This window comes from Aeromonas simiae, from assembly GCF_014892695.1.
Taxonomy (GTDB): Bacteria; Pseudomonadota; Gammaproteobacteria; order Enterobacterales; family Aeromonadaceae; genus Aeromonas; species Aeromonas simiae.
The window spans coordinates 1,375,454-1,490,796 of the sequence record NZ_CP040449.1 but is presented as its reverse complement, the minus strand read 5'-3'; the positions used below and the strand labels follow the sequence as shown (position 1 = coordinate 1,490,796).

103 protein-coding genes, 1 other RNA gene and 1 pseudogene (2 of these 105 running past the window's edge) are annotated in these 115,343 nt (G+C 61.0%); 50 read left to right on the top strand and 55 right to left on the bottom strand.

Annotation, left to right across the window (positions count from 1 at the left end; genetic code table 11):
• The 8 genes from secD to hinT form a co-directional block, all read right to left on the bottom strand.
• Window positions 1-824, bottom strand: partial view of a protein translocase subunit SecD gene (gene secD / locus FE240_RS07015; RefSeq protein WP_226799048.1) — the 5' portion only. Its footprint begins 979 nt before the window's first position; the window shows 824 of its 1,803 coding nt (coding positions 1-824); its start codon is at window positions 822-824; the stop codon falls past the left edge of the window.
• Window positions 825-911: 87 nt separating this feature from the next.
• Window positions 912-1,334 carry a hypothetical protein gene (locus FE240_RS07010; protein ID WP_193003929.1) on the bottom strand — a complete coding sequence of 141 codons (423 nt, stop codon included), beginning with the start codon at window positions 1,332-1,334 and terminating at the stop codon, window positions 912-914.
• 91 nt (window positions 1,335-1,425) lie between these two features.
• The gene (locus FE240_RS07005; protein WP_193003928.1) at window positions 1,426-2,268 is read right to left on the bottom strand and encodes a DUF6279 family lipoprotein; all 843 of its coding nucleotides are present in this window, start codon (window positions 2,266-2,268) and stop codon (window positions 1,426-1,428) included.
• Window positions 2,269-2,272: 4 nt separating this feature from the next.
• Window positions 2,273-3,040, bottom strand: a complete 768-nt coding sequence (locus tag FE240_RS07000; RefSeq protein ID WP_193004484.1) for a choline/ethanolamine kinase family protein — start codon at window positions 3,038-3,040, stop codon at window positions 2,273-2,275.
• A gap of 31 nt (window positions 3,041-3,071) precedes the next feature.
• Window positions 3,072-3,668, bottom strand: coding sequence for a penicillin-binding protein activator LpoB (gene lpoB, locus FE240_RS06995; RefSeq protein WP_042048196.1), 597 nt, complete (start codon window positions 3,666-3,668; stop codon window positions 3,072-3,074).
• Window positions 3,668-4,081, bottom strand: coding sequence for a YcfL family protein (locus tag FE240_RS06990; protein ID WP_226799046.1), 414 nt, complete (start codon window positions 4,079-4,081; stop codon window positions 3,668-3,670). Before FE240_RS06990 ends, lpoB begins: the two co-directional genes overlap by 1 nt.
• On the bottom strand, window positions 4,078-5,472 hold the full coding sequence (locus FE240_RS06985; protein WP_193004482.1) for a COG3014 family protein: 1,395 nt from the start codon (window positions 5,470-5,472) through the stop codon (window positions 4,078-4,080). Before FE240_RS06985 ends, FE240_RS06990 begins: the two co-directional genes overlap by 4 nt.
• Window positions 5,466-5,816, bottom strand: a complete 351-nt coding sequence (gene hinT, locus FE240_RS06980) for a purine nucleoside phosphoramidase (RefSeq protein WP_193003927.1) — start codon at window positions 5,814-5,816, stop codon at window positions 5,466-5,468. The genes FE240_RS06985 and hinT overlap by 7 nt, the downstream gene beginning before the upstream one ends.
• A 198-nt stretch (window positions 5,817-6,014) precedes the next feature.
• On the opposite strand from hinT, the gene FE240_RS06975 reads away from it, so the two are divergent.
• Both FE240_RS06975 and FE240_RS19045 read left to right on the top strand, forming a co-directional pair.
• On the top strand, window positions 6,015-8,027 hold the full coding sequence (locus tag FE240_RS06975) for a methyl-accepting chemotaxis protein (protein WP_193003926.1): 2,013 nt from the start codon (window positions 6,015-6,017) through the stop codon (window positions 8,025-8,027).
• A 166-nt stretch (window positions 8,028-8,193) separates the two neighbouring features.
• On the top strand, window positions 8,194-9,492 hold the full coding sequence (locus tag FE240_RS19045) for a methyl-accepting chemotaxis protein (protein WP_319016752.1): 1,299 nt from the start codon (window positions 8,194-8,196) through the stop codon (window positions 9,490-9,492).
• 62 nt (window positions 9,493-9,554) lie between these two features.
• Here the strand turns inward: FE240_RS19045 and FE240_RS06965 are convergent, their stop codons facing one another.
• Window positions 9,555-10,988, bottom strand: coding sequence for a glycoside hydrolase family 1 protein (locus FE240_RS06965; protein ID WP_193003924.1), 1,434 nt, complete (start codon window positions 10,986-10,988; stop codon window positions 9,555-9,557).
• A gap of 126 nt (window positions 10,989-11,114) precedes the next feature.
• Between FE240_RS06965 and FE240_RS06960 the strand changes: the two genes are divergently transcribed.
• A complete protein-coding gene (locus FE240_RS06960) occupies window positions 11,115-11,981 on the top strand; it encodes a LysR family transcriptional regulator (protein ID WP_193004481.1) in 867 nt (288 codons plus the stop codon).
• A 165-nt stretch (window positions 11,982-12,146) separates the two neighbouring features.
• On the opposite strand, the gene FE240_RS06955 is transcribed toward FE240_RS06960, so the two are convergent.
• The 21 genes from FE240_RS06955 to FE240_RS06855 form a co-directional block, all read right to left on the bottom strand.
• A complete protein-coding gene (locus tag FE240_RS06955; protein ID WP_193003923.1) occupies window positions 12,147-12,440 on the bottom strand; it encodes a DUF134 domain-containing protein in 294 nt (97 codons plus the stop codon).
• A gap of 169 nt (window positions 12,441-12,609) precedes the next feature.
• Complete coding sequence (locus tag FE240_RS06950) at window positions 12,610-13,020, bottom strand: hypothetical protein (RefSeq protein WP_193003922.1); 411 nt, start codon at window positions 13,018-13,020, stop codon at window positions 12,610-12,612.
• Window positions 13,021-13,097: 77 nt separating this feature from the next.
• A complete protein-coding gene (locus FE240_RS06945) occupies window positions 13,098-13,919 on the bottom strand; it encodes an MrpH family fimbial adhesin (protein ID WP_193003921.1) in 822 nt (273 codons plus the stop codon).
• Between the two features lie 12 nt (window positions 13,920-13,931).
• Window positions 13,932-14,423, bottom strand: coding sequence for a fimbrial protein (locus FE240_RS06940; RefSeq protein ID WP_226799044.1), 492 nt, complete (start codon window positions 14,421-14,423; stop codon window positions 13,932-13,934).
• Window positions 14,424-14,461: 38 nt separating this feature from the next.
• Window positions 14,462-14,974, bottom strand: coding sequence for a fimbrial protein (locus FE240_RS06935; protein WP_193003920.1), 513 nt, complete (start codon window positions 14,972-14,974; stop codon window positions 14,462-14,464).
• Window positions 14,971-15,501 carry a fimbrial protein gene (locus tag FE240_RS06930; RefSeq protein WP_193003919.1) on the bottom strand — a complete coding sequence of 177 codons (531 nt, stop codon included), beginning with the start codon at window positions 15,499-15,501 and terminating at the stop codon, window positions 14,971-14,973. The genes FE240_RS06935 and FE240_RS06930 overlap by 4 nt, the downstream gene beginning before the upstream one ends.
• Window positions 15,494-16,246 carry a fimbria/pilus periplasmic chaperone gene (locus tag FE240_RS06925; RefSeq protein ID WP_193003918.1) on the bottom strand — a complete coding sequence of 251 codons (753 nt, stop codon included), beginning with the start codon at window positions 16,244-16,246 and terminating at the stop codon, window positions 15,494-15,496. Before FE240_RS06925 ends, FE240_RS06930 begins: the two co-directional genes overlap by 8 nt.
• 34 nt (window positions 16,247-16,280) lie before the next feature.
• Complete coding sequence (locus FE240_RS06920) at window positions 16,281-16,790, bottom strand: fimbrial protein (RefSeq protein WP_193003917.1); 510 nt, start codon at window positions 16,788-16,790, stop codon at window positions 16,281-16,283.
• 20 nt (window positions 16,791-16,810) lie between these two features.
• Complete coding sequence (locus tag FE240_RS06915; RefSeq protein WP_226799042.1) at window positions 16,811-17,551, bottom strand: fimbrial biogenesis chaperone; 741 nt, start codon at window positions 17,549-17,551, stop codon at window positions 16,811-16,813.
• 22 nt (window positions 17,552-17,573) lie between these two features.
• Complete coding sequence (locus FE240_RS06910; protein WP_226799040.1) at window positions 17,574-19,970, bottom strand: fimbria/pilus outer membrane usher protein; 2,397 nt, start codon at window positions 19,968-19,970, stop codon at window positions 17,574-17,576.
• A gap of 113 nt (window positions 19,971-20,083) precedes the next feature.
• Complete coding sequence (locus FE240_RS06905; RefSeq protein ID WP_193003915.1) at window positions 20,084-20,605, bottom strand: fimbrial protein; 522 nt, start codon at window positions 20,603-20,605, stop codon at window positions 20,084-20,086.
• Between the two features lie 63 nt (window positions 20,606-20,668).
• The gene (locus FE240_RS06900; RefSeq protein ID WP_193003914.1) at window positions 20,669-21,193 is read right to left on the bottom strand and encodes a fimbrial protein; all 525 of its coding nucleotides are present in this window, start codon (window positions 21,191-21,193) and stop codon (window positions 20,669-20,671) included.
• 1,096 nt (window positions 21,194-22,289) lie between these two features.
• An RNA gene (gene ffs / locus FE240_RS06895) (signal recognition particle sRNA small type) lies at window positions 22,290-22,386 on the bottom strand.
• A 99-nt stretch (window positions 22,387-22,485) separates the two neighbouring features.
• Window positions 22,486-23,274, bottom strand: coding sequence for a sulfite exporter TauE/SafE family protein (locus tag FE240_RS06890; RefSeq protein WP_193003913.1), 789 nt, complete (start codon window positions 23,272-23,274; stop codon window positions 22,486-22,488).
• Window positions 23,275-23,334: 60 nt separating this feature from the next.
• The gene (locus tag FE240_RS06885; protein ID WP_193003912.1) at window positions 23,335-24,771 is read right to left on the bottom strand and encodes a basic amino acid/polyamine antiporter; all 1,437 of its coding nucleotides are present in this window, start codon (window positions 24,769-24,771) and stop codon (window positions 23,335-23,337) included.
• 311 nt (window positions 24,772-25,082) lie between these two features.
• Window positions 25,083-25,841 carry an SDR family oxidoreductase gene (locus FE240_RS06880; protein ID WP_193003911.1) on the bottom strand — a complete coding sequence of 253 codons (759 nt, stop codon included), beginning with the start codon at window positions 25,839-25,841 and terminating at the stop codon, window positions 25,083-25,085.
• Window positions 25,838-26,737, bottom strand: coding sequence for a 3-hydroxyisobutyrate dehydrogenase (gene mmsB, locus FE240_RS06875; protein ID WP_193003910.1), 900 nt, complete (start codon window positions 26,735-26,737; stop codon window positions 25,838-25,840). The genes FE240_RS06880 and mmsB overlap by 4 nt, the downstream gene beginning before the upstream one ends.
• 47 nt (window positions 26,738-26,784) lie before the next feature.
• Window positions 26,785-27,900: an enoyl-CoA hydratase/isomerase family protein gene (locus tag FE240_RS06870; RefSeq protein WP_193003909.1), complete on the bottom strand. Its 1,116-nt coding sequence runs from the start codon at window positions 27,898-27,900 to the stop codon at window positions 26,785-26,787.
• Window positions 27,893-28,687, bottom strand: coding sequence for an enoyl-CoA hydratase (locus FE240_RS06865; RefSeq protein ID WP_193003908.1), 795 nt, complete (start codon window positions 28,685-28,687; stop codon window positions 27,893-27,895). Before FE240_RS06865 ends, FE240_RS06870 begins: the two co-directional genes overlap by 8 nt.
• Window positions 28,688-28,716: 29 nt before the next feature.
• Window positions 28,717-29,874 carry an acyl-CoA dehydrogenase family protein gene (locus tag FE240_RS06860; RefSeq protein WP_193003907.1) on the bottom strand — a complete coding sequence of 386 codons (1,158 nt, stop codon included), beginning with the start codon at window positions 29,872-29,874 and terminating at the stop codon, window positions 28,717-28,719.
• A gap of 18 nt (window positions 29,875-29,892) precedes the next feature.
• Entirely contained in the window at window positions 29,893-31,407 is a 1,515-nt protein-coding gene (locus FE240_RS06855; RefSeq protein WP_193003906.1) for a CoA-acylating methylmalonate-semialdehyde dehydrogenase, read from the bottom strand.
• 187 nt (window positions 31,408-31,594) lie between these two features.
• On the opposite strand from FE240_RS06855, the gene FE240_RS06850 reads away from it, so the two are divergent.
• The 9 genes from FE240_RS06850 (at window position 31,595) to FE240_RS06810 (ending at window position 42,887) form a co-directional block, all read left to right on the top strand.
• Window positions 31,595-32,731, top strand: a complete 1,137-nt coding sequence (locus tag FE240_RS06850; protein WP_193003905.1) for an isovaleryl-CoA dehydrogenase — start codon at window positions 31,595-31,597, stop codon at window positions 32,729-32,731.
• Complete coding sequence (locus FE240_RS06845) at window positions 32,731-34,335, top strand: carboxyl transferase domain-containing protein (RefSeq protein ID WP_193003904.1); 1,605 nt, start codon at window positions 32,731-32,733, stop codon at window positions 34,333-34,335. Before FE240_RS06850 ends, FE240_RS06845 begins: the two co-directional genes overlap by 1 nt.
• Window positions 34,336-34,344: 9 nt before the next feature.
• Window positions 34,345-35,178 (top strand): enoyl-CoA hydratase-related protein, encoded by an 834-nt coding sequence (locus FE240_RS06840; protein ID WP_193003903.1) that lies wholly within the window; start codon window positions 34,345-34,347, stop codon window positions 35,176-35,178.
• A complete protein-coding gene (locus FE240_RS06835) occupies window positions 35,175-37,100 on the top strand; it encodes an acetyl/propionyl/methylcrotonyl-CoA carboxylase subunit alpha (RefSeq protein ID WP_193003902.1) in 1,926 nt (641 codons plus the stop codon). Before FE240_RS06840 ends, FE240_RS06835 begins: the two co-directional genes overlap by 4 nt.
• Window positions 37,097-38,011 (top strand): hydroxymethylglutaryl-CoA lyase, encoded by a 915-nt coding sequence (locus FE240_RS06830; RefSeq protein WP_193003901.1) that lies wholly within the window; start codon window positions 37,097-37,099, stop codon window positions 38,009-38,011. Before FE240_RS06835 ends, FE240_RS06830 begins: the two co-directional genes overlap by 4 nt.
• Complete coding sequence (locus FE240_RS06825; RefSeq protein WP_193003900.1) at window positions 38,008-38,403, top strand: MerR family transcriptional regulator; 396 nt, start codon at window positions 38,008-38,010, stop codon at window positions 38,401-38,403. Before FE240_RS06830 ends, FE240_RS06825 begins: the two co-directional genes overlap by 4 nt.
• Window positions 38,404-38,443: 40 nt before the next feature.
• Window positions 38,444-39,205: a substrate-binding periplasmic protein gene (locus tag FE240_RS06820; RefSeq protein ID WP_193003899.1), complete on the top strand. Its 762-nt coding sequence runs from the start codon at window positions 38,444-38,446 to the stop codon at window positions 39,203-39,205.
• A 32-nt stretch (window positions 39,206-39,237) separates the two neighbouring features.
• Window positions 39,238-42,093, top strand: coding sequence for a DUF748 domain-containing protein (locus FE240_RS06815; protein WP_193003898.1), 2,856 nt, complete (start codon window positions 39,238-39,240; stop codon window positions 42,091-42,093).
• A 200-nt stretch (window positions 42,094-42,293) separates the two neighbouring features.
• Window positions 42,294-42,887 carry an acetate uptake transporter gene (locus FE240_RS06810; RefSeq protein ID WP_042046332.1) on the top strand — a complete coding sequence of 198 codons (594 nt, stop codon included), beginning with the start codon at window positions 42,294-42,296 and terminating at the stop codon, window positions 42,885-42,887.
• A 53-nt stretch (window positions 42,888-42,940) separates the two neighbouring features.
• Here FE240_RS06810 and FE240_RS06805 read toward each other — a convergent pair whose 3' ends face one another.
• Together FE240_RS06805 and FE240_RS06800 are read right to left on the bottom strand one after the other, a co-directional pair.
• A complete protein-coding gene (locus FE240_RS06805; RefSeq protein ID WP_193003897.1) occupies window positions 42,941-43,741 on the bottom strand; it encodes a M90 family metallopeptidase in 801 nt (266 codons plus the stop codon).
• The gene (locus FE240_RS06800) at window positions 43,735-44,007 is read right to left on the bottom strand and encodes a GNAT family N-acetyltransferase (protein WP_226799036.1); all 273 of its coding nucleotides are present in this window, start codon (window positions 44,005-44,007) and stop codon (window positions 43,735-43,737) included. Before FE240_RS06800 ends, FE240_RS06805 begins: the two co-directional genes overlap by 7 nt.
• 283 nt (window positions 44,008-44,290) lie before the next feature.
• On the opposite strand from FE240_RS06800, the gene FE240_RS06795 reads away from it, so the two are divergent.
• Window positions 44,291-45,784 carry an alanine/glycine:cation symporter family protein gene (locus FE240_RS06795; RefSeq protein ID WP_193003895.1) on the top strand — a complete coding sequence of 498 codons (1,494 nt, stop codon included), beginning with the start codon at window positions 44,291-44,293 and terminating at the stop codon, window positions 45,782-45,784.
• 56 nt (window positions 45,785-45,840) lie between these two features.
• Here FE240_RS06795 and FE240_RS06790 read toward each other — a convergent pair whose 3' ends face one another.
• Window positions 45,841-46,647, bottom strand: a complete 807-nt coding sequence (locus FE240_RS06790; protein WP_193004478.1) for a crotonase/enoyl-CoA hydratase family protein — start codon at window positions 46,645-46,647, stop codon at window positions 45,841-45,843.
• Between the two features lie 130 nt (window positions 46,648-46,777).
• On the opposite strand from FE240_RS06790, the gene FE240_RS06785 reads away from it, so the two are divergent.
• The 6 genes from FE240_RS06785 (at window position 46,778) to FE240_RS06760 (ending at window position 54,648) form a co-directional block, all read left to right on the top strand.
• Window positions 46,778-48,574, top strand: a complete 1,797-nt coding sequence (locus tag FE240_RS06785; RefSeq protein ID WP_193003894.1) for a putative nucleotidyltransferase substrate binding domain-containing protein — start codon at window positions 46,778-46,780, stop codon at window positions 48,572-48,574.
• Window positions 48,571-49,200: a 3'-5' exonuclease gene (locus FE240_RS06780; RefSeq protein WP_193003893.1), complete on the top strand. Its 630-nt coding sequence runs from the start codon at window positions 48,571-48,573 to the stop codon at window positions 49,198-49,200. Before FE240_RS06785 ends, FE240_RS06780 begins: the two co-directional genes overlap by 4 nt.
• 88 nt (window positions 49,201-49,288) lie before the next feature.
• The gene (locus tag FE240_RS06775; RefSeq protein WP_042046324.1) at window positions 49,289-49,600 is read left to right on the top strand and encodes a DUF485 domain-containing protein; all 312 of its coding nucleotides are present in this window, start codon (window positions 49,289-49,291) and stop codon (window positions 49,598-49,600) included.
• The gene (locus FE240_RS06770) at window positions 49,600-51,255 is read left to right on the top strand and encodes a cation acetate symporter (RefSeq protein ID WP_193004477.1); all 1,656 of its coding nucleotides are present in this window, start codon (window positions 49,600-49,602) and stop codon (window positions 51,253-51,255) included. The genes FE240_RS06775 and FE240_RS06770 overlap by 1 nt, the downstream gene beginning before the upstream one ends.
• Before the next feature lie 334 nt (window positions 51,256-51,589).
• A complete protein-coding gene (locus FE240_RS06765) occupies window positions 51,590-52,903 on the top strand; it encodes a sensor domain-containing diguanylate cyclase (RefSeq protein ID WP_193003892.1) in 1,314 nt (437 codons plus the stop codon).
• A 152-nt stretch (window positions 52,904-53,055) separates the two neighbouring features.
• Window positions 53,056-54,648: an ABC-F family ATPase gene (locus FE240_RS06760; protein ID WP_193003891.1), complete on the top strand. Its 1,593-nt coding sequence runs from the start codon at window positions 53,056-53,058 to the stop codon at window positions 54,646-54,648.
• A gap of 117 nt (window positions 54,649-54,765) precedes the next feature.
• Here the strand turns inward: FE240_RS06760 and rplT are convergent, their stop codons facing one another.
• The 5 genes from rplT to FE240_RS06735 form a co-directional block, all read right to left on the bottom strand.
• A complete protein-coding gene (gene rplT / locus FE240_RS06755) occupies window positions 54,766-55,122 on the bottom strand; it encodes a 50S ribosomal protein L20 (protein WP_042046320.1) in 357 nt (118 codons plus the stop codon).
• Window positions 55,123-55,138: 16 nt separating this feature from the next.
• Entirely contained in the window at window positions 55,139-55,336 is a 198-nt protein-coding gene (rpmI, locus tag FE240_RS06750; RefSeq protein WP_042046318.1) for a 50S ribosomal protein L35, read from the bottom strand.
• A gap of 92 nt (window positions 55,337-55,428) precedes the next feature.
• Window positions 55,429-55,890: a translation initiation factor IF-3 gene (infC, locus tag FE240_RS06745; protein WP_449696030.1), complete on the bottom strand. Its 462-nt coding sequence runs from the start codon at window positions 55,888-55,890 to the stop codon at window positions 55,429-55,431.
• An 87-nt stretch (window positions 55,891-55,977) separates the two neighbouring features.
• Window positions 55,978-57,906, bottom strand: coding sequence for a threonine--tRNA ligase (gene thrS / locus FE240_RS06740; protein WP_042046315.1), 1,929 nt, complete (start codon window positions 57,904-57,906; stop codon window positions 55,978-55,980).
• A gap of 237 nt (window positions 57,907-58,143) precedes the next feature.
• A complete protein-coding gene (locus FE240_RS06735) occupies window positions 58,144-58,731 on the bottom strand; it encodes a tetratricopeptide repeat protein (protein ID WP_226799117.1) in 588 nt (195 codons plus the stop codon).
• Window positions 58,732-59,307: 576 nt separating this feature from the next.
• Between FE240_RS06735 and FE240_RS06730 the strand changes: the two genes are divergently transcribed.
• Genes FE240_RS06730 through FE240_RS06720 form a run of 3 tightly spaced genes read left to right on the top strand, consistent with a single transcriptional unit; the run spans window position 59,308 to window position 64,059 of the window.
• The gene (locus FE240_RS06730; RefSeq protein WP_193003889.1) at window positions 59,308-61,230 is read left to right on the top strand and encodes a PrkA family serine protein kinase; all 1,923 of its coding nucleotides are present in this window, start codon (window positions 59,308-59,310) and stop codon (window positions 61,228-61,230) included.
• A 23-nt stretch (window positions 61,231-61,253) separates the two neighbouring features.
• The gene (locus FE240_RS06725) at window positions 61,254-62,525 is read left to right on the top strand and encodes a YeaH/YhbH family protein (protein ID WP_193003888.1); all 1,272 of its coding nucleotides are present in this window, start codon (window positions 61,254-61,256) and stop codon (window positions 62,523-62,525) included.
• Between the two features lie 10 nt (window positions 62,526-62,535).
• Window positions 62,536-64,059 (top strand): SpoVR family protein, encoded by a 1,524-nt coding sequence (locus FE240_RS06720; protein ID WP_193003887.1) that lies wholly within the window; start codon window positions 62,536-62,538, stop codon window positions 64,057-64,059.
• 56 nt (window positions 64,060-64,115) lie between these two features.
• Here FE240_RS06720 and fadR read toward each other — a convergent pair whose 3' ends face one another.
• On the bottom strand, window positions 64,116-64,829 hold the full coding sequence (fadR, locus tag FE240_RS06715; RefSeq protein WP_042046347.1) for a fatty acid metabolism transcriptional regulator FadR: 714 nt from the start codon (window positions 64,827-64,829) through the stop codon (window positions 64,116-64,118).
• A 265-nt stretch (window positions 64,830-65,094) separates the two neighbouring features.
• On the opposite strand from fadR, the gene nhaB reads away from it, so the two are divergent.
• Together nhaB and dsbB are read left to right on the top strand one after the other, a co-directional pair.
• Window positions 65,095-66,672 carry a sodium/proton antiporter NhaB gene (nhaB, locus tag FE240_RS06710; protein WP_193003886.1) on the top strand — a complete coding sequence of 526 codons (1,578 nt, stop codon included), beginning with the start codon at window positions 65,095-65,097 and terminating at the stop codon, window positions 66,670-66,672.
• Window positions 66,673-66,757: 85 nt separating this feature from the next.
• Complete coding sequence (gene dsbB / locus FE240_RS06705) at window positions 66,758-67,279, top strand: disulfide bond formation protein DsbB (RefSeq protein WP_193003885.1); 522 nt, start codon at window positions 66,758-66,760, stop codon at window positions 67,277-67,279.
• A gap of 54 nt (window positions 67,280-67,333) precedes the next feature.
• Here the strand turns inward: dsbB and FE240_RS06700 are convergent, their stop codons facing one another.
• Window positions 67,334-67,768 (bottom strand): YcgN family cysteine cluster protein, encoded by a 435-nt coding sequence (locus FE240_RS06700; RefSeq protein ID WP_193004476.1) that lies wholly within the window; start codon window positions 67,766-67,768, stop codon window positions 67,334-67,336.
• Window positions 67,769-67,851: 83 nt separating this feature from the next.
• Window positions 67,852-68,130: a YcgL domain-containing protein gene (locus FE240_RS06695; protein ID WP_193003884.1), complete on the bottom strand. Its 279-nt coding sequence runs from the start codon at window positions 68,128-68,130 to the stop codon at window positions 67,852-67,854.
• Window positions 68,131-68,236: 106 nt separating this feature from the next.
• Between FE240_RS06695 and minC the strand changes: the two genes are divergently transcribed.
• The 5 genes from minC to yfbR all read left to right on the top strand — a co-directional run bounded on the left by minC (window position 68,237) and on the right by yfbR (window position 71,313).
• A complete protein-coding gene (gene minC / locus FE240_RS06690; RefSeq protein WP_193003883.1) occupies window positions 68,237-68,947 on the top strand; it encodes a septum site-determining protein MinC in 711 nt (236 codons plus the stop codon).
• An 18-nt stretch (window positions 68,948-68,965) separates the two neighbouring features.
• Entirely contained in the window at window positions 68,966-69,778 is an 813-nt protein-coding gene (gene minD / locus FE240_RS06685) for a septum site-determining protein MinD (protein WP_042046302.1), read from the top strand.
• 2 nt (window positions 69,779-69,780) lie between these two features.
• Complete coding sequence (gene minE / locus FE240_RS06680; protein ID WP_042046301.1) at window positions 69,781-70,044, top strand: cell division topological specificity factor MinE; 264 nt, start codon at window positions 69,781-69,783, stop codon at window positions 70,042-70,044.
• A 146-nt stretch (window positions 70,045-70,190) separates the two neighbouring features.
• Window positions 70,191-70,625, top strand: a complete 435-nt coding sequence (locus FE240_RS06675) for a YccF domain-containing protein (protein ID WP_042046300.1) — start codon at window positions 70,191-70,193, stop codon at window positions 70,623-70,625.
• 97 nt (window positions 70,626-70,722) lie between these two features.
• A complete protein-coding gene (gene yfbR, locus FE240_RS06670; RefSeq protein WP_193003882.1) occupies window positions 70,723-71,313 on the top strand; it encodes a 5'-deoxynucleotidase in 591 nt (196 codons plus the stop codon).
• Window positions 71,314-71,378: 65 nt separating this feature from the next.
• Here the strand turns inward: yfbR and lolE are convergent, their stop codons facing one another.
• The 3 genes from lolE to FE240_RS06655 are packed head-to-tail and all read right to left on the bottom strand — an operon-like array spanning window position 71,379 to window position 74,552.
• Window positions 71,379-72,620: a lipoprotein-releasing ABC transporter permease subunit LolE gene (gene lolE, locus FE240_RS06665; protein WP_193003881.1), complete on the bottom strand. Its 1,242-nt coding sequence runs from the start codon at window positions 72,618-72,620 to the stop codon at window positions 71,379-71,381.
• Entirely contained in the window at window positions 72,620-73,324 is a 705-nt protein-coding gene (gene lolD / locus FE240_RS06660) for a lipoprotein-releasing ABC transporter ATP-binding protein LolD (protein WP_042046296.1), read from the bottom strand. Before lolD ends, lolE begins: the two co-directional genes overlap by 1 nt.
• Entirely contained in the window at window positions 73,317-74,552 is a 1,236-nt protein-coding gene (locus FE240_RS06655; RefSeq protein ID WP_193003880.1) for a lipoprotein-releasing ABC transporter permease subunit, read from the bottom strand. Before FE240_RS06655 ends, lolD begins: the two co-directional genes overlap by 8 nt.
• Before the next feature lie 75 nt (window positions 74,553-74,627).
• On the opposite strand from FE240_RS06655, the gene FE240_RS06650 reads away from it, so the two are divergent.
• Both FE240_RS06650 and mfd read left to right on the top strand, forming a co-directional pair.
• Entirely contained in the window at window positions 74,628-75,209 is a 582-nt protein-coding gene (locus tag FE240_RS06650; RefSeq protein ID WP_193003879.1) for a PilZ domain-containing protein, read from the top strand.
• Window positions 75,210-75,218: 9 nt separating this feature from the next.
• Entirely contained in the window at window positions 75,219-78,671 is a 3,453-nt protein-coding gene (gene mfd, locus FE240_RS06645; protein WP_193003878.1) for a transcription-repair coupling factor, read from the top strand.
• Window positions 78,672-78,736: 65 nt separating this feature from the next.
• Here the strand turns inward: mfd and nfo are convergent, their stop codons facing one another.
• Both nfo and FE240_RS06635 read right to left on the bottom strand, forming a co-directional pair.
• Entirely contained in the window at window positions 78,737-79,579 is an 843-nt protein-coding gene (gene nfo / locus FE240_RS06640; RefSeq protein ID WP_193003877.1) for a deoxyribonuclease IV, read from the bottom strand.
• A 157-nt stretch (window positions 79,580-79,736) separates the two neighbouring features.
• Window positions 79,737-80,816, bottom strand: coding sequence for a porin (locus FE240_RS06635; protein ID WP_193003876.1), 1,080 nt, complete (start codon window positions 80,814-80,816; stop codon window positions 79,737-79,739).
• A gap of 382 nt (window positions 80,817-81,198) precedes the next feature.
• Here FE240_RS06635 and dinG point away from each other — a divergent pair, with 382 nt between their 5' ends.
• From dinG to FE240_RS06620, 3 genes are all read left to right on the top strand, one after another.
• Window positions 81,199-83,274: an ATP-dependent DNA helicase DinG gene (dinG, locus tag FE240_RS06630; RefSeq protein ID WP_193004475.1), complete on the top strand. Its 2,076-nt coding sequence runs from the start codon at window positions 81,199-81,201 to the stop codon at window positions 83,272-83,274.
• A gap of 103 nt (window positions 83,275-83,377) precedes the next feature.
• Window positions 83,378-84,043, top strand: a complete 666-nt coding sequence (locus tag FE240_RS06625) for a YccT family protein (protein ID WP_193003875.1) — start codon at window positions 83,378-83,380, stop codon at window positions 84,041-84,043.
• A gap of 39 nt (window positions 84,044-84,082) precedes the next feature.
• Window positions 84,083-84,991 (top strand): histone deacetylase family protein, encoded by a 909-nt coding sequence (locus FE240_RS06620; RefSeq protein ID WP_193004474.1) that lies wholly within the window; start codon window positions 84,083-84,085, stop codon window positions 84,989-84,991.
• A 35-nt stretch (window positions 84,992-85,026) separates the two neighbouring features.
• Here FE240_RS06620 and ylqF read toward each other — a convergent pair whose 3' ends face one another.
• From ylqF to FE240_RS06600, 4 genes are all read right to left on the bottom strand, one after another.
• Window positions 85,027-85,965: a ribosome biogenesis GTPase YlqF gene (gene ylqF, locus FE240_RS06615; protein ID WP_193003874.1), complete on the bottom strand. Its 939-nt coding sequence runs from the start codon at window positions 85,963-85,965 to the stop codon at window positions 85,027-85,029.
• Between the two features lie 107 nt (window positions 85,966-86,072).
• The gene (locus tag FE240_RS06610) at window positions 86,073-86,606 is read right to left on the bottom strand and encodes a hypothetical protein (RefSeq protein WP_193003873.1); all 534 of its coding nucleotides are present in this window, start codon (window positions 86,604-86,606) and stop codon (window positions 86,073-86,075) included.
• Complete coding sequence (locus tag FE240_RS06605) at window positions 86,607-87,935, bottom strand: hemolysin family protein (protein WP_193003872.1); 1,329 nt, start codon at window positions 87,933-87,935, stop codon at window positions 86,607-86,609. It lies immediately after the preceding gene.
• Window positions 87,936-88,079: 144 nt separating this feature from the next.
• Entirely contained in the window at window positions 88,080-88,949 is an 870-nt protein-coding gene (locus tag FE240_RS06600; protein WP_193003871.1) for a flagellar protein MotY, read from the bottom strand.
• 141 nt (window positions 88,950-89,090) lie between these two features.
• Here FE240_RS06600 and rnt point away from each other — a divergent pair, with 141 nt between their 5' ends.
• Window positions 89,091-89,744, top strand: coding sequence for a ribonuclease T (rnt, locus tag FE240_RS06595; protein ID WP_193003870.1), 654 nt, complete (start codon window positions 89,091-89,093; stop codon window positions 89,742-89,744).
• Between the two features lie 97 nt (window positions 89,745-89,841).
• On the opposite strand, the gene FE240_RS06590 is transcribed toward rnt, so the two are convergent.
• On the bottom strand, window positions 89,842-91,185 hold the full coding sequence (locus tag FE240_RS06590; RefSeq protein WP_193003869.1) for a potassium channel family protein: 1,344 nt from the start codon (window positions 91,183-91,185) through the stop codon (window positions 89,842-89,844).
• 149 nt (window positions 91,186-91,334) lie between these two features.
• Between FE240_RS06590 and FE240_RS06585 the strand changes: the two are divergent.
• The 8 genes and pseudogenes from FE240_RS06585 (at window position 91,335) to FE240_RS06550 (ending at window position 100,541) form a co-directional block, all read left to right on the top strand.
• Window positions 91,335-91,701, top strand: a pseudogene (locus FE240_RS06585) (YqhA family protein).
• Between the two features lie 109 nt (window positions 91,702-91,810).
• Window positions 91,811-92,260: a hypothetical protein gene (locus FE240_RS06580; RefSeq protein WP_193003868.1), complete on the top strand. Its 450-nt coding sequence runs from the start codon at window positions 91,811-91,813 to the stop codon at window positions 92,258-92,260.
• 3 nt (window positions 92,261-92,263) lie between these two features.
• On the top strand, window positions 92,264-95,158 hold the full coding sequence (locus tag FE240_RS06575) for a hypothetical protein (protein ID WP_193003867.1): 2,895 nt from the start codon (window positions 92,264-92,266) through the stop codon (window positions 95,156-95,158).
• Window positions 95,158-95,991 (top strand): FTR1 family iron permease, encoded by an 834-nt coding sequence (locus FE240_RS06570; protein WP_193003866.1) that lies wholly within the window; start codon window positions 95,158-95,160, stop codon window positions 95,989-95,991. The genes FE240_RS06575 and FE240_RS06570 overlap by 1 nt, the downstream gene beginning before the upstream one ends.
• A 10-nt stretch (window positions 95,992-96,001) precedes the next feature.
• Window positions 96,002-97,426 (top strand): FAD-dependent oxidoreductase, encoded by a 1,425-nt coding sequence (locus FE240_RS06565; RefSeq protein ID WP_193003865.1) that lies wholly within the window; start codon window positions 96,002-96,004, stop codon window positions 97,424-97,426.
• A 22-nt stretch (window positions 97,427-97,448) separates the two neighbouring features.
• Window positions 97,449-98,003 carry a hypothetical protein gene (locus tag FE240_RS06560; RefSeq protein WP_193003864.1) on the top strand — a complete coding sequence of 185 codons (555 nt, stop codon included), beginning with the start codon at window positions 97,449-97,451 and terminating at the stop codon, window positions 98,001-98,003.
• Window positions 98,000-99,346 carry a hypothetical protein gene (locus FE240_RS06555; RefSeq protein WP_226799032.1) on the top strand — a complete coding sequence of 449 codons (1,347 nt, stop codon included), beginning with the start codon at window positions 98,000-98,002 and terminating at the stop codon, window positions 99,344-99,346. Before FE240_RS06560 ends, FE240_RS06555 begins: the two co-directional genes overlap by 4 nt.
• Window positions 99,347-99,365: 19 nt before the next feature.
• Window positions 99,366-100,541, top strand: coding sequence for a Bcr/CflA family multidrug efflux MFS transporter (locus FE240_RS06550; protein WP_193003863.1), 1,176 nt, complete (start codon window positions 99,366-99,368; stop codon window positions 100,539-100,541).
• Window positions 100,542-100,605: 64 nt separating this feature from the next.
• Here the strand turns inward: FE240_RS06550 and FE240_RS06545 are convergent, their stop codons facing one another.
• A complete protein-coding gene (locus FE240_RS06545; RefSeq protein ID WP_042046270.1) occupies window positions 100,606-101,073 on the bottom strand; it encodes a DUF4357 domain-containing protein in 468 nt (155 codons plus the stop codon).
• A 193-nt stretch (window positions 101,074-101,266) separates the two neighbouring features.
• On the opposite strand from FE240_RS06545, the gene FE240_RS06540 reads away from it, so the two are divergent.
• The 7 genes from FE240_RS06540 to FE240_RS06510 all read left to right on the top strand — a co-directional run bounded on the left by FE240_RS06540 (window position 101,267) and on the right by FE240_RS06510 (window position 110,775).
• Entirely contained in the window at window positions 101,267-101,947 is a 681-nt protein-coding gene (locus FE240_RS06540; protein WP_193003862.1) for an ABC transporter ATP-binding protein, read from the top strand.
• A 21-nt stretch (window positions 101,948-101,968) separates the two neighbouring features.
• Window positions 101,969-104,395, top strand: coding sequence for an FtsX-like permease family protein (locus tag FE240_RS06535; protein WP_193003861.1), 2,427 nt, complete (start codon window positions 101,969-101,971; stop codon window positions 104,393-104,395).
• The gene (locus tag FE240_RS06530; RefSeq protein ID WP_193003860.1) at window positions 104,392-105,456 is read left to right on the top strand and encodes a lipocalin-like domain-containing protein; all 1,065 of its coding nucleotides are present in this window, start codon (window positions 104,392-104,394) and stop codon (window positions 105,454-105,456) included. The genes FE240_RS06535 and FE240_RS06530 overlap by 4 nt, the downstream gene beginning before the upstream one ends.
• 467 nt (window positions 105,457-105,923) lie before the next feature.
• Window positions 105,924-107,669, top strand: a complete 1,746-nt coding sequence (locus tag FE240_RS06525) for a hypothetical protein (protein ID WP_193003859.1) — start codon at window positions 105,924-105,926, stop codon at window positions 107,667-107,669.
• A gap of 41 nt (window positions 107,670-107,710) precedes the next feature.
• Window positions 107,711-108,864 (top strand): IS3 family transposase gene (locus FE240_RS06520; RefSeq protein WP_193003858.1). Its coding sequence is split into 2 segments (ribosomal slippage): window positions 107,711-107,951 and window positions 107,951-108,864, totalling 1,155 coding nucleotides; the frame shifts between segments, so codons are not numbered across the junction.
• A gap of 63 nt (window positions 108,865-108,927) precedes the next feature.
• Window positions 108,928-109,626 (top strand): OmpA/MotB family protein, encoded by a 699-nt coding sequence (locus tag FE240_RS06515; protein WP_193003857.1) that lies wholly within the window; start codon window positions 108,928-108,930, stop codon window positions 109,624-109,626.
• On the top strand, window positions 109,627-110,775 hold the full coding sequence (locus FE240_RS06510; protein WP_193003856.1) for an HNH endonuclease: 1,149 nt from the start codon (window positions 109,627-109,629) through the stop codon (window positions 110,773-110,775). It begins immediately after the preceding gene.
• Window positions 110,776-110,909: 134 nt separating this feature from the next.
• Here the strand turns inward: FE240_RS06510 and FE240_RS06505 are convergent, their stop codons facing one another.
• The 3 genes in view from FE240_RS06505 to FE240_RS06495 are tightly spaced (at most 1 nt apart) and all read right to left on the bottom strand, a layout consistent with a single transcriptional unit that may run on beyond the window.
• Window positions 110,910-113,702 carry an FAD-binding and (Fe-S)-binding domain-containing protein gene (locus FE240_RS06505; protein WP_193003855.1) on the bottom strand — a complete coding sequence of 931 codons (2,793 nt, stop codon included), beginning with the start codon at window positions 113,700-113,702 and terminating at the stop codon, window positions 110,910-110,912.
• Window positions 113,702-114,346 carry a LutC/YkgG family protein gene (locus FE240_RS06500; protein WP_193003854.1) on the bottom strand — a complete coding sequence of 215 codons (645 nt, stop codon included), beginning with the start codon at window positions 114,344-114,346 and terminating at the stop codon, window positions 113,702-113,704. Before FE240_RS06500 ends, FE240_RS06505 begins: the two co-directional genes overlap by 1 nt.
• 1 nt (window position 114,347) lies before the next feature.
• On the bottom strand, window positions 114,348-115,343 hold the 3' portion of the coding sequence (locus FE240_RS06495) for a LutB/LldF family L-lactate oxidation iron-sulfur protein (protein ID WP_193003853.1). The gene runs 441 nt beyond the window's last position; only the last 996 of its 1,437 coding nucleotides appear in the window; the start codon falls outside the window, past its right edge; the stop codon is at window positions 114,348-114,350.

Below are 115,343 nucleotides of genomic sequence, written 5' to 3'. Positions count from 1 at the left end.
TCCTTGGCCTGCTTGGGGTTGTGCACCCCAGGCAGCTCGATGCGGATCGCACTGGGCCCTTGACGCTGCACCGCCGCCTCGACGATGCCGAGTTCGTTGATGCGCTTTTGCAGGATCTTCTGGTTCTGGATCACCGCATTGGTGACCAACTGCGCCCGCTCCTCCTGGCCCAGCGTCAGCAGCAAGGTGCCGTCACGGCGCTCCAACTGCCACTGCTGGTTGCCAAGCAAGGGGCGGATGGCGGCCGCATAGGCCCCCTCATCGACCCCCTCGGGCAGATTGACGCGCACCCTGTCGATGGCCACCTTCTGAACCGAGGCTCCACGCAGGCGCGCCTCGCGCAGCGTCTGGCGCACCATGTCGACGAGGTTGCTGCTCTGCCTGTCGAGCACAAAGTCGGTGTCGACTGCGATCAGCAGTTGGGAGCCGCCGCGCAGATCGAGCCCCAGCTTGATCGGGGCCGCCCCCATGGCCTTGATCCAGGCCGGCGCATTGGCGTGAAACTCCAAAGTGGTGGTGGCGCCGAGGGCATCGAGCGCCTGCTTGGCACTTTGTTGATCATCCTGACTGGCAAAGACCAGGGTCAGGCGATCCCCCACCTCCAGCGTCTGGCTGGGGGCAACCTGGCGCTCCTCGAGCGCTCGCCTCTGCTCGAGGCTGAGCACGTGCTGGCCATGCAGGCCAATGGCGGGCTGCTCACCGAAGAAGGTCGGCAGCGAATAAAAAGCAAACGTCACCAACATGAGCGCGAGCAGGGCATAGTTCCAGCGGCTCATGCGGTTGAGCGGCGCATGCTGGGCACGCGCGCGGGATAACATGGTCATGACAGACCCCATCAATGTGATTCAATGACTCCCCGCACTGCGGGATGAAGACAAGAAGGGTGAGGCCTGTGGGCGAAAGCGCCGGGATCAGGCCGTCACAAGGGGGGCGTGACGGCGTCGGTGACTGAAGCGGTAAAGCAGATGGGCGTAGGCGTGTTGCCGCCGGTCATAGCGGCTGAAGCGATCGCGAAAGCTGTGCCTGTGGTAGGCGACGCCGGCCGGGGCCAGCAGGCCACACAGCAGCAGCAGGATATCGCCGAGCGACCACTCGGTGAGCAAGCGGTAGCGGGCTCCCGGGGTCTCATCATCGGCGCGCAGCGCCTGCTCAAGGCGCAGTAGATGACTCTGGTGGGTAAACGCGGCTTCAAGGTGATCCTTGAGCGGCACGCTGCTTTGTAGCCCCCCCTGCTGGGCAGGCACAGCGCGCTCCCCCGGGCCGGTGGCCAGGGCGGTGCTGAGGACCATGGCCATCAGTAACATCAGCAGCAGGGAGCGCAAGCGAAGCAGCACGTTCATCACCATATAGAATAACGGGATGACCATAGCATGTTGATGGATATAAAAACAAGGCGACCCAGAGGCCGCCTTGGCAAGGTGTGACTTAACCCGCGCGGGCCATGGCCAGGAAGTCGTTGGCATAGCCCTTGAGCAGGCCATAGAGGTGGGCCCGCTGGGAGAGATCCAAGGTCTGGCTGAGATCCGAGAGCCACTGCACGGTGCGCTGGCGCGACTGGGCGGTGTAGCCGGTGTAGCGCCCCCCCATCAGACTGTCACCGCTGGTGAGCAGGGTGCCAAGGCGCGCCTCAAACTGCGGCGTTCCCTTGAGCTTGATCACCTGCTCCAGCTCATCCCACCAGTGCTGCTGGTAGTCAAGCCAGGGGCCGTACAGTTCGTACTGCCACTCGACCCAGCGCGCCACCAGCGGCGCCTGGGCCGGCTTGACCGAGCCAATCCAGAACGCCAGACGCTTGTTCATCTTCTCGGTGAAGTCTTTGAGCTCCTCGTCGCGGCTGCTGCGCTTGAAGCTGGCCTGCTTGTCGGCCAGCTTCTTACGCCGATCGCCGAGAAACTTGGCAAACTGCTGATCGGTCAGCAGCGTGGCCAGACGCACGGTGCGCGGAATGGCGTCGGCGATCACCCGATCCAGATCCCCCTCCAGCGCGCTCAGGTGCTTGTCGACCTGGGTCGGCGACATGGGGCTGGCCACATCGCGGCTGAGGGCGGTGAGCTGGGCGCCGTACGTCGGGATCTCCGCGCGGCGGTGCCACTGCATCAGGCCGCGCACCTCGCTATCGAGGGCACTCTTTTGCTCCCGGCTCAGGGAGAAGTAATCATCCAGTTGCCAGACGATGGCCCAGTCGAGCCAGTAATAGATGAGGCGGGTGGAGCACCCCACCAGCAGCAGGCAGAGCACCCCTACGCCCCAGGCTTTCATTCGTCTCATCGGCTCACTCCAGTCGTTGACGATAGCGTGCAATCCACGCCTCGATAGCGGGATCCTCCCCCTCCCCCCGACGCACCAGCGCCCAGAGCAGGGCGATGTAGTCGACCCAGGGCAGGAAGGGACGAAAATTCAGTTCAAAACATGATCCGCCCGCGGCCCGATAGCAAGCCTCCAGCGCATCGCCATCTTCCTCACTCCAACCGTGGGTGCGCAGGATAGAGGCCAGCTCGAAGCCGGGATGACCGGCCGCGCCATACTCCCAGTCCACTACCCAAGGGCGCGGGCCGAGCAGGTTAGCCGGGCTGAGATCGTGGTGACACGCAAGCCAGCACTCATCGGGCTCGCGGCTCGCGAGCAGGGGCCGCTCCAGCGCACTTAGCCAGGATGGCAAAACGGCCAACTGGCGCCGGTAGCGCGCCGCATGGGCGCGTACCGCCATCTGCACCGGGGGCACCGCAAAGCGGTGCAGCACCGCCAGCACCCTGGCCAGCGCAGGGATGGCCTGCGTCTGGGGCGGCGGCGCCTCGGCCCAGCTCGGCTCGGCGCACCAGTCGATGAGCAGCAGGCCGCGCGCTGGATCGGCGTAATGGCAGGGAGGCGAGAGGCCCGCCGCGGCCGCCTCCCGATAGAGCTGCCACTCCACCGCGCGATCGATACCCAGGCTAGCAGGCACCGGGTGACCCTGACGCAGGAACGCCTCACGGCCATCGGGCAGGCGCAGCCGAGTATTGCGGTTGGTCAGCCCCCCCGACAGCGGCAACTCGGTGGCCATATGCCAAGGGGGCGGCAGCGCCGGGCGCAACTTACCAGCCGAAGGTGGACTTGCGGGCCTGCTTGCGGATCTCCTTCTGATCGGCCCACACCAGCTCACCGCTTTGCAGATCCATCAGGTTCATGGTCATCTGGTAGAAGACATCCTTCACCTTGCCATTGTCTTTGACGATGCTCGAAAGGTTGCCGTACATCATGTAGCGAGCACCGGTCTGCTTGCCAAGGCGCACCATGGAGGCCGGATCGACCAAGCCGCTGCTCTGCTGGTACTCCAGTTGCTGCTTGACCGCCGCCACCTTGCTCATGTCGACAAAGCGGAACTGGCCGGAGGCGAGCAGCTTGGTGCGGATGGTGTCGGTGACCGCCTCGGTGTCGATGTGCTCCGAGGTCTTGTTGCGGATAGCGTCCATGAACATGACAGGGCGACCGGCCGCGGTGATGTCGCGGGTGGCCGGCGAGCTCAGCATGGAGTCGACCATCTTGGTGGCGATGCCTTGCAGATCGGTGGAGCCGTAATCGGCGGTGACGGTCTCGGTCGCGGTCGGATCGCCGTAAGAGACGGTGGTGCTCGAGCAACCGCCGAGCAGCAGGGCGCCCAGGGTCAGGGGCAGCAGAGAACGCATTTTCATCAGTAGGATTCCTTCAACACTTCACGAACGTAGAGGCGATAGCTGACCACCTCAGCCTGGGGAGCCGTGGCCGTCAGGGTGCGGGTCTGATGGCCGTGCAGCGCCAGCGGCTGCCAAGGACGGGCATCGACGGCCACCTCCTGCCCCTGACCATCGAACCAGGTGAATTGGTACTGCAAGGTGCGATCGCCACGCTGGAGATTGCCAATCTCGACGCTGGCCTTGAGCACCCCGTTTTCGCGGGTTCTGGTGCGCTCGGTGAGGCGCACGTCGAGCCCCTCCTGCACCTGGGCAGCCTGACCGCTGTAGCCGGTCATCCAGACACCGCTGGTATCGGTGCTGCACCCGGCCATCAGCAGGGCGGTGAGCAGCATTCCCGCCATGCAGGCGCCGCGGGTTACACGTTGTTTCATAGGGGAACACTCCTGATTTGCAGATGGGGGGAGACTCGGGTCACCCACACCAAGGTGGTGCGACCGGGTCGCACCTCGACCGACTCACCGCGCCCGTTGAGCAGCAGCTCAATCCGACCAGCCGGCACCTCCGCCGACCAAGCGGCGGCCCGTGCCGGCAAGGTGCTCCAGCTGCGGGTGTCAGCATGCTCGGAGAGGGTGTTAAACAGCCCCACCACCAGATTGCCAACGTCGTTGCCCTTGTCGGCCGCCACCCGGCGTAGCTGCTCCTTGGTCACCAGTCGCAGCAACTGGCGCGTGGCCATGCCGGGCAGCTTCTCTTGCAGATCGTAGGCGGCGAGCGCCTCCAGATTGGCCAGTGGCTCGGCGCGGCCTTGAGCCTTGCCCGCCGAGATGGCGAGCGGCACGCTCGGCTCGGCGCGGTTGTCGTAATAGGGCAGCGCCACGGTAAAGGTACGAAAATCGCCGGCCGAGGTCGACAGCGGGAGCGGCAGCCAAAGTTCGCGCCGCGCCGCGATGATCCCCTCCTCATAGAGCACCACCACGTTTCCAACCTTGGGAGCGATGGCCGGCGCTTTGCGCCCGAAGCGCCGCTCGAGGGCCGCGATCTCCTCCGGCGCACCGCGCCGCCGGGCCAGCCGCAGCAGGGCATCTTGCACCGCCCGATTGTCGGGGGCGAGCTCGATGGCCCGGTTGAGATCGACCCAGGCGTCGTTGAGCGAGCCGTCCGCTTCATAGAGCAGGGCTGAGAAGTAAAAGGTGTAGGGGTTGAGAAAACCGTGCTTGACCCCCCCTTGCAGGCGATCGAGGGCGGGAGCGCGCTGCGCCAACTGCTGGCCGACTTGCCGCTCGCGCTCATCGGCCACGGCGGCGCGCCGCCGGGCTAGCGCCGCCTCCTGGGCCTGGTTGGCCAAACGCAACTCGACCAGGGCCCCTTCACGCTCCCCGGCCAGCAGGTAGTCGATGGCCAGATAGTGGTGCAGCAGGGTGCGCTCAAAATCGGCGATGGCGTAAGTCATGGTCTGGTCGTTGGAGAGCAGGCTGCCGGCCTGCTCCAGCCCGTCACGCACCCGGATGCGAGCCCGCTCGTCATCGGCACGCACCGCCATGTCGGCCGCCTGTAGTGCCCGGCGGCTGCCAGCGACATCGCCGGCCAGCAGGGCGATGCGCCCCTCCTCCAGCCGGTCGAGCACATAACTGCCATCACCCGGTGTCGATTCACGTACCGCCTTGCGCGCCTCGGCCGCCTGACCGAGTCGCAGTTGGTTGCGAAGGCTCGCACTCTGATCCGAGTAGGTCACGAAATAGTCCTGCCAGCTGGCACAGCCGCCCAGCAGGAGCGTCAACAGAAGGGGGAGCAGGCCGGCAGGCCTGCGACGAACCGTTAGCAGCAAAGGAGCGGGCCGAGGGACTTACCGCCCACCAGGTGCATGTGGATGTGGTAGACCTCCTGCCCGCCGTGGCGATTGCAGTTCATGATGAGGCGATAACCGTCCTCGGCGATGCCGGCGTCAGCGGCCAGCTTGCGCGCCACGGTGAACAGACGGCCCAGGGCCAGCTCGTGCTCCGGCTCCACATCATTGACGGTCGGGATCAGGGTGTTAGGCACGATCAGGATATGGGTCGGCGCCTTGGGATTGATGTCACGAAAGGCGGTGACCAGCTCGTCCTGATAGAGGATCTGGGTAGGGATCTCTTTGCGGATGATCTTGCTGAAAATGGTTTCCTCAGCCATGCGTGAACTCCTTGCTAACAGTGGGTTGGCAGAGCTTGCAGGGTAAAGGAAAGTGCCTTGTGACGCCACCCCTGACCACAAGTGTGACGCGCTCCCGCTTTCTGCGACACGAATTGTCATCTTGGCTTCATTTATGGTTAAAACAGCCGATACCCCGGACGACCACCAGTCAGGGACTAGCGATACAGCGGGACAATAATGAAACAGACAATAGCCAACCTCTCTATACTGCAGCGGGTCTACCTTGGATTTGCCATCCTGGTACTCGTGATGCTCGCCTCCTCGGCGCTCACCTTCAGCAGTCAAAACCAGCTCAAGCAGGCGCTCACCCAGGTGACGGAGCAATCCATGCCTCTGGTATTGGCCAGCAGCCAGACGCAAGTCGCCCTGCTCTCGGCCAACAAGTGGCTGGCTGATGCCTTAACCGAGCAGGATGTCAAACAACTCGACGGCGAAATCACCCACCTGCGTCAAGGGCTGGACGCCGTCACGGCCGCCCTCAGCACGCTGGATCAAGCCGCCGCCGCCCACGCACAACTGGCCGCACCACTGACCCAGCTCAAAGAGCAGCTCACCGCCTACCAGGCCCTCACCGCCAGCCTGCCCGACGCTCACCGCAGTGTGCTCGAGCGGCTGGCTAAGGTGAACCGTGCCAAGGGACAGTTCCAGGTCACCCTCCCCCAGTTCAAGAAGAACCTGGCCGACATGATGCTGATGGTTGACGACAGCTTCATTAAGATGCTGGCCGAGAAGCTCACCACCCAGCTCGCCACCATCGAGCTCTCAACCATGGATGCCCTCAACCAGACCACCGCCGCCCCCATTGAGGCCGCCCTTCGACGCAATGCGATGCAGATCGACGGCTTCAACGGCACGGTCAAGGATCTTCAAGGGGAGCTGCCCAACTTCGACAACGACGTCGGCCACCATGTGCGTGCCTTCGTGCGTGACACCACCGGCACGAGTGGCGTGTTAATGCAATACCTGGCCTTGATGCGCGAGCAGTCGACGATGCAGCAAAAACGCCGCGAAGCCGGTGAGCTGGTGGGCAACATCCAGGCCACTTTGGCGCAGGTCAACGCCCAAAGCGAGCAGATCATGGCCGGCAGCATCGCCGCCGCCGATGGGGTGCTGGTACAAAGCCGACTGCTGCAAGGGCTGGCCATCGCCGTCGCCATCGCCCTCTCACTGCTGGTGGCATGGGGCCTTGGCAAGGCGATCCGCCGTCCGCTGCAAGAGCTGCTGCGCGTCCTCGGCGCCGTCACCCAGGGCGACATGACTGAGCGGGTAGCATTTCGCAGCCAGAACGAGTTTGGCCAACTGGCGCGCCAAGTGAACCTGCTGATCACCCAGATGGCCGAGGTGCTCGAGCAGCTCTCCCTTGCCTCAAACCAGTTGACCAAGGCGGCGCACGGCAACCGCTACACCGCCGAGAAGGTACGTGGCGAGCTGGAACTTCAGCGCGCCGAAACCGCCTCGGTGGCCGCCGCCATGACCGAGATGGAGGCTTCGGTGCGCGAGGTGGCCCAGGCCGCTCACCTGAGCCTGGAGCAGGTGCAAGAGGTCGAACAAGCCGCCCGGATCGGGCGCGAGGTGATGGCAGGCAACATCTCTACCACCCACCAACTGGCTGACAAGCTGCACCACACTGCTCAGGTGATCCAGGATGTCAGCGTCATGAGCAACAAGATTGGCAACATCCTCGAGGTCATCCGCGGCATCGCCGAGCAGACCAACCTGCTGGCCCTCAATGCCGCCATCGAGGCGGCGCGGGCCGGGGATCAGGGACGCGGTTTTGCGGTGGTGGCCGACGAGGTGCGCGGGCTGGCCTCACGCACCAGCGACTCCACCAGCGAGATCCACACCATGATCGCCGACCTGCAACAGGCGGTCTCCCGTGCGGTCAAGGTGATGGATGAGTGCTCGAGCGAGATGGAGGCGAGCGTACAGCAGAGCTCGGATGCCAATGGCGCCATGGAGGAGATCCAAGGCATCGTCACCCAGATCAACGACATGTCGAGCCAGATCGCCGCTGCCGCCGAGCAGCAGCAGGCCACCAGTGCCGACATTGCCACCAACTTGCATCGCATCTCCGATATCTCGGATCGCAACTATCAGGGCATCGAGCAGGTTGCCAACACCAGCCAGCAGCTCGACCACCTGGCCGAGCAGCAGCAGACGCTGGTGCAACGATTCCGCCTCACCGCCTGACCCCTTCGAGCCCCGCCCCTGCGGGGCTCTGTTTTCATGGCCTCGCCTTGACGGCGTTTTGCCACCATCTATAGTCTTGATTCTGTGCGTTTTATCAACACCAGCTCCGTCATGAAAGGATCTCGCACAGAGTGCCTGCCACGAACCTCTCACAGGGATGACCACTATGTTCGGAAAGAAGAAGCTGCTTGAAGAAAACGCCCACCTGCGCGCCGCCCTCCAACAACTCTCCAGTTTCCAATCCGCCATCGAGCACAAGGTGCCCTATATCCAGTTCACCCCGGAGGGGATCGTCACCTTCGCCAACGAGCTGTTTCTCAGCGTCACCGGCTACAGCCGTGACGAGGTACTGGGCCAGCACCACCGCATGCTCTGCTTCCCTCAAGATGTCCAACTGCCGGAGTACGAAGCCTTCTGGCGCGATCTGCGCGGCGGGCTGTTTCGCAGCGGGCGTTACATCCGCCGCAGTAAGCAGGGCCAGGCCATCTGGCTCGAGGCCACCTACTTCCCCATCATGCAGGAGGGGCAGGTAACGGCGATCGCCAAGATCGCCTCCGACGTCACCGCCGAGCAGACCAAAATAGATCGCACCCAGGCCCTGCTCGATGCGTTGGATCGCTCCCTGGCGGTGATCGATTTTCTGCCCGACGGTGAAATCACCCATGCCAACGATAACTTCCTGCACTGCTTTGGCTACTCCCTGGCCGAGATCCAGGGGCAGCACCACCGCCTCTTCTGCGAGCCCGCCTTCTACCAGCAAAACCCCACCTTCTGGCAGGATCTGGGCTCAGGCAAACTCAAGAGCGGCCTGTTCATGCGTATCGATAAGTTCGGCCGCAAGATCTGGCTGGAGGCCACCTACAACCCCATCTTCAACCACGAGGGCAAGGTGGTGAAGATCATCAAGTTGGCCAGCAACATCACGGAGCGGGTCGAAAAGAGCCTCACCATCCGCGAAGCGGCGCAGAAGGCGTGCCATATCGCCACCGAGACGGTCACCTCGGCCAACCGGGGCCGAAAGCTGATCGATGCCTTCTTGACCACCTCGGGGGAGATCAACGACTCGGTACAGAGCGTCTCTCATCAAATAGACCAGCTCAACGCCCAGTCGAGCAACATAGAGGCGATCATCTCCACCATCAGCAGCATCGCCGATCAGACCAACCTGTTGGCCCTCAACGCCGCCATTGAGGCGGCCCGCGCCGGCGAGCAGGGACGCGGCTTTGCCGTGGTGGCCGACGAGGTGCGCCAGCTAGCGGCCCGCACCTCCTCCTCCACCGAGGAGATCACCGGGGTCATCAAGAAAAACTCTGCCATCGCCAGCCAGATCACCCGCACCGTTGCCACCGTGTCGGATCACACCGAGTCCGGCAAGCAGCAGATCAACACCATCTCGGCGGTGATCGAGGAGATCATACAAGACGCAAGCGACGTCTCGGAAACGGTGCAGAGCCTCTCTTTGTGACCCGCAATAACAAGCAATAACAAAAGGGGGGCTTAAAGCCCCCCTCTTCATCTCCCGCTCTGTCAGTCCAGCAGATGCCCCGCCTTGATCACCTGCTGATACCAAAAGAAGCTCTCCTTGCGAATGCGGCGCAAAGAGCCCCCCTGCTCGTCCCTGTCCACATAGACAAAGCCGTAGCGCTTCTGGTAGCCGTTGAGCCAGCTCAGGATATCGGTAAACGACCAGGCGCAGTATCCGAGCAGCTCGACCCCGTCCTGCATCGCCTGCTGGCAGGCGTGCAGGTGACTCTTGAGATAGGCGATGCGGTAGTCATCGTGCACCTGATCGCCTTCCCCCAGTTGATCAAACTCCCCCAGGCCGTTTTCGGTGATCATCAGCGGCAGGGCGTAGCGCGAGGCGAGCCGACGCAGGGCGATGCGCATACCAGTCGAGTCGATGGCCCAGTCCCAGTTGCTGGTCTCCAGATGCGGGTTGGGAACGGTTTTATAAAGGCCAGGAATACCGCTCGAGGGGGTGGTGCCCTTCTTGCCGGTGGTGTTGATGCGCGCCAGACCCTGCCCACCCAGCGGGTTATCGGTGAAGGTCAGGGTGTAGTAGTAGTTAACGCCGATGTAATCGGGCTTGCCCTCGGCCAGCAGCGCCATATCGCCCGGCAGGATCTCCGGCGCCTCGCCCTGCTCGCGCAGCCAGTTAAGCGCCGCCAGCGGGTAGCGGCCGAGGCAGTAGGCATCGAGCCACCAGTAGTTGGTCAGCTCCTCGGCATTTTCAAAGGCGAGCATGTCGCTCGGCGCACTCGAGGCCGGATAGGCGGGTGAATAGGCAAAGCTCGGGCCAATCAGGCCATGTGGCACATGCTGGCGGAACGCCTTAATGGCCCGAGCGTTGGCCAAGAAGGCGATGTGGTTGGCGGCAAAGAAGCGCTTTCTGTCCTGCACGGCAGGGGGATGGGTGCCGAGCTGGTAGGCGTTGGTCAGGTTGTAGTTCTGCTCGTTGAGCGACACCCAGTATTTCACCTTGCCGGCAAAGCGCTGATAGAGCGTCACACAGTAGTGCTCAAAATCATCGATGATGCGCCGGCTTTCCCAGCCACCGTACTCATCTTGCAGCGCCTGGGGCATGTCCCAGTGATAGAGCGTCAGCACCGGCTCGATGCCGCGTGCCAGCAGGGCGTCGATGAGCCGCTCGTAGAAGGCAAGCCCCGCCTCGTTAGGTGTGCCGCGCCCGCTCGGGAAGATGCGCGGCCAGCTCACCGAGAAGCGGTAAGCCTTGAGCCCCATCTCGGCCATCAGGGCCACGTCCTCTTCCATGCGGTGGTAGTGATCCACCGCCACGTCGCCGTTGCTCCCCTCAAAGGTGGTGCCGGGGATCTTGGTGAAGGTGTCCCACACCGACGGCCCCTTGCCGTCGACGTTCCAGGCTCCCTCGACCTGATAAGCGGCAGAAGCGGCGCCCCACAGGAATGCCTGCGGGAAAGGCTTGAGTTGGGCATGGTGCATGGTCAGCTCCTCATGAAATGGCAACAGGGCGCCCGCTTGGGGCCACCGGACTTGGCCCTAGCATCGCCTGCGCTTACAATTCCGTCTAATGACAAATTTTGCATTTTAAAATTCCTAGGAGGAATGATGGAGCTGCGCGATCTCAACGCGTTCACCACCCTGGCCGAGGTGCTGCACTTTGGCCAAGCGGCGGCGCGCCAGCACGTCACCCAATCGGCCCTCAGCAAGCAGATAAGACGCCTTGAAGCGACGCTCGGCGGCCCCCTGTTTGAACGCAGTGCCAGCGCTACCCGCCTCACCGCCCTCGGCCACGCTCTGCTGGGCGAGGCGCAGGAGATAGTGCGCCGCTGCGAGCAGTTGCCACATACCGCCCAAGGCGTACTGGCCGGCGCCCAAGGCACACTACGAGTGGGGTTTGGCGTGGCGACCCGCATCCTGGTGCCCGCCGCCATCGCCCGCTTTCGCGCCGAGCGCCCGGCGGTGCAGGTGGAGCTCTGCGATCTCTCGACCCACCACCAGATCCTGGCCCTCGCCGAGGGGCGCCTCGATCTCGGTTTTTGCCGCCTGCCCGCCCCCAAAGGCTGGTATGCCCAGCCGGTACTGCGCGCCCACTTCGTGGCGGTGCTGCCGGCAGCCTACCCCGATCTGGCGGGCATCAAGTCATTGCTAGCCTACCCGCTCGCCATCCTGCGCCGCGACAAGGCCCCCTCGTTTCACGATCACCTGATGAACTACCTGGCCCAGAGCGGCCTGCGTCCAGGAACGCTGCAATACGTCGGTGACTTCGCTGCCGGCATCGCCAGCGCCGCGGCCGGCATCGCCTGGACCATCATCCCCTCCTCCACCACGGTCGATCACCCGGCGGTGAAGACGCAGCCCCTGCTCGATCCCGAGGCAAGCTGGCTCATTGGCCTGGTCTGCCCCAACCCACCGGCCACCCCGCAGGTGCAGGCCTTTTGTGAGATCATCGCCGAGTTGAGTGAGCCGGCGTGAGCGCCTGCCACAGCCGGGCCCATCATGGTGACAGCACCAACCTGTCTTTGCTCGCGAGCCCGGCGATCGCCTCTTTTCACGTTCAACCCGACACCATGAGCAAGCCACAGACGACAAGGGCAGCCTCTGGCTGCCCTTGTCGTCTAAATGTCCACCCACCTGGGGCTAATCCATCGCTTCGAGTGACTGAGGCATCCGCAAAGCCCGACCATGCATCAGGCACCCCACCACCTTGGCACGCGCCCCTTTAAGCACATTAGCCAGCGTTTGACGGGAGACCCCCATCTGGCGCGCCGCCTCCTGCTGTTGCAACCCCTCCAGATCGACCAGCCGCAGCGCCTCAAACTCGTCGGCAGCCAGTACCACGGACTCGCACTCAACCAGTGGCTTACCATTGGGTTTAAAACAAGAGACCGCCGGGTGGCCGCAAATATGGCGCGGGATCTTGGGTCTTGGCATACATACCTCACAGCAGAATCAAAACCGGGCCAGCCTAACAGGCCCGCTTGAGGGTGTCACGACCACCCGATTGTGGTGGCCGGCGCTTCTCGCTTCAGTAGGAAGCGGTATCAATAAAAAGAGGCGCCTCAATCATGGAGCGCCTCTTTTATCCACCAACACCAACGGCTTATTGCTTGACGCAGAGCACCATAGGTAACACTTTGGAGCCAAACATCAGGTACTCCTCTTTTTCATCGATCTGGATAGGGATATCGCGATAGAGTCCAAGTACCTTATACATCTTCGCAACCTGCTCATTGGACGCCGTATCACGCATCATTTTATTGGTCTCTGTCATATCAAAATAATATTGGTTTGAACGCTGGTGCTTGTAGTTGAAATAGACATGACGATAGACATCACTGGTGTCTGCCCCATCCTTTAGAGAGCCAGACAAATAAGCCATAGCCCGGCCGTCACGTTTCAGAAAAAAGATCACCTGCGTCGTGAATGAAAATCCATTTTCCCCAAATTCATCTTGATAACTGAGCTTGGCTTCACACTGTGCTAACCTGAATGAGAGAAAGATCCAGAGCACAATTCCAGAAAAAATTCCAGAGAAAAATGGGTAATCATTATCCCATCAGGGAAAATGAAAATTCCCCCTCATCAATATCAAAAATAAGCGATCACCAACGTGCCGCTACCGGAGAAAGCGCCTGTCGTGGTAGGAGTGCCGGCCAGCGTCACTCCGACAGAGACCTGGTTGCCCCCCTTAACACCATTAATCACCGGTTTGTTCGTAATGGATTCACCATTGAGTGTGACATTCGCATTGATGCCCGAATCGGTATGAATGACGGATCCGCCAGTGACCATTCGCATCGTAAAATTGAGCTCACTGGTGCAATATATATTCACATTTTTTGTCATGGACTTTCCATTTACATGGTGAGAGACGAGATAACCGAAGTTAAAGTCCAAGTCAGTATTTTCCATTGAGCAATACTGCCCCGCAGGAGGGGGGCTAATACAATCCCCATACATGATATATGGATCACCTCCCCAGGCACTCCCCCACCCTTCATAATGCGAGCCACCGACAAAAAAACACTGATATGAGGGCATCCATGCAGAGTAACTTCCGCCAATCAACTGCGTCAGTTGCTGAGAGACTGTTGTTAATTTTCTTGATGTATCAATAACTATATTTTTAATCAGGTTAGTTGTACCCACTTTAAGATTTCCTATTATTCCCCCATACGCGGAACTAGAAATCTGATTAGGGCGATAACCCACTTGGGTAAGGGCCTCTTTATAGGTGATATCGTCAGGCCAACTAGGGGCATTGAAGGTGTGCGACTTGAAATAGATGGTGGTTTCCCCCCACATAGCGGGATCGACCTCAATGTGCGAGATCACTGGCCACTGGTAAACCAGCGCCTTGGCCACAGGGGTGATAGCCAGCAACATGGCTAGCAATAACGTCTTTCTCATGTTCGTTATCTCTTATTGATATTCGGCCCTGAGGGTGGCCCTGGCGCTGAACTCCCCTGTCTCTAGCGCACTCTCTACGCTCTGGATGTCATGCACCAAGACGGCCTCCAACTTAGGCGGGGTGTCGCGCGCTATCTCAACCTTCTGCTCCAGCGGGAAGGGCTGGCCATTGAGCTCAAGACGCACCCCAAGTGCACTCTGCTCGGTTGCCACCGTCGCCTTGAGCGGATCAAACCCCGCCGGCGTGCCACGCCACGAGAGCAGCAGCTGCCATGGCTGGGTGTTCTCGTCACACTCTAGGTGGATGTCGACGCTCTGCCGGTAGAGGCCACTGGCGACCTTCTTGATCCCGACCCGCGGACCGAAATCGACCTTGATCACCCCTTCACTGCCGAGGGTACAGGGGGGCGGCTCCACCAGGGTGCCCTTGAACTCGAGATTGGATGGCTCGTCCGCCGCCACCGTACCGGCCACCAGCAAGATGGCGAGGATTGCAAGTCGCATGGCGACCTCCTTTGACATTACGCGAAACGAGCCGGCGGCTAGTGATAGTCGACAACCAGAGAGGCCAGCGCCCGAAAGGTGCCGCCTGACAAGGTACTGCCCTCTCTTTTGATAGGCACGGCCGCTATCTCTGGCGCCTTGGGGTAAGTAAAGGGCACCGACTGCCCCAACTGATAGCGGGCCCCATCGACATAGAGGGCGATGCCGAGATCCGTCACTCCGCTGTTGAGCGCATTGGCATCAAAGGCCGCGCCGCTGCCTGAGATGCTCAGCTCCTGATTCACGGTGAGCGCCGCAGAACAATCCAGCGAGATGGGCACGACCATCTTGTAATGTTCGCCATCGACCCGGGTGGTCAACACTTCATCACCAAAGTCCACCACTATGGTCTCGTTGTTGTTGATGACACACAGTGGGGCCTCAATCAGGGAGCCATGAAAGTTGATGTCGTTGGGGGCTGCCTGTAGCGGCGCTATCGCACCCAACAGCGCCCCGATGAGTAGCCAATCGCTTATCCGCACTGCAACCTCGCCGCCGTTTTTCTCGTTCATTGATATCCAAACACCATGGTACCGCTGCCCTTGAAGCTCCCTTCCGAGAGCTGCTCCGGCTTGCCCGCAATCGGCACGGCATATAAGCGTGGGCTATCCCCATAGGTAAAATTGAGCGTTTCACCGACCCGCAGTGGTGCGTCATCATGAAACAGCTGGATCCCCAGCTCTTGCATATCGGTTTTTAATATTCCTGAACCAAACGCTGCCGTTTCACCACGAATGCTGAGCGACAGATAGGGCTGGGCTAACCCGTTACAACGCAGGTCATAGACGATCTCGCGCCTCTGGTAGGCCACCCCATCAAGCTTGCGGATCATGATCCGATCGCCGAAGTCGACATCCACCTCTTCCCCACTATTGACGGTGCAATCCGGGGTATCGACGATGACGCCCGATACGTTCAGATTGAGGTTGCCCCCAGCCGCAGGCACGGCCAGCGCCACCATGGGCCACAGTAAGACCCCAGCGGCAGCGAGGGTGATGAGGCCCTGGGGTAACCTCCGAGTCAAACGGCCATTATTCATCCAGCATGACCACCTTAACCTTGCCCAGCTCCTCGCTCACCCGGCACGTTTTCCCGTCACATGAGAAGAGCAAGGCGCGCTGACTGCCGAAATCGTTGAGATAGACCAGCGTGGGGGAGCCCCCCATCTCAGAGGCCAGCACCGACAGGTTATCCGTGCTCTTTGGCGGCACCATGACCGGAGTGAAGCGCTTGATAGCCCGGTTACCGGCGTCTCTCGCTTCGACAAACGAGAAGTGATAAGGCGTCGGATTGTGGATCGCATAGCCATCCCCCTGCCGGGTGAGCGTGATCTCCCGCGCACCGGGTAACAGGACAGTGTTGCTCTCCACCGCAATCCCCTTGGGCCGGTAGAAGACCTTGATACGGCTTTGCAACGCCAGGCTAAAGACGTTGGGTTGGTCACTCTTGGGCGGGATCTCCCGCAGGTTGAAAAAGAGCACGCTCTCCCGATCCTGCGGCAAGGCGGTGATGTTCGGCAGTGGCTGTAGCCTGACCTTGGTCTTGGCCCCCGCCTCCACACGCTGCAACGGCGGTAATACCGCGATGTAGTGGTTGGATTTTGCCTCATTGATATCTTCCATCCATGCCTGGGCCAGGTAGGGGGCATGTTGGTTGCGGTTCTCGACATTGACGCTGATTGAGCGCTCACCCTCATTGAGGATCAGCCGCGAGCGATCGATAGTCAGTGCGGCGTTGGTCGAAGCGGCAAAGACCAGCAGCATACTCACCATACATTTATTCATATCCCCCCCATTCGCACGATGTGATAACACCCACTTACTCATATTCCAGCTCGAAGATAAGGGTGGAGATGAACTCCCCCTCCTTGACCTTCGAGAAATCCTGCGCCTGCAAATAAGCCTGATAACGCAGCAAGGTATCGCCCTCATTCAGACTCAGCGGTAAGGAGGCGCCCCCCGGCACTACAGGCTGGGCCTCGCTGTCTTCCAGGGCGATGGCCACGCCGGCCACCTCGCCGCCAATGGCAAAGGTGCCGGGCTGATCGCTGTCCTCTTCGCCACGAAAGGTCAGTTGCACGCTGTTGCCCAAGGTGAGGTCACACTCCGAGAGGTGGATTGAGAAGGGCTGTCCGACCGAGTGTGAATGATTGATAAAGGTTTTAGAGGCGATCGCCCCAAAATCCACGGTCTGATCTTCCGTATCCACGGTCAGCACACAGGGATCGGCCACCAAGGTGCCACCTATCTCCAGCTCGGCCTCTGCCGACATGACCTCTTGACAGAGCAACCCCAGCACCATCGCCACCTTGATGTACCGCCGCCTCATGATCGTGTCTCTCGCTTCACTTATTGCTCATCATGGAGCGCCGCGCGGCACACCCCGTTACGACACGGGAAACCCAATACCGGTTTACCCCCGAAGTCATCGATGGTGGTCAGGTAGGGCTCGGGATAGACCTCGCTCTGGATGAACTTGCTGCTCTTGGGCTCAATCATCACGGCCTTAAACCCCTTGGGAATGCTACTTTTTGGCGAACCGGTGATCCCCAAGATCGTCATGTAATAGGGGCTTGGGTTTTCCACCTTGTAACCGTTGGCGGCCGGATGCAGCACCAGCAGGTTATCCAACCGAGAGTATTTCTCAGGGATGATGCCGGCCGGACGATAAAAGAGTTTTATCTTGCTCTGCAGCGCCAACTGCATCACGTTGGGCTGTTCACTGCGCGGCGGGATCTCGCGCAGGCTGAAGTAGAACAGGCTCTCTCGGTCGGTCGGCAACCCGCTGATAGCATCGGTCACCGAGACCCGCACCACGCTCTTCTTTAGCGGCTCCAAGCGCTGCAAAGGAGGGGTCACCACCAGAGGAGAGTTGACCTTGTTGCCCTTGGCATCCTCCAACCAGGCCTGAGCCAGATAGGGTTTCTGAGAGCTGACATTAGCAATACTGAGGCTCACGCTCTTCTCGTTGCCAGGAAACACCACCCGGGTGCGATCGAGCGAGATCGCCGCCATCGCACTTTCGCCACACAGCAACGTGGCCGGTAACAGCATCCCCAGGATGCCCTTCTGTAATACGCTCATTTTCATCGTTATCACCATCACAACAGATCTACTGTACTGCTCGGCACGTCAGCGCCACCTCAAGCTGCTCACTGCTATCGGGCACCTCGGTAAGGCACCGACCGCTGCTGCCCCAGACGAGTGTCAGCGTCTCACCCGGATTGATGCCGGAGAGCCACGCCACCCCCGCATCCCCCACCATGCCCACCTCACGCTGGCGTTCGTTGCGCACACTCGCCCCAAAAGGCGGAGGAGTCCCATCTTCACGGCTGAGGGTCGCCAGCATCTTCTGTCCCTTTAGGATCTCGAAATGGCGATAACCGATGGCCCCTTCCGTCAAGATCACTTCGGAAACCGGCGACCCCTCCACCTCGATATTGTCCGGCAGCCGATTGATGTCGATGCTCGTCGAACTGAGGGAATAGCTCGCATAACCTGGCTCGACCGCTACCCCCTGCTCATTGGTGACCTGGTTATGCCCGACCGGCACATCGGGCACCCCTTCCGTGGTGATCATCATGCGGGTGCCCCCATTGCTGCCGGACGGGTGCAGGGCGGCCCCCTCGGCCGTCATCGTCATGCCGCCGTTCAAAGAGAGGCCGGCCGACGTATACTGCTCCTGGCTCCAGCTCAGGCTGGCGGTCACGTCGGCCATGCTGCCATTGCGGGTGTAGTAGCCGCTGAACTGGCTGGATACCCTACCGCCATCCGAACTCTCGCCTGCGGTCAGGCGATAGGTATCCCCTTCATCCAACCGTTCATACCAACTGACGCTGTGGCTATTGCTGCCGCCGTTGAAGTTGCCGTTGTAGCTGAGCGTTCCCTGCCCCAGCGGCATGCTGGCCGTCAGATAGAAGGTGTTTTCCTTGCGGCCGTTGTACTCGCTCTGGGCCGCACTCAGGGTCGCCGAGATGCTGTGATAGCTGCCGATATCTAGGTATTTGCTCGCCGAGAGGCTGTACTGGTTGCTCGCGCTGGTGTCCCAATAGGTCTGGTGTGTCCAGTTGATGTAGGCCGAGATCCGCTGCTCGGGAAAGCTCTTGCTGGCCGTGACCGTGTAGAGCTCCTTGCTGTTTTTAAACACCCCCTCGTTTTCCCGGGCCGAGAGGAAATCCGACATGGAGAGGTAGTCCCGCTCCGAGAAACGGTAGCCGGCGAAGGTCACCTCACTGTCCATCTCATCGAAGCGCTTCGAATAGCTGAGACGATAAGAGCGCCCCCTCTTTTTCTCCTGCTCTGTCAGGTTGGCCTGCGCCTGGGTGACGTCGACTGAGAGGGTGCCCAGCGCGTTCAAGTCGCGACCGACCCCCAGGGCCAGACTGTGATAATCCTCCGACAGGATCCCCCCGCCGTAGAGAGACCAGGCATTGCTGATCCCCCATGACATCTCCCCCGTCGCAAACAGGGGGCCATTCAGATGGTGCTGATAGTCACTCGGCTTGCCGGCCGCCAGTTTGTAGCGGATCTGACCTGGGCGAGTCAGGTAAGGCACGGTCGCCGTATTGATCTGGAACTCTTGCAGCGAACCATCTTCCTCCTCCACCCTCACATCCAACTGACCGTTAACGGCGCTATTGAGCTCTTGAATACGAAACGGCCCGGCGGCCACCATGGTCTGATAAATCACCCGCCCCTGTTGGCTGATGATCACCTTGGCATTGGTCTTGGCTATCCCGCTCACTTCGGGGGCGTAGCCACGCAGACTCGGGGGGAGCTGCTGCTCGTCACTGGCCAGCACAGCGCCGGTGTAGCGCCATGCATCGAAGATATTGGAGGAGTAGTAATCCTCCCCCATCGTCAGCTTGGCCATCAGTTCGGGTAACGCCCGATAGGCATAAATCCGCGTCCAGTCGAAGGCATCCTGGCGGCCGGCCTCACCCGAGGAGTGAGCGTAGTTCCCCTGGTAATCGGCCCGCAGCCGCCACGGGCCAACGTTCGCCCCGGCGACACCGCTCACCGTGGCATTTTGGTTGGTGTTACCGCGGTACTGGTCGGTCATGCTCAGGTTCAGGTTATAGTCGAGCAAGAGACCAGACACCCCCTCTTCCCAGTGGGAGGGGGGCAGCCAGGAGGGATCGCGGTATTCAAGCCACGCTTGGGGTATTGATACCTTGAGCTCGGATTCGGAGAGATCGCCACGTAAGGTCACCCCATCGAGCGATGAGAAATCGCCGCAAGAGGCATCCTCATCAAACGTCACTAACGCCAGCGCCTCTGGTCGCAGTCCCAGCAACTCAACCTGATCCTTGCTCAGACAGACCACCACCTCAGGCTCACCTTGCTGTTCACGTTCGCGAAAAATCACCTCCTGCTCGGAGAGATAACGATCATTGAGCTTCAGCGTCAGGGAGTAATGACCCGGCATGATGTAGCCAGCTTGAGAAAACTGAGACAGATCGATATTTTCCCGATCCTCAGAATCCAGAATATCAGTATTAAACTCCACCGCTTTTGCTATGCCTGAGCCGGCAAGCACGAGTGCAGCAATCAATTGCCAATAACGCATAGCTAAAAACCTGCCAAACCCAAGCCGACCTCTCCACACGAACCGCAATGACCTTATTGGTATGTCATCGTCAGGCGAATAGCGCCCTGCCAATCAGCGCGCTGTGATCTCTCTTCTTTCTGGATGAGCCGCATTCGGTAATGCAGCTCCATCAACGCTTCGTCAAACGTATTGGCAAAGAGCACCATGCCGGGGGTCACTTCATCCCCGGCGGCATCTTGGATCTGCATCGCCAACCCGCTCTCTCCCCCCGCTATCGCAAAGAGATGAATGTTGTTCTCAACACGTTCACCATCCAGTTGCATATGGATGGATCGCCACTGACGGTCATCGTGTAATCGGCAATTGATCAGCCGGATCCTCAGCGGATAAAATTCATCCGTTTTCAGGCTGCCTGTATGAGTTGCCTCTGGCTCGGAAAAGGTCTGCCATACATCCTCATCATGAATTGCGCAGGCGGACTCCTGAATTTGACTGCCAACCCCCTCTTTCCAGCGATCCATCGCCGAAGCGCTCTCCGGCAAGCTGGAATAACAGCCGATAATGGCCAACAGCAAAAAACGGAAATAGATCATCTTGAGCTCGAAAAAATGAACCCAGACAGTGCTGGGTCCATTCTTATTCATACAAAGGGAGACTTATTCGTATGCCAGAGTGAAATCGGTCACAGCGTAAAAATCACCGCTTTTCAGCTTGTCGTTGTCACCCAGCCCTTCCAGATAGGCGGAGAAATTCAGGGTGTTGTTACCGTCGATCAGCTCACGACCTGCGGAGGCTTGACCCAGGGTCAGGCGCTGACCAGAGCCGTCGGTGATGGCCACACCGGCGCCTGCGGCAGTACCGGTAATACCCAGCAGCTTGTTATCGCTACCTACGGCAGCAGCACCGCCGAAGGTCACGCTCACTTCGCTACCGCGATCGATAGAGCAGTTTTCCAGGGCGATTTCGAAGTTGCGCGGGGTGGAGGTACCGGCATCTTCCAGCTCGTGCATTGCGATTTGGCCCAGGTTAACTTCCTGATCAGACGATTCCGGGCTGATGGAGCAAGCCGCATTGATGATGGAGCCGGTGAAGGTGACGCGACCGCTACCCTGATCAGCCGCAGCGTGAACACCGGTAGTAACGCTCATCACCAGGAGAGCCACAGATGCAATTTTTTTCATGGGTAATCCTATTTCAATTCAGTTAAACGTTATTTGATTGATGATTCCCTTCACTCACCACTACGACAATGATGAATAACGCCTCTGCATATCCGCGATGATCTATAAACATCAAAAAATGAGCGTAAAAACTCATCCGGGAATAAAACATTTACTCCCAGAGAGAGATGGACGGCGCGTTATTTAATGTTTATAAGAAACAATCATCTATATACAACACTAAAGATGGAGGCCAAAACTACAACAACCACTAACATGCAGGCAAAAAGCATCATCCGTTGATGTGGGCTAGTATAAAGATGCGTGAGAGCGAGAAAACCCTCAAATGACAAAACAGAGCCATCTTTATAGAGTTTAAGTCATTTTAGGAATGAACCACCAAAAATTTAATGAAAATTAAATTAAAATTCTTTAATTTTAAACATTTAAAGCAAAAATAGCCTTACCGTTATCGAGCGCCCTGCTTTTCACTACCACATAAAAGACCAAAAGGACGATCAATACCCAGGAATCATCAGGTCACATCCACTGTGATTCATAGCAAAAAGCCGCATTATGAACACACCATTTCCCGTATATTGAAATATCCTCAAGGGAATTACGCTCTGAAAAGCTGCGTCGACAATGAACAAAAAACCATAAATCCTATTCACGACCAATTTCACAACCTGCTGGTTACCTATGATGATAGGACGTCAATAATAGGCTGGCAGCCCTTTCCTTTACCAATAGGCCGCAGAGCAGTACCCACGTCATAGGCAGATGGCAATAAGCCGTATCAACATGAATGACTATATGACCAGCCCTCGCCCATATGACCAAGAAAATATGACTCCTCTTTTCCCCGCAGCCTCCACGCGCATATTTTACGCCGAGTACACTGGCATGCTGCCGCGCAACGACGGCTCTCGCGAGTCTAAAGGGATTTTCTAAACGCGGTATGGCAACCACAAGGGCGTGTGGTGACGTTCCGGCAATACCAGATGCCGTGGGGAGTGAGCCAAAGGTTTATCAGGAGCGCCTGCTCGTCCACAGGAAGTGGATGACCAGAGAGCATAGGGGAGTTAAGAGATTGATATTCCAGAAATGGAGGCGGCCCCACCAGCCACATCCCGGCACTCGAGTCCCCCGCCTTGGCTGCTTCCTTCCGGACCTGACCAGGTAGACGAGTTATCGATGCGAGAGGACCAATGGGGCCACCATCGAACGCTGTGCAGTCTAACAGAGCAGGCTTCCAATGCAACGGCTTTCTGCCCTAACACGGCGTGTTTGCCTGCTTTTTCAACACGTTGTCAGCTAAAGAGCATGAACTTGGTACCCACAGCCAAGAGTAAACAAGCAAACGCCTGCTTGAGCCGCTTAGGGGACAGGTGGTGCGCCAGCCGGGCGCCGTAACGGGCGAACTGGGTACTGGTGAGCACGATCCCCAGCAGCGCCGGCAGATAGACATACCCCAGCGACCACTCGGGCAGGCCCGCCTCTCCCCAACCGGCATAGAGATAGGAGAGGCTGCCCGCCAAGGCAATCGGCAGGCTGCAAGCGGCCGAGACCGCCACGGCCCGGTTCATCGGCACGCTGCACCAAGAGAGATAGGGCACGGTCAGCGAGCCACCACCAATACCGAACAGGGCCGACATCCAGCCTATCACCACACCGGCAATACCATTACCGGCAGGCCCCGGCAGGTACCTTCCTGCCTTGGGTTGCAGCGAGAGCCCCATCTGTAGCGCCATGGCCCAGGCGAACGAGCCGATGATGATATTAAGAGTGCTGGCCGAGAGCTGGCTGGCCGTCATCCCACCTAGCCAGCCCCCCACCAGCATGCCGACAGCGAGCTGGCGGATCAGGGGCCAGTCGACCACCCCTCTTTGTTGGTGTACCCGCAGGGAGCTGATGCCGGTGAAGATCATGGTGATCATGGAGGTGCCGAGCGCCAAGTGGGTGACGATGTCAGGGGCGATCCCTTGGGCATGGAACGAGGCCACCAGCACCGGCACTATGATGAGCCCCCCACCGATGCCAAAGAGACCCGCCAGCAGACCGGCACAGGCACCGAGCAGCAGGTATCCCAGAAAGAGCATGTGAAATCCTTGCGACAGAAAGCAAACGGGATGGCCTAAGCCATCCCGTCATTGTGCCCGTTAATGCAGGGGAATGGTACCGTCAAGCACCTTGTAGAGCGCCAGCACGGCAAAGCCGAGCAGGGCCACCGTCATTCCCTGCTCGAGGCGGTTCATGCCACGCAGGCCATGATGTTGACGCGCCTTCCAATAGATGAAGACCCCCGGGCTGTAGAGCAGTGCCACCAGCAGCAAGTACTCAATCCCGGCCGCATAGACCAGCCAGCAGCCATAGCCGGTGGCGATGAGAGAAAGCAGAATGTCGCGCTTGCGCTGATGGGGCTGCGCCTCATAGGTCTGGCCCGACAGCGCCAGCTTGAGGCCATAAGCACCGGAGAAGACATAAGGCACCAGGGCAGCGGCGGTGGCGATATTCACCAGCGCCAGATAGGTCGAGCTCTGGAAATAGATGATGATGAGAAACGTCTGCACCAGGGCCGCCGAGCACCACAGCGACACCTGGGGTGAGCCATTCTTGTTCTCCTTGGAGAACCAGGCCGGGAACACGCCGGTCTTGCCCGCAATATAGGGCACTTCCGCCGCCAGCACGGTCCAGCTCAGCAGGGCCCCCATCACGGAGATCACCAGGCCGATATTGATAAGCCAAGCGCCCCAAGGGCCAACCACCTTCTCGAGGATGAGGGCCGTGGAGGGGTTCTTGAGCGCGGCCACTTCCGGCTGGCTCATCACACCGAGGGTGAACAGGGTCACCATGACGTAGAGGGCCAGGGCGCCGAGCAGCGCCAGCACGGTGGCGCGCCCCACGTCACGACGGTGACGCGCACGGGCCGAGACCACCACCGCCCCCTCGATACCGATGAAGACCCACAGGGTCACCTTCATGGTCGACTTGACCTGATCGAGCACAGAGCCGAGTTCAGGGGTCTGCTGGCCCCAGATATCCAGCGTGAAGGTATCGAGGTGGAAGGCAAGCAGGATGGCCACGCAGAACACGATGAGCGGCACCATCTTGGCGATGGTGGTCACCACGTTGACCATGGCCGCCATCTTGATCCCCTTGAGCACCAAGGCATTGACCGACCAGATCAACAAGGAGGCGAGCGTAATGGCCAGTGGCGTATTGCCATCGCCAAACAGCACCCGCTCCGGGGTATCGAAGAAGTAGCTCAGTGCGCTGAACACCACCACGGCATAGGAGACGTTGGCCAGCAACTGACAGATCCAGTAACCCCAGGCGGCGTTAAAACCGATGAAGTCACCAAATCCCGCCTTGGCGTAACTGAAGATGCCACCATCGAGATCCGGGCGGCGCATCGAGAGCGACTGATAGACCAGCGCCAGGCAGATCATACCCAGCCCGGTAATGAGCCAACCGATGGCGATGGCACCGACCCCGGCATGGGAGGCGATATTTTGCGGCAGACTGAAGACCCCCGCACCGACCATGGAGCCGATAACGAGCGAGATGAGGGCGCCGAGCCCTAACTTATTGTCCATCTCTGTCCTGTTGCGTGAAGCGGCAGCGACTGATTTTCCCTATTCAATCCACTCGCACCCGTGACACAAGCCCCGCTCCGGGGGCCCTGAAAAAGGCGGCAACTATATTGCATGATTATTCCTACCGCAATGGCCGCTCACACAAATATCGGTTGCCTTGACCGGGCGCAATTTTACAGGAGTGAAGTGGGAGTCCTGTGACAGGGGTCAAATTCAAAAAGATCCCGTGATTTTTCACCATCTTGGCATTCATTCATCCATACAGAGATAGGCCCGCAGCATCCCCATGCTTGCGGGCCTGTGGCCGCCATTCACAGGCGCAGGCCGCCGTCTATCTCGATCATCCGCCCCGAAAGGTAGTCATTGTGGAAGATAAAACGCACCGTCTCGGCCAGCTGCGCCGCTTCACCGAGCTGACCGACCGGGATGGCTTGGCGCATCCGCTCCATCGCCTCGGGCTTCATCGCCGCCGTCATGTCGGTGGCAAACACGCCGGGGGCGATCCCCATCACCCGAATACCGTATCGTGACAGCTCCCGCGCCCAGGTCACCACCAGCGCCGCCACCCCGGCCTTGCTGGCGGCGTAGTTGCTCTGGCCCATGTTGCCAGCGCGGGCGATGGAGGAGACGTTAATAATCACCCCCTCCCCCGTCTCGCTCATCAGCACAGCCGCCTCGCGCCCGCACAGGAAGGTACCGGTGAGATTGACATCGATCACCGCCTGCCACTGGGCGAGCGACAACTTGTCGATGAGCTGGCCGTCGCGGCGCTTGATGAGCAGACCGTCGCGCAGTATGCCGGCGCAACTCACCAGGCCGTGCAGTTGACCATAATGCTGGCGAATGCGGGTAAAGGCCGCCTCGACCTCCCCCTCGTCAGCCACGTTACAGGGCAGCAGCAGGCACTCACCTCCGCGGCTCTCGACCTCGGCCTGGGTCACCTCGAGATCGTTGCGATTGATGTCGATCAGCACCAAGCGTGCCCCTTCGGCCACCAGCATCAGGGCCACCGCCCGTCCCAGCCCCCGGCCCGCCCCGGTCACGGCGATCACCTTGTGCGCAATGTTCATCCCTTGCCTCCTTCGATCTGACCGCCATACAACTGCTGGATGCTGGAAAAATCGAGCGCCTCAAAGCCCCCTTGGGCGTGCAGCAGAAACAGGCTGCGAGCCAGGGCGCCGAGCGGCACCGGGCTCTTGGCGTGCTCGGCCAGCGCCATGGCCAGCCCCAGATCCTTGACCATGAGGCGGGTCATGAAGCCCCCTTGATAACCACGCGAGGCCGGGGCGTTCTCCATCACCCCAGGCCAGGGGTTGTAGCGCTCAAGACTCCAGTTATTGCCCGAACTCTTGCCCATGATGGCCGAGAGCACCGCCGGATCGAGCCCCTCGCGCACCCCGAGGGCGAGCGCCTCGGCGGTGCCCGCCATGTGGATAGCGAGCAGCATGTTGTTGCACATCTTGGCGATCTGCCCCGCCCCGAGCGGCCCGGCGTGCAACAGGCTCTGCCCCATGGGGGCGAGCACGGCCTTCGCGGCCTCCACGTCGGTAGCCTCCCCGCCCATGATGAAGGTCAGCGTACCGGCGCGGGCCCCCGCCGTACCGCCCGAGACCGGTGCATCGACAAAGCGCAGCCCGCGTTCGCGCGCCGCCTCCCCCACGGCGCGGGCCGAGGCGACGTCGATGGTGGAGCAATCGATCACCAGCGCCCCGGCCGGCATGGCCGAGAGCCGCGCCTGCTCAAGCCAGAGGCCACGAACATGCTCACCGGCCGGCAGCATGGAGATGGCCGCCGCGCAGCCATCGAGCGCCGAGGCGGCATCCACAGCCCCATGGCAGCCAGCGGCGACCGCCTCATCGATGTGAGCCCTCACCAGATCAAACACCCACACCTCATGGCCGGCCCTGGCCAGGTTGGCCGCCATCGGCCCGCCCATGTTGCCCAGCCCGATGAATCCTATTTTCATGGCCTCCTCCTTATTCCCACACACCTGTGCCCACAGCCGGTCGTGATTTACCCCCCGCCAAGCTCGCTCCAAAGCGGGTGGCGGCCAGACGGCCACTGCCACATCCGCTCGAGCCACTGGCTGGGGATCTCAGCCTCGCTGGCAAAGCGCCAGCGCGGGCGCTTGTCCTTGTCGATGAGCAGGGCGCGCACCCCTTCGATGAAATCACCGTGCAGGGCGCAGTTGACCGCCAGGGTCAGCTCATCGGCGAAGATCTCGGCCAGTGAGTGCTGCCGCGCCTTGGTGTATTGCTGCCACACCAGCGCCCGGCTAAGGGGGCTGCCGGCGCGGCACTGGGCCTGAGCGGCGGCCAACTCAGGCTCATCGGCAAGATCGGCGTCCAGCAACTGCGCCAGCACCACAGGGAAGGCCCGCCCCGCCAGCAGGGCATCGATACGCCCCTGATGGGGCAGCAGCCGGGGCGCCGGCGCCTCCATGCCCATGCCAAGGGCGTAGATCTGCTCGTGGATCGCCTGATCGAGCGCCTCCCCGCTCAGCTGCCAATCGATCTTTAGCAGCCGCGCTTTCAGCTCGCCGCGCCGCGCCGCCGGGATCAACCCATCGGCCAGCCCCAGCGCCAGTGCGTCGCTGCCGTTGAAGCGGGCGCCGGTGAGGCCAAGCCAGAGGCCAAGGCGCCCCGGCATGCGCGGCAAAAACCAACTGCCGGCCACATCGGGAAAGAGGCCGATACTCACCTCCGGCATCGCCAGCAGGCTCTGCTCGGTCAGGATGCGAAAACGGGCGCCGGCCAGCAGACCGATGCCGCCCCCCATGACGATGCCGTGCCCAAGGCAGAGCACCGGCTTGGGGTAGGTGTGAATGGCGTGATCGAGCCGGTATTCGCGCTCGAAAAAATCGCTGGCATAGGCAAACAAGCCAGCCTCATCGCGCCGATGATAAAAAGAGCGGATATCCCCCCCGGCGCAGAAGGCCTTCTCCCCCGCCCCCTCGAGCCAGACGGCCCGTACCGCATCGTCGCTCGCCCAGCGCGCCAGATGGCCGTGTAACGCGGTGATCATCGGCAGGCTCAGGGCGTTGAGCGAGCTGGGGGCATCCAGGGTGAGCACCCCGACCTTAGCCCCACCGGCCGCCTCAAGCAGGCGGGCACCAACCCCGTCAGTCATTCTCCTCTCCTTCTCGGTAACGCCAGCGCGCCGGGCGCTTTGCCAAGAAAGCCTGCACCCCCTCGCGCTGGTTGGGATCGCTAAACAGCGCGGTGAACTGCTCGCGCTCAAGGGGCAGCACCTGCGCCTGAGGGCGGTGACGCCCCTCGTTAATCAGCCGCTTGCAGGCGCGCAGCGCCGCCGGGCTCTGCCGCTCGGCCTGCTCAGCCAGGAGCCGGGCGGCCTCCCGTCCATGACCGCGGGGAACCAACTGCTCCACCAGCCCTATCTGATGGGCCAAAGGTGCATCGACCCGTTCCCCACAGAGGATCATCCGCTTGGCCCACCCCGGCCCCACCAGCTCGGTCAGGCGCTGGGTACCACCGGCGCAGGGGAGCAGCCCGACCGAGGCTTCGGGCAGGGCCAGCACCGCCTGCTGCTCGGCGATGCGGATGTCGCAGGCGAGCGCCAGCTCCAATCCGCCGCCCATGGCAAAGCCGTTGATGGCGGCAATGCTCACCCCGGCAAAATCGGCCAGGGCATCGAAGGCGCGGCCAAACGCCTCGCCCACCCGCTGCGCCACTTCGGCGTCACCGCTGGCAAACTGATGCAGATCGGCCCCGGCACAGAAGAACTTCTCCCCGGCGCCGGTCAGCACCAGAGCCACGATCTCGGGACGCTCATGCAGCTCGTCCATGAGGCGGGCCAGGGTGGCGAGACCGGCCTCGTTCCAGGTGTTGGCGGGCGGATTGTCCAGGGTCAACCAAGCGGTGTGACCGTGATACGCCACATGAATGCGGGTCGTCATCGCATCGGCTCCTTGCTCTGCGTTCATGGTTATTCCAGCGACAGTCCCGGCTCGGCAAGCAGGCGCCGGGCGATGATGAGGCGCATCACCTCGTTGGTGCCCTCCAAGATGCGGTGCACCCGGGTATCGCGCAGGTAACGCTCGAGCGGGTAATCGCGGGTGTAGCCGTAGCCACCAAAGAGCTGCAACGCCTCGTCACAGATGCGGTAGCCCAGGTCAGTGGCCAAGCGCTTGGCCATGGCGCACCAGGCGCTCTTGTCGGGGGCGCCGGCATCGAGCTTGGCGGCGGCCTGGCGCACCGGCAGGCGCGCGGCGGCCAGCTCGGTCGCCATGTCGGCCAAGCGAAACTGCACGCTCTGAAATTCGCTGATCGGGCGACCAAATTGCTCGCGCGTCTTTACATAGGCCAGTGCCTCGCCAAGTGCCTGCTGGGCGGTGCCGACCGAGCAAGAGGCGATGTTGATGCGCCCCCCATCGAGCGCCTGCATGGCGAACTTAAACCCCTCCCCCTCCTGGCCTAAGCGAAACGCCGCCGGCACCCGAACCCCCTCGAAGATCACCTCGCGGGTTGGCTGGCTGTGCCAGCCGAGCTTCTCCTCGGCCTTGCCGCAGCGCACGCCGGGCGTCTCGGCCGGCACCATGAAGGCGGAGATCCCCGCCGCTCCAGCGCCGCCGGTGCGAGCCATCACCACCAGCACCTGGGTGCTGCCGGCGCCGGAGATAAACACCTTGCTGCCGTCGATGAGGTACTCATCCCCTGCGCGCACGGCGCGGGTATTCAAGGCGGCGGCATCCGAGCCGGCCCCCGCCTCGGTGAGGCAATAAGAGCCGAGCAGCTCGCCGCTGGCTAGGCGCGGCACCCAGGCGGCAGCAGTCTCGGCAGGCAGCCAGGCCCCCAGCATCCAGCTCACCATGTTGTGAATGGTGAGATAAGCCGTGGTGGAGGTGCAGCCCATGGCCAGGCGCTCGAAGATGAGGCTGGCGTCGAGGCGATCCAGCCCCAGCCCCTCGTAGCGAGGATCGGTGTAAAGGCCGCAAAAGCCCAGCCCAGCCGCCGCCTTGAGGGTGGTGATGGGAAACTCGTGATCCCGATCCCAGCGGGCGGCATGGGGAGCGAGCGCCTCGCGGGCAAAGGCATCGGCGGCGGTCACAAACGCCTGCTGCTGGTCGGTCAGGGTGAAATCCATATCCACTCTCCTGGCTTCTTAACGCAATGAGATGGTGAGATTGGGGCCGCTTGGCACGTCATCATCAAACCAGCGTTCGGTCACCGTTTTGGTCTCGGTGTAAAAGCGCACCGCCTGCTTGCCGTAGGCGTGCAGATCCCCATAGAAAGAGCCGCGCCAACCGGTGAAGGAGAAAAACGGCAGGGGCACTGGGATCGGCACGTTGATCCCCACCTGCCCCACCGCCACCTCGTGACGGAACTGGCGGGCGGCGGCGCCGCTGCCGGTGAAGATGGCGGTGCCGTTGCCGTAAGGGTTGGCGTTGATGAGGGCAATCGCCTCGCTCAGGGTCTCCACCTCCATGCAGGCGAGCACGGGACCGAAGATCTCCTCCTGGTAAAGGCGCATGTGGGCCGTGACACCACGAAACAGGGTCGGCCCCATCCAGTTGCCATCCGGGTAGCCATGCACGGTCACCTCGCGCCCATCGACCAGACAATGCGCCCCCTCTCGGATCCCCTCTTCAATCAAGTGGGCCACTCGCTCCCGAGCGCCGTGGCTGATAAGCGGGCCATAGGCCGCCTCGTCGCTGTCCCACGGGCCGGGATGCACGGCGCGAAACGCCTCGGCCAGCTCAGGCAGCCAGTCGCGGGCCGAGCCCACCAACACCGCCACGCTGATGGCCATGCAGCGCTGGCCGGCGGCGCCCACCCCGGCGCCGACCAGGTTACTCAGCACCTGGGCCTTGTTGGCGTCCGGCATGATCACCATATGGTTCTTGGCCCCGACGAAGCATTGGGCCCGCTTCAGGAGATCGGTCGCCCTGCGATAGACCTGCGCCCCCACCCGGGCCGAGCCGACAAAGCTCACCGCCCTGATCAGGGGGTGGCTGATGATGGCCTCCACCTGGGGAGCCTGACCGTACACCAAGCACAGAATACCGTCAGGCGCCCCCGCCTCGCGAAACAGCTCGGCCAGACGCAGCGGCGTGAGCGGCACCTGCTCGGAGGGTTTGAGCACAAAACCGTTGCCACAGGCTATCGCCAGCGGAAACATCCATAAGGGGATCATGGCGGGAAAATTGAACGGCGTAATGCCCGCGCACACCCCAAGTGGCTGCACCAAGGAGTAACCATCCACCCCGCGCGCCACGTTCTCCAGTGTCTCGCCCATCATCTGGCTGGCCACGCCACAGGCCTGCTCCACCACCTCGATGCCGCGCCACACCTCCCCCCTGGCATCGGCCAGGATCTTGCCCGTCTCCTGGGCTAGCAGCTCGGCCAGCTCATCATGGTGCGCCTTGAGCAGCTGCTGATAGCGCAGCATCACCCGCGCCCGCTCGGGGGCTGGCACCTCGCGCCAGGCAAGCTGGGCGGTGTGGGCCGCCTCAATGGCGCGTGCCACCTCGGCCTCGGTGGCGCAGGGCACCATGGCCAGCAGGGATTGATCGGTGGGGCTGCGCACCGGCAGCCACTGCTCACTGGCCGAGGGGGATGCCTTGCCGTCGATGAAGAGGGGAAGATCGCCAAAGCGCGAGTGGATATTGCTGGGCATGGGAAGACGCTCCTGAACGCGAATTTACTTTAGACTAACAATTCAGTTACGTTTACGCTAACGTAAACTTGATGAAAGATTGGACAGACCAGTTTGGCCCAGGTTTTCCCGGTACGCAGGACATCTTGCCCTTTTGGAACGGTGGCAACCGGGCGCTCACTACGCCCCGTCTAAGGAGAGACCCCTCATGGTGGACGAAAGCCTCACCCCCCTTATCGAGCAGGTAGCGGCCTATTGCCAAAAGCGGATCGCCCCGCGCGCCGCCGAGATTGATGCCAGCAACCAGTTTCCCCGCGATCTCTGGCCCGAGCTTGGCGAGCTGGGACTGCACGGCATCACGGTGGCCGAGGAGTATGGCGGGGTTAATCTGGGCTATCTGGCCCACGTCATGGTGATGGAGCAAGTAAGCCGCGCCAGCGCCTCGGTGGGGCTCTCCTACGGCGCCCACTCCAATCTGTGCATCAACCAGATCCACCGTCACGGCACGGCGGAGCAGAAGGCCAAGTACCTGCCGGCGCTGGTGAGTGGCCAGAAGGTGGGCGCGCTGGCTATGAGTGAGCCGGGCGCCGGCTCCGACGTGGTGAGCATGCGCCTACACGCCCTGCATGACGGGGACGATTTCATCCTCAATGGCAACAAGATGTGGATCACCAACGGCCCCGATGCCGAGGTGTTCGTCGTCTACGCCAAGAGCGATCCGGCCGCCGGCGCCAAGGGGATCAGCGCCTTCATCGTCGAGAAAGGCACCCCCGGCTTTAGCACGGCCCAGAAGCTCGACAAGCTCGGCATGCGCGGCTCGAGCACCTGCGAGCTGGTGTTTGATCACTGCAAGGTGCCCGCCGCCAACCTACTCGGCCCCTTGGGCGGCGGCGTGCAGGTGCTGATGAGCGGCCTCGACTACGAACGCATCGTGCTCGCCGCCGGCCCCCTTGGCATCATGCAGGCCTGCATGGACGTGGTGCTCCCCTATGTGCGCGAGCGTAAGCAGTTCGGCCAGCCCATCGGCACATTCCAACTGGTGCAGGGCAAGCTGGCCGACATGTATACCCGCCTCATCAGCGCCCGCGCCCTGGTCTATGCGGTGGCCCGCGACTGCGACGCCGGGCGCCCCCGCCGCAAGGATTGCGCCGCCGCCATCCTCTACGCCGCCGAGAGCGCCACCCAGATGGCCCTCGACGCCATCCAGCTATTGGGGGGCAACGGCTATATCAACGACTACCCGACCGGACGGCTACTGCGCGACGCCAAGCTCTATGAGATCGGCGCCGGCACCTCGGAGATCCGCCGCTGGCTGATCGGCCGCGAACTGATGGGGGATGCCTGATGGCTCGCCTGCCTTCGCACCTCGACCCCCACAGCCCCGAGTTTTCCGCCAACGCCGCAGCCATGGCGACGCTCGTGGCGGATCTGCACCGCACCCTGGCGCAGATCGCCGAAGGGGGCGGCAGTGCCAACAACGCCCGCCATATGGCGCGTGGCAAGCTGCTGGCGCGCGATCGCATCGATCACCTGCTCGATCCCGGATCGCCGTTTCTCGAGCTCTCCCCCCTGGCCGCCCTGGCGGTCTATGACGAGCCAGTGCCGGCCGCCGGCCTCATCACCGGCATCGGCCGCATTCAGGGGCGCCTGTGCATGCTGGTGGTCAACGACGCCACGGTCAAAGGGGGCACCTACTACCCGCTGACGGTGAAAAAACACCTGCGCGCCCAGGCCATCGCGGCGCGCCTGCGCCTGCCCTGCCTCTATCTGGTCGACTCGGGCGGTGCCTTCTTGCCGATGCAAGACGAGGTGTTCCCGGATCGGGATCACTTTGGCCGCATCTTCTACAACCAGGCACGCATGTCGGCCGACGCCATCCCCCAGCTCGCCGTGGTGATGGGGCTGTGCACCGCTGGCGGCGCCTATGTGCCGGCCATGGCCGATGAGTCGATCATGGTGCGCGGGCAGGCCACCTTGTTCCTGGCCGGCCCGCCGCTGGTCAACGCCGCCACCGGCGAGCGCATCAGCGCCGAGGCGCTCGGGGGTGCCGAGGTGCACTGCGCCCGCTCAGGGGTTGCCGACCACCTGGCCGAGGATGATCAGCACGCCCTGGCCATCGCCCGGCGTCTAGTCGCCAACCTGCCCGTTCGCCCCCACTCCCTCCCCCTGGCCGACTATGCCGACCCCGCCTACCCCATCACGGATCTCTACGGCCTGGTCGGCACCAGTTTGAAAAAGCCGGTGGAGGCGCGTGAGATCATCGCCCGCCTAGTGGATGGCTCCGAGTTTGACGAGTTCAAGGCGCGCTATGGCACCACCCTGGTCACCGGCTTTGCCACCCTCTGCGGCATGCCGGTCGGCATCCTCGCCAACAACGGGGTGCTGCACAGCGACAGCGCCCTGAAAGGAGCCCACTTCATCCAGCTCTGTAACCGCCGCGCTATCCCCTTGCTGTTTTTGCAAAACATCACCGGCTTCATGGTCGGCAGCGCCGCCGAGCACGAAGGGATCGCCAAGCATGGCGCCAAGCTGGTCACCGCAGTGGCCTGCAGCCGGGTGCCCAAGATCACCCTGCTCACCGGTGGCAGCTTCGGCGCCGGCAACTACGGCATGGCCGGGCGTGCCTTCGAGCCCGACTTTCTCTTCAGTTGGCCCAACAGCCGCATCTCGGTGATGGGGGGCGAGCAGGCCGCCGGCGTGCTGGTGCAGGTGCGCCAAGACAAGCTGGCTGCCGAAGGAAAAACCCTCGATGAGGCCGAGGCGCGCGCCATCCGCGAGCCGGTGCTGGCCCAGTACGAGCGCCAGGGCCACCCCTACTACGCCAGCGCCCGCCTGTGGGATGACGGGGTGATTGACCCCGCTGACAGCCGTACCGTGCTGGCCCTGGCCTTGGCGGCCTGCCAGGGCGCCAACCTGGAGGCGGAGCGCTATGGCATCTTTCGGATGTAAGGAGGCCCCATGACCCTGTTTCGTATCGAACGCCACGGCCCACTGGCTGAGCTGATCCTGACCCGCCCCGAGCGTCACAACGCCCTCAATGCCGCGCTCATCACCGGCCTTCAGGAGGCGCTGGACGATCTCGGCCATGCCCACGGCCAACCCATAGCGCAGCGCCCCCACGCCCTCATTCTACGTGCCGAGGGGGCCCATTTTTGCGCCGGCGCCGACCTCGACTGGATGCGCAGCCTGGCCCATCGCGATTTCGAGCACAATCGTGAGGATGCCCGCCAGCTGGCGCGCCTGCTGCACACCTTGAGCCAACTGCCCATGCCGACCCTGGCCCTGGTGCAGGGGGCCGCCTACGGCGGCGCGCTGGGGCTCATCGCCGCCTGCGACATGGCCATCGCCGCTGAAGGGGCGCGCTTTTGCCTCTCTGAAGTTCGCCTCGGGCTGGTGCCGGCCATGATCAGCCCCTATGTGGTGCGCGCCATCGGGCTGCGCCAGTGCCAGCGCTACATGCTAAGCGCCGAGCCCTTCGACGCCATCACCGCCTGCCGGCTGAGGCTGGTACACGAGACGGCCCATGACACCGCGCTGCTGCAACGCGGCCGCCACCTCGCCGAGCGCCTGTGCCAGAACGGCCCCGAGGCGATGAAGGAGACCAAGCGCCTGCTCGGCCACCTTGCCCTCGATCCGGATCGGTTCGAGCAGATCTGTGTCGACACCCTCGCCCGGGTGCGCGTCGCCCCCGAGGCCCAGGAGGGGATGCAGGCCTTCTTCGACAAACGCCCTCCCCGCTGGCACCACGACGTCGATGGGCGCCAAGCCGCCCAACCCAAGGAGGAGCAATGAGGCCCATCCGCCGCCTGCTCATCGCCAACCGCGGCGAGATCGCCCTGCGCATCATCCGCACTGCCCGCTCGCTCGGCATCCACACCATCGCCCTCTACTCCGACGCCGATGCCCGCGCCCTGCATGTGGAAGCCGCCGACGAAGCCTGGCCACTGGGGCCGGCGCCGGCCCGTGACAGCTACCTCAACGCCGGCAAGGTGCTCGCCATCGCCCGCGCGGCGCGGGCCGATGCCATCCACCCCGGTTATGGCTTTTTGTCGGAAAACAGCGCGTTTGCCGAGCAGGTGGAGGCCGCCGGTCTCTGCTTTGTCGGCCCCCCCGCCACCGCCATCCGCGCCATGGGGGACAAGGCCGGCGCCAAGGCCCTGATGGCAGCCGCCGGGGTGCCGCTGCTGCCCGGCTATCACGGGGAGGATCAGACCGAGGCCCGGCTACTGGCCGAGGCGCGCCACATCGGCATACCGCTCCTTATCAAGGCGGCCACCGGTGGCGGCGGCAAGGGGATGCGCCGGGTCGACAACGACGCCGACTTTCTCGAGGCGCTGGCGGCGGTCAAGCGCGAAGCGCGCAGCGCCTTTGGCGATGACGCCGTGCTGCTCGAGCGCTATCTCGAGCGCGCCCGCCACGTGGAGGTGCAGCTGTTTTGTGACCACCACGGCCAAGGGGTCTATCTCGGGGATCGCGACTGCTCCTTGCAGCGGCGCCACCAGAAGGTGATCGAGGAGGCTCCCGCACCGGGTCTCTCCGATGCCCTGCGCCGCGCCATGGGCGAGGCCTCGGTCAAGGCGGCGCTCGCCATCGGCTATGTCGGCGCCGGCACCATGGAGTATTTGGTATGCGGCGAGGCCTTCTTCTTCATGGAGATGAACACCCGCTTGCAGGTGGAGCACCCGGTCACCGAGTGCATCACAGGCCAGGATCTGGTGGCCTGGCAGTTGCAGATTGCTCAGGGGGCGCCGCTGCCCCTCAGCCAGGCCGACATCACCCTGCGCGGCCACGCGGTGGAGGCGCGCCTCTACGCCGAAGACGTGGCGGCCGGCTTTCTGCCGGCGAGCGGCGACATCGATACCCTCGTCTGGCCAGAAGGGGTGCGTATCGACAGCGGGGTGCGTGAAGGGGACACCATCACCCCCTATTACGATCCCATGCTGGCCAAATTGATCGCCCATGGCCCCGATCGCGCTCACGCCTTCGCGGCCCTGGCCGGCGCCCTCGATACCCTGACACTGGCGCCGCTCATCCACAACGCCCCCCTGCTGGCGCGCCTGTGCCGTGATCCGGACGTGCTGGCGGTGCGCCACCACACCCAGTGGCCCCTGCCCAGCACCGCTGTTCCCCTGCCCGAGCTGGCCTGGCTGGCCGCCGCCCTGTGGCTTGGCCGATCCCCCCCCTCACCCGATCCCTGGCAGCGCTTTGCCGGCTTTCGGGTGGGGCAGGAGGACAGACTGGCGCTCCCGCTCACCCTTGGCGGTGAAGCGCGTCACCTTAGCCTCAACTTGCGCCGACTCGGCGCCGTAACCGAGGTGCAGTGGCACGGCCATTGGCTCCCCTATCGGCTCACGGCCGATGCCGTGCACCTGATGGCCGAGGGGCGCTGGCAGCGCCTGCCGGTGGTGCGCGATCGCCTGCATCTGGAGGGGCAAAGTGTGGCGTTCGGCCTCACTTCACCACAGCACGACAGCCCCAGAGAGGCGCCGGCGCACGGCGCCATCGCCCCCATGCACGCCCTGGTGGTGCAATTGCTGGTGAGCCCAGGGCAGCAGGTGCACCGCGGCCAGCCCCTGGTGGTGCTCGAGGCGATGAAGATGGAGCACACCCTGCGCGCCGATGAGGAGGCCGTGGTGGCCGCCGTACACTGCCGCGCCGGGGAGCCGGTGAGCCAAGGGGCCAGATTGGTCAGTTTTACGCAGGAGCAACCATGAGCGACAAGGTCACCCTGATTGAGATGGGGCCGCGCGACGGCCTGCAAAACGAGCCGCGCCAGTTGCCGCTGCCCTTGAAAGAGGAGCTAGTACACCGGCTGGCCGGCGCGGGCCTCACCCGCATCGAGGTGGGGGCGTTTGTCTCTCCCAGACGAGTGCCACAGATGGCCGACTCGGGTGCGCTGCTGGCCCGTCTGCCGCGCAGCCCTCGCTTAAGCTACGGCGCCCTGGTGCCCAACGAGCAGGGGCTGGCGGCCGCCCTGGCCGCCGGGGTGCAGGAAATAGGCCTCTTTACCGCCTGCTCGGACGGGTTTACCCGCGCCAATCTGGGGGTGGATGTGGAGATCTCCCTGGCGCGCTTCGCCCCGCTGGCTGCCGAGGCGCGCCGGCAAGGGGTAAGGGTGCGCGGCTACCTCTCCACCGTCATCGCCTGCCCCTATGACGGGGTGACCCGGCCCAAGCGGGTGGCCAGCCTCGCCGCCCGCCTGCTCGACATGGGGTGCCACGAGATCTCCTTAGGCGACACCATCGGCGTCGGCACCCCGGGCAGCGTCGCCCCCATGCTCGATGCGGTGCTCAGCGAAGTGCCCGCCGGCCAGGTGGCGGTGCACTTTCACGACACCTATGGCCAGGCTCTGGCCAACCTGCTGCCAGCGTTGGAGCGCGGGGTGCGCCTCATCGACAGCGCGGTGGCGGGCTTGGGCGGCTGCCCCTATGCCCCGGGGGCATCGGGTAATGTGGCCAGCGAGGAGGTGGTCTACCTGCTGCATGGATTGGGGATGAGCACCGGTATCGATCTCGCCGCACTGGCGACCACCGGCGCCTGGGTGAGCCGCGCCCTCGGTCGCCAGAACGGCTCCAAGGTGGGGCGCGCCATGACCGCCCATCGTCATCAGGAGCACGCCTCATGAGAGCCCCGCCCACCTACTCCATCTCCGAGCTGGCCCATGAGTTCGACATCACGCCGCGCACCATCCGCTACTACGAGGACGAAGGGTTGCTGACCCCAGCCAGAGAGGGACAGACCCGCGTCTACAGCGCGAGAGATCGCACCCGGCTCAAGCTGATCCTGCGCGGCAAGCGGCTGGGTTTTAGCCTGGCCGAGGTGCGTGAACTGTTCGCCATGTATGAAGCCGATCCCAGCAGCCGTACCCAGCTTGGCTCTATGATTGCCATGATCGATGCCAAACGCGGTAGCCTGCTCCAGCAACTCGAGGATATCGCCATGGTGCTGGCCGAGCTGGAGGCCGCCGAGCAACGCTGCCGGGGAGCGCTGGAGGAGTTGAATTTCCTTCAGGGCTAGCAGATGCTGGGGAACCGGACTCATGGGTGAATGGACGATAATGCGTAGACTGTGGCTGTTAATACTGCTCTGGTGCAGTGCCCCATGGGCCCACACCGAGATACGGGTGGGGGGCTACCCCTTCGCCCCCTTTGTCGAAAAAGGGCCCGGCGGCCAATGGTATGGCCTCACGCTCGATCTCATTGCCGCGCTCAACCGTAGTCAACCTGACTACCGCTTCATCTTTGTCCCCACCTCCAGTGCCCAGCGCTACAAAGCGTTAGATATAGGCCGCTTCGACATGATGATGTTCGAAGATCTCAAGTGGGGCTGGCATGATCACGCCGTGCAGGCCTCATCCTCCTATTACCTCGGTGGCGAGGTCTACGTCGCCATGCGGGCACCCGGTCGGGATCAGCGCTTTTTCGAGGATGTCACCCGCCACCGGCTGATCGGGGTCGAGGGCTACCACTATGGTTTCAGTCAGTTCGAGGGGGATCCTGCCCACCTGCGCCAGCGCTTTCGCATCACGCTGGTCAAAGATAACCACAGCACGCTGCGGGCCTTGCAACTCGGGCGGGGGGACGTGGCGGTGCTGACCCGCGCCTATCTGGACTCCCAGTTGGCACGGGAGCCGGCCCTGGCGGAGCAGTTACTGATATCGACCCGGCTCGATCAGCGCTATCAGTTGCGCATGCTGATTGCCCCGGCAGCCCCCATCGCGCTTCCGGTATTTGAGCAGATGATGCAGTCACTGACACGCCAGGGTGTGGCGGCAACCCTCTGGCGGCGCTATGGTCTGGCACCGAGGTCGGTGCCATAATAGTCCCGCTTTGCCCGTGTCCGGAGTCTCCCATGAAGTTCCCCCTCCCCCGCCGTCAATGGCCCTATTGGACTGTCGGGACACTGCTCGCCGTCGGCGTGCTGATCTGGAACGCCCCTTCACTCATCCAGCGCCAACTGCCTCCTTGGCTTGAGCAGCATTATGGACTGCGGCTTAACTGGGATACCCCCGAGTTTGGCCGCCGCGAGCTGGTACTGGCGCACGTGACCCTGCGCGATCGTCAGGGCAAGCCGCTGCTGGCCTGGGAGCGTCTCGCGCTCTCCCCCAAGTGGTGGGATTCCCTGCGCACCCGCTCCCTGCGCTTTCATGATCTGCGCCTGAGTCGCCCTGAGCTCACCCTGGTGCGTAGCGGTGAGCGGCGCCTCAACCTGCTTGATGCACTCGCCCCCTTCACACAGGAAACCACCGATTCCACCGGCGCAGCGCCGCCGCTCGAGATCGACCGTCTGACCCTCGAAGGGGGCAAGGTGCACTATCGGGACGGCCGCGATCTGCCCAAGGCGCAGCACGATCCCAAGATGGAGTTAACGGCGCTGGCGGCCTCAGTGCAGGGGGTAAACCTGCGCGGCAGCGGCGCTCTGCCGTTTAAGCTCACGGCCCGCCTCAATGGGGCGCCACTGTCCAGTCAAGGCGAGCTGGAGCTCGCCCCCTGGCAGATCAAGGGGGAGGCGAGCCTGGAAACACTCAAGCTCTCCCCCTTGGCCCCCCTCTGGCGTCCTTGGGTGCAACTGACCCTGCCCAAGGGGAGCGCCAGTGCCAGGCTAGCCTTTCAAGCCAGCGAGCAGGGCTGGCTCGTCACCAAAGGCGCGCTGACGCTCGATGGGTGGCAGATCCGGCGCGGCAAACCCATGGGGGATCTGCCCGGCGAGATAGCGCGCTTCAAGCGCCTCACCCTCGATGGCATCGACATCGACGGCACCCGGCAGCGCTTGGCCATCAAGCGGGTACGCTGGGATAGCCCCCACCTTGTCACGCAACTCGACGCGCAGTACCAGCCGGATTTTATGCCGCTGTTGCTGCCCGCCACGAAGGTGCCACGGCACAAGGACGCCTCGCGCAGCGAGAAGCCCTGGCGCTGGCAAGTGGGTCAAGTGACGCTCAAAGGGGGCAGCGTGGATCTTCGCGAGCCCAGCTCGGGCAAGCAGCGCCTGCGTTCGCTGCGCCAGCTGGAGGGGCGCCTTGGCCCCCTGGATGATCGCGTCGGCAGCGTCAGCCAGTTGCAGGTGAGCACCCGGGTCGATGATCTCGCCAACTTCCGCCTCGCCGGCTCGCTGAGCCTCGCCCCCTTCACCCTCAATGCCACCCTGGAGCAGGAGACGGTGCCGCTTGGCTGGGCCCAAGCCTACCTGCAAAACTACCTGCGCGCCCGCATCGAGACCGGCACCTTGAACGGTCGTCAGCAGCTGGTGCTGGAGCAAGATAGTGACGGCGCCTGGCGCCAGGCTACCCTCAACGGCACCTTGACGGTGCAGGATCTCAAGGTGGTCGATAAGCGCGACAACCTGCGGTTGCTGGCCTGGCAGAAGATGACCATGAACCACCTCAATGCCGACCTGCGCCAACTGCGCGTCGAGATCGACAAGGTTCTGCTCGAGCAGCCCTATAGCCGTATCGAGATCGACAAAGATGGCTCAACCAACCTGCAAACCCTGCTGCTGCCTGCCGCCCCGACCGGCACCCGCCAGGGGCCAGAGCCCCAACTGACGGTCGATGAGGTGGTGACTCGCCAAGGCAATCTGCGCTTTGCCGATCGGCGCCTGAGCCGCGACTTCGTGGTCGACATTGCCGCCCTCAATGGCTCGACCCGCCACATCAGCAATATTCCCGGCCATCGGGCCGACATCGCCCTGCAAGGCAAGGTCGACCGCTACGCCCCCGTGACCATAGCGGGGAGCGCCAACCTGCTGATCGACAAGCCGGTGCTCGACATGACCGCCAGCTTCAAGAATCTAGAGCTCACCACCTTCACCCCCTACTCGGCCACCTACGCCGGCTACGCCATCGACAAGGGGCAGCTGTCGATGAAGCTCAAATACCAGTTACAGGGGAGCACGCTCGAAGGCAGCAACGACATCCGCATCAACAAGTTGCAGCTAGGTGACAAGGTAGAGAGCCCGGAGGCGCTGGATCTGCCACTCAAGCTGGCGGTGGCCCTGCTGGCGGACTCCGATGGCGTTATCTCCCTTGATCTCAAGGTGAAAGGGGATCTCGATAACCCAGACTTCAGCGTCGGCAGCCTGCTGTGGAACGTGGTCGGCAACACATTGAGAAAGGCGGTCACCTCCCCCTTCTCCCTGCTCGCCTCTCTCACCGGTAGCCACGAGAAGCTCGACGAGATCCGCTTCAATCCAGGCGACATTACCCTGCCCGAGGCGCAGGCTCCGCGCATCGCTTCGCTCGCCAGTGCCCTGCGCCAGCGGCCGCAACTGGCTCTCAACCTGCGGGGCGAGGTGGATCGCGGCGGCGATCTGCAAGCCTTGCAGCGCATGCAGCTGGAAAACCAGCTCGGCAAGGAGCTCGAACGCAGCATCTCGCTCGAGCAAATCGGGCAAGATCCCCAGCTACAGAACGCACTGGATCACCTCTACACCAGTACCTTTGCCCAGAGCATCGACGCGCTGGCCTTCGCCCACCAGTTGGAACCAGGCAGCCAGAGCGCCTGGCAACTCGGCATCGACACCCTGGCCGCCAAGCAGCCGGTGAGCGACAAGAGCCTGCGGCGGCTGGCCACCCTGCGCGCCCAGGCCATCAAGACAACATTTGTGGAACATTACGACATTTCACCAGAGCGCATCTTCGTGCTCGACAGCAAACCAGGCGATGCGAAGAGCCAGGCAAGGGTACTCTTCTCCACCGAGGCAGATTAACCCTCACTGGGGCGGGGCCGTTGGCCCCGCTTTTTGTAACCCCGGCGTCACAAGCCAACTACCGGCCGCCAACAACCCCTGCTTGCTCTGTTCAATCTTCGTCTTTTTTCATCAAAGCCCGCCCCTTCCCCTTGCGCCCCCCCTGCGGCCTGCTAGAATCGCGCGACTTTTCCAATCACCCTCTTTTCGGAGAACCCCAAGTGAGTGAAAAACTGGCCAACCCGGCCCCGCTCGGCCTGATGGGCTTTGGCATGACCACTGTACTGCTCAACATCCATAACGCCGGCTTCTTCCCGATCAGTGCCATGATCCTGGCCATGGGGCTGTGCTACGGCGGTCTGGCCCAGATCATCGCCGGTATCATGGAGTTCAAGCGTGGCAACACCTTCGGGGTGACCGCCTTCATCTCCTACGGCACCTTCTGGTGGAGCCTGGTCTTCCTGATCGTCATGCCCTCCATGGGTCTCTCTACCCCGACCCCGGAAGCCTACATGGGCTGGTACCTGCTGATGTGGGGCGTTTTCACCCTGTTCATGATGATCGGCACCGTGAACTACCCGCGTGCCAAGCAGTTCGTGTTCGCTTCGCTGACCGTGCTGTTCTTCCTGCTGGCCGCCCGTGACTTCACCGGTAGCGCCTTGATCGGCACCATCGCCGGTTTTGAAGGCATCATCTGCGGCGCCAGCGCCATCTACCTGGCCATGGCAACTGTGCTCAACGAGCAGTTCGGCCGCGTAGTGCTGCCGATCGGCGAGAAGGCCAAGCCGGCTGCGACCCTGAAAGCCGCCGCCTAAGCGCGATAGATCACTAAAAAGGGCTCCTACGGGAGCCCTTTTTCATAGGCATGTCATGACACGGCCTGCGCCGTCGGCTCGGCCGGAGGCCATGCGTCGGGTTGGCGCCATTGGGGATCTTGGCCAAACAGGGCCACCAATTGGCCATACACGGCCGGGTAGATACCAGACAACTGACGCGGGTTGGTGAAAAACATCTCGCAGCACACCGCCAAGAACTCGGCGGGGTGAGTGGCCGCATAGGGGTCGATGGCGGGCTCCTCTTCGCGATCGAGCTGACCGTTGAGCGCATCAAACGCGGCCTGAAAATCGCGGCGCCAGCGTCCCATCTCCATCCCGGTGCGCATCGGCGGCGCCCCATCGGCATCGCCTCCTAGCATATCCATCTTGTGAGCCAGCTCGTGGATCACCAGGTTGTAGCCATCCCAGCCCCCATCCTGGGCCAGTTCGCTCCAGGCCAGCACCAGCGGCCCCTGCTGCCAGGATTCGCCGGCATGCTCCTCTTCAATCTCCTCGACCAGGCCAAACTCATTTTGCACCATCTCCCGGCGCACCACCGGCTCGGGGATGACGATGATCTCGTGAAAACCGCGATACCACTCCATATCCAGATGCAAAATAGGCAGCGCCGCCTGCAAGGCCAGAGCCGCCTTATCCTCGGCACTGAGCTCAACCCCGAGCAGGGTGAGGGTCTTGCGCCGCAACAACTGCGCCGCCAGCTCACACAGACGCGCCTGCTCGCCCTGGCTTAGCCCCTCAAGAATAGGAATGAGGGGCAGCACCTCAGCCAGCGGTAGTGGCTCGCTCTCACGCCCCGCACCTCGCTCAAACCAACCACGCAGTCGCTTCAGCATCCTCCCTCCCGCAACCACTTGCACAGCGGCTTGCGCCGCGCGCGATACCCCGCCCGCCCATAGACACGGTGCGCATCGGTTCTCTGCTCACGGCTAGTGCGCGTCATCTGAGTGCATCCCGCTATGGCGGTGCGGCGCTCGGCGCCGGCCAGCAAGGCGGCGCCAATGCCCTGACCGTGATAATGCGCCGCCGCGAACAGGGTACTCAAGGCTGCACCATCCAGGGCCACGGCCTGGCGGATCGCACCCTCTCTCTTGTCATCCACACCTCTCTCCCCTGACGATTCAGTCATTGCCCGAACAAAACACAATCGCATTTCACACTTTCGCAACAACTCAGAAAGTTCCGCTAGGAAGGGCGAAAACAAATCGGTATGTTGTCTCTGTCAAGTCTGACATTTCCGATAAACCCGGTACTTTATGACACACTCGCACCGGAGCAGGTGCATAAGATTCGGTCAACTGTCTTAACAGTGTGCAAGGAATGATAATGGGCCAGCAAGGCCCCATCACGAATTGATACCAATACAACAAAAGGAGTCGTTGTACATGAGTGAACTGGTCAATGCCATCAACGGCATTATCTGGAGCCCTGCGCTCATCTATCTCTGCCTCGGCGTTGGGCTCTATTTCTCCCTGCGCACCCGTTTCCTTCAACTACGCCATCTGCGCGAAATGATCCGCCTCATGTTCCAAGGCAAAGGCAATGATGCCGGCGTCTCCTCCTTCCAGGCGCTCTCCATGACCCTGGCCGGTCGCGTCGGCACCGGTAACATCGCAGGGGTCGCCACCGCCATCACCTTTGGCGGCCCCGGCGCCCTGTTCTGGATGTGGATGGTGGCCTTCCTCGGTGCCAGCTCCGCGTTTGTGGAATCCACCTTGGGCCAGATCTACAAGGAAAAACTCGACGGCGAGTACCGCGGTGGCCCGGCCTTCTATATCGAGAAGGGGCTCGGTATCAAGTGGTACGCCTGGTTGTTCGCCATCGCCACCGTATTCGCCTGCGGCGTGCTGCTGCCGGGCGTACAGGCCAACTCCATCGGGGCCGGCCTGCAAAACGCCTTTGGCATGAGCCCGAACGTGACTGCGGCCATGTTGGCTCTGCTGCTCGGCTTCATCATCTTCGGCGGCGTCAAGCGTATCGCTAACTTCGCCGGCATGGTGGTGCCCTTCATGGCGCTCGGTTATATCATCGTCGCCTGCGTCATCATCGCCCTCAACATCCATGCCCTGCCAGGCGTGATCCTGCTCATCTGGAAGAGCGCCTTCGGCCTGGATGCCGGCTTCGGAGCCATTTTGGGTCTGGCGGTGATGTGGGGGGTCAAGCGCGGCGTCTACTCCAACGAAGCCGCTCAGGGTACCGGCCCGCACGCCTCCTCAGCCGCCGCCGTGAGCCACCCGGCCAAGCAGGGTCTGGTGCAGGCCTTCTCGGTCTATATCGATACCCTGTTTGTCTGCTCCGCCACCGGCTTCATGCTGCTCATCACCGGCCTGTATAACGTGCAGGGGCCAGATGGCGCCGCCCTCTACACCGGCATCGCTGGCGTGGCCGCTGGCCCCGGTTACGTACAGACCGCCATGGAGCAAATGATGCCCGGCTTTGGCAACATCTTCGTGGCGCTGGCCCTGTTCTTCTTCGCCTTCACCACCATCGTTGCTTACTACTACATCGCCGAAACCAACGTGGCCTACCTCAACCGCACCTTCAAGCTGCCGGGCCTCAAGATCTTGCTCAAGCTCGCCCTGATGGCCGCCACTGTGTACGGCACCGTCAAGACCGCCGATCTGGCCTGGGGTCTGGGTGACATCGGCGTCGGTCTGATGGCTTGGCTCAACATCGTTGCCATCCTGCTGCTGCAAAAGCCGGCGCTAGTCTGCCTGAAGGACTACGAGGCCCAGCAAGCGCAAGGGGTTGACCCCGTGTTCCACCCGGAAAAGCTCGGCATCAAGAACGCCGACTACTGGATTGAAAACCGCGCCGAAGTAAACCTGATGCGTGAGAAGCAAGGCCACGAGTTCGAGCCGGATGAACACTCCGCCTGATCCCTATCGCATTAAAAAAATGGCAGCCTAGGCTGCCATTTTTCATTGGGGCCCACTCAGCCACGAAAACGGCTCGGCCCAAAGACCAGCTTCAGGCCAAACAGGCTCCCCAGTGTGGCCCGCCACTGATTGGGGCGACCCAGGATCTGCTTTTGCAACCGGGTCTCCTCCTGCATCACGGCCGCATCGGAGCGCGCCCAGGCATCGTGATAGAGCTGCTTGATGCCGGCCAAAGCATCAGGGGATTTGGTCAGTAAGGTGCGCACGAAGGCCTCGGCTTCTTGCAGTGGGTCCTCGCACACCCGGCTCACCAGCCCCAGTTGCTCCGCCTCTGTCGCCAACAGCTCACGCCCGGTCATGGCCAGCTCCATCGCCCTGTCCACCCCCAGCAGATTGCGCAAGGTCGCCGCCCCGCTCATGTCGGGGATGATCCCCCACTTGATCTCCATCACCGAGAAGCGGCACTCGGGCGCGCTGAAGCGAAAATCGGCGCCGAGCGCGATCTGCAATCCGCCGCCAAAGCAGACGCCACGGGTCACGGCGATCACCGGGACCGGCAGCTCTCGCCAGCCGTAGGCGACCCGCTGGGCCAGATTGGTGGCCTCATCGGCCTCGCGGCGCAGGATCTCCACCGCGGCTACCGGATGGCGCAGCATGGATTTCACGTCGAGGCCAGCGCAAAAGGCACGCCCCTCACCGGTGAGGATCACCGCCCTCAGCCCTGGGGTGGCCTTTAGTTGCGCCAGCGTCGCCTCGATGGCGTCAAACATGGGGCGATCGAGGGCGTTGAGCTTCTCTGGGCGGCTCAGTGTCACCCTGGCCACCCCGCCTTCAATCCGACACTGCACCCGTTCCTTGGTCATCATGCACTCCTTGTCATTAACAGGTCTGACCACAATGTTAACCATTCGTTACGTGCAGAGCTAGACCAAAGTCCAGTGGTCGTCCAGCGTCCCCCTTGCCACACTGGTGACCACCCCTCTGGAGAAGCCCATGAGCCCTCTTTTTAACCTGCATCGCCCCCCTTTCGATCAGCTTGATGAGCCCCAACGCCAACGCCTGCTGGCGGCCTTGCAGCTCATCTATGTGCGCGCCCACCAGCCGCTGCTGAGCGCGGGGCAAGAGCCGGAAGGGCTGCTGATCCTGGCCAGCGGCGTGGTGGAAGAGCGCAGCGAAGAGGGTCATACCCACTTCGCCGACTATGGCGTCGATGATCTGTTCGACGTGCGCGCTCAGTTTGACGGGCGGGTGCGCCACCACTTTACGGCACTGGAGGATTGTCTTTGCTTTCTCATCCCGCGCCCCCTTTTCCTTGCCCTGTGCGCTGAACAACCCGCGTTTGAGCGCTACTTTCGCGGTTCGCTGGCCGAACGCCAGCAAGCATGGGAACAAGGTGCCGAGGGGCGCCAGAGCCTCTCGGAGTTTCTGCTCACCCGGATCTCGGCTGAGCACCTGCAACCCCCTCTGCTGATGGCCCCGACCACCTCACTGGCCGAGGCGACCCGCGCCATGGCCGAGGCCGGCTGCGACAGCCTGCTGTGGCGCCCCTCCTCCGGTAGCTGGCAACTGGTGACCCGCACCACCTTGCTGCACGCCCTGGTGCTGGAGGGGTTAACCGCGCAGGCCCCCCTGAGCGCCCTGCCGCCCCTGCCCTCCCCGCTGGTGAGCCTGAGCCCTGGCGATTATCTGTTCGATGCCCTGATCCTGATGACCCGCCACCAGATCAAGCGGGTGGTGGTCATGGAAGGGGGCGAAGTGCGCGGTCTCTTGCACCTGACCCGGGTTCTCGGCCTTTTTTCAACCCACTCTCAGGTGCTGACGCTTCGCATCCAACGCGCCGATAACGAGGGGGCACTGGTAGCGGTGGCTCGTGAGCAGTCGCACCTGGTCAGCAATCTGGTTGCCCAGGGGATCCACACCGCCTTCCTGCTACGCCTGATGTCGGCAGTCAACGAGCAGATCATCGCCAAAGCCTTCTCGCTCACCATTCCACCGCCACTGCGGCAGCACGTCTGCCTGGTGGTGCTGGGCTCGGAAGGGCGTGGCGAGCAGATCCTAAAAACCGATCAAGACAATGCACTGATCCTGGCCGATGGCCTCGACTGGCCGGCGCAGCAAGAGGATCTGGCGCGCTTTGGCGCCCTGCTCGAGCGCCTCGGTTACCCTCCCTGTCCTGGCCATGTCATGGTGACCAACCCAGCCTGGGTGAAGCACGCTGGCGCGTGGCGCAGTGCCATCGATAGCGCCGTGCTACGAGCAGCCCCGGACGATCTGTTGTGGCTCGCCACCCTGAGCGATGCCCACGCGGTGGCCGGCGATCCCTCCCTGTTGCCCCCGTTGCGCCGGCATCTGCTGACGGCGCTCTCTGATCGCGGCGATCTGCTGGCCGACATGGCCCGTGCCGCCGTGGCCTTTCATACCCCCCTCACCCTGCTCGGCCGGCTCGAGCCAGAGCCAAGCGGCCTCGATCTCAAACGGGGTGGCCTGTTCGCCCTGGTACACGGGGTACGTCTATTGAGTCTGGAGGCGCAGGTGGAGGCAACTGCCACCCTGGAGCGGATCGCGGCCCTCCAGCAGGAGGGGCGACTCAGTCCTGAATTCAGCACCGATCTGGCCGAGGCATTTCGCCTCTTTATCCGGCTGCGGCTACGCAGCCAACTGCAACGGGGGGAAGATCGGGTACAGGTCGCACGCCTCAGCGCCAGCGAACGCGACTTGCTACGCCATAGCCTGCACGTGGTGAAGAAGTTCCAGCAGTGGCTGGCACTGCATTTTCGGGTGCGCCAATGAGCCTGGCGGATTGGCGGCGGTGCTGGCTCGGGCGCCGCTTCAAAGGCGGCGAGTTTTCCCCGCTCTTTGCCACGCCTCCCCCCGAGGAGTGGGTCGCCCTCGATCTCGAAACGACCAGCCTCGATCCGAGCCGGGCCGAGATCGTCGCGATCGGGGCGGTACGCATCAAGGGGCCGCGCCTGCTCATTGGCGAGGCCCTCTCCCTCAAGGTGCGCCCCCCCCTTAGCCTCGATGCAGGCTCGGTGGTGATCCACGGCCTGCGCCATCAGGATCTGGCCCAAGGGTTACCACTTGATGAGGCACTGCGCCAATTGCTCGCCTTCATCGGCCCCCTCCCCCTGGTGGGCTATCACATCGACTACGACTGGCGCATCCTGCAACGGGCTTGCCACGCACTGTGGCGCCTCCCACTGCCCCATCGCCGCATTGAGGTGAGCCGTCTCTACCACGATGCGGTCACCCGCCATCTGGAGGGGGCCCATGTCGACCTGCGCCTTACGGCCATCTGCGCTCATCTTGGATTACCTCAGCGCGATGCCCACGACGCCTTGGCTGATGCCATCACGGCGGCCCTCGTCTTTCTACGCCTCTACTACGGGGCCACTCCGAATTATCCCAAAGTCTAATTGTTGAAAGAGAACATTAAATTCACATTCTGATAACAAGAGACAACTTTGTCTCATGCCCCGCCTCACGACACGGAGAGAAAAGAAAATGGATGATCAACTCTGTCAGCGTATCCAGCAGGATCCGCACTTCCAGTTGCTGGTGAGTCAGCGTCAGCGCTTCGCCTGGCTGCTCTCGACCATCATGCTTGGCCTCTATCTGGCCTTCATACTGCTCATCGCCTTTGCCCCCGGCTGGCTCGGCACGCCGCTTGCGGAAGGCTCCTCCATCACCCGCGGCATCCCGGTCGGTGTCGGTCTCATTCTGTCGGCGTTCGTGCTGACCGGTATCTATGTGTTCAAGGCCAACGGCGAGTTCGACACGCTCACCCAGAAGATCATCCAGGGAGTACAGCAATGATGAAACGTCATCTGATCGTGCTGGGGGGGCTGCTCGCCTCACCGGCGCTACTGGCCGCCGGCGCCATTGAAGGCGAGGTGAAGCAGCAGCCCCTCAATGTCTCGGCCATTGTCATGTTCCTGCTCTTTGTGGCCGGAACCTTGATGATTACCTGGTGGGCCGCCAAGCGTAACCGCTCGGCCGCCGACTACTACGCTGCCGGCGGGCGCATCACCGGCTTTCAGAACGGACTGGCCATCGCCGGTGACTACATGTCAGCCGCCTCCTTTCTTGGGATCTCCGCCCTGGTCTACACCTCGGGCTATGACGGCCTCATCTACTCCATCGGCTTTCTGGTGGGCTGGCCCATCATCCTGTTTCTGATCGCCGAGCGGCTGCGCAACCTTGGCAAGTACACCTTCGCCGATGTGGCCTCCTACCGCCTGAAACAGACCGAGGTGCGCACCCTCTCGGCCTGCGGCTCCCTGGTCGTCGTGGCGCTCTACCTCATCGCCCAGATGGTCGGGGCCGGCAAACTCATCGAGCTGCTGTTTGGCCTCAACTATCACATCGCCGTGGTGCTGGTCGGGCTCCTGATGGTGCTCTACGTCTTGTTCGGCGGCATGCTCGCCACCACCTGGGTGCAGATCATCAAGGCGGTGCTGCTGCTCTCGGGGGCCAGCTTCATGGCGCTGATGGTGATGAAGTCGGTCAACTTCGATGTGGGTACCCTCTTCTCCGAAGCGGTCAAGGTTCATGCCAACGGCGTTGCCATCATGAGTCCGGGGGGACTGGTCTCCGACCCTATTTCGGCGATCTCACTCGGCCTCGCCCTGATGTTCGGCACTGCCGGCCTGCCCCATATTTTGATGCGCTTTTTCACCGTGGGTGACGCCAAAGAAGCCCGCAAGTCGGTCTTTTACGCCACCGGCTTTATCGGCTACTTCTACATCCTCACCTTCATCATCGGCTTTGGTGCCATCTTGCTGGTGAGTACCAACCCGGCCTTCAAGGATGCCGCCGGCGCCCTGATCGGTGGCAACAACATGGCGGCCGTGCACCTGGCCAACGCGGTGGGCGGCAGCCTGTTCCTTGGCTTCATCAGCGCCGTGGCCTTTGCCACCATACTGGCGGTGGTGGCCGGGTTGACCTTGGCCGGCGCTTCGGCCGTCTCCCATGATCTCTATGCCAGTGTGCTCAAGCACGGCAAGGCCAATGAGACCGACGAGCTGCGCGTTTCCAAGATGACCACTGTGGTGCTCGGCGTCGTGGCCATCGGCCTTGGCATCCTGTTTGAGAAACAGAACATCGCCTTCATGGTGGGGTTGGCCTTCTCCATCGCCGCCAGCTGCAACTTCCCGGTGCTGTTTCTCTCCATGTTCTGGTCTCGCCTGACCACCCGTGGCGCCGTCTACGGCGGCTGGCTGGGGCTCGGCTCTGCGGTGACCCTGATGGTGCTGGGGCCGACCGTGTGGGTGAAGGTGCTTGGCCACGCTCAGGCCATCTTCCCCTATGAGTACCCGGCCCTCTTCTCTATGCTGCTGGCGTTTGCGGGGATCTGGTTCTTCTCGGTCACCGACAAATCTGCCGCTGCCGGCGAGGAGCACGCCAAGTTCTTCCCGCAGTTCGTGCGCTCCCAGACCGGGATTGGCGCGGCCAAGGCGAGTTCCCACTGAGTGCTGAAATGAGTGCGCCGGCCTCTGCCGGCGCATCACATATTATGTGATTTGTTTAACAATTCTGAACCAAGTTGACGTGTATCAAGGTTCACGCAAGGTGGGATTCTCATAATGTGCACCGAATCCACTATCCGGGGATACCGTGAATACACACGTAAAGCGCGACCTGAAACTAAATGGCAGTACCCATATCGCATTTGTCATCATCTTGGTGTTTCAAACCCTCGCCTTTTCTGCCTATGCACTCTACTCCTTCCATGAACGCAGGGGGGCAGCACAAGAGAGCGCCGCTGACTTTGTCTCCAATACTGCCAGTGTCACCTATGAACAGGTGATCAAGCCCCTTGAACATACGCTCAATGAGATAGCCGATGTCATTGAGGATAAAGGAGAATTTCCATTTTCCGAGGTGGAGACGCGAGCCAAGGCAAACGCACTACTTCATGTCAGCCGCGGCCTGATGAACATCAGCTATGGCAGCAAGGAGGGACACTTCTCTGCCATTCCGCAGTTAGGCAATATCGAGGATGCCCGTCAGCGCCCTTGGTTCAACACCAAGAGCATCCGTAGTGCCTTTGTTTTTTACACCCCGCTCTATCCGGACTTCTTCGACAAGTCGATGGTGCTCTCCATTGCCAAACCCATCTTTGATGCGCAAGGAAGCTACACCGGCGCGCTGGCCGCCGACCTCAACCTGATCGAGCTGAGCTATCCCTACCGCAGCATGATCCTGCCCCTTGGTGGCACACTCATGGTGATCGATAGGAGTGGACATATTTTGCTCAATGGCGATACCGCTCAGATCGCCCAAACCGGGCTCAATCCAGCGCTGATCAGCAAAATGAACAACAGCTCTGGCTCCATCACGGATATGGAGCAAAAGCAGCAGATATTCTACCACTCCTATACCAATCCCGATTGGTTCGTGGTCTACGCTGTGCCCCTTTCCGAGATCACCCAACATTGCCTGACCCCCATGCTGCCTACCTTGATGTTCTTTATCATGTGCAGTCTTGTGGTCGTCATGATGTGGTTCATCACCCACAATACCCAGCTTCGAGTACTGTCTGACATTATTTCCAGCCTGCGCTTTGGTCGCGAGAATACCAAGGGAACTCTGGAAAATGTGCAGCGGGAGATCGCCGAGCAGCAACAAGCCCTGCAAAGTGAAAGTGAAAAAGCCAACCGGGACCCATTGACGGGGCTGTGGAACCGCGGCCGGTTCGACGCCGATCTGCAAGCATTGTGTGAGCATAAAGTGCCCTTTGCCCTAGCACTGATCGATATCGATCACTTCAAACAGGTTAACGATACCTATGGCCACCTGTTGGGAGACGAGGTGCTCAAGGCCGTTTCCAAGCTTGGGGGAGAGGCGCTGGGTAATAGCGCCCAGATCTACCGCTATGGGGGAGAAGAGATCGCCGTGCTGCTCCCACGCAACGATCTGGACGCCGCGGTGGCGCGTATTGAGCGCTGGCGCTGCATATTAGAAACCCGCCTCTGGCGTGAACGGGATCTCAAAGTCACGTTCAGCGCCGGGGTCACCACCCCGAACAACCAGGAAGACGACGATATCCTTCAACGGGCTGACGATTTGCTCTATCGAGCCAAGGAAGAGGGGCGCAATCGAACCCTGGGGGCCTGACCCCCATCCTCGGGCCGGTTGCCATGACCGGCCCAACTGGTATCATGCCGTGTTCAATAACAGGGGCGCACGTCCCCTTGAGCGAAACGGAGTGGCCAAATTGGCTCGCTTGCGCCGTTCGCTCCGTTTCCACAACCCCCATTAGGTTCTTTATGCTCTCCTCCAACAACATCACCATGCAGTTCGGCGCCAAGCCACTGTTTGAAAACATCAGCGTCAAGTTTGGCGATGGCAACCGCTACGGCCTTATCGGTGCCAACGGCTGCGGTAAGTCCACCTTCATGAAGATCCTCGGCGGCGATCTCGAGCCTTCCGGCGGTAACGTCAGCTTGGACGTCAACGAGCGCATCGGTAAGCTGCGCCAGGATCAGTTTGCCTACGAAGAAATGCGCGTGCTGGACGTGGTCATGATGGGCCATGCCGAAATGTGGGCCGCCATGCAGGAGCGGGATGCCATCTACGCCAACCTCGAGGCGACCGACGACGACTACATGCGCGCCGCCGAGCTCGAGGGCAAGGTGGCCGAGTATGACGGCTACACCGCCGAAGCCCGTGCCGGCGAGCTGTTGCTCGGGGCCGGTATTCCGCTGGAGCAGCACAACGGCCCCATGAGCGAAGTGGCACCAGGCTGGAAGCTGCGGGTGCTGCTGGCTCAGGCGCTCTTCTCCAACCCGGACATCCTGCTGCTGGATGAGCCGACCAACAACCTGGACATCAACACTATCCGCTGGCTGGAGGGTGTGCTCAACGATCGTGACTGCACCATGATCATCATCTCCCACGACCGCCACTTCCTGAACATGGTCTGCACTCACATGGCGGATCTGGACTACGGCGAGCTGCGCGTCTACCCGGGCAACTACGACGACTACATGCTGGCCGCCACCCAAGCCCGCGAGCGTCTGCTGGCCGACAACGCCAAGAAGAAGGCGCAGATCGCCGATCTGCAATCGTTCGTGTCGCGCTTTAGCGCTAACGCCTCCAAGTCACGTCAGGCCACCTCGCGCCTCAAGCAGATCGACAAGATCAAAATTGAGGAGGTCAAGGCCTCCAGCCGGCAAAACCCCTTCATTCGCTTCGATCAAGACAAGCAGCTCTATCGCAACATCCTAGAAGTGGAAGGCGTGGCTAAGGGCTACGGCGATACTCCCCTGTTCAAGGGGCTGAGCATGCTGCTGGAAGTGGGTGAGAAGGTCGCCATCCTGGGGACCAACGGCATCGGTAAGTCCACCCTGATCAAGACCCTGGTCGGTGAGCTGACCCCGGATGCCGGTACCATCAAGTGGTCCGAGAACGCCCAAATCGGCTACTACGCTCAGGATCACGCCGAGGAGTTTGACACCGATCTCAACGTGTTCGACTGGATGGCCCAGTGGAAGAAGGAAGGGGATGACGAACAAGCGGTACGCTCTGTGCTCGGCCGCCTGCTGTTCTCGCAAGATGACATCAGAAAGCCGGTTCGCGTGCTGTCCGGTGGCGAGCAGGGCCGTATGATCTTCGGCAAGCTCATCATGCAGCGCCCCAACATCCTAATCATGGATGAGCCGACCAACCACCTGGACATGGAATCGATCGAATCGCTGAACCTGGCACTCGAGATGTACAAGGGTACCCTGATCTTCGTCTCCCACGATCGCGAGTTCGTTTCGTCGCTTGCGACCCGGATCCTGGAGTTGACCGAAGAGGGGATCCGCGACTTTAGCGGTACCTACGATGACTACCTGCGCAGCCAGGGCATCGTCTAGCCTGGATAAACGATGTGGAAAGGCCCCGCACTGCGGAGCCTTTTTTATGTTGCCTCAACATGAAGACAACAAAAAGGAGGCCGAAGCCTCCTTTTTACATCATGACATTCCCAGCAATTAAGCCAGAGCTGCCTTTGCCTTTTCAACCAGAGCGGTGAAAGCGACCTTGTCGTGAACGGCGATGTCAGCGAGGATCTTACGATCGATCTCGATGGAAGCCTTCTTCAGACCGTTGATCAGACGGCTGTAGGACAGACCATTCTGACGGGAAGCCGCGTTGATACGGGCGATCCACAGTTGACGGAACTGACGCTTCTTCTGACGACGGTCACGGTAGGCGTACTGACCAGCCTTGGTTACCGCTTGTACCGCTACGCGGTAGACGCGGGAACGGGCACCGTAGTAACCCTTGGCAGCCTTCAGAACTTTCTTGTGACGAGCGCGAGCGGTCACACCACGTTTTACTCTCGGCATTTCTCACACCCCTCTCTTATGCGTACGGCAGGCAGGCAACAACACGTTTTTGGTCAGCGGCAGAGACCATGGTCTTCGGGCCGAGCTGACGCTTACGCTTGCTGCTCTTCTTGGTCAGGATGTGACGCAGGTGGGCGTGCTTGCACTTGAAGCCACCAGAGCCAGTCTTCTTGAAGCGCTTGGCAGCGCCCCGGTTGGTTTTGATTTTCGGCATTTCGAACTCCGCATTGTGAGTAACAACAAAACAATCAGGCGAACAGACTCGTGGAGTATTCCCCACGAGCCAATTTCTTGTTGTGGGCCTGATTATTTCTTCTTAGGCGCGAGGACCATCACTGCTTGACGGCCTTCGACTTTGGGGAAGGACTCGACCACGGCCAGCTCTTCCAGATCGTTCTTGACGCGCTCCAGTACCTTGATACCAAGTTCCTGGTGGGCCATTTCACGACCGCGGAAGCGCAAGGTAACCTTGGCCTTGTCACCTTCCTCGAGAAAGCGAATCAGGTTGCGCAGTTTTACCTGATAGTCGCCTTCGTCGGTGCCAGGACGGAATTTGATTTCCTTCACCTGGACGACTTTCTGCTTCTTCTTCTGCTCTTTAGCAGTCTTGCTCTTTTCGTAGAGGAATTTGCCGTAATCCATGATCCGGCAAACGGGCGGCTCGGCGTTGGGACTGATCTCAACCAGATCAACTCCAGCTTCAACGGCTAAGTTCAATGCATCCTGGATCGAGACGATGCCCAGAGGCTCCCCCTCAACACCAGTCAAACGAACTTCTTTCAGACGAATCTCGGTATTGATCCGGTGAGCGCGGGCTTGCGGTTGCTTGCCCAGTTTTTTTCCGCCTTTTATAGCTTATTCCTCCACTCTCTTTTGTCCGCGGGTCTGAACTTCTTGGGTGAGCAGTGTAATCAGCTCTTCAACCGGATAGGTTCCCAAGTCAGCCCCCTTGCGAGTGCGAACAGCAATTTTGCCGGATTCGACTTCTTTGTCGCCGCAAACCAGCATATAGGGCACTCGCTTCAAAGTATGCTCGCGGATTTTAAAGCCAATCTTCTCATTTCTCAAGTCCGCCTTCGCACGCAGACCCGCATCATTCAATGCCTTGGCTACCTTGAGCGCATAATCTGCCTGATTGTCAGTGATATTCATGACAACAGCTTGAGTCGGCGCCAACCATGCCGGGAAGAAACCGGCGTACTCTTCAGTCAAAATACCGATAAAGCGCTCAATGGAGCCCAGAATGGCACGGTGAATCATGACCGGTACATGACGCTCGTTGTCTTCACCCACATAGGTAGCCCCGAGGCGACCCGGCAGGGCGAAGTCAAGCTGGACAGTACCACACTGCCAGGCGCGATCCAGGCAGTCGTGCAGGGTGAACTCAATCTTCGGACCATAGAAGGCCCCTTCACCCGGCTGCAGGTCATACTTGAGACCATTTTTGACCAAGGCCTCGGCCAGAGCCGCTTCGGCGCGATCCCACATCTCGTCGGTGCCGATACGTTGCTCCGGACGAGTAGAGAGCTTGACCACGATATTTTCAAAGCCGAAGGTCCCATAAACGTCATACACCATGCGGATGCAAGAGGAGACCTCTTCCATCACCTGCTCTTCGGTACAGAAGATATGGGCATCGTCCTGGGTAAAGCCACGCACCCGCATCAGACCATGCAAGGAGCCGGAGGGCTCGTTGCGGTGGCAAGAGCCAAACTCGGCCATGCGCAGCGGCAGATCGCGGTAGGACTTGAGGCCCTGATTGAAGATCTGCACGTGACCCGGGCAGTTCATCGGTTTGATGGCGTACTCGCGATTCTCCGACTGGGTGGTGAACATGGCCTGGGCGTACTTATCCCAGTGACCTGACCGTTCCCACAGGACGCGATCCATCATGAAAGGTCCTTTGACCTCCTGATAGTCGTACTCCTTGAGCTTGCCACGGATGAAGGTTTCCAGCTCGCGGAAGATAGTCCAGCCATCGTTGTGCCAGAACACCATGCCCGGCGCCTCTTCCTGCATGTGATACAGGTCGAGCTGTTTGCCAATTTTACGGTGATCGCGCTTGGCGGCCTCTTCGAGGCGCTGCAAATAAGCCTTGAGCTGCTTCTTGTCTGCCCAGGCGGTACCGTAGATACGCTGCAACATCTTGTTGTTGGAGTCACCACGCCAGTAGGCGCCGGAGATCTTCTGCAGCTTGAAATGGTGGCAGTGGCGCATGTTGGGAACGTGCGGGCCACGGCACATGTCGATGTACTCTTCGTGATGATACAGACCCGGGCGATCGTCGCGCGCGACGTTCTGATCTAGGATCTCCATCTTGTAGGTCTCACCACGGGACTCGAAAGTATCACGAGCCTCCTGCCAGGAGACCTTCTTCTTGACCACGTCGTAGTCTTTGGATGCCAGCTCAAGCATGCGTGCTTCCAGAGCCGCCAAATCCTCGTCGGTCAAAGCGCGATCGAGATCTACGTCGTAGTAAAAACCGTTGTCGATGACCGGGCCGATGGCCATCTTGGTCTGCGGCCACAGCTGCTTAATGGCATGACCGAGCAGGTGCGCACAAGAGTGGCGAATGATCTCCAGCCCCTCTTCATCCTTGGCGGTAATAATGGAGAGCTGAGCATCGTTCTCGATCAGCTCACAGGCATCGACCAGCTCGCCATTGACGCGGCCGGCAACACACGCCTTGGCTAGGCCAGGGCCGATGTCAGCAGCGACATCCAGAACGGAAACCGGTTGGGAGAATTGACGCTGGCTGCCGTCAGGCAGGGTAATGATTGGCATCTTGAAATCCTTATACAGTGGTGACCCACACCAAAGGCCACATGCAAAGAGTTAAGTCGGTTAAATGGACGACACGATTTTGCCTGACTGTTCACTCTACTCTGCAAACGCGCCAGCGAGCGGAGGACAAGCCTTCTCTCCCTCACGACGAATCAGGCAAGGCGCCATGGTAACAGATGACATCGAACAGGGGGTAACAAAAATGCACCACCTATATGGTTATTTTTTACGCACTTTCTAACTTTCGGCCACCAGGCGTTCCAGTTCATCAAAGGTGAATGCCCCCTCCCCCCGCTCCCGCTTGACCAACTCTTTTAAGACCAGCAGAGCGGTCTCGTTACCGGCGGAGGCCGCCCGAAGCAAGTAGCGGCGCCCCTTCTCCCATTCTGGTTGCCCCTTGATGCCAAGTAGGCACAAGGCCCCAAACTTGAGTTGAGCCATGACATTGCCCCCTTGCGCGGCCAGCTCGAACCAGTGATAGGCGGCATTCAGATCCCGCTTTACATGGCCTCCTCTGAGATAGGCCTCTGCAAGGCGATATTGACTGGCCGATTCACCACGCTCAGCCGCATACAGGTACAGCTGCCATGACAACGCCTGATCCTGGGCAACGCCCAGCCCCCATTCATACGCCTGGGCCAGATGCACCTGCGATCTGAGATCCCCTTCATCAGCAAGGGTGCGCCAAATGGTCACGGCCGTCTGATAATCGCCACTGCGCCACGCCCTGTCCGCCTGATGAGCCGTCTGTTCATCACCTTCAGTGCGCCATAACACGGCCATAATCAATGCCATAAAAGCCAAACGCCGAATGGTAATGTTCATCACTCCCTGCTCTTGTGAGCGCACCAGGCCCACTGGTAACAAAAAATCAACACCGTAGCAAATGTAAAAAAATAAGGCCCTCGCAATGCGAGGGCCAAGCCAACGGAAACGTGCTTAAACAGAGCTTTGCACCTGCTAAACCAACCAATTCAAGCAACCTGAACTGGCCATCTGGCGAAGTACGAGTTCAATCTAGCCGCCACGCAATGTTGCGTCAATGTAAAAATTAGAGTTTAAGCACCAAACACGATGGCTATTTCTGTTTTACTCCACGCGACCAACACAGCGCCATTTTGAGACCCGAACGTCTCTCTGTATATTTTCTCTTCGAAGCCTTTGACAGCGATCAGGGAACGTGGCAGAAATAATTTAACAGTCAGTAACATATGCGTGTAGATGACCGCCGCCATCGGCTCTGTTGGCCTTGGGCAAACAGGGATAGGCAACCGGGAACAGATTCTGCAACGGCAATACGCGGTGAGGTAGCGGGTAGGCTTAACTTAGATAAGACAATGTGACAACTCGATGGCGATGGTTCTTTTAGGGTAAGCGACTATCTATAACGGGGGTAAGGTTATGGGCATCTTCGAGCACTACCAACAACGCTACGAAAAAGCCAGGGAAGAGGAGTACACCATCCAGGAGTTTCTGGATATGTGCAAACAGGATAAATCCTGCTACGCCTCCGCCGCCGAACGACTGCTGGCCGCCATCGGTGAGCCTGAGATGATAGACACATCCACCAATCCGCGTTTGAGCCGGCTCTTCTCCAATCGGGTCATCGCTCGCTATCCCGCCTTCCGGGACTTCTATGGCATGGAAGAGGCTATCGAGCAGATTGTCTCCTACCTCAAGCATGCCGCCCAGGGCCTGGAAGAGAAGAAACAGATCCTCTATCTGCTGGGGCCGGTTGGGGGGGGAAAATCCTCTTTAGCCGAGAAGCTCAAAGCCCTGATGCAGAAGGTGCCTGTCTACCGCATCAAGGGTTCACCAGTTAACGATCACCCCTTCTGCCTCTTCAACATGGAAGAGGATGGCGACCTGCTTGAGCGTGAATATGGTATCCCGCGCCGTTACCTGCGTCCCATCATGTCCCCTTGGGTCGTCAAACGCCTGCACGAATTTGGCGGCGATATTACTCAATTCAAAGTGGAGAAGGTAAATCCCTCCATTCTCGATCAAATTGCCATCGCCAAGACCGAACCCGGCGATGAGAACAATCAGGACATCTCTTCTCTGGTGGGCAAGGTAGACATCCGCATGCTGGAGCACTATGCACAGGATGATGCCGACGCCTATTCCTACTCCGGCGCCCTGTGCAAGGCCAACCAGGGGATGATGGAATTTGTCGAGATGTTCAAGGCCCCCATCAAAGTACTGCACCCACTGCTGACCGCCACCCAGGAGGGGAACTACAACGGCACCGAGGGGATCTCGGCCATGCCGTTCGAGGGGATCATTCTCGCCCACTCCAATGAATCCGAATGGCAGCAGTTTAAGAACAACAAGAACAACGAGGCCTTCCTCGACCGGGTCTACATCGTCAAGGTGCCTTATTGCCTGCGCGTCTCGGAAGAGGTGAAAATCTACGAGAAATTGTTGCAAAACAGCCAGTTGACCGAAGCCAAGTGCGCTCCCGGCACCCTTGAGCTGCTCGGCCAGTTCTCGGTGCTCTCGCGCCTCAAGGAGCCTGAGAACTCCAGCCTCTACTCCAAGATGCGGGTCTATGACGGTGAAAGCCTTAAAGATACCGACCCCAAGGCCAAGAGTTACCAAGAGTACCGCGACTATGCCGGCGTCGACGAAGGGATGAACGGCCTTTCCACCCGTTTTGCGTTCAAGATCCTGTCGCGGGTATTTAACTTCGACCACGCTGAGGTGGCTGCCAATCCGGTGCATCTCTTCTATGTGCTGGAGCAGCAGATTGAGCGGGAACAGTTCCCGCAGGAGCTGCACGACCGTTACCTCGAGTTCATCAAGGGATACCTGATCCCGCGTTATGTTGAATTCATCGGCAAGGAGATCCAGACCGCCTACCTCGAGTCCTACTCCGAGTACGGCCAAAACATCTTCGATCGCTACGTCACCTATGCCGACTTCTGGATCCAGGATCAGGAGTACCGCGATCCGGAGACCGGCCAGTTGTTTGACCGCGCCGCGCTCAACAGCGAGCTGGAGAAGATCGAGAAACCGGCCGGGATCAGCAACCCAAAGGATTTTCGCAATGAAATAGTCAACTTCGTGCTGCGCGCCCGCGCCAATAACGCCGGCCGCAACCCGACCTGGACCAGTTACGAGAAGCTGCGCACCGTGATCGAGAAGAAGATGTTCTCCAACACCGAGGAGCTGTTGCCGGTCATCTCGTTCAACAGCAAGACCTCGGCCGAAGAGCAGAAGAAACACGATAACTTCGTCGCGCGGATGATGGAGAAAGGGTATACCCGCAAACAGGTGCGCCTGCTCTCTGAGTGGTACTTGAGGGTGCGTAAATCATCCTGAGCCTGATGGCCAAGGAGGGGAATATGGCGCATTTCATCGATCGCAGACTGAACGGCAAGAACAAGAGCGCTGTCAACCGGCAGCGCTTCATCCGCCGTTACAAGAAACAGATCAAACAGGCGGTCTCCGATGCTGTGGCCAAACGCAGCATCCAGGACGTGGACAAGGGCGAGAGCATCAGCATTCCCACCCGCGACATCACCGAATCCATTTTCCATCAGGGACGTGGCGGCAAGCGGGAGATGGTACACCCAGGCAATGATCAGTTCGTCACTGGGGACAAGATTGACCGCCCGCAGGGAGGGGGCGGTGGCGGGGGAAGCGGTGAAGGGCAGGCCTCAAACCAGGGGGAAGGCGCGGATGATTTTGTGTTCCAGATCTCTAAGGATGAGTACTTAGATCTTCTGTTTGAGGATCTCGAGCTGCCCAACTTGCAGAAAACCCAGCTTAACCAACTGATGGAGGTAAAGACCTACCGGGCGGGCTACACCTCGAACGGGGTACCGACCAACATCAACGTGGTGCGTTCGCTGCAAAATTCTCTGGCGCGGCGGGTTGCACTGCAGGCCGGCAAAAAACGGCAGCTGCGTGAGCTGGAGGCTCGGCTGGCGCTGCTGATGCAAGACCCCAATGAGCATCATGCCGAAATTGCATCGCTCGAGCGGGAGATCCGAGATCTGCGTAAGAAGATCGACGCTGTGCCCTTCATCGACACCTTCGATCTCAAGTTCAACAACTATGTGAAGCGGCCGGTTCCCTCCAGCCAGGCAGTGATGTTCTGCCTGATGGACGTCTCCGGCTCCATGGATCAGGCGACCAAGGATATGGCCAAGCGCTTTTACATCCTGCTCTACCTGTTTCTGACCCGCACCTACAAGAATGTGGAGGTGGTCTATATCCGTCACCACACTCAGGCCAAGGAGGTCGATGAGCACGAGTTCTTCTACTCCCAAGAGACTGGCGGCACCATAGTCTCGAGTGCGCTCAAGATGATGAGCGAGATCATGAGTGAACGTTACCCGGCAAATCAGTGGAACATTTACGCCGCCCAAGCCTCTGACGGAGACAACTGGGCCGATGACTCTCCCCTGTGTAAAGAGTTGCTCATCAAAGAGATCATGCCCTGGGTGCGCTACTACTCCTATATCGAGATCACCACCCGGGCCCACCAGACCCTGTGGCACGAGTATGAGTCGGTCGCCAGCCAGTTCCCCCACTTCGCCATGGAGCACATCCGTAAGCTCGACGATATCTACCCGGTGTTTCGCGAACTGTTCAAAAAGCAAGCTGCATGAGGGGGACGCTATGAGTGAGACACAGACCAGAGTGTATGCCCCGCTCGACGATGGGCCAGACTGGACCTTCGAACTGCTGGAGATCTACCACAAGGAGATCGCCCGGGTTGCCGCCCATTACAAGCTCGACACCTATCCCAACCAGATCGAAGTGATCACCGCCGAGCAGATGATGGATGCCTATTCCAGCATCGGCATGCCGATTGGTTACCATCACTGGTCCTATGGTAAGCACTTCATTCAGACCGAGCGTAACTACAAGCGTGGTCAGATGGGGCTGGCCTATGAGATCGTCATCAACTCCGATCCCTGCATCGCCTACCTGATGGAGGAGAACACCATGCCGATGCAGGCGCTGGTGATCGCCCATGCCAGCTATGGCCATAACTCCTTTTTCAAGAACAACTACCTGTTCAAAACGTGGACCGATGCCTCGTCCATCATCGACTACCTGCTGTTTGCCAAGAAATACCTCGGTGAATGCGAAGAGAAGCACGGCATCGACGCCGTCGAGCGCTTGCTCGACGCCTGCCACGCCTTGATGAACTTTGGGGTCGACCGCTACAAACGACCGCAGAAACTATCGCTGGCCGAAGAGAAGCGGCGCCAGAAAGCGCGGGAAGATTACCTACAGACCCAGGTCAACGAGTTGTGGCGCACCCTGCCCAAGCAGGCGCGCAATGAAGGAGCCGAAGAGCTGCGCTATCCCCCCGAGCCGCAGGAGAATCTCCTCTACTTTATCGAGAAGAACGCCCCCCTGCTCGAGCCATGGCAACGGGAAGTGGTGCGCATCGTGCGCAAGATCAGCCAATATTTCTACCCGCAGAAACAGACTCAGGTGATGAACGAGGGGTGGGCCACCTTCTGGCACTACACCATCCTCAACCACCTCTATGACGAGGGAAAACTGACCGATCGCTTCATGATGGAGGTGCTGCACAGCCACACCAATGTGGTCTATCAGCCCCCTTATAACAGCCGCTACTACTCGGGGATCAACCCCTATGCCCTGGGTTTTGCCATGTTCACGGACTTGCGCCGGATCTGCGAGCACCCGACCGAAGAGGACAGGTACTGGTTCCCGGATTACGCCGGCACTGACTGGGTGCAGACCCTGCACTTTGCCATGCAGAACTTCAAAGATGAGAGCTTCATCAGCCAGTTCTTGAGTCCCAAGGTGATGCGCGATCTCAAACTGTTTGCCATCGATGACGATGACATGAAGAACTATCTCAAGGTCTCGGCCATTCACAACGAGGAGGGGTACCGTCGCCTGCGCAGTACCCTGTCGGCGCAGTACAACTTAAGTAACCTGGAGCCAAACATCCAAGTCTACAACGTGGCGGTAAAAGGAGACCGCTCACTGACCCTGCGCTATGTCCCTCACAACCGGATCCCGCTGGCCGACTCGCGCCACGAGGTGCTGCGCCACCTGCATCAACTGTGGGGATTTGACGTGATCCTCGAGCAGGACAACGGCGAGCTCAGCCCCGAGATCATCGGGCGCTGTCCAGAGAAAAAGAGCAGCTACTAACTGCCCTCTTCCCCATCAACAAAAAGCGCACCCTAAGGTGCGCTTCTCATTCGCGGTCAGTGATCGCAGAAATTGCTCGGCATGTGCTCGCGCAGACGAGCCCAGTGCTTACCCGATTCGACGCCGTACTGGCGCACCAACTGAAACACCGACTCATAGTCCTTGCTCTCTGCCAGCTTGAGCAACGCCGCGTAGTAACCGTCAGCACTGGCCCTGGCCTGCTTGTCAGAGAAGTAGTAACGACCAACACGGGCATACAGCCCCTTGAAACCATTGAGGATCAGCGCATAGATGGGGTTGCCAGAGGCAAACGAGAGCTGGTGATGCAGATAGTAGTCAAAATCGGCATACGCATCGGCACTGTCATCAACCGCAGTGGCCTCACGCAGGATCTCGGCGGCACGCTCCGGATTGTTGCGCACGGCACCACGGATGAAGATGGTGCTGATATTGGTGCGCGCCGACAGCAGCTGGGCCACCAGATCTGGCACCTTGTCCTGATCGAGACGAGCCAATGTTTCGAGGATATTGAGCCCCGAGGTCTCCCAGAAGTTGTTGACCTTGGTCGGCTTGCCATGCTGGATGGTGAGCCATCCATCACGGGCCAGACGCTGCAATACTTCACGCAGCGTGGTGCGGGTCACCCCAATCAGTTCGGAGAGTTCGCGCTCAGCCGGCAGGATAGAGCCGGGGGGAAAGCGGTTATTCCAGATGGATTCGATGATGTACTCTTCGGCAAACCCAGCAGGGCTCTGCGCTTTAATGACCATGAACGGACTCTGTAAAGTGATGACAATGTTAAACTCCCGCATGATAGCAAAGCCGATGACACTGGCAAACATAAAGGTCAGTCCTCTGCTGAGCACGAACCAATCGAAGCCATTGCTATCTCATGCCCTTTGTTAGACTCTGTCTCTTTGCACAAATCTTTGATTAATATCATGGGGAACGATGCCGCTTTGCGAAACCATCACTCTCCTTCCCATGATCCCGGGCAGGCACCGCGGGTCAAACGTCAATCCTAGAGAGAACAACATGCAGGTAAGTTACGGACGTGCCTTAGCACAGAATTTCTTAGGGAAAACCGCTAACTGGTACAAGAGCGCCATTCTGACCTTCCTTATCATCAATCCGCTCATTTTCTACCTCGATCCCTTCTTCGCCGGCTGGCTGCTGGTGGCCGAATTTATCTTTACCCTGGCCATGGCCCTCAAGTGCTATCCGCTGCAACCAGGTGGCCTGCTCGCCATTGAGGCCGTCCTCATCGGCATGACCTCCCCCGAGCAGGTCAAACACGAGCTGATCGGCAATATCGAGGTGCTGTTGCTGCTGGTGTTCATGGTGGCCGGCATCTACTTCATGAAACAGCTGCTGCTCTATGTTTTCACCAAGCTGCTCATTCATATCAAGTCTAAGAGCGCGCTTTCGCTGGCGTTCTGCCTGACCGCCGCCTTTCTCTCCGCCTTCCTCGACGCCCTTACCGTTATCGCTGTGGTGATCAGCGTCGCGGTGGGGTTTTACGCTATCTATCACAAGGTGGCGTCCGGCCAGAAGGGAGCGCAGAGCCACGATTATCTCGATGACAATGACCTCAATGACGGGGCGCGCCAAGATCTCAACGATTTTCGCGCCTTCCTGCGCAGCCTGCTGATGCATGCGGCCATCGGTACGGCATTAGGCGGCGTCTGTACTCTGGTTGGGGAGCCGCAGAACCTCATCATCGGTGAGCAGGCCGGCTGGCACTTTGGCGAGTTTGCTCTTCGTATGGCGCCGGTCAGCATACCGGTGTTCTTCTGCGGGTTGCTCACCTGCCTGCTGGTCGAGAAGCTGGGTTGGTTTGGCTACGGCGCCACCCTGCCGGAGCGGGTACGCAACATCATGGAGGAGTATGACCGCCAGGAAGATGCCCGCCGCACCCGTCAGGACAAGGTCAATCTGATGGTACAAGGGCTCATCGCCGTCTGGCTCATCGCAGGATTGGCCATGCACCTGGCCGCCGTCGGTCTCATCGGCCTCTCGGTCATCGTGCTGGCCACCGCCATGACCGGCGTCACTGATGAGCACGCCATCGGCAAGGCATTCCAGGAGGCACTGCCCTTCACCTCGCTGCTGGTGGTCTTCTTCACCGTGGTGGCGGTCATCATCGATCAGCACCTCTTCCGACCCGTCATCGACTGGGTGCTGGCCGCCAAACCGGAAGACCAGTTGGCGCTCTTTTACATCGCCAATGGGCTGCTCTCGATGATCAGTGACAACGTCTTCGTCGGCACCGTCTACATCAGTGAAGTCAAGGCCGCGCTGGCCGAGCAGGCGATCAGCCGCGAGCACTTTGAGCTGCTGGCTGTCGCCATCAACACCGGCACCAACCTGCCGTCGGTCGCCACCCCGAACGGACAAGCCGCCTTCTTGTTCCTGCTCACCTCAGCCCTGGCACCGCTGCTGCGCCTCTCTTATGGCCGCATGGTCTGGATGGCCCTGCCCTACACCCTGGTGCTCAGTGTCACAGGCCTGATCTGCGTCGAGCTGCTGCTACCGGGCATGACCCAGCAATTTATCGAGTGGGGTTGGATAAGCAACGCGGTCGAGAACGTTCCTGCGACCGTCACACCTTAAAACAAGGGGGCCAAGGCCCCCTTTCCTTTCTTCCGATGGTTTGCTCTAATGCCCATTGGCTTTTTTTTGGTTTCAGGCGATTGCTATGGTGGAATATCTTCGCGCTCTGGCGGCTCAGCGCTTGCCTTGGGTGCTATTGGCCGGCTCGGCCCTGTTTCTTGATGTGTGCGCCCTCTTCTTTCAACATGGGCTGGGGCTGCACCCCTGTGTCATGTGTATCTATGAGCGGATAGCCACCATGGGTGTCTTGGCGGCCGGGCTGCTCGGCATGACGGATCCCAAGCGGCCATGGGTTCGTTGGAGCGCCATCCTGCTGTGGGGTTACAGCGCCTTTACCGGGTTACAACTGGCCCTGCGCCACGTGGATTATCAACTCAATCCCTCCCCGTTCAATGTCTGCAGCCCTTATGCCGATTTCCCGAGCTGGCTGCCGCTCGATAAGTGGATCCCCTGGCTCTTCATGCCGGATGGTGATTGCTCCGAGATCAGTTGGCAGTTCTTAGGCTTCTCCATGCCCCAGTGGCTGGTGGCCATCTTTGCGGCCTATCTGCTGGTGTGCGTCATCGTCGCCGTCGGTAATCTGGTCAAGGGGCGCTGCTGCCAGTAAGCCGCCCCAATAAAAAAACGGAGCCCAAGGCTCCGTTTTTTTATATCCGCCAGCTCAACTGGCCCAGAAAATGATGTGATCTTCCCACTCGCCAGCGAAGGCTTCATGCACCACCTTGCCCCGCACCGACTGGCCGGCCTTGTGCATGGCTGAGGTGCTGCCGGTCAGCAGCGGATGCCACTCGGGTAAGGGCTTGCCTTCCGCCAACAGCCGATAGGCACAGGTAGAGGGTAGCCAGTGGTACTCTTCTATCTTGTCAGGGGTAATTTGCAGGCAGTCCGGCTCGCGATTGAAGCGGTTAGCGTAGTCGGAACATTGGCAACTCTTGGTGTTGAGCAGGTTGCAGGCGACGTTGGTAAAAACCAACTCGTCGGTCTCTTCATCAATGAGCTTATTGAGGCAGCACTTGCCACAACCATCACAGAGAGATTCCCACTCCTGCTCACTGAGCTCGGACAGGGATTTTTCCTGCCAAAAGGCACCTTGCATCATGTTCACCCACTCGCCATAAAAGGCGCACTGTATACAGGGTCACCGCCCTCCTGGCAAGCGAAACTATCGACACCAAGGACTCAGGAGTGGGCGCGAACGAAGGCCTTGTGCTCTTCCAGCAGGCTCTCGACCGGCGGCGGCAATTGCAGGTAGTAACCCTGTTCCCGCAATGCGTTCATCACCTTGCCAATATCAGACATGCCAAGGGGTTTGGCAGGATTGAGTTTGGTTACCATCACCAGCTGGGGTGGGCCAAATGTTGTCAGTAATATCTCGGGAACACGCGAGAAATCGTCGCGTCGTTCAATAAAGAGATATGTATCGGCTTTTTTGCGGCTTTTATAGACTGCACACAACATGTAACTTGGTATAATCCGTGCGGTTGATTGCCTCTTGTGGGGGCAAACTATAACATCGGAATCTCAATAACAATAATGAATTGCCTTGCTGGTTCGGGGATGTTTCATGGCTGAACGCGATAATGAAATAAAAGGTGCCACTTTTACCTTGTCGGTGCTCCATGTGACCGATGCCCATCCGGGGAAAATCCGCGCTTTGCTGGAAAGCAAGGTGGCCCAGGCCCCCCACTTCTTCCATTGCGCCCCCATCGTCATGAACGTGGAGAAATTGGAAAACATTCCTGATTTCAGTGCGATCAAGCAATTGGTGGAAGCGGAATCTTTCATTCTTGTGGGAATTACGGGCGCCCGCAGTGAGGCGATGAAAACCGCGGCCAAGGCCGCTGGTATTGCCGTCATGAACGCGGGGCGTTCACGCGGTAGCGATAACAGCAAGGCGGTCAAGCCCACCAAGGTCGAGCCGGCCAAGGTTGAACCGCCTCCTCTGACGCCCACCCGCGTACATGTCGGGCCGGTTCGCTCCGGCCAGCAAATTTATGCCGCCGGCTCGTCACTGGTAGTGCTGGGCTCGGTGAGCCCAGGCGCCGAAGTGATTGCCGACGACAGTATCCATGTGTATGGCGCCCTGCGCGGCCGAGCCATTGCTGGCGCGCGTGGCAACACCCAGGCACGGATCTATTGCCAGCAACTGGCAGCGGAGCTGCTCTCCATCGCCGGCACCTTCCAGCTGAGCGATGCCTTGCCGGCAGGCCTGATCCAGAAACCGGCCCACGTCCGGTTTGACAACGAACAACTTCGTATAGACAGCATCAAATAGAGTTACAAGGAAGCGAGAATGGCGCGAATCATAGTCGTAACGTCAGGCAAAGGCGGTGTCGGCAAGACCACTACCAGTGCGGCGCTGAGTACCGGACTGGCCCAGCGAGGTCACAAAACCGTCGTCATCGATTTCGATATCGGACTACGTAATCTTGACCTGATCATGGGCTGCGAGCGCCGTGTCGTGTATGACTTCGTCAACGTCATCAATGGCGAGGCGAACCTCAACCAGGCACTGATCAAAGACAAGCGGGTCGACAACCTCTTCATCCTGCCGGCCTCCCAAACCCGCGATAAAGACGCCCTCACCCGTGAAGGGGTGGAGCAGATCCTCGATCAGCTCGGCGAGATGGGATTTGACTACATCGTCTGTGACTCCCCTGCCGGTATTGAAGCCGGGGCGCTGATGGCCCTCTACTTCGCCGACGAGGCCATCGTCACCACTAACCCTGAAGTCTCCTCGGTGCGCGACTCCGACCGCATCCTCGGTATTCTGGCGGCCAAGTCGCGTCGGGCCGAGCGCGGTGAAGAGCCAATCAAGGAGCACCTGCTGCTGACCCGCTACTGCCCTTCCCGCGTCAATCGCGGCGATATGCTGAGCGTGCAGGATGTGCAGGAGATCCTGGCAATCCCCCTGCTCGGGGTGATCCCGGAATCTCAGGCGGTACTGCGCGCCTCCAACTCCGGTGAGCCGGTGATCCTCGACAAGGATTCCGATGCCGGACTGGCCTATGACGACGCGGTTTCGCGTCTGCTGGGTGACAGCAAGGATCTACGTTTTATTGAAGAAGAAAAGAAAGGCTTCTTTAGCCGATTGTTCGGGAGTTAAGCATGTCATTATTGGATTATTTCCGTTCCAACAAGAAACAGAGCACCGCACAGCTGGCCAAGGAGCGTCTGCAGATCATCGTTGCTCATGAGCGTACCTCACGGGGGGGGCCGGACTACCTGCCCCAACTCAAGCAGGACATTCTCGATGTGATCCGCAAATATGTGGAGATCGATCCGGATCAGGTATCGGTGCAGCTCGACAAGAAGAGCGCCGAGCTCTCGGTGCTGGAACTCAACATCACCTTCTCTGACGACAAGAAGTAAATGGGTCTCCCCATCCGCACATGACCGGAGCCCTGCCTCCGGTCATGTCGTTTTTGTGCCAAGGAATGTCGCCGCAGCGCTGGTTTTGATTGCCAGCCATTCGCGGGCTGGTTATGGTGTCGCCTCAAATCGGAAAGGAGTGATCCATGGGTGTGCTGCGTTTTCTGTTTAACCTGCTGTGGTTCCTGCTCGGCGGCGTCCTGATGGGACTGGCCTGGTGGCTGGCAGGGCTGCTCTGTTTCATCTCCCTCATTGGCATCCCTTGGGGACGCGCCTGCTTCATGATAGGCACCTTCACCTTCTTCCCGTTCGGCAAGACCACGGTGAGCCGCCGCTTCATCACCGGCCGTGACGACATCGGCACCGGAACTCTGGGCGTGATCGGCAACATCATCTGGTTCCTGCTGATCGGGGTCTGGCTCGCCATCGGTCACATCGCCTCGGCGCTGGCCTGTTTCATCACCCTCATCGGCATCCCATTCGGGATCCAGCACCTCAAGCTGGCCGTGGCCAGCCTCGCCCCCGTCGGGCAAACCGTTGTCACCTTGCACGAAGCCGAAACCGGGCAGTACATTCGCTAAAGGGTGTAGCAAAAGGGCGGGCTTTCCCGCCCTTTTTGCTTTTCCCACCGGTCACCCCCGTGTAGGTTTGTGCCATCACCTCTTGCAGGAGCTCGTCATGCACCCCAACCACTTCTTCGCCAACCTGGCCCGCATGAAACTCATCTACCGCTGGCCGCTGATGCGCAACATTCAGTCTGAAAATATCGCCGAACACAGCCTGCAAGTCGCCATGGTGGCTCACGCCCTCGGCACCATAGAAAATGCCCTGTTTGGTGGCCAGCTGGACGCCGAGAAAGCCGCCACCATGGCGCTCTTTCACGATGCCACCGAGGTGCTGACTGGCGATCTGCCCACCCCGGTCAAGTACTACAACCCCGAGATCGCCCGCGAATACAAGAAGATCGAGCTGGCCGCCGAACAGCGGTTGCTGGCCATGCTGCCCGAGCCCCTCAAGGCCGCCTATCGCCCTTTGATCGACTCTGGCTGCGCCGAGCCCGAGCTGGCGCGGCTGGTAAAGGATGCCGACACCCTGTGCGCCTACACCAAGTGCCTGGAGGAGCTGGCTGCCGGCAACCGTGAGTTTGAACCGGCCCGCAAACGCCTTGAAGAGATGCTCGAGCAACGCATGAACCCGGCCATGCGCTACTTCATCGACACCTTCGTGCCGAGCTTCTCGCTGCCGCTCGATGAGCTCAACGCCCACTAGGGCCGCAGTTCGGATAAAAAGAGGGAGGCCAGTAGGCCTCCCTCTTTTTTATCGGTGATGACAGGTTAGCGCCCCAGCTCCCGCGCCGGGATGAGCCCGCTGGCCCGCCACGCAGGATAGAGGGTGGCGACAAAGCTCATCAGGATGGCCGCCCCGGTCACCAGCCCCAGATCGAGCAGGTGCAGCTCGGTCGGCAGGAAGTCGATGAAGTAGATCTCCGGGTTGAGGAAACGATGACCGATGAGCTGCTCCACCCCCGCCATGATGGGGGTGAGGTAGGCCGAGAGCACACCCCCCAACAGGGCTCCGAGCAGCGCCCCGAGCACCCCATTGACCATCCCCTGGATGACGAAGGTCTGGCGGATCTGCGCCGCACTCGCCCCCATGGTCTTGAGAATGGCAATTTCGCCGCGCTTCTCGTTGACCGCCATCACCAGGGTCGAGACGATGTTAAAACAGGCCACCGCTACCACCATCAGCATCACCACCACCATGACGGTACGCACCATCTGGATGTCCTGATAGAGATAGCCCTGGGTGTTCATCCAGCTGCGGATATAGACGTGGTGCGGGAACGTGCGGGCCGCCTCGACCGTGATCGACTGGGCCTTGAACACATCGTCCACCTTGAGGCTAAAACCACTGACAGCCTCCCCCATACCGGTCATGGCCTGGGCATCTTGCAGGTGCATAAAGCCGAGCAGGCCATCGAGCTGCCCTCCGATTTCAAGCATCCCCACCACGGTTAGCAGTTGGCGCCGCGGCTGCTTGATGCCGTCGGCCCCATTGCCATCCGGCATCAGCAGGCTGACCGAGTCCCCCACCTTGATCCCCAGCTTGTCGGCGATCGCCTTACCGAGGATCACCCCATTCTCACCGGCCTTGAGTTCATCAAACCCCTTGCCGGTCATGTACTTGTCCGCCTCGGAGATCTGATCTTCAAACGCGGGCAAAATGGCGCGCAGCTGCACCCCCTTGAGGTGGTTGCCGCTTTCGAGCAAGCCGTTGATGCGGATCACCGGGCTCACCGCCGTGATACCGGGCTGGGCCAGCAGATAGTCGCGTAGCTGGGGCCAGCGGGGCATGGGCGCGTCGACCGCATCCAGCTCCCCTTGAGGGATAACGGTGAGCACCCGGTTCTTGAGCTCACGCTCAAACCCGTTCATGGCCGACAGCCCGAGGATCAAGGCCATCACCCCGAGGGCGATGCCGATGAGTGACGAGGCCGAAATGAAGGAGATAAAGCCGTTGCGCTGACGCGAACGGCTGTAGCGTAGGCCCAAAAACAGGGGCAGCGGCTTGAACATCAGGCTACCTCCGCCATCTGCCCGCTCACCAGGGTCACGCGGCGGTGCAGTTTGGCCGCCAACCCCAGATCATGGGTCACCACCACGAAGGCGGTGCCGAACTCGCGGTTAAGCTCACAGAGCAGCTCATAAACGCCGGTGGCGCTGCCATGATCCAGGTTGCCGGTCGGCTCGTCGGCCAGCACCAGGCTCGGCTGCCCGACCAGGGCGCGGGCGATGGCCACCCGCTGGCGTTCACCGCCAGAGAGCTCGGAGGGGCGGTGGTTAAGACGATGGGAGAGCCCCACCCGCTCTAGCATGGCGGCCGCCTTGGCGCTCGCCTCGCTGACCGTGGCGCCGCCTATCAGCAGCGGCATGGCGGCGTTTTCCAGCGCACTGAATTCCGAGAGCAGGTGGTGAAACTGGTAGACAAAGCCCAGCTCGCGGTTGCGAAAACGGGCCTGCTCCTGACTGCTCCAAGCATGGATATTCTGGCCACGAAACAGCACGCTGCCGGTGGTCGGGGTATCCAGTGCCCCCAGCAGATGCAGCAGGGTACTCTTGCCCGAGCCCGAGCTGCCAACCACCGCCAGCATCTCCCCCTCGGCCACGGACAGATCAACCCCCTTGAGCACCGGGGTCTCCAGCTTGCCTTCCTGATAGACGTGGCTGATGGCCTGACATTCGAGCAGCGGCTTGTTCATCGACATGATTACCTTATTCATAACGCAGCGCCTGGGCCGGACGCACGCGGGCAGCCCGGAAGGCAGGATAGAGGGTGGCACTGAAACTGAGCAGCACGGCACCAAGAAGAATGATGGCCACTTGCAGCGGCTCGACGATCACCGGCAAACCGCCGCCGCCCGCCGCCATGTAGAGGTTGAGACCGATGGCATCGAGCAGGGGGTTAAGACCAAAGGTGAGCGCCAGCCCGACCAGGCCGCCGGCAATGGCTCCGATGACGCCGCTAGAGGCGCCGAGCACCATGAAGATGCGCACCACCGCCGATTCGGTCATGCCCATGGTGCGCAGGATGGCAACTTCTCCCTCCTTGTCGGAGACCACCATGACCAGGGCCGAGAGAATGTTGAAGGTGGCCACGGCGATGATCAGCACCAACATCAGCCCCATCATCCGCTTCTCCATGGCCACCGCCTGGAACAGCTCGCCGCGCTCGCGCCGCCAATCCTGCCAGTGCAGCCCTTCCGGTAGCGGGCTGGCCACCACCTGATCGACCGCGAACGCATCGTCAAGCCACAGGCGCAGCCCCCCCACCTCATCGGCAGGCAGGCGCAGCAGGCGTTTGGCGTCGCTAAGGTTGACCAGGGCTATCTGGTTATCCACATCGGCGCCCACCCCGAAAATGCCGGTGACGGTGAAAATTCGCTGGGCCGGCACCCGACCAAGCGGGGTGTAGCGGCTCCCCTCTGTCAGGATAAGGCGAACCTGATCGCCCACCGACACCGCGAGATTGCGGGCAATCCCCTGCCCCAACACGATGCGGTAACTCCCCGGAACCAGGGTATCGAGCGCCCCATCTTGCATCTGCTGATGCAGCAGATCCCCCGCCGGCCAGCGGGCCGGATCGATCCCCTGCACACTGACCCCGGTCAGCTGACCCGGGCTTTGCAGCATGCCTTCGGTCGCCAGCATGGGCGCCACCGCCAGCACATGGGGGCGGGTTGCCAGTTCGGCCGCCAGGTCGGCGGGTGGAACGAGACGCTCCCCCGCTCCTGTCACCACCACATGGGGAATGACACCCAGAATACGTCCCTTGAGCTGCCCTTCGAAACCGTTCATGACCGAGATCACCACCATCAGGGCGGCGACCCCGATGGCGATGCCAAAGGTCGAGAACAGGGAGATAAAAGAGACGAAACGATTGCTGCGTCGCGATCCCGCATATCGCAGGCCGATCGCCAGCGCAAGTGGCTGAAAAAGTCCGGTCTTCAAGGATCTGCCGTTGCCAAGAAAATAAGATACCGGATAATAAAGGGAAACCGTCTATGACAACAAGGGATAGCCGCCATGCAGGAAGAGTTCTTCAGTGTCGTGCACTCGCTGCCGGTCAACGTGATCCCGGTCGAGAGCGGCCATCTGCCCTCCCTCGAGGAGCTGGAGGCCGAGATGCCGGAGCCATTTCGCATTGCCTCGGCCATCTCCACCATCGACATCGGCACCAGCCGCCTGCTGCGCAGCCAGGCCGGTGAGCACTTGCAGGAGCTGATCGAGATCATCAACCAGCAATCGCGCAAGATAGACCTCATCATGGGCTATGTGCTGGCCGCCCAGGATCATGTCGAGCACCGCTTCCACACCGTGCGCTTTGGCGCGGGCGAGTTGCACTACCTATTTCCCCCCGAGGGGCATGGGCCGTCCCCCCAACCGGGTCAGCTCAAGCGCCTTAAGATCTTTTTGCGTGACGAGGCGTCAGCCGTTTACTGCTACGGCCGGGTCAAGGCCGTCACCCCCGGCCAGCATGGCCTGCATGTCGTGCTTGAATACGCTCGCATTCGCGAAGAGGATCGGGAGCTGCTGGTGCGCGCCAGCCTGCATGTCCAATCCCGCCAGCTCAAGCAACGCGCCGCCGATCGTTACCGCCACCCTTAGTCGAGACTCATGACCGCATTTACCCTTCCGGCCCTGCCCCGGCAGGCCGGCGCCAAACTGACACTGGGGGGCCTCGTTGGTAGCGCCCTCTCCCTGACCGCCGCCACCTTGGCCCGCGAACAGCAGCGCCCCTTGCTGCTGGTGACCGCAGACACCCCCTCGGCGCTGCGCCTCGAGCAGGAGCTCACCTTCCTGCTCGAGGGGAGCGAGTGCCCCGTGCTGCTGTTCCCGGACTGGGAGACTCTGCCCTACGACACCTTCTCGCCGCATCAGGACATCCTCTCCCAGCGGCTCGAGACCCTCTATCACCTGCCGCAGATGACCCGTGGCGTGGTGATCGTGCCCGTCTCGACCCTGATGCTGCGCTGCGCCCCGCGCAGCTACCTCGATCGCTTCAGCCTGCTGCTAGAGGCCGGCCAGCGCCTGTCGCTGCAAGGGCTGCGCGCCCGGCTGGCCGAGGCCGGCTACGTGGCGGTCGAGCAGGTGCTCGAGCACGGCGAGTTCGCCGCCCGCGGCTCCTTGCTCGATCTCTTCCCCATGGGCAGCCAGACCCCGTATCGCATCGACTTTTTCGATGACGAGGTGGACTCCATCCGTCCCTTCGATCCGGAGACCCAGCGCTCGAGCGACCCGGTCAAGCGGGTGCAGCTACTGCCGGCTCGGGAGTTTCCCACCGACGAGAGCGCCATCGAGCGCTTTCGCGGCCACTACCGCGAGCGCTTCGAGATTTCGCGCAGCGATGGGGCCATCTATCAGGAGGTGAGCAAGGGGCGCTGGCCGGCCGGTATCGAGTACTACCTGCCGCTCTTTTTCGAGGCGACTGCACGCCTGTTTGACTACCTGCCGGCCGATACCCTGCTGCTGACGGTCGGCGAGATCTACCCGGCCGCCCAGCGCTTTTGGAACGACATCCAGCAGCGCTATGAGGATCGCCGCTGGGATCAGAGTCGCCCGCTGCTGCCCCCTAGCGAGCTCTACCTGCCGGTCGAGCAGCTCTTTGCCGGGCTCGGCCAGTACGTCGATGTGCGCCTGCAAGAGGGCCCGACCGCCGGTGATGCGGGCCAGAGCGATCTTCCGGTCCAACCGCTACCAGAGCTGACCCTGGATCACAGTCAGGAGCAGCCGCTCGCCGCCTTGCAGCAGTTTCTGGCCGGCTTTGGCGGCCGCACCCTGTTTGCGGTGCCTACCGAGGGGCGGCGCGAGGCGCTACGCGACCTGCTGGCCCGCATCGACCTGCGCCCGGCCGAGTACGCCTCACTGGCCGAGTTCCTCGCCGCCGGCGATCCGCTCGGCGTGCTGGTCTGCCCGCTCGAGGGGGGCTTTATTCTGCCCGAGCGCGCCCTGGCCCTCATTACCGAGACCGAGCTGCTCGGCAGCCGGGTGCGCCGCTCACGCCAGCGCGATCGCGCCAAGCAGCTCAGTTCAGACGCCATCATCCGCAACCTGGGCGAGCTGACCCAGGGCCAGCCCGTGGTGCACCTCGATCACGGCATCGGCCGCTACCTCGGGCTTGAGACCCTCAACGCCGGCGGCCTGCCGACCGAGTTTCTCACTCTGGAATACGCCGGGGGCGACAAGCTGTTCGTGCCGGTCACCAACTTGCACCTCATCAGCCGCTACACCGGCTCGGACAACCCGCCCAGCCACAAGCTCGGCGGCGAGGCCTGGAGCCGCGCCAAGCGCAAGGCCGCCGAGAAGGTGCGCGACGTGGCGGCCGAGCTGCTCGACATCTACGCCCACCGCGCCGCCCGCGACGGCTTTGCCTTTCGCCACAACAAGGAGGCCTATCGCCAGTTCGCCGCCGGCTTCCCGTTCGAGGAGACCGACGATCAGCTCAATGCCATCAATGCGGTGCTCGGCGACATGTGCCAGGCCAAGAGCATGGACCGCCTGGTGTGCGGCGACGTGGGCTTTGGCAAGACCGAGGTGGCGATGCGGGCGGCGTTTGTGGCGGTGCACGGCGGCAAGCAGGTGGCGGTGCTGGTGCCCACCACCCTGCTGGCCCAGCAGCACTACGATAACTTCCGCGATCGCTTCGCCAACTGGCCGGTGCGGGTCGAGGTACTGAGCCGTTTTCGCTCGGCCAAGGAGCAAAGCGCGGTGCTGGCCGACCTCAAAGAGGGCAAGGTGGATATCATCATCGGCACCCATAAGCTGCTCGGCTCCGATCTCACCTTCAAGGATCTGGGGCTGCTCATCGTTGATGAGGAGCACCGCTTCGGGGTACGCCAGAAGGAGAAGATCAAGGCGCTGCGCGCCGACGTGGACATCCTGACCCTGACCGCCACCCCCATCCCGCGCACCCTCAACATGGCCATGTCGGGGATGCGCGATCTCTCGATCATCGCCACCCCGCCCGCCAAGCGGCTGGCCATCAAGACCTTCGTGCGCCAGCACGATCCGGCCGTGGTGCGCGAGGCGGTGCTGCGGGAGCTCAAACGTGGCGGCCAGATCTACTATCTGCACAACGACGTCGAGAGCATCGAGAAATGCGCGGCCGACCTCGCCGAGCTGGTGCCGGAGGCGCGCATCGGCGTGGCCCACGGCCAGATGCGCGAGCGCGAGCTTGAGCGGATCATGTCGGATTTCTACCACCAGCGCTTCAACCTGCTGGTGTGCACCACCATCATCGAGACCGGCATCGACGTGCCAAGCGCCAACACCATCATCATGGACAGGGCCGATCACTTAGGATTGGCCCAACTACACCAACTGCGTGGCCGGGTCGGGCGCTCCCACCACCAAGCCTATGCCTACCTGCTCACCCCGCATCCCAAGCTGATGACCAAGGATGCGGCCAAGCGGCTCGAGGCCATCGCCTCGCTCGAAGATCTCGGTGCCGGCTTCGCGCTGGCCACCCATGATCTGGAGATCCGCGGGGCCGGCGAGCTGCTCGGCGACGAGCAGAGCGGCCAGATCCAGTCGGTCGGCTTCACCCTCTACATGGAGATGCTCGAGCAGGCGGTGGAGGCGCTCAAAAGCGGCAAGGAGCCCGCCCTCGACACCCTGCTTGCCGATCACACCGAGGTGGAGCTGCGCCTGCCGGCCCTGCTGCCCGATGACTACCTGCCGGATGTGAACATGCGTCTTTCGATGTACAAGCGCATCGCCAGCAGCGCCTCGCAAGAGGAGCTCGACGAGCTGAAGGTGGAGCTGATCGACCGCTTCGGCCTGTTGCCCGAGGCGGCCAAGACCCTGCTCGACATCGCTGCCTTCCGTCTCATGGCCACTCGTCTTGGCATCAAGCGCCTCGAGATGACCGAGCGCGGCGGCCACCTCGATTTTTCCGAGAAGACCGCAGTCGACCCGGCCTTTCTGGTGCGCCTGCTCACCGAGCAGCCGCGCATCTACAAGATGGAGGGGCCGAGCCGGCTGCGCTTCAACGTGCCGAGCAGTGGCCGCGAGGCGCGCCTCAAGCTGGTCGGCGATCTGCTCGGCGAGCTGGCCCGCCACACGGTGTAAGGCCATACCCGGCAACTGAAATGAACAAGGGCAGCCATGGCTGCCCTTGTTATTGCTAGCGCGCCCTATCCGGCCAGGGTGCGCAACCAGGCGATCTCCTCGCGCCAGATGCTCTCGTCGATGGTCTCGAGGATCAGCGGAATGCGATCAAAGCGCGGATCGGGCATCAGATAGCGAAACACCGCCTCGCCGAGGTTGCCCTCACGCAGGCTGTGATGGCGATCGACCCGGCTGCCGAAGGTGCTCTTGGCGCCGTTGATGTGCATCCCTTTCAGATACGCAAAGCCGACTTGGCGTTCAAATTCATCGAACACCTGCTCGCACCCTTCCTGAGTGCGCAGATCATAGCCGGCCGCAAAGGCATGACAGGTATCGAGGCAGACCCCGACCCGGGACTTATCCTCGACCCCGTCAATGATGGTGGCCAACTGCTCGAACGACCAACCGAGGTTGGTGCCCTGCCCAGCGGTGTTTTCAATCACCGCCGTCACCCCTTGCGTCTGCTCCAGGGCCCAGTTGATGGACTCACTCACCAGTTTAAGGCTGACCCGCTCCGGGATCTTGCCAAGGTGGCTGCCGGGGTGGAAATTGAGATAACAGAGCCCCAACTGCTCGCAGCGGCGCATCTCGTCTAAGAAGGCATCGCGGGACTTGGCCAGCGCCTCGGGCTCGGGGTGGCCTAAGTTGATGAGATAGCTGTCGTGGGGCAGCACTTGCTCTGGCAAAAAGCCGGCCCGGGCCATGGCCTTCTTGAACCCATCGATGGAGGAAGGGGTAAGGGGGGCGGCCTGCCACTGGCGCTGATTCTTGGTAAAGAGGGCGAAGGCGTTGGCACCGATGGCCAGGGCGCGGTCGATGGTGTTCTCCACGCCGCCCGCGGCGCTGACGTGGGCTCCGATGTATTTCATGGGGTCTCCTTGTTGAGACGCCATTATGCCTGCCCAGCGCAACCGCGCCAAACCGGCGTGGGCGATGGCGGCAAGCGAGCAAGCCGATAGGTCAGCGGCGCCAAAAAGAAAACCGGGGCTTGCGCCCCGGTCTTGTGTCTCGCTTGGACAACTTCGATTAGAAGTTGTACTGCATACCAGCGGTCCACTCGTCGTCTTGGTGATCCAGACCTTGGATCTTGTACTCGGTGTAAGCCTTCAGCTTGGTGTTGAAAGCGTACTGAACACCCAGCACACCGTGGTTGGTGGTGTCTTCGTAGCTGGAGACGTTCTTGATCTTGGCTTCGGAACGGTTGTAACCGGCCAGCAGGGTCCAGGCGTCTACGTTGTAGGAGGCAGCCAGTTCATAGCCACGAACCTTAACATCGTTGAAACCGTCGAACTTGAACTTGGACTCGTTGTACAGACCGGCGAAGTAGAAACCGGCGTAGGTGTAGCTGGCAGCCAGGGCCCAGTCATCCTTGTCGGTCAGGTTGGTCTGAGCGAAGGAGCCCACTTCGGTGGTGATGCCCAGAATGGACTTGTCACCGTCTTCGAAGCTCTTGCTCTCGTAACCAGCGGCCAGACCCAGACCGAAGTCGAAGTCATAGGTAGCACCGACGGTGTAACCCTTGTCCATGTGACCTTCAATAGCGGACCAACCGGTGTAGTTGGAGTCGTAGCTACCGTTGTTGGTGATGTAACCGGTCTGGAAGCCAAAACCGCCCCACTGACCCTTGTAGATGGCCTGACCTTCTTGACGACCGTCGTAGACGTTGGCCATATCGCCGTAGTCTTCGAAGATATCGGTCTTGGCAACGGTGGCGTTGTAGAAGGCAGTTTCGGTTTGACCGAACAGAACTTGACCGTACTGGGAGCCGTCAAAACCGGCGTAGATGTGACGAGCCTTCACTTCACGAGCATCGGCGTCGTAAGAGTTTTCGGAAGCGATCTGCCACTCGGTCTTAGCGATACCGGACCAGATGCTGTCCAGTGCCATACGACCGGACCAACCCAGACGAGCGTAAGTCTTCAGCTCACCGTCGTTCTTGGTGGAGGTATCGGTGTTGGCGTCGTAGGAGTCGTACTCACCGTAATACTGGGCGTGCACACGGCCGTATACGTCAAAAGTGGTGCCGTCCTTGTCATAGATCACGGCAGCGTTGGCAGCAGAAGCGAACAGTGCCGGGATGGCGATAGCCAGAATTGTCTTTTTCATAGTTTCCAATGCCTACTGTAATTAAACACTAAGTCTTTGTTATTCCCTGTGTTAGTAACGTTCTATGCGTTACTATGCTGGCGAGACTAGCATCGGGGTTGTCAATCCGCAATAAAAAAACTTGGAACTTTTTGTTGTATCGATAGTCATACGCCCCAAAATGTGAGCCAGATCTCATTACATAAAATCCGGAAAATAAAACGTTTTTCGGTTAAAACTGCTGCTCAAATGAGCCTTGGCGCCCCTTTTCCTCATGGTACGTCGCCCCCCTGCGACTGATCCCTCCCACGACAACATCGGGCCCCTCTCGGGGCGAATAGGGTCGCACCCTTCCCCCATGTTGGGTATTCTGTTGCACCGCTTGCTAAAACCGGCTGCCCGTATGCTCTCAGACCGCCTCAAAGACGCCATTCGCACCACCTATCGACAGCTCGCCGAGGCGCTGCCGGGCTTTGTACCGCGCCGGGAGCAAAACTTCCTGGTGGCCGAAATTGCCAAGACCCTGAGCGGTGACTATGAACGTTCACGGCGCATCCTGGTCGCCGAAGCTGGCACCGGGATCGGCAAATCCCTCTCCTATGCTCAGGGCGCCATCCCGCTGGCCCGGTTGCAACAAAAGAAGCTGATCATCTCCACCGCCACCGTGGCACTGCAAGAGCAGCTCATCCACAAGGATCTCCCCTTCTTCCTGCGCCACAGCGCCGTCCCGTTTCGCTTCATGCTGGTCAAGGGGCGTCAGCGTTATTGCTGCGAGCACCTGCTGGAGCAGGCGGCCATGGGCGATGGGGGCAGCAACCTGGAATTTGCCTTCGAGCAGCTCTCGACCTCCCGGCCGAGCGAGGATGACAAGAGCCTTTATAAAAAGCTGTGGGATCACTACACCGCGGGCAAATGGGATGGCGATCGGGATAACTGGCCCTCCCCCATCAAGGATATGGCCTGGGAGCGGATCGCCGCCGATCGCCACACCTGCAACAAGGCGCTGACCCACCACCAGCACTGCCCGTTTCACCGGGCCCGCGACAAGATGGATGAGAGCGATGTGCTGGTGGTCAACCACGCCCTGCTATTGTCGGATCTCACCATGGGGGGCGGCATCATATTGCCGCCGCCGGATGAGTGCTTCTACGTGCTCGACGAAGCCCACCACCTGCCGACAGTGGCGCGCGATCACGGGGCCGCCTTCATTCACTTGGGGGGCTCGCGCCGCTGGCTAGAAAAGCTGGCCCAGAGCGCCGGCAAGATAGGCCGAGCCCTGCCGGGCGAAAGCCTGCTCGACGCCCAGCTCAAGTTGCAAGACGCCCTGGCCGCCATCTTGCCCGATCTCAAGGCTACCGAGCAGTGGATAGGCCAACACCCGCAGCTCTTTGGCAGCGAGCGCCAGCACCGTTTCCCCGATGGGGATCTCCCCGAGCCGCTCCCCTTGCTGGCGCTCAACTTAAGAGAGAGCAGCAAACAGGCGCTGCGTGCCCTCGACCGGTTGCAAGGTGGCGTGGCCGAGGCGCTGCGCGAGGGGGATCTCAAGCGTCGGGACGCCGAGCCGCTGCTGGCCGAGGCGGGCTTTTTCCTGCAACGACTGGAGAACTTCAACCAGTTGTGGGAGCTGATGAGCCGCGAGGTGGCGCCGGGCAAGACCCCGCTGGCCCGCTGGCTAAGTCGCACTGAGGATGGCCAGGATGTACTGGTGCACGCCTCGCCGATTGAAGTGGGGTACCTGCTTGAAGAGTGGCTCTGGTCTAAGTGCCTCGGCGCCGTGCTGGTGTCGGCGACCCTGACCGCCCTCTCCAACTTCGACTACTTTCGCCATCAGGCCGGGCTCAAGCCCCACGACGGCACCCGCTACCTGCGCCTGCGCTCGCCCTTTGATTACGACAAGGCCGAACTCTACCTGCCCAAGATGCGCTGCGAGCCCAATGACCCCCAGTTCACCCAAGAACTGATCGAGCGGCTGCCGGGCTTGCTGGCAGATCAGCAGGCCAGCCTGGTGCTGTTCTCCTCTTATCGCCAGATGAATGAGGTGGCCGAAGGGCTACGCACCCATGGCCTGACATTGCTGGTGCAGGGGGAAGCGTCACGCAGCGCCCTGCTCACCCTGCACCGCCAGCGCTGTGATGGCGGCACCCCCAGCGTGCTGCTTGGTACCGGTAGCTTTTCAGAAGGGCTGGACTTGCCCGGTCACTACCTCACTAACCTCATCATCACCAAGCTGCCCTTTGCCGTCCCCACCTCACCGGTGGAGGAGGCCACCGCCGAGTGGATCGAAAAACGCGGCGGCAACCCCTTCTTGCAAGTGACCGTACCAGAGGCCTCCCGCAAGCTGATCCAGGCCTGCGGCCGCCTTATTCGTAAGGAGGCCGATGCCGGACGCGTCACCATTTTGGATCGGCGCCTCGTCACCAAACGTTACGGCAAGCCACTGCTCGATGCCTTGCCCCCGTTTCGCCGCCGTATCGAATGAGTCACAGCACCGACCACCCCACGAGTTCTTGCTGGCTCGCGGTAAACCTGTAAAAATGCCACACGGTTTTTCGGTGCTCTCGCCGATGCTTCAAGGAGATATGATGAAACTGACGGTTCTGTTGCCGGCCCTGGCGGGCATGGTCTGGGGTAATGTAGCGCTTGCCGACGCCACCCTGGAGGTGATGCCGCCTTATGTGCTTCAGCTGCTCGACGGCCATGGTGTCAACGCCAAACTGCTCGAGAAGAGCCACAACGTCCGCCTGCAAGACGGCAAGCACCAGTTGGTGGTCTCCTTCGAGGGGAACTACTCCACCCGTAACGAGACCAAACTGGTCACCGCTGAGCCGCTGGTGTTCAACTTTGAATCCAGCAATGGGCAAAAGCTGACCCTCGACTATAAAAAGCCGCGCAGTGAAAGCGAAGCGCGCGAGTTCACCAAGGTGCAAGACGTGCAGCTCAAGGACAAGGTCACCGGCCAGCAGCTCCAGAGCGATCGCTTCGTGATGCCCAAGGTGGAAGGCTTCCAGCTGACCCGCGACTACCAGCAAGAGCTGCTGGCCATGGGCAAGGCATTCAACCAGCCCAAGACCGTCGCCGTGCCGACCGCGGCCGTGATGGCAGCTAGCAACAACGAGCCGCTGCAAGTGGCGCCGACCAAGGCTCAATCCAGCCCGGAAGCGCTCACCCAGCTGCAGGAGTGGTACAACAAGGCCGACGCGGAGACCCGCAAGGCGTTCCAGATCTGGATCATCCAGCAGCAGCAATAAATGATGAACAGGGGGAGCTTGCGCTCCCCCTTCTCTATCATGAGCCTCCCGGTTTTCTACCATCCACTCTATTCGGCCCTCTCGCTGCCGCCCGGCCACCGCTTTCCGCTGGCCAAATATCAGGCCCTCTTTGACCAGCTCCAGTCACTGCCCCTCGATTTTTGCCAAGCCAGGGTTGTCGACCCGGCACTGCTTCGCCGCGTTCATGATCCCGCCTACGTGGAGGGCGTCCTCACCGGTAGCCTGCCTGCGGCCGCGCTGCGGCGCATCGGCTTTCCCTGGAGCCCTGCATTGATCCAGCGAACCCTGTACTCGGTAGGGGCCACGGTCGCGGCGGCCGAAGCGGCACTCGAGTACGGCTGCGCCATGCAGATCTCCGGCGGCTACCACCATGCCCACCGAGCGATGGGCAGCGGCTTTTGCCTGTTCAACGATCTGGTGTTAGCGGCCGAGCAGGTGCTGACTCACCCTGGCATCGATCGGGTGCTCATCTGCGATCTCGATGTGCACCAAGGGGATGGCTCTGCCACCCTGTGCGCAGGGCGCCGCGATATTATCACCCTCTCGCTGCACGCCGAACGCAACTTTCCCAGCCGCAAGCCCCCCTCTCACCTCGATTTCCCCCTGCCAGACGGCACCGGGGACGAGGCCTATCTCGAGACGTTGGAGCAGGCACTGACCATGGCGCTGCGCCTCTACTCCCCGGATCTCATCCTCTACCAGGCGGGGGTCGATATTCATGTGGAGGACGAGCTGGGCCACTTGGCGGTCAGCAGTCAGGGCGTGCGCCTGCGCGATCGCTGGGTGCTCGGCGAGGCCGCTCGTCACGGTATTCCCATCGCGGCCGTTCCCGGTGGCGGCTACCGCCGTGATTGGCAGCCACTGATTGCACTGCATGCCGGACTGTTCGAAGAAGCGCTGATCCGGTTTGCCCCCACACGCCCATGAAAAAGGCGGCCCGCAGGCCGCCTCTGGTGCTGATGTTATTTGCCGTAGCGCTTGCGGGCCTTGGCCTGGCGCACCTTGTCGCGATCGGCTTTCTCCTTGGCCTTGCGCGCTTCCTCTTCTTTGGCCTCGACCAGCTCCTGGCTCACCATCTCGGGGGTTTCCAGAGTCAGCGGGCCAAGCTGGCCCAGACGCAGCTCGTGGATCAGGATCTCCGACACCTTGTGCAGATCCGATACCCCGCCCTTGCGCATGCAGCCACGGCGCTCGGCGATGGCATCCATCAGCTCGATGTCGCTGGCCGGCAACGCGCTCAGCTGGTAGCGCTCCATCAACCGCTCTGGATAGGCCTTGAGCAGGTATTCGGCGGCAAACAGGGCGATGTCGGCATAATCGATCACGGTATCTTTGATGGCGCCCGTGACGGCCAGCCGATAACCACAGGACGCTGGGCTCAGCTTGGGCCAGAGAAACCCCGGGGTATCGGTCAGGATGATGTTGCCATCGAGCTTGATGCGCTGCTGGGACTTGGTCACCCCCGCCTCGTTACCTGTCTTGGCGATGATGCGCCCAGCCAGGGTATTGATGAGGGTCGACTTGCCGACGTTAGGGATCCCCATGATCATGGCGCGTACCCCGCGCACCGCCTTCTCCCGCTCCGGCAGCATCTCGTGGCACAGGCTCAGCAGGCTCTTGATCTCTTCGGGTTTTTGCTGGGTCAGCGGCAGGGCGCGGATCCCCTTTTGCTGCTCCAGATGGGCGACCCACAGGGCCGTGATGGCCGGATCGGCCAGATCCGCCTTGTTGAGCACCTTGATCACCGGCGTATCACCGCGCAGCTCAGGCACGAGCGGGTTTTCGCTGGAGAAGGGGATGCGCGCATCGATCATCTCGATGATGACATCCACCTGCGGCATCACCTCGGCGATCTCTTTTCTCGCCTTGTGCATGTGACCCGGGAACCAGTTAATTGACATTCTCTTCCTCTCCAGTAGAGCCAAGGGGGCGCATTCTACCCGAGTTTATGGCCGGCTGTGGAGTCCGGCGACCTAAATAACGAAGGGGGCCGCAGCCCCCTGTTGGATCAGCGACCCGCCATGACCTGCTTGATGCGCGCACTCCAGTGCCGCACCTGGCCATTTTGCGGCAGGCTCTGCCAGATCTGCTGGAAACGGGCGTCGCTCATGGCGCCCATCCGGGCCTCGAGGCCAGTGCGCAGGTATTGCTGGGCGGTGCTGATGGCGCGCCCCGAGGTGAGAAAGCGCGCCACCGGGTCGGTCAGGCGCACATCGCGCAGCCCCAGCATGGGGTAGTCGTTGTGTACCGCCCCCAGCATGGTCTCACGCAGCGCCGAGTCTACATAGCCGCGGGCAAACAGGGCTTTGGCCGACGCCAGTGAGCCCTCTGCCGGCCCCTGATATTGCTCGTCGAAGCTAAAGCGCTCCACCGCCTCGGTTTGCACCTTGGCATTGGGATCGGGGCGACTGACGACCGGTGCCGGCTCGGCCTTGACGACAGGTTTGACCGGCGCCGTGGCCGGCTTCTGGCTGCAAGCGGTGACGAGCAGACCGGTGGCGATAAGCAGCAGGCGCTGCCCTTTGGAGAGCGTGACGTGCATTTACTCTTGTTCTCCTTGCTCCCCGTTACTGGCGGGGGAGAGAGGTTCAACCCGGGTCACCAACAGCTGATCCACCTTGTAGCTGTCGATGTCCACCACTTCAAACTTGTAGCCGGCATAGGTCACCGAGTCGGTTCGCTTCGGGATCTTGCGCAGCATAAACATGATGAAACCGGCGATGGTTTCGTAATTTTGAGAATCGGGGAACTCCTCGATGTCAAACGAGCGCATCACGTCCGAAATCGGGGTGACTCCATCGACCAACCAGGAGTGATCGTCACGCTGGACTATCTGCTCCTCCACCACGTGGGTCGCCCACTCCCCCATGACGGTGCTCATCAGATCGTTCATGGTGACGATCCCGACCACCAGGGCGTACTCGTTCATCACCACGGCAAAGTCACCACGATGGTTCTTGAAGTACTCCATCGCCTCATACAGGGTCAGGGTGTCGGGGATGATCAGCACGTTATGCACCAGGGAATCACCCTTGAACTCGATGCTCTTGTTGTTGATGACGCGGATCAGCAGCTCCTTGGCATCCACCACCCCCTTGATGCTGTCGAGGTTCTTGTCACACACCAGGAATTTGTTATGGGGATGCTCGGCAATCTTGGCCTTGATGCTCTCTTCACTCTCTTGCAGGGTGAAGTAGATGAGGCTTTCGCGCGCCGTCATGGCCGAGGTCACCGAAAGAGATTGCAGCTCAAACACATTCTCGATGAGTTGCTGCTCCTCGCGCTGCAACACACCGGCTTCGGCCCCTGCATCGACCAGGGCGAAGATGTCGTCCGAGGTGATCTCATCGTTGCGCACGGTGGAGATGTGCAGCAGCTTAAACAGGGAGTTGGCGACCCCGTTGAAGATCCACACCAAGGGGCGCAGCAGGAGCACCATGAAAATCATCGGCTTGACGATGCGCACCGCGATCTGCTCAGGGAAGCTCATCGCCAGCCGCTTGGGCATCAGATCCGCGATCAGGATGAAGCTGCCGGTCACGAACACGAACGAGAGTATCGAGCTCAGCTCGCCGAGCCAGGGCCCTTGGTAAAATTCGGAAACGAGCTCGCGAAAGGCAGGATTGAGGGCCGACTCGCCCAGCACACCGGCCAAAATAGCCACTGTATTGAGACCAATCTGCACCACGGTGAAAAAGTTACCCGGCTGGGCTTGCAGATCCAACACCTTCTGGGCGTTGCGGTGACCCTCATCGGCCATGACCTGCAATTTGATCTTGCGTGAAGCCGCAAGGGATATTTCTGAGAGGGAGAAGAACACGCTGCTGATGATCAGCAACGCCAGCATAAAAAGACCGTCAACAAAACTCATGATCTACCTATTGAGTAAGAGGCGAACCGCATGGGTGCCTGACGGCACCGACGCGGCAAGCGCCCCGGAGGCGATATAGTAGCAGAAAGAGATGACAGATTGGACAGAGGAGGCAAAAACAGGGGAGGAGTCCCTTAACGAAGATCAGATGTTGCTGCTGCGATCGAGGGAGATGACCACTCGGCGGTTCTTGGCGCGCCCCTTTTCCGTGTCATTCGAAGCCACATGCTGCTTCTCCCCATGCCCCTCCACCGCAATCTTGCCCGGCTCCAGCCCCAGACCGGTAAAGAAGGTCTTGATCGCCTCAGCCCGCTTTTCCGATAACTTCTGGTTGGTCCAGCGTCCCCCATAGCTATCGCTGTAGGCATTGATGACCACCACATCGATGCTGGGATCGGCCTTGAGGTAATCGCCAATCATGGCGAGACGGCGGCGCGAGGCCGCCGAGAGGCGATCGCTGTTCTTTTCGTAGGTGAGCATGCTAAACGCGATGTCACTAAAGCTGTAGGGCAGCAGGCTGTTCATGCAATCCATAAAAGCCTGATACTTGACCCGGAAGTTGACCGAGGAGAGGGAGACCCGCACCGCCCTGTCCTGGCGATACCAGTCGCGGTACTGGAAGGTCGGCATGCGCCCCCCTTCCAGCTCATCGAGCATGGTCCATGCCGTCTGACCGTTGACCAGACCGTTGAACTGCTGATAGAAGCGCAGCTGGGCTATCTCACGCCCGGCCATCCCTGGGCGCCATACCGGCGGCATGGAGCCCAGCGTCACCGCCTGGGTACGTGCTTGGGGGCGCTGGCCATGCAGCTCGAAATCGAGGTTGATGCGATTGCCCGCGCGGGCCACGAACATGCCGGTGCCCCAGCTCGGGATCGGGTGCTCAAGGCGGCATTCTACCTGGGTATCCGAGGTCAGACGCCAGACGGATTGATCCAGACCGGCACCGAATTCGGTCACCCCGGCCTGTAGCGGTCCTGCCGCTAGCACTATCAACCAACCCGCGTATTTCACCTGATGCGCTCCCACTGCCGTTCTTCACGCTGTATCGGCGCCACCGGTCACTTCTTTAGCCTTTCTCTGCCGGCTATCCGGCGCGACAAGCTGCGCCGTTTTTGCCATAATGCCGCCTCGTTTTCTGCCTGCTGAGATCCCATGACCGAGTCAGTTCACACCCTCAAGGGACGCTTTCGCGGCTTCTATCCCGTCGTCATCGACGTGGAGACCGCCGGTTTCAATGCCCGTACCGATGCCCTGCTGGAGATTGCCGCCTGCACCCTCAAGATGGATGCCGACGGCTGGTTGCTGCCGGATCAGATGTTTCACTTCCACGTTGAACCCTTCGAGGGGGCCAACCTCGAGAAGGCGGCGCTCGATTTCACCGGTATCGATCCGTTCAATCCCCTGCGCGGCGCGGTCAGCGAGAAAGAGGCGCTGACCGAGATCTTCAAGGGGATCCGCAAAGGCATGAAGGAGAGTGACTGTGGCCGCGCCATCGTGGTAGCCCACAACGCCACCTTTGATCATGGCTTCGTGATGGCCGCAGCCGAGCGCGCCGGGCTCAAGCGCAATCCATTCCACCCCTTCGCCACCTTCGACACCGCCGCCCTCTCCGGGTTGGCGCTGGGTCAGACCGTGCTGGCCAAGGCGTGCCAGAGCGCCCGCATCCCCTTCGATAATAAAGAGGCTCACTCGGCCCTGTACGACACGGATCGCACCACCGAGCTGTTCTGCCACATCGTCAACCGCTGGAAGGAGCTCGGCGGCTGGCCACCGGCCCCCTGCGAGCCAGACGCAGACGAGGAATAAAAAAACGGGAGCCAAGGCTCCCGTTGTTATGTCCACCATGTCAGCGCCGTGCATCTTGCTCAGCGCACCGACGTGCCAGACGGCGTCCGCACCAACCTCAATACTGCTTGGTCTTGGAGGCAAAGCCTGCCAGAAACAGCCCCATCAGCACCATGCCGCATAAGGCTTCACAGGCCGACAATAGCTCGAGCCAGGTCGATGTCTGGGAGATGTCGCCATACCCTAGGGTGACAAAGGTAACGATGCTGAAATAGAGCGAGCGCCCCGCATGCAGGTAGGTGGTCGATGAGGGGGAGGCAAAATAGGCCAGGGTCGCCGCCAGGATCACGCCCAGCGAGATAAACAGGCTGCGCTCCGGCCGCTCGCCAAAGCCCCAGGTGACATAGCTGGTCAGTTTGGCCAGATAGCGCAGCCAGCAGTAACTTGAGGTCAACCACTTGCGGGGTAGGCTCTGACGCAGCCAAGTCTCCTTGTAAAGGGCGCCGGGGGTGCGATAAGCCTTCATTTCGCACTGCTTCTCCAGGTAGTAATACTCCCCCGCCTCCACCACGTTACCGACGCTTGAGAGCAGCCGCTTGGCATTGCGGTAATAGCGGCTGGCATCGCTGTAGTTGGGCTTGCCATGGGGGCGGTACTGGATGGCGATCTCCTCTAAGCTGGTGTGCTCGAGTGTCGCGTCAAAAAACTCCCCATACACCTCAAAGTACTTGAGCACGGCGCGCGAAGAGTGAAAACGAAAGTCCCTGCACTCGAAGCGGCAATCTTGAAAAATGCCATCGATCAGGGCCAGCTCACGTTTTTGCGAGCCGTTGCGATGATCCCACAGGAAGGTGTCGAAAAAATCGAGTCCCGACACGCCGCCATGGATCTGCATCCCCTTGGCCGAACAGTGCCAGAGATAGATGGGCGAATTGTTGATGGCGCCGCGCAGCACCAGATCGTCCATGGAGGTGAAATCGAGCAGTCGCCCCGACACCACCGGCTCGCTCAGCTCAATGCCGCCGATATTGAGCAAGGGGTGCTGGCCGAGCACCAGCGCCTCACCGCGCCCGTTGGTGGTAATGGTCAGTAGCTGGCGGATCTGGTTGGCGGCCTTGTCACCATGTTGACCACGAAACCAGAGCAGATAAGGCAGAAAAGTTCGCTCGCTGGCGATGAGGCCACTTTTACGCAAAGAGGCCAGCATGGCCGAGCCCGTGCCGTGCAAGCGCCAGCGATCGTCGCTCTTGTAAAGACACAAGCTCAGTGGATCGGTGGCGCTGATAAAGCGGGCGATCCCCAGCCGGAAGATGATCTCTTTCTCAAGCTGCTGCTGGGAGAGCCAATCGGAGAAATAGGGCAGCGAGCTTTCGAGCAGTCCCCAGATCACCGGGTAGTCGTGCTGACGACGCCATTCGTTGAACTGCTCCGGCGTCAACTCCCACAAATCTTGTGCGTTCATGTTTCCTCTCGAGGCGATGTGGCGGCAGGGCGCCGGACAGAATACTCATGATAGCCAAATGCGTATACTGGTAAACGGCCCCGCGCCGCACCACCGCCCATCGCGTGCGGCCCACCGCCACATCATGTCGTCACCCAAAGAGAGGCCCCATCCGTCGCTTCAACCTCATCCTTAACGGCAGCCGCCTTGATGCTCCCCTTTTACCTCTCCATGCTGCTGTGCGTGGCCCTGTGCTTACGTGCAATTGATCAAGAGCCCGCAGGAGCGCGCGTCACTGGGCGATAACTGGCGCTATCACATCAATTTCGCCTTATTAACGCTCATCGTCATCAACTCGCTGGTGACCATCGCCGGCCTCGACGTGCTCAAGGCCTTTCTCGAAGAGGGCACCATGAACCAGACCGAGATGAAGTGGTCGGTGAGCGTCTTTCTCGCCTTCTCCACCGCCCCCTCATCTATGCCGTCACCGAGCGGCTGGCCGAGCACAAGAGCGACCCCAAAGAGGTGTCCCACTGACCTCGATATTCAGCCCGGATTCATTTATTTGTAACTGATAATACTTTTCATTGAGCTTTCCCCCTTGTAAACTGCGCCCACCCGGTACCTGACCGGGCTGGAGCTTTTGATGGACGTGCAGACCCTCTCCCCCCGCAACTTCTGGAACTGGCTCGCCTGGCACCATAAGACGGCCGAGGCGCTGCTCTATCTCATGTTCTTCTCCGGCCTGCTACTGTGGGAGCCCCTGACCCCAGTCTGGGGCGTGGCGCGCTGGAACCTGCTGCTGCACCTGCTGCTCTCCCTCTCCCTGTTTCCCCTCTGGTTTGGTGCCTTTTGGCTGTCGCACCGCCGCCTGCTGCTGCGCAGCCGCAAACCGTTTTTGCGCACCACGGGCCGCACCATCGAGCTGCTGCTACTGCTGTGCGTGAGCAGCGGTGTATTGCTGGTGCTGCACGGCACGCCGGGCGATCGGCTCGGCGCCGTCGCCAGCTGGCTACACTGGGCCAGCACCCTGGCCCTCACTCCCCTGGTGCTGCGCCACGCCTGGCGCTGGACCGTGCTGCGTCTGCGAGCTTGATCCATGCGAATGCTGCTTTCCCTGCTAGCCCTGCTGTTTGCCTCTTCCCTTTGTGCCCAGACCATGAGCGCCGGCCTGATTGGGGATGCCGATACCCTCTATAGCGCCAACCTAGCGGCCGGCTCGGTGAGCCGGGTGGCCAAGGCCGACGGGCGCCTCTTGGCCGAGGCCACCTTGGGGGGCGATCTGCGCCAGCTCGCCCAAGGCCGCGATGGCCAGCTGCTGGTCTCCGATCACAGCGGCGATCGCCTGCTGCTGCTGGGAAGCGATCTGACCCTCAAGCGCACCATCCACACCGATCATCGCCCCTACGGGGTGCTGTTTGACCCGCAGCGCAACTGGTACTGGGTCACCCTGTTCGAGGCGGGCCGGCTGCAAGCCTATGACCAAGCGGGGGAACGGGTGCTCGATGCCCCCACGCTGGAGACCCCGCGCGGGCTGGCGCTGACCGACGATGGCCGCCTGCTGGTGACCCACGCCATGACGGGGCAGCTCTCCATCTATGCCCTCGGCCCCCACCCCATCACCGCTCTGCCGGCCCCGACCGTCATCACCCTGGCCGAGACCCGCAGCGACACCGCCACCGACTCGCAAGGGCTGCCACGCCTGCTCGACTCGATTGCGCTCTCACCGGATGGGCGCGAGGCCTGGCTGCCTCATGTGCTGTGGAGCTTTAACCACCCGTTCCAGTTCCAAAGCAGCGTCTTTCCGGCCATCTCCATCGTCGATCTCGACAGCCAACGCGAGCGGGTGGAGGAGCGCAAGCAGCTCTTCTTGCAGATCAATCTGCCCAATGTGGGCAACCGCAGCCAGATTGTCTCTAACCCCTACGCGGCCCGCTTCGCTCAGGATGGGCGCAAGGTGTTCGTGACCCTGGCGGGCTCGGAGGATCTGCTGGTGTTTGATCTCTCGCGCAGCGGCAAGCAAAACAGCAACCGCCACCGGCGCAAGAAGTTCCAGGGCGGCGCCAAGGCGACCCAGCTACTGCGCCACCTGCCGGGGCAGAACCCGCGCGATCTGCTGCTCGATGGCGAGCACATTTATGTGCACAACGCCATGGGCCAGGATCTCACCCGTCTTGCCACCGGTGGCGGAGCCCCGTTTGCCCGGGTCACGGTGGATGTGCCCCACTTCGCCAAGCTGGTCACGCGCGATCCGCGCCCGGCGGCGCTGGTGCGCGGCGAGCGGCTCTTTCATCTGGGCAACACCGCTGCCAACCCGCGCTTTCCCATGGCGGGGGATAACTGGATGAGCTGCAACTCCTGTCACCTCGATGGGTTCAACTTCACCAACCGCGCGCTGATGGCGTCGCACCGCCAGCGCAGCGCGACCAATGCGGTGAACGGCCATGCCAACCTGATGAACATGGTGGCCGGGGATGTGGTGGGCGAATACCTGCGCATGAGTCAGCAGACCCAGGGGGGCATGGGCCATGATCCCCGCGATGGAGCCGAGCCGGTCGACCCGGCTCGTCCGCAGCCCGAGGTCAAGGCCATGATGGAAGATCTGCACGCCTTCGTTACCCACGACGGCAACCTGCCCTATCTGGCTACCTGGCTGCGCCTCGACGCGCCGCGCACCCGCCCGGACAAGGCGCCGCTAAGCCACCCGAAGCAGTGGCTCAACTCCGCCTCCTGCCAAAACTGCCACGCCGAGGCCTTCGCCGACTGGAGCGACTCCAACCACCGCCTGATGGGCAACTCCCACCCCTACTACAAGGTGGTGCAAGCGTTGGCGCGCGAGAGTGAGGGCGAGGAGTTTGGCCAATGGTGCCAAGGCTGCCACATGCCCCAGCAGGTGCTGACGGGGCAAAAGACGCTGCCCGCCACCAGCCACATGTTAGAAAAGGGGGGAGCTTCGCTCATCGCCGCCCATCAGGCGGGCGAGAGCGTGGTGGAAGAGGGCACTGGCTGTCTTTTCTGCCACCGCATCACCCGGCTCGAAGACGCCGGCGGCAACGCCGCCGTCACGGTGAATCTCAACGATCGTGAGCGTTACGTCTTTGAGGATGCCCCGGGCGGGAGCGTGCGCCACTGGCTGGCCGAGCGGCAGATCAACGCTCGCCCGGCAGCCCACAAGGCGTCGTATCAGCAGGATTTCTATCGCGATGCCGCCTTGTGCAAGAGCTGCCACAACGAGTTCGCCCCCGGCAGCGGCGCCAACATCGTCAACACCTGGGAGGAGTGGGCCAGCTCCCCCTATGCCACCAGCGCTCAAATGGAGGAGCGGCGCACCTGCATCGACTGCCACATGAGCCCCGAGCCCGGCAACGGTGGGGCGGCGGTACCCGGTCGCTCCACCGAGAACGGGCCGCAGAAGGCGCGCCTTTACCGCCACAACTTTACCGGCGCCCAGCACCAGCTCGTGGGGCTGCGCAATGGCCAGCTCGAGGCCGAAAGCCTGGCCCTGCTCAAATCCAGCGCGGCGCTCAGCGCCCATCTGGACGCGGGCAATCTGGTGGTGCGGGTCAGCAACGTCGGCGCCGGCCACGCCCTGCCAACCGGGGTCGCCGATTTTCGCGAGCTGTGGCTCGAGTTGACGGTCAAGGATGCCGCCGGCCAGATCGTGCTTGCCAGCGGCCAGCCGGTCGATGGGGCCGTGCCAGAGGAGGCCCGCATGTTTCGCAAGGTGTTCGGTGATGCCGATGGCAAGCCGGTGGGGCTGAAGTTCTGGCGCTACGCCACGCTGCTGGACGATACCCGCATCCCCGCCAAGGGGTGGCGCGACGAGCGCTATCCGCTGCCGGCGGGCGTGACGGGCCCCTTGCATGTCGAGATCAAGCTTAACTTTCGTACCTATCCGAAGTGGGTGAGCGATGCGGTGCGCGCGGCCGAGCCGGCCCTGCCCGAGCCGCCGATCGTGACCCTGAACCGCCTGCAACTGACACTGGAGTCCTGATGTTTGCAAGTTTTCTCATCACATTGCGCGAGGGGCTCGAAGCCTTCCTGCTGGTGGGCATCTGCCTCTCTTACCTCGCCAAGCTGGGGGCCAGCCGCTACAACCCCTTCATCTATCTGGGGGTCGCGGTGGGGCTGATCGCCTCGCTGGTGGTGGCGTTTCTGTTTCAGGTGGTGGTGAGCCAGTTCGAGAGCGAGCGCTACAACCACCTGCTGATGGCGGGGATCTTGCTCTTTGCCACCCTAGTGCTCACCTACATGGCCATCTGGATGCAAAAGCAGGCCAAGCAACAGGTGGGGGCCATGACCGCCCGCATCGATGCAGCAGTGGGCAGCGGCAACGTGTTTGGCCTCGCCTTCCTGGCCTTCCTGGCCGTGATGCGCGAGGGGTTTGAGACCGTGCTCTTCTTCTCGGCCCTGCTCTATTCGGGGCAAGGGGTGGAGCTGGGCGCCGGGCTCGCCGGCGCCCTGGCCGGCCTGCTGCTCTCGGTGGCGCTGGTGTGGCTGCTGCTGCGCTCCACCCGCAAGGTGGCGCTGGCCCCCTTCTTTCGCTGGAGCGGGCTGCTTATCATCATCATCGCCGCCGGGCTGCTCTCATCGGCCATCAACATGCTGCAAGCGGCCGGGGTGATCGACGTTTGGCGCGAGCCGGTGTTTAACATCAGCCACATCCTCGACGATCAGGGGGTGTTCGGCACCTTCCTGCGCGCCCTGTTTGGTTACAACGCCTCACCGGCCGGCTTGCAACTGACGGTGTGGGGCGCGTACCTGCTCATCTTCATCACCCTGTGGCATCGGGGTTATCGTCAACACGCGCGCCGACTCGGCGCCTGAGTATCGTTTCATGCAATCACACCCCCCCAAGCGGGTCGCCGTCCTCGGCGGCGGCCCGGCCGGCCTGATGGCCGCCTGGCGCCTGCAACAGGCCGGTTTTCACGTCACCTTGCTCGAGCAGGAGGCCGCCGTGGGCGGCATGTGCGCCACCCAGACCTTTCAGGGTCAGGAGGGGGAGTACCGCTTCGATTACGGCGGCCACCGCTTCATCACCAAAAACCCCGAGCTGCTCGCCTTTATCGACGAGCTGATGGGCGATGATCTGCTGCACGCCGAGCGAAAGAGCGTGATCCGCTTTGGCGGGCGCACCTATGACTACCCCTTGAGCCTTGGCAACCTGCTGCGCACCGCGCCGCTGCCACTGATGGCCGGGGCGCTAAAAGATCTGCTGCTACTCCCCTTTGCCCACAAACCAAGGGATTTTGCCAAGGCCAGCTTTGCTGAGTGGATCCAGGCCCACTTCGGCCGCACCCTCTATCGCCAATTTTTCGAAGGCTACACCGGCAAGCTGTGGGGCATAGATCCGGCGCGCCTCTCCGCCGACTGGGCCGGGCAGCGCATCAGCCTTATCGATCTCAAAGACGTGGCGCGCCGCTTGCTGCCACGCCGGCAAGGGCGCGTGTCGGTGCGCACCTACGCCCGCAAGTACCGCTACCCGCGGCTGGGCTTTGGCCAGATCTACACCCGCCTTGGCGAGCGGCTCGTCGCCGAGGGGTGTACCCTCATCACCCAGGCCAAGGTCACCGGGCTGGTGCGAGAGGGCAACCGCCTGAGCCGGGTGCGCTGGGAGCAAGGCGGCAACCCCTGCGAGCAGGCGTTTGATTGGGTCATCTCGACCCTGCCCTTGCCGGTTACCTGCGCGCATCTGGGCGTACCGTGCGATCTGCACTACCGCAGCCTGCGCTTTGTGAACATGCCGCTGGCTCAAGAGAACCTGTCAGACAACACCTGGCAATACCTCTCGGATCCGCACATTCTCGCCACCCGCTTGCAGGAGCCGCGCCGGCGCAGCCCCTTCATGGCACCGGCCGGTAAAAGTTCGGTCATGCTGGAGATCCCCTGCAACGTGGGCGATGAGACCTGGAATGCCCCCCTGCCAGCGCTGCGCCAGCGGGTGAGCCGGGATCTGGCCAGCCTCGGCGTCGACACGGCCCGCCTCGGCCATGAGACGTTCGAGGCGCGCAGCGAATACGCCTATCCCCTGATGGATCTCGGCTACCAGGCGCGGCGCGATCGCGCCATCCAGGCCCTGATGCCGATAGAGAACCTCATCATGGCCGGGCGGCAGGGGACATTTCGTTACATCTTCACCGACACCGCCATGGAGATGGGACTGATGGCCGCCGACATGGTGGTGGACGGAATAGACAGGCGCCACGCCATCTTCAATCATCGCAACGAGAACACGGTGATCGAAACCCAGAGCGTGGCCTGATCCCTTATCAAGGAGAGACCCTATGCAACGACGACTGCGCAGCGCAGCCCTGCTCGCCGGCTTGCTACTGGCCAGCCATCCCGCCTTCGCCTACTCCTACGCCGCCGCCGGCAAGGAGCCGCTCATCGACGCCCGCGAGCTGCTGCTCAAGGGAGGCAGCGACGGCGCCCAGAGCCTCAATGAGATTGACGACGAGCTGGCCTACCTCGAAGAACACCACAAGGTGGCCCTGCGCGCGCCGCTCAAGGCGGCCGTGGCGGCGGGCAACAGCGACGAGGTGACCGCCCTGCTCAATCGCGCCTACCGCGCCGAGATAGAGCGCCGCTTGGAAGGGGCGCGCCAAAACCTCGGTGACTACCAGAGCGCCAAGGTGCTGGTGGTCAAATCCAAGCGCTTTCTCGATCTGGTGTTACCGGCGCTGGGCGAGGCCGAGCGCAAGGCGGCCGATCAGGGGATCAGTGACGCCCTCAAGGCGATCGGCAACCCCGGCGTGTTCGGGGTGGGCGCCGCCCCAGCTGACGAGGCCGCCTTCAAACAGGCCGAAGCGGCCCTGATGCAGGCGCTCGCCCGCTTGTGAGCGAAAGGGTCACGCGCCGCACCTGGCTGCCACTTGCCCTGCTGCACCTGCTCTGGACGGGGTGGTTACTCACCTACCCCGTCTCTCTTGATTCGGACGATGCCCTCAACTTTGCCCACGGGGTGGTGCGCTTTAGCGTGCTGGAGTTCGCCCCCCACTTTCCCGGTTACCCCGCCTTTATCGCCCTGGCGCGCTTAATCAACCTGTTTGCCCCCTCCCCCGAGGCGGCGGTGCAGTGGGCGGCCCTGCTTGGCAGCGCCTTTATTGCGCCGCTCGGCGCATGGCTCACTGTGCGCCTGTTTGATGCGCCCCGCCTGCTGGCTCCGCTCTGGCTGGCCCTGCTGGCCCTGCCGCTGACCCCGGCGCTGGCGCTCTCCGGCCTCTCGGATGGGCCAGCGCTGGCCGCTTGGCTGGCGGCGCTCCTCGCCCTCACCCATGGCCGCGCCGCGCTTGCCGGCCTGCTACTCGGGCTGCTGCTGGCCCTTCGCCCCTCGTACGCCGCACTCATGGCGCTGCCCCTGTGGCTATTGTGGGCGCCGCCCAAGGCGTGGGGGCTAGGCCAAGCCCCTTGGCGCCGCGCCCTGCTGCCTTTTGCTCTGGTCGGCCTTGGCTGCCTCGCCTTTGTCTGGCAGGCCGACGGCGCCGCTTACTTCAGCGAAGGGGCGCGCTTTACCAGTGGCCACTTCACCTTGTGGGGCAACACCGCCAGCGCCCACGCCAGCCGGCTGGTGAGCTGGTACTTACGCTTTAATCACGAGTTCACCCCCCTTTGGCCCCTGCTGCTGTGGCCCCTGTGGCGCGGTGCCAGCCAACTTGCCCCGGCGCTGCGCCTGCCGATAGCGGCAAGCTGGTGGCTCCTACTTGGCTGGACACTCATGGCGCAAAACCCGGACAATGCCCGCCATCTGGCGCCGCTCGCCCTGCTCTCGCTCGTGCTTGTCGCCGCGGCCACCCCGCCCCGCATCATGGGGATCATCGCTCTGCTGGTGCTGGGCGTAAGCTGGCGCCAGCCGGCCCCCAGCCCCAGTGCGCAAGCGCTCACCGTGGCCAGCCGTGAATGTCACACGCTGGTGACCCACTGGGGGGTGCGGCTGGCCCGCGAGCAGACCACCCTGCCCGTGGTGGATGCCTGGTATCAGGGCGATGCCGAGCGGGCGCTGGCACGCGGCGCCTGCCGCCTCAGCCGCTCAGCGCCAAGCTCTGGAAAGGGGCAGGTATGGCACTTCTCACGCCTGCCGGCCGAGCCCGCACTCTGGCTCAGCGTGTTACCCTCGTCACAAAAGCAGGCGGCGCTGAGTCCCTTCACTGTTACACTGCAAGGGCGCCCCTCTCTCCTTCCTTGAAATGGCTATTTGGAGTTTTATGACCCCCTCTCATCGTTACCTCTTCCTGCTGCTCGGCGCCCTGGCCGGCCTGACGCCACTGGCCATCGACATGTACCTGCCGGCCATCCCCTCGCTGGCGCGGGATCTCGCCACCAGCATCGACGGCGCCCAGCTCACGGTGAGCGCGTTTCTGGGCGGGTTTGCCGTCGGTCAGCTCTTCTACGGGCCGCTTGCCGACAGTTTCGGCCGCAGGCCGGTGATCCTCACCGGCCTTATCATGTTTGCCATCGCCTCGGTGGGCTGCGCCCAGGCCGATACCCTGGCCGAGCTGCTCGCCTTTCGCATGCTGCAAGCCGCCGGCGGCGCCGCCGGCTCTGTGGTGGTCAACGCCCTGCTGCGGGATCTGTTTGAGAAAGAGGCCTTCTCGCGCGCCATGTCGTTTGTCATCCTGGTGATGACCCTGGCGCCGCTGGCCGCCCCCATCATGGGGGGCTACATCACCACCCACGGCAGCTGGCGCCTCATCTTCTGGCTGCTGATGGCGGTGAGTCTCACCATCGCCCTGGCAATGCGCTGCACCATCCCCGAGACCCTCAAACCCGAGCACAAGCAGCCCCTGCGCCTAGGGCGGGTGCTGAGTAACTACGCAGGGGTGCTGACCAACCCGCGCGCCATGGGGTACGTGCTCTCGGGGGCCTTCGCCAGCTCCGGCATGTTCGCCTTTTTAAGTGGCTCGCCCTACGTCTACATCGAGTATTTCGGCGTGCCGACCGAGCACTACGGCTGGCTGTTTGGCCTCAACATCCTGCTGATGATGGTGGTCACCTTCGCCAACAGCCGGCTGGTCAAGGGGGTGGGGTCGGAGGGGATGCTGCGCTACGGCCTCATCGTGCTGCCGCTGGCCGGCTTGCTGCTTATCTACACCAGTTGGAGCGGTGTCGGCGGCCTGTGGGGGGTGGTGATCCCTGTGGTGCTCTACGTGGGCCACATCAGCTTGGTGGGGGCCAACGCCATGACCGGCCTGCTCGGCCACTTCCCGCAGACCGCCGGCACCGCCTCGGCGCTGGCCGGCACCTTGCGCTTTGGCGTCGGTGCCATGGTGGGTGTACTGGTCAATCTGGTGCCCCCCACCTCGCCACTGCCGATGGCCCTCAATATTGCCGGCTGCGGCCTGCTGGCTACCCTGAGTTACTGGCTGCTGGCCCGCCGTTAAGCGGTTATCACCAGCAAAAAGGGGAGCCGATGCTCCCCTTTTGGGTATGTTCGGGCCTTAATCCTTACTCTTTTTTGCCAAACCCCGACTGCTTCAAGGTATGGCCACTGCTGTTGTGCCAGGCATCGAGGCCGCTGCGGTTGTTGCCGGCCACCAAGCTGGCGGCCAGGCTCGGGCTGTTGAAGAGGTGATCTTGGGTAAAGCGGTACCCTTCGCCATGGCGCTCCAGCACCTCTTTGCCGAGTAGCTCGGCGCGCAGCTCCACCACGGCCTCGCGCAGTGAGGCGGCATCTTCGCCGTTGGCGGTGGAGCCGGCCAGCACCATGAAGCCGGGGCTGTGACGTTTGCCCACCGGGTAGCCTTGCGCCTCGGCGCCCTTGACGGAGAAGTGGTAAATTTCGCGCTCCCCCGGACGGCTATCAGACAAGGCCCTTTGCAGCGCCATCAACTCCTCGTAGATGTCGATGGGCACCACGGCGGCCTGCTTGTTTCCCTTGCCATCGACGATGAAATTGACTTGCTTATGTAACATCCTTGCCATCCTCTGTGCCACGATGCCCTATTCTACCCAGCTTTGACGAGCGGGTTCCAGACAGGATCCTGCCCCGTTTTGCAGCCGTGATCACTAACTGGCCTGTTTGATCAACGACGAGGGGTGTTGATCATTTCTGGCCGTGATAGCGTAAACCACCGGACAATATCATTGACCATCAATCGGTTACTCCATGTTGAACCTGCGCAACCTCAGTAAACGCTTCGCGAACGGCGGCGAGACGCTCCCCCTGTTTGAGGGGCTGGATCTCACGCTCAGATCCGGCGAAACCTGTCTGCTGCTGGGGCAAAGCGGCTGTGGCAAGTCCACCCTGCTCAGCCTCATCGCCGGTCTCATCGCCCCGGACGAGGGGGAGATCTGGCTCGGCGAGACCCGCCTCGACACCCTGCCAGCCGACGAGCGGGCCCGCCTGCGCGGGCGCCATTTCGGCATCGTCTATCAGGATTTCAACCTGCTGCCGACCCTGACGGTGGCCGAGAACCTCGCCCTGCCGCTTCAGATAAACCACCAGCCCCAAGACGATGGGCGCCTCGATGCCCTGCTCGCGCGCCTTGGCATGAGCCACAAGCGCCACGCCTGGCCGGAGCAGCTCTCTGGCGGCCAGCGACAGCGGGTGGCGCTGGCCCGCGCCCTCATTCATCAGCCCCGTTGGCTGCTCGCCGACGAGCCCACCGGGAGCCTTGATGAACACAACGCCGAGCAGGTGATGGCCCTGATGATGGCGGCGGTACGCGAGACCGGCGCAGGCCTTTTGCTGGTGAGCCACAACCCGGGCTATAGCGACTTGGCGGATCGGGTGCTGCGCCTAGAAGGGGGGAAGTTGGTCGAGCTCAAGGGGCGCCGCCATGGCTGACGCCTGCCGAGGGGCCCGCTGATGCTGCCGCTCAAGGCGCTGCTGCGCCTCTATCGCGCCCACCCCTGGCTGCTGTTGATGAGCCTGGCCGGGCTTACCTTGGGGGTCACTCTGGTGGTGGCCATCGAGCTTTTAAACCACAGCGCCCGCACCAACTTTGTCGCCGCCCGCAGCCAGCTCGCCGGGGAGGCCAACTACCGACTGGCCCCCCAGGGCGGGCTGGATGAACGGCTCTATGTGCAACTGGTTCGCAGTCAACCGAGCCTTAACGCCATGCCAGAGCTGCACGCCTGGCTCAAAGACGAGCAGGGGCGCAGCTTCCAGCTCTTGGGGATGGACTTGTTCAACCCCGGCCCCCTGCGCCGGCTATTCGGTGCCGCCGCCGATAACGGGCCTGACGTTGCCCTCAACCGCGTCGACAGCGTCTGGCTGGCGGCCCCCGAGGCCAGGCGCCTTGGCTGGCAACCGGGCCAGTCGCGAACCTTTGAGCTGGGCGATGAGGGGCCGCGCCCCCTCACCCTCACTCTGGCGGGTACCTTCGAGCCCGGCGCCGTCCCCATGGAGCGGCTGCTGGTGACCGACATCGGCCTCGCCCAGCCCCTGCTTGGCAAGGCAGGAAGGCTCGATCGCATCGTCTTTAAGCTCAGCGAGCAAGAGGTCACCGCCGTGCAACGCGCCTTGCAGGGCGCGCAAGAGGCCGGGCTCGCCGCTTCCCCCTTGTGGCTTGAGCCCATTAGCCCGGCGCTTGATGCCAGCCAGCTCGGGGATGCGCTGGCCCTGAACCTCACGGCGCTTTCCCTGCTCGCCATGGCGGTGGGATTGTTTTTGGTGTTCAACGCCCAGCGCTTCGTGCAGAGCGTGCGCCGCCCCCTGCTCGCCCAGCTCATCATCCTCGGCATGGCGCCGCGCCGGGTGCTGCGCTGGCTCATTGTGGAGCTCGCTCTCCTCGCCACCCTCGGCTCCCTGCTCGGGCTGCTGCTGGGGAGCCTGCTGGCCCTTGCTCTCATGGGGCAGCTCACCCAGGCGCTGGCCGATCTGTATGGCCCCAACCCCATCGACCTGCTGCGCCTCTCCCCCGCGAGTCTTGCCAAGGCGCTGGTGCTCGGCTTGGCAGGCACGCTGGCCGCCAACCTCCCCGGCTGGTGGCAACTGCTGCGCCAATCCCCCCTTGAGCTTCGAGAAGGCAACAGCCGCCCATCGGCTCATCCCTGGCAACGCCGGGGGCTCGCCATCGTCATCTTGCTGCTGTGCGCCCTGTGTCTGTGGCGGCCTGAAACGGGGCTTGGCGGCGCCCTCTTCGTGGCTGGAGGCTGGCTGCTCGCCATGGCCCTCCTCCTGCCCGACGCCCTTCGCTCCTTGCTGGGGCGGCTGCGTGCACGCGGCCCCCTCACCGCCCGGCTCGGGGTGGCCGAAACCCTCTATCACCTCGATCGCACCGCCATCGCCGTGATGGCGCTGCAACTGGCCATTGCGGCTGCCATCGGCATCGGGGTCATGGTGTCGAGCTTTCGCTCAAGCGTGGAGATCTGGCTCGGCCAGCGTCTGGCTGCCGATCTCTATGTCACCGCCCCCAAGGGGGTGGCGGGCCGCAAGGGCGCCCTGAGCGAGCAGACCCTGACCGCCATCCTCGCCGCGCCAGAGGTGAGCGCCGCTTCGCGCCGCGCCGTGCTCCCCGCCCGCTGGCAGGGGCAGCCCATCGAGTGGGCGCAGATGGACTTTATCCCCGAGCTCAAAGCTGCCTATCCCCTGCTGGCCGGGCGCTGGCCCGCCACCCCCGACGAGGTGCTGGCGAGCGAACCGCTCACGGTACGCCTCGGGGTCAAGGTGGGCCAGCGCCTCAATGTAACCAGCGAAGGGGGGCCGAGGCGGCTTACCGTTACCGGCGTCTATCAGGATTACGGCAGCGACAAGGGGCAGATACTGCACGCCTTCGAAGGGGGCAAGGTGCAATCCCTCGCCCTCTTCAGCCCAGATCCCGAGCGCCTTGGCGACAGGCTCAGGGGCCAGTTTGGGGAGCAGGTGAACCTGTTGCCCGCCCCCGCCATCCACGCCGCGGCGCTTAAGGTGTTCGACCAGACCTTCGTGGTGACCGAGCTATTGAAACTGCTGATCCTCGGCATCGCCTTCGTTGGCATCGCCTCGGCCTTCACGGTGCTGGGGCTGGCCCGGCGCGGCGAGTTGCAGACCCTGCAAAGCTTGGGCGTAGGCCCGCGCCACTGCCGCCGGCTGCTGGTGTGGCAAGGGGCGGGATTGGGGCTGCTCACGGCGCTGCTGGCCCTGCCGGTGGGCTATGGCCTTGCCTGGGTGCTGATCGAGGTGGTCAACCCCCGCGCCTTTGGCTGGCGGCTGGCCTTCGAGGCCGCCCCCCTGCACGCCGTTACGGCGCTCCTGCTGGCGCCGGTCTGTGGCGCGCTCGCCTCCTGGTACGCCGCAAGGAGAGTGGTATGAAAACCATCATCTGGCCGCTGGCGCTGATCTGTACCCTGTATGGCGCCGGGATCGGTGCCAACGATCTGGGCGCCATCCTGGGCGGCGGCAGCGATCACTTCAAAAAGGCCCTGCCGGGCCAGCCCATCAACCTGCCCGCGGATCACGGTGCCCACCCCGACTACCGCTCCGAGTGGTGGTATCTCACCGGCAACCTCAAAGACGAGCAGGGGCGCGGCTACGGCATGCAGTGGACCCTGTTTCGCCAAGGCATTGAACAGGAGATCACCTCGGAGAACCCCTGGCTCACCCCTCAACTCTGGCTGGCCCAGTTCGCCATCACGGATGTGAGCAAAGGCAGCCACCAGCAGGACGAGCGCACCAGCCGCCAGGGGCCAGGGCTCGCCGGTGCCAGCGGCGGTGAGTATTGGCTGAAAGAGTGGGTGCTTACCTCTCAAGGGGAATCGCTCTTTCCCGCCACCCTCAAGGTGCGGAGCAAGGCGGGGGATCTTGATGTGAAGGTGAGCGCCGCCAAGCCAGCGGTGCTGCAAGGCAAAGCGGGTTACAGCGAGAAGAGCCCGGGCAACGCCTCGTTTTACTACTCCTACCCGCGCCTGACCATCAGCGGCACCCTGACTCTGGATGGGGAGACCCGCCACGTCAGCGGTGAGGGCTGGTTCGATCACGAGTGGAGCAGCTCGGTATTGGCCGAGTGGCAATCGGGCTGGGACTGGTTTTCGCTGCAATTTGACGATGGCCGCGAGCTGATGCTGTTTCGCCTGCGCACCAAATCAGGACGTACTGAACCAGAAAACCGCTACGGCATCCTGATTGAGCGCGACGGCAGCAGCCGGGTGCTGTCGCCTGACTCCATCGTCCTCACTCCCGGTAAAACCTGGCGCGGCCCCAAGGGACAGCCCTACCCCATCGAGTGGCAACTGGAAGCCGCCGATTTGAAGCTCGTCATTAAAGCCCGCCAACCCAATCAGGCCATGACGGGACGCTTTGACTACTGGGAGGGGGCGGTCTTAGTCTCGGGAGACGCAAAAGGCGTTGGCTATTTGGAAATGACGGGGTATTGAGTCTATGGTCTACCCGTTTCTTCGCGTCTTCTCTGTTTTGTATCTACGGGATTACGTCTGCGCCCCATTACCATCTCTACGGTTTGGTTCTGATACGCCGTATCCGTAACCCCCAGTCCCCCTCCCTCCCCGATTTCTGATCCCCATCAAAAATACGCACCAAATCCCTCCCCTAGTAAAACGTTTCGCTCAACAAATTGAGCTGCGCTTGGTACCCTACTCATCCGGCCCTCAGAACCCCAAAAGGCAGCCAAGGAGTGGCTATAGTTTATTTCTTTTTAATTCTGCTTGAAGACAGCATAATGGAAGCTGAAATCCGTGTGGTAGTGACTCTAAACGCAAGGTCATCAATTATCGAAACACATTACACAACTGATATAACAAGCCATACATAACTTTATAAAAATGAAATGATGGTTTTTAAATAAACCTTCTTAATCGAAAAGCACTAATGATAGAGAATCAACATGGTCATATTAGAAAATTTACTACGCAGTCTTAATTCGGATGTGGTCAATACTGTTTTTTTATTCAGCATGCTGGCCGTATTTGCTCTCGGGCTCAGATTTGCCAAAAAGGGAACACAGGTAGAATTCGTAAATTATGTACCTACATTATTAACCACCACAGGTATTTTTGGTACCTTTTTGGGCATTGTGATGGGTCTTCTCGACTTTAATCAAAATGATATTGAGGCCAGCATCCCCTCCCTTCTGGAAGGCCTAAAGACTGCCTTCATAACCAGCTTAGCGGGCATTCTTTTCTCACTTGTCTTCAAGACCTTATCAACGTTTTCCTTTCTCAAACCAAAATTGGTCGAAGAAAATATTACTCATGCTACCCCAGAGGCAATACTAGGAGCAATGCAAGTTCAAACAATAGAAATAATAGCGCTAAAAGAAGCGATGACAGGTAATGAAGAATCGACATTATTTGGCCAACTTAAAATTCTGCGTGGAGATATTAATGATAATGCCAAGCTGTCTTTGAACAGCTCTATGACTCAAGCCGAGAAAAACCAACATAACTTTGAGGCATTCTCTGAAAAGTTATGGCTGAAGCTGCAAGACTTCGCGGATACCTTATCCAAGTCTGCAACTGAACAAGTTATCGAAGCTCTCAAGCAAGTTATTGTTGATTTCAATAACAAAATCACTGAACAATTTGGTGAAAACTTTAAGCATCTCAATGAAGCTGTTCACAAATTGGTTGAGTGGCAGGAGAACTACAAGCAGCAATTGGATCAAATGCAACAACAATATGCACGTGGTGTTGAATCCATTACTGCCACCGAGGCCTCGGTAGCCCATATTAGCGAACAAAGCAAAGTAATTCCTGAATCCATGAATGATTTAAAAAATGTCATGGAAGTGAACCAGCATCAACTCACTGAGCTGGAACGCCACCTTGAAGCATTTAAAATAATGCGTGACAAAGCTGTCGAAGCTGTACCACAAATACAGCAGCAGGTACAGGCGACTGTTAATGATATATCTGCGGCAGTTATTACAGCCAGTGAGCACTATAAACAGTTACTATCTGAATCCGATGAGTACATCAAAACTCACATTAATACCTCCAATGTCCTGCTAGAAAAATTTGCTACTGAGACAGAAAAGGGGATCACTCATGTCGGTAAGAGGCTGAAAGAAAGCTCTGAACGTATCAGCAAAGATGTTGAAGTAGCAGCCAACGAATTCACTGATAACACGTCTCGCACCAATGAGGCATTACAAACCAGCTCCGACTATTTACAGGCTCAAACTGATATCATCAAGCAGCACCTACAAGATGCGGTAAGCGACCTTAATAGTGTGATGCGCGACATGATTGAAAAAATGGTTATCGATGCAAAAGATATGACCTCAACTATGAAAGAAGCTAACCAAAATTTGGTAGCCGATACCGTACAAGTACGCGATACCGTCATTCAGTCTGCGGAAAAACTTCAGCTGAAATTGAATGACGTGATTGATGAAGCTGCTACCCAGCAGATCAATCAAGCCAAACGAACATTCGATGCAATGGAAGCTCAAGTTAAACAGCAAGTTGGTTTTACCGCCGAAGCAGTTGACTCCCAACTGAAACTAATTGACTCTGCAATGCAGCAAGAAATAAACCGAGTAATGAACGAGATGGGGCAAGCTCTGGCACAAGTCAGTGGTAAGTTTGTTGAAGATTACATCAGATTTGAATCGCCCCTACTTTCCTAGACACCCCAAGAGCCTCAAACTGAGGTCATTCAGGAGGTGTTATGAGCAAGCAGCAACGTTACACGGAAGAATTCAAACTGGCCGCCGTCAAGCAGGTGACTGAGCGCCATTACCCAGTGGCAGAGGTCGCTGAACGACTTGGTGTTTCCAGCCACAGTCTTTATGTCTGGATCAAACGCTACAGCCAACCCGAAGCGCAGCAACAGAATGACTCCAGCCAGCAAGCCGAAATTCGGCGCCTCAAGGCAGAACTGCGGCGTGTCACCGATGAGCGAGATATATTAAAAAAGGCCGCCGCGTACTTTGCCAAGCTGTCAGGGTAAGGTACGCCTTCATTCAGGATCACGCGTCCGCACATCCCATCCGCAGACTGTGTCGGATGATGAATGTCCACCCGAGCGGTTATTATGCTTGGCTGCACCAGCCTTTATCTGCCCGAGCTCAGGAAGACCAACGTCTCCTGGGCCAGATCAAGCAATGTTGGCTAGAAAGCGGTGGCGTCTATGGTTATCGCAAGATCCGGGATGACCTGCGAGAGATGGGCGAGACCTGTGGGAAACACCGGGTGGCGCGATTAATGCGTCATGAAGGTTTACGTTCACAAACCGGCTATCGTCGCCGTCCCGGTCATTATGGCGGCCGGCCAACCGTGGTTGCACCGAATCATCTTGAACGCCAGTTCGATGTGACTGAGCCAAATAAGGTCTGGGTAACGGACATCACTTATATCCGAACTCATGAAGGCTGGCTCTATCTGGCCGCGGTATTGGATTTGTTCTCACGACAAGTCATTGGTTGGTCAATGGGGCCACGTATCGACCGAGAGCTGGCTATCAGCGCGTTACTGATGGCAGTATGGCGACGGCGACCCGAGCAGGAAGTGCTGGTTCATTCCGACCAAGGGAGCCAGTTTAGCAGCTATGACTGGCAGGATTTTTTGCGGGAGCATCGGCTCAAAGCCAGCATGAGCAGACGCGGCAATTGTCATGACAACGCAGTAGCGGAGAGTTTCTTTCAGCTCCTCAAACGCGAGCGGATCCGACGTAAAACCTATGCGGATCGCGAGGAGGCTCGGCAGGATGTGTTCGATTACATTGAAATGTTTTACAACCCCAAACGTCGGCACAGTTTCAACAATGGGCTATCGCCAGTAGAGTGTGAAAAACAATATTTCGAACGGCTCGAAAGTGTCTAGAGAAGCCGGGGCGATTCAATTGACCCAGGCAATGAATGAAGTTGTGAGTAAGCGAGTAGCATAATGGAAAAGTTCTTTGGAACCAGTAGTTCAACCCAGGAGAATGGCGAACATTGGCTGACCGTTTCTGATCTAATGGCCGGTCTGATGATGGTATTCTTGTTCATTGCCATCGTTTTCATGATGAATACTCAGAAAAAAAATGACAAGATAAAGGATGTCGCTGTAGCTTATCAACAGAATCAAGTAGCTATCTATGAGGCGCTACAAACAGAATTTAAAAATGACCTCAACAAGTGGGGGGCAACCATAGACAAAGAAACTCTAGCATTTAACTTTCAGTCTCCTGACGTCTTGTTCGCTAACAATGAAACAACTCTGAGTTACGCATACAAAAATATTTTGAATGACTTTTTCCCTAGATATATAGATGTACTGAGACCTTATCGTGAGTCTCTCAATGAGATTAGAATTGAGGGACATACATCAAGCGCAGGGCTTAGAGGTTCGAGCGAAAGCCAAGCTTACTTCTATAACATGCGCCTATCTCAAGGACGAACCCGTGCCGTGTTGGAATACGCCTATGGATTGATGCCTGATGAAACAATATGGATCAAAAAAAATATAGCAGCTGTTGGTTTCTCTTCTTCTCGTTTAATCATGAAAGATGGAGTGGAAGATGCGGCACAATCTCGTCGTGTTTCCTTTAGAGCCATAACTAATGCCGATATTCAAATCAAGCGAATATTGGAGAATAATTAATTGAAACTGAACATTGATCTCAGTGCATTGCATCGGGCAGTTGCACCTCTTGGCAAGATAGTAACAGACTTTTCAATAAAGAGCCTATCTGGAGGATGGATAGATATTGGGGAACACCTGAAAAGTGGGATGATTTTAGGAAAAGACATCCAGCTGGATGATATTGATGGCAGCGAAGGCATACTTCACTACAATGGCCATCAGGTTATGTTGTACATTCCAGATCAAGGTACCTTTATTAATCAGGCTCTTGCTGATGGTAAGCAAAAAGGAGCAAAACGAGTACACGTTGCAGAGTGCAAAACAATCATAGGTATGCGTGAACGTGGAAGATTCAATGACAGATATGATGTTATCAATCGAATGGATGGTTTTTTTCCCGTATTCGGTTCTGAATACCATTCACATGAAACTATTAACGGCGAGGCCGAACTTGCCGTATGCCAGAATTGTCTTGCACTCCTTAATCACAAGAATTTTTCAAATCTCGACTGGGGAGACAAGGCTAAATTAGTTGATGGTTTCTCATATGCTAATTTTTTCGAAACCTACAGTTCATACTTTAAGTCTTTACCCAAGTCCACTGTAGCACTACAGTCAAGTAGTTATACACCTGATTGGCCGGTAATTTCATCGAAGCTAAGAAGTGAGTTGAACTATACCTGTGAGCAATGCGGGGTTAATCTTACCAAGAAAACTAAATTACTGCATATCCATCACATCAATGGAAATAAAGCTGACAATAGCAGAAAAAACTTGCGAGCATTGTGTGCGGACTGCCATAAAAAGCAACCACACCACGGTCATTTATATGTAAGCAATGAGGATACTTTGAAAATTAACGAATGTCGGCGTGAACAACATAAGTTTGACGTATTTAATTATAACAATATAGTAAAATACACTGATTCAGCCTTGGAAGGATTGGTGTTAAAATGTCAAACCTCCGCTCTTCCTGGCCCGGAGCTTGGTATAGTTATCAATGATGGTGGAGAATTTATTTCAATCGATCTTTGCTGGCCTAGACGAAAGGTCGCCGTGTTGATAAACATGACAACTTCTCACGTGTTGAGAAAACATGGCTGGAGTGTTTTTTCTGCATTTGATGCATTGAGTAATTTCCCTGAATTTCAAGCAAAGATAAGATAGTTGTAAAACGTGACCTCATGCCAAAAGAAGCACCTACTTATTTTCTGTGGAAATTGCAATCGATGTAGTCATACCCCCCAACTTACATATCCGCCCAATCCCCCCGACAGAACTCGTTCTGCCGGGGGGATTATTTATCTCGCCGCCTGATCCACCAGATAGAGGATGCTGTGATAGGGAATGCCGGCGTGCTGGCTGAGCCCCATTTCGCAGGTACGGCTGTTGCTGAATCCCTGACGGCAATCCCTGGGCACCTGGGCGGGCAGGCAGGCCAAAGCGGCGGCGTTAAGCTCAGGGGTCATCAGCCCCTTGTCGCCGGCAAAGCCACAGCACTGGATATGCTCAGGCACGATCACCTCCCGGGCGCAGGCGCGGGCCAGCGCCAGCATCTTATCGCCGAGCCCCATGCGCCGGCTGCTGCAAGTGATATGGAGCATGACGGTCTCATCGATGGGGGTCAGCTCAAGGTGGGGCAGCAGGTGTTCCAGCACAAAGGCGGAAGGTTCAAACACCCGAAGGCCCTTGCCAAGCGCCCCCGAGAGCAGCCGCTGCACGCAGGGGCTGGTGTCGAGCAGCACGGGCCAGCGCCCCTGCTCGCTTGCCTGCCACAGGGCCTCGGCCAGCTCAGTACGCTTGCCCTCTGCCACCTCACTCATCCCTTTGCTGTCATAGGGCATGCCGCAGCAGAGCCCCTCAACCCCCGTCGGCACTATGACCCGGCAGCCCGCCTTCTTGAGCAGGGATAACACCACGTCCGGCAGTGACGGGGCCTCCTCCTGCTGGCCGAATACCCGGCTGGCGCAGGACGGCAGATAGACCACAGCCCGCTCGCGGGATCCGCCATGGCTCCCCTCCCCTTGCGGCCACTGATAGCGGCTCGGCCCCGGCAGGGTGGGCAGCCAGGCGGGGGTGCGCTGGCCGCTGAGCTTGCGCACGCTCCCCACCAATCCTGCCATCGCTTTCTCCCCCAACACCTTGCCAGCAATGGCTTTAAGGCCGAGAGCCCCGCGCGCCGTGCGGGTGACCCCGGCGAAGTGATCGGCGCTCCAGCGGGCGATGGGCACGAAGCGGCTGTACTTGTCAGTGCGCAGCTTCTTGATAAGACTGCCGGTGTTGATGCCCACCGGGCAGCGATCGGCGCACAGCCCGGTGGCGGCGCAGGTCTCAATCCCTTGATAGTCAAACAGCCGGGCCAGCTCGTGGGAGGGCTCATTGGCGCGGCCTCGACGCGACAGCTCCCGATAGAGCACGATGCGCTGGCGCGGTGAGAGCGACAGGGTGCGCGAGGGGCAGACTGCCTCGCAAAAGCCGCACTCGATGCACGGGTCGACGATGGCATCGCTCGCCGGCATGGGTTTGAGGTGGGCCAGATGTGCATTGGGGTCGTCGTTGATGATGACGCCGGGATTGAGCAGGCTATCGGGGTCAAGCAGCGCCTTGATGCGGCGCATCAGCGCCATCCCCTCCGGCCCCCATTCCAGCTCCACATAGGGGGCCATGTTGCGGCCGGTGCCGTGCTCGGCTTTCAGCGATCCGCCAAAGCGCACCGCGACCAGTTCGGCCACCGCATCCATAAAGGCGCCGTAGCGGGCCACCTGCGCCGGATCATCGAACCCCTGGGTAAAGACGAAGTGCAGGTTCCCCTCCAGCGCGTGGCCAAAGATGATGGCTTCACTGTATTCAAAGCGATCGAACAGGGCTTGCAGCCCCGCCACCCCTTCGGCAAGGCGCTCGATGGGAAAGGCGACATCCTCGATGATGACGGTGGTGCCGGTGGTGCGCACCGCCCCCACCGCCGGGAAGAGCCCCTTGCGAATGGCCCAGAGCCCGGCGCTATCGGTAGTAAAGGGCACAGAGGCGACCTGAGCGAACTCGGCGGCCATGGCCGTCACCTGCTCGCAGCGATCGACCAGCTCTTCCTTCGATTCCCCATGCACCTCGACAAGCAGGGCGCAGGCGGTTAAATCCAGCGCCTTGATAAAGTCCGGCAGGCCGGGCTTGCCCGCCACCGAGCGAAGGGAGCGCCCATCCATCAGCTCCACCGCCGCCACCGGGGCACTTTTCAGGCGCGAAGTGGCCAGACAGGCCTGCTCGGCGTCCCGAAACACCAGCAGGGCCGAGGCCTTGTGGGGGTATTCGGGCACGGTGTCGAGCACCACCTCGGCGATAAAGCCGAGGGTTCCCTCCGAGCCAATCATCAGGTGGGTGAGGATATCAATGGGATCTGCATGGTCGAGCAGGGCATTGATGGCGTAGCCGGTGGTGTTTTTGAGCCGGTACTTGTGGCGAATTTTCGCGGCAAGCTCGGTATTGGCCAGCACCTCGGCGCGCAGGGCGGTGAGCCCGGAGAGCAGCTCCGGGCGCTTGGCCGCAAAGGCGGCGCGGCTTTGCGGATCGCCGCTATCCAGCACGGTGCCATCGGCCAGCAGCAAGGTCATGGCGTGCAAGGTGTGATAGCTGTTGTGGGCGGTGCCGCAGCACATGCCGCTCGCGTTATTGGCGGCGATGCCGCCGAGCTTGCAGGCGTTGATGGAGGCCGGATCCGGCCCAATCTTGCGCCCCAGAGGCGCCAGATAGCGGTTGGCATCGGCGCCGATCACTCCGGGTTGCAGGGCAATGCGGGCCCCCTCGTCCAAAATGCGGTGGCCGCGCCAACTGTCGGTCAGGGTGATGAGCACCGAATCGCTCAGGGCCTGACCCGAGAGGCTGGTGCCGGCGGCGCGAAAGGTGCACGGCAGGTGCAATTCGCGGCACACCCCGAGCACGAAACGCACCTCATCGAGGGAGTCGAGGCGCACGATGCGCTCGGGCACCAAGCGGTAGAAGCTCGCGTCCGTGCCGTGGGCGAGCCGAAGATCCGGGTCAGTCACCAAGCGCTCCGGCGGGATGCGCGAGAGCACGGCGGCGTCAAATTGGCTCCAGCTCATCAGCAATCCTCCACCAGCACTACCAACAGGCGGCTCGGGCCATGGGCGCCGTAGGCCAGAGTCTGCTGGATATCGGCGGTCTTGGAGGGGCCGGAGACCAGCAGCAAATTGGTGGGCATGGCCTGCTGCCAGCGCCCGGCATTCACCAGCCCCGCCAGGTTGTCGGCGATGGTGGAGGCCGCCAGCAGGGCGATATGGCAGGGGGGCACCAAGGAGAGGGTGCGCGGCTCGCCGCCATCGGGTAGCAGCACCAGCGTCCCGGTATCGGCGATGGCCCCCGCGCAGTGAGTGATGCCGGCCTGCATCTGATCAAACAGCGCCTCCTTCCAACTGGCGAACGCCCCCGCCGGAGTCAACACAGAGCGCCCGGCGCAGGCGGCCGCGACCGCCTCTTGCCAGCGGCCCCCCTGACCGCAGGCCAACGTCTGAATCTGTTCCCCATCCAGCCAGGCAGCCAGATCTCGGGCCAGGGTTGCCTCCGTGACGGTGAGGATCTCAGCGTGGCTGGCGCGGATCATGCCAAGAAAGCGCTCGCGCCGCGCGCCGTCGTCTGCCCCGCGCCAGGGCTGCCAGCCATGGGGAGCGTGAGATATGGGGGTGGCGGCGCCGCGCAGGCGGCTTAATATGGCCTCTTTGCTGGTCATCTCAGGACTCCTTCTTCTTCTGGCGCAGCAGGGCGTGCAGGCTCTGGGGGGCGGGTTGGGGGGCCTCGCGGCACTGGGTCCAGGGGCCCAGATGTTTGGGCATCAAGCCTCGCAGGCGACCGGCCACATTGGTTGCGGCGTGATAGAGGCGCGGGTGGGTGGCCGCGAAAGCAAAGCCTTGCATGGCGAGGGTTTCAAGCCGGCTCTTGGCCGCCCCCTGCCCCGCCAGCGGCTCGTGGCCGGGCTGTGCGTCATGTTTGGCCTCCCGGCGCAGGCGCTGCAACATATCGGGAATGGGGATGCGCACCGGGCACACCTCGCCGCAGGCGCCGCACAGGCTCGATGCGGTCACCAAGTCCTGAGTGCTTTCGAGCCCCAATAGATGGGGGGAGATGATTTTGCCGATGGGGCCCGGATAGATGGTGCCGTAGGCATGGCCACCGATGCGGGTGTAGACAGGGCAGTGGTTCATGCAGGCGCCGCAGCGGATGCACTGCAAGGTCTTTCGCAGCTCCTCGTCCCGATAAGCCTGACTGCGGCCGTTGTCGAGCAGCACCAGATGCACCTCGTCCGGGCCATCCAGCTCCCCTGCCCGGCGCGGGCCGCTGATGACGTTGAAATAAGTGGTGATGGCCTGACCGGTGGCCGAGCGGGTCAGGGCGCTGTAAAGGGGCGGCACGTCGGATAAAAACTCCACCACCTTCTCGATGCCGGTGATGGCCACGTGTACTTTCGGCACCGTCGTACACATGCGCCCGTTGCCCTCGTTCTCGACCAGACACAGGCTGCCGGTCTCGGCCACCGCAAAGTTGACGCCAGAGAGCCCCATGCCGGCGCGGCGAAACTCTTCACGCAGGGCCCGCCGCCCGGTCTGGATCAGGGCGTCCACGTCCGTGGTGGGGGTGAAACCTTCTAGGTGATGGGCGAAGGTGTCGCTCACCTCCTGCTTGTTCTTGTGGATGGCGGGCATGATGATGTGGGACGGGGTATCGCCATC

Excerpts from the sequence above, each read along its gene's own strand:
- FE240_RS06835 (WP_193003902.1), top strand. The coding sequence starts at position 35,175 with ATGAGGCCCATCCGCCGCCTGCTCATCGCCAACCGCGGCGAGATCGCC.
- FE240_RS06930 (WP_193003919.1), bottom strand. The coding sequence starts at position 15,501 with ATGAATAATGGCCGTTTGACTCGGAGGTTACCCCAGGGCCTCATCACC.
- FE240_RS06850 (WP_193003905.1), top strand. The coding sequence starts at position 31,595 with ATGGTGGACGAAAGCCTCACCCCCCTTATCGAGCAGGTAGCGGCCTAT.
- minC (WP_193003883.1), top strand. The coding sequence starts at position 68,237 with ATGGCTGAACGCGATAATGAAATAAAAGGTGCCACTTTTACCTTGTCG.
- FE240_RS06880 (WP_193003911.1), bottom strand. The coding sequence starts at position 25,841 with ATGAACATTGCGCACAAGGTGATCGCCGTGACCGGGGCGGGCCGGGGG.
- FE240_RS06805 (WP_193003897.1), bottom strand. The coding sequence starts at position 43,741 with ATGCTGAAGCGACTGCGTGGTTGGTTTGAGCGAGGTGCGGGGCGTGAG.
- FE240_RS06840 (WP_193003903.1), top strand. The coding sequence starts at position 34,345 with ATGACCCTGTTTCGTATCGAACGCCACGGCCCACTGGCTGAGCTGATC.
- FE240_RS06560 (WP_193003864.1), top strand. The coding sequence starts at position 97,449 with ATGCAACGACGACTGCGCAGCGCAGCCCTGCTCGCCGGCTTGCTACTG.
- rplT (WP_042046320.1), bottom strand. The coding sequence starts at position 55,122 with ATGCCGAGAGTAAAACGTGGTGTGACCGCTCGCGCTCGTCACAAGAAA.
- FE240_RS06905 (WP_193003915.1), bottom strand. The coding sequence starts at position 20,605 with ATGATCTATTTCCGTTTTTTGCTGTTGGCCATTATCGGCTGTTATTCC.
- FE240_RS06830 (WP_193003901.1), top strand. The coding sequence starts at position 37,097 with ATGAGCGACAAGGTCACCCTGATTGAGATGGGGCCGCGCGACGGCCTG.
- FE240_RS06760 (WP_193003891.1), top strand. The coding sequence starts at position 53,056 with ATGCTCTCCTCCAACAACATCACCATGCAGTTCGGCGCCAAGCCACTG.
- FE240_RS06530 (WP_193003860.1), top strand. The coding sequence starts at position 104,392 with ATGAAAACCATCATCTGGCCGCTGGCGCTGATCTGTACCCTGTATGGC.
- FE240_RS06925 (WP_193003918.1), bottom strand. The coding sequence starts at position 16,246 with ATGAATAAATGTATGGTGAGTATGCTGCTGGTCTTTGCCGCTTCGACC.
- FE240_RS06580 (WP_193003868.1), top strand. The coding sequence starts at position 91,811 with ATGGACGTGCAGACCCTCTCCCCCCGCAACTTCTGGAACTGGCTCGCC.
- FE240_RS06845 (WP_193003904.1), top strand. The coding sequence starts at position 32,731 with ATGGCTCGCCTGCCTTCGCACCTCGACCCCCACAGCCCCGAGTTTTCC.
- thrS (WP_042046315.1), bottom strand. The coding sequence starts at position 57,906 with ATGCCAATCATTACCCTGCCTGACGGCAGCCAGCGTCAATTCTCCCAA.
- FE240_RS06625 (WP_193003875.1), top strand. The coding sequence starts at position 83,378 with ATGAAACTGACGGTTCTGTTGCCGGCCCTGGCGGGCATGGTCTGGGGT.
- FE240_RS06610 (WP_193003873.1), bottom strand. The coding sequence starts at position 86,606 with ATGCACGTCACGCTCTCCAAAGGGCAGCGCCTGCTGCTTATCGCCACC.
- FE240_RS06505 (WP_193003855.1), bottom strand. The coding sequence starts at position 113,702 with ATGAGCTGGAGCCAATTTGACGCCGCCGTGCTCTCGCGCATCCCGCCG.
- FE240_RS06870 (WP_193003909.1), bottom strand. The coding sequence starts at position 27,900 with ATGACTGACGGGGTTGGTGCCCGCCTGCTTGAGGCGGCCGGTGGGGCT.
- lpoB (WP_042048196.1), bottom strand. The coding sequence starts at position 3,668 with ATGAAAATGCGTTCTCTGCTGCCCCTGACCCTGGGCGCCCTGCTGCTC.
- FE240_RS06695 (WP_193003884.1), bottom strand. The coding sequence starts at position 68,130 with ATGTTGTGTGCAGTCTATAAAAGCCGCAAAAAAGCCGATACATATCTC.
- FE240_RS06955 (WP_193003923.1), bottom strand. The coding sequence starts at position 12,440 with ATGCCAAGACCCAAGATCCCGCGCCATATTTGCGGCCACCCGGCGGTC.
- FE240_RS06900 (WP_193003914.1), bottom strand. The coding sequence starts at position 21,193 with ATGAAAAAAATTGCATCTGTGGCTCTCCTGGTGATGAGCGTTACTACC.
- FE240_RS06860 (WP_193003907.1), bottom strand. The coding sequence starts at position 29,874 with ATGGATTTCACCCTGACCGACCAGCAGCAGGCGTTTGTGACCGCCGCC.
- yfbR (WP_193003882.1), top strand. The coding sequence starts at position 70,723 with ATGCACCCCAACCACTTCTTCGCCAACCTGGCCCGCATGAAACTCATC.
- FE240_RS06785 (WP_193003894.1), top strand. The coding sequence starts at position 46,778 with ATGAGCCCTCTTTTTAACCTGCATCGCCCCCCTTTCGATCAGCTTGAT.
- FE240_RS06770 (WP_193004477.1), top strand. The coding sequence starts at position 49,600 with ATGAAACGTCATCTGATCGTGCTGGGGGGGCTGCTCGCCTCACCGGCG.
- FE240_RS06820 (WP_193003899.1), top strand. The coding sequence starts at position 38,444 with ATGCGTAGACTGTGGCTGTTAATACTGCTCTGGTGCAGTGCCCCATGG.
- lolE (WP_193003881.1), bottom strand. The coding sequence starts at position 72,620 with ATGTTCAAGCCGCTGCCCCTGTTTTTGGGCCTACGCTACAGCCGTTCG.
- FE240_RS06650 (WP_193003879.1), top strand. The coding sequence starts at position 74,628 with ATGCAGGAAGAGTTCTTCAGTGTCGTGCACTCGCTGCCGGTCAACGTG.
- FE240_RS06885 (WP_193003912.1), bottom strand. The coding sequence starts at position 24,771 with ATGGACAATAAGTTAGGGCTCGGCGCCCTCATCTCGCTCGTTATCGGC.
- FE240_RS06890 (WP_193003913.1), bottom strand. The coding sequence starts at position 23,274 with ATGCTCTTTCTGGGATACCTGCTGCTCGGTGCCTGTGCCGGTCTGCTG.
- dinG (WP_193004475.1), top strand. The coding sequence starts at position 81,199 with ATGCTCTCAGACCGCCTCAAAGACGCCATTCGCACCACCTATCGACAG.
- dsbB (WP_193003885.1), top strand. The coding sequence starts at position 66,758 with ATGGTGGAATATCTTCGCGCTCTGGCGGCTCAGCGCTTGCCTTGGGTG.
- rpmI (WP_042046318.1), bottom strand. The coding sequence starts at position 55,336 with ATGCCGAAAATCAAAACCAACCGGGGCGCTGCCAAGCGCTTCAAGAAG.
- FE240_RS06990 (WP_226799046.1), bottom strand. The coding sequence starts at position 4,081 with ATGAAACAACGTGTAACCCGCGGCGCCTGCATGGCGGGAATGCTGCTC.
- FE240_RS06915 (WP_226799042.1), bottom strand. The coding sequence starts at position 17,551 with ATGAAAATGAGCGTATTACAGAAGGGCATCCTGGGGATGCTGTTACCG.
- hinT (WP_193003927.1), bottom strand. The coding sequence starts at position 5,816 with ATGGCTGAGGAAACCATTTTCAGCAAGATCATCCGCAAAGAGATCCCT.
- lolD (WP_042046296.1), bottom strand. The coding sequence starts at position 73,324 with ATGAATAAGGTAATCATGTCGATGAACAAGCCGCTGCTCGAATGTCAG.
- FE240_RS06920 (WP_193003917.1), bottom strand. The coding sequence starts at position 16,790 with ATGAGGCGGCGGTACATCAAGGTGGCGATGGTGCTGGGGTTGCTCTGT.
- mmsB (WP_193003910.1), bottom strand. The coding sequence starts at position 26,737 with ATGAAAATAGGATTCATCGGGCTGGGCAACATGGGCGGGCCGATGGCG.
- FE240_RS06815 (WP_193003898.1), top strand. The coding sequence starts at position 39,238 with ATGAAGTTCCCCCTCCCCCGCCGTCAATGGCCCTATTGGACTGTCGGG.
- FE240_RS06825 (WP_193003900.1), top strand. The coding sequence starts at position 38,008 with ATGAGAGCCCCGCCCACCTACTCCATCTCCGAGCTGGCCCATGAGTTC.
- FE240_RS06960 (WP_193004481.1), top strand. The coding sequence starts at position 11,115 with ATGGAGCTGCGCGATCTCAACGCGTTCACCACCCTGGCCGAGGTGCTG.
- FE240_RS06945 (WP_193003921.1), bottom strand. The coding sequence starts at position 13,919 with ATGAGAAAGACGTTATTGCTAGCCATGTTGCTGGCTATCACCCCTGTG.
- FE240_RS06940 (WP_226799044.1), bottom strand. The coding sequence starts at position 14,423 with ATGCGACTTGCAATCCTCGCCATCTTGCTGGTGGCCGGTACGGTGGCG.
- nfo (WP_193003877.1), bottom strand. The coding sequence starts at position 79,579 with ATGAAATACATCGGAGCCCACGTCAGCGCCGCGGGCGGCGTGGAGAAC.
- ylqF (WP_193003874.1), bottom strand. The coding sequence starts at position 85,965 with ATGTCAATTAACTGGTTCCCGGGTCACATGCACAAGGCGAGAAAAGAG.
- FE240_RS19045 (WP_319016752.1), top strand. The coding sequence starts at position 8,194 with ATGTTCGGAAAGAAGAAGCTGCTTGAAGAAAACGCCCACCTGCGCGCC.
- mfd (WP_193003878.1), top strand. The coding sequence starts at position 75,219 with ATGACCGCATTTACCCTTCCGGCCCTGCCCCGGCAGGCCGGCGCCAAA.
- FE240_RS06635 (WP_193003876.1), bottom strand. The coding sequence starts at position 80,816 with ATGAAAAAGACAATTCTGGCTATCGCCATCCCGGCACTGTTCGCTTCT.
- FE240_RS07005 (WP_193003928.1), bottom strand. The coding sequence starts at position 2,268 with ATGAGACGAATGAAAGCCTGGGGCGTAGGGGTGCTCTGCCTGCTGCTG.
- FE240_RS06675 (WP_042046300.1), top strand. The coding sequence starts at position 70,191 with ATGGGTGTGCTGCGTTTTCTGTTTAACCTGCTGTGGTTCCTGCTCGGC.
- FE240_RS06865 (WP_193003908.1), bottom strand. The coding sequence starts at position 28,687 with ATGACGACCCGCATTCATGTGGCGTATCACGGTCACACCGCTTGGTTG.
- FE240_RS06620 (WP_193004474.1), top strand. The coding sequence starts at position 84,083 with ATGAGCCTCCCGGTTTTCTACCATCCACTCTATTCGGCCCTCTCGCTG.
- FE240_RS06735 (WP_226799117.1), bottom strand. The coding sequence starts at position 58,731 with ATGAACATTACCATTCGGCGTTTGGCTTTTATGGCATTGATTATGGCC.
- FE240_RS06730 (WP_193003889.1), top strand. The coding sequence starts at position 59,308 with ATGGGCATCTTCGAGCACTACCAACAACGCTACGAAAAAGCCAGGGAA.
- FE240_RS06575 (WP_193003867.1), top strand. The coding sequence starts at position 92,264 with ATGCGAATGCTGCTTTCCCTGCTAGCCCTGCTGTTTGCCTCTTCCCTT.
- rnt (WP_193003870.1), top strand. The coding sequence starts at position 89,091 with ATGACCGAGTCAGTTCACACCCTCAAGGGACGCTTTCGCGGCTTCTAT.
- FE240_RS06975 (WP_193003926.1), top strand. The coding sequence starts at position 6,015 with ATGAAACAGACAATAGCCAACCTCTCTATACTGCAGCGGGTCTACCTT.
- FE240_RS06545 (WP_042046270.1), bottom strand. The coding sequence starts at position 101,073 with ATGTTACATAAGCAAGTCAATTTCATCGTCGATGGCAAGGGAAACAAG.
- minD (WP_042046302.1), top strand. The coding sequence starts at position 68,966 with ATGGCGCGAATCATAGTCGTAACGTCAGGCAAAGGCGGTGTCGGCAAG.
- FE240_RS06965 (WP_193003924.1), bottom strand. The coding sequence starts at position 10,988 with ATGCACCATGCCCAACTCAAGCCTTTCCCGCAGGCATTCCTGTGGGGC.
- FE240_RS06725 (WP_193003888.1), top strand. The coding sequence starts at position 61,254 with ATGGCGCATTTCATCGATCGCAGACTGAACGGCAAGAACAAGAGCGCT.
- FE240_RS06605 (WP_193003872.1), bottom strand. The coding sequence starts at position 87,935 with ATGAGTTTTGTTGACGGTCTTTTTATGCTGGCGTTGCTGATCATCAGC.
- FE240_RS06565 (WP_193003865.1), top strand. The coding sequence starts at position 96,002 with ATGCAATCACACCCCCCCAAGCGGGTCGCCGTCCTCGGCGGCGGCCCG.
- minE (WP_042046301.1), top strand. The coding sequence starts at position 69,781 with ATGTCATTATTGGATTATTTCCGTTCCAACAAGAAACAGAGCACCGCA.
- FE240_RS06795 (WP_193003895.1), top strand. The coding sequence starts at position 44,291 with ATGAGTGAACTGGTCAATGCCATCAACGGCATTATCTGGAGCCCTGCG.
- FE240_RS07000 (WP_193004484.1), bottom strand. The coding sequence starts at position 3,040 with ATGGCCACCGAGTTGCCGCTGTCGGGGGGGCTGACCAACCGCAATACT.
- FE240_RS06775 (WP_042046324.1), top strand. The coding sequence starts at position 49,289 with ATGGATGATCAACTCTGTCAGCGTATCCAGCAGGATCCGCACTTCCAG.
- FE240_RS06500 (WP_193003854.1), bottom strand. The coding sequence starts at position 114,346 with ATGACCAGCAAAGAGGCCATATTAAGCCGCCTGCGCGGCGCCGCCACC.
- fadR (WP_042046347.1), bottom strand. The coding sequence starts at position 64,829 with ATGGTCATTAAAGCGCAGAGCCCTGCTGGGTTTGCCGAAGAGTACATC.
- FE240_RS06570 (WP_193003866.1), top strand. The coding sequence starts at position 95,158 with ATGTTTGCAAGTTTTCTCATCACATTGCGCGAGGGGCTCGAAGCCTTC.
- FE240_RS06790 (WP_193004478.1), bottom strand. The coding sequence starts at position 46,647 with ATGACCAAGGAACGGGTGCAGTGTCGGATTGAAGGCGGGGTGGCCAGG.
- FE240_RS06525 (WP_193003859.1), top strand. The coding sequence starts at position 105,924 with ATGGTCATATTAGAAAATTTACTACGCAGTCTTAATTCGGATGTGGTC.
- nhaB (WP_193003886.1), top strand. The coding sequence starts at position 65,095 with ATGCAGGTAAGTTACGGACGTGCCTTAGCACAGAATTTCTTAGGGAAA.
- FE240_RS06515 (WP_193003857.1), top strand. The coding sequence starts at position 108,928 with ATGGAAAAGTTCTTTGGAACCAGTAGTTCAACCCAGGAGAATGGCGAA.
- FE240_RS06720 (WP_193003887.1), top strand. The coding sequence starts at position 62,536 with ATGAGTGAGACACAGACCAGAGTGTATGCCCCGCTCGACGATGGGCCA.
- FE240_RS06700 (WP_193004476.1), bottom strand. The coding sequence starts at position 67,768 with ATGCAAGGTGCCTTTTGGCAGGAAAAATCCCTGTCCGAGCTCAGTGAG.
- FE240_RS06535 (WP_193003861.1), top strand. The coding sequence starts at position 101,969 with ATGCTGCCGCTCAAGGCGCTGCTGCGCCTCTATCGCGCCCACCCCTGG.
- FE240_RS06540 (WP_193003862.1), top strand. The coding sequence starts at position 101,267 with ATGTTGAACCTGCGCAACCTCAGTAAACGCTTCGCGAACGGCGGCGAG.
- FE240_RS06935 (WP_193003920.1), bottom strand. The coding sequence starts at position 14,974 with ATGAACGAGAAAAACGGCGGCGAGGTTGCAGTGCGGATAAGCGATTGG.
- FE240_RS06550 (WP_193003863.1), top strand. The coding sequence starts at position 99,366 with ATGACCCCCTCTCATCGTTACCTCTTCCTGCTGCTCGGCGCCCTGGCC.
- FE240_RS06855 (WP_193003906.1), bottom strand. The coding sequence starts at position 31,407 with ATGCCCAGCAATATCCACTCGCGCTTTGGCGATCTTCCCCTCTTCATC.
- FE240_RS06590 (WP_193003869.1), bottom strand. The coding sequence starts at position 91,185 with ATGAACGCACAAGATTTGTGGGAGTTGACGCCGGAGCAGTTCAACGAA.
- FE240_RS06780 (WP_193003893.1), top strand. The coding sequence starts at position 48,571 with ATGAGCCTGGCGGATTGGCGGCGGTGCTGGCTCGGGCGCCGCTTCAAA.